The organism is Halobellus sp. EA9 (genome assembly GCF_051195055.1).
GTDB classification, from domain to species: Archaea; Halobacteriota; Halobacteria; order Halobacteriales; family Haloferacaceae; genus Haloquadratum; species Haloquadratum rubicundus.
In genome coordinates, this window is record NZ_JBNTJW010000005.1 from 53722 (window position 1) to 162688 (window position 108967).

Consider the following 108967-nt stretch of genomic DNA (forward strand, 5'->3'; position numbering starts at 1 on the left):
CGGCCCGCAGGTACGCCGAGTCGTACGTCGAGACCGTGATCGCCTCCTGGGTCTGCTCGCCGCCGCCGAACTGCCCCACGGGGACGTCGAACTCGGTCTCCAGTTCGCGCTTCCACTGGTCGAGGAGGTCGATCGTCGGGACGACCACGAGCGTCGGCACCCCGAGTCGGGCGACGACGTCGACCGCGAGGACGGTCTTCCCGGCGCCCGTCGGGAGTTCGACGACGCCGCGGTCGTCGCCGGCGCGCCAGGCGTCGATCGCCTCCTCCTGATACGGGCGGAGGTCGTACGCGTGCGACAGCGAGAGCGACGTCTCCGGGAGCACCCGATCCTCGAATCGGACGTCGGCCTCGCGCAGCGCGCGCCGGAGGTCGGCGTAGCGGTGGGCGGGCGCGCGGGCGACGAGGCCGCGGTCGTCCCAGGCGACGCCCGGGAGCGAGTCGGACCCGACGTCGGACTCGTCGAGGCCGTCGATCCGGATCGTTCCGTCCTCGAACCGCAGCGTGAGCACGGGCGTGAGTCCGTCGCGGTCGTATTTATATGTGGGCCGAGGCCGTCGTCCGCGACGGCGCGCTTTTCACACTCGGGACGAGACGGTCGAGTATGACTGACGACGCTGACGCGGCCGACCCGGAAGCCGAAGCATCGAACGAGAGCCTCGACGACGTCGTGACTGAGTTCCTCCGAGACGTCGACGCGGCACGCGAAGACTACGACCGCGGCTACACCGACGCGGACGCGACGCTGTCGGTCGTGCTGTCGCACGTCGATCGACTGCGGGAGGAACACGCAGCCGGCAGCGAGGACGGCGACGAGTAGCGAGCCGAAACAGAGCTACTCGCCGATCAGGCCGCGGATCCGTTCGACGTGCTCGCCGAACGCCGGGTCGGTGCGCTCGCGCGGGCGGTCGAGGTCGACGGAGACGACCTCCCGGACGCGGCCCGGGTCGGCCGCCATCACGACCACCCGATCGGAGAGCTTCACCGCCTCCTCGACGTCGTGAGTCACGAACAGCACCGTCTTCTCGGTCTCGGACCAGATTCGGAGGAGCTCCCCGTGGAGCATATCCCGGGTCTGTGCGTCGACGCTGCCGAACGGCTCGTCGGCGAGCAGGATCTCCGGGTCGACCGCGAGCGCCCGCGCGATCCCGACGCGCTGTTTCATCCCGCCGGAGAGCTCCTTCGGGTAGGCGTCGGCGAAGTCCGAGAGCCCGACCAGATCGAGCATCTCGTCGATCCGGCGCGTCCGCTCGGCGCCGTCGACGCCCTGCTCTTCGAGGCCGAATGCGACGTTGCCGCGGACGGTCCGCCAGGGGAACAGGCCGTACTCCTGGAAGACCATCCCCCGGTCCGTTCCGGGCCCGGTGACCGGCTCGCCGTCGAGGCGGATCTCGCCGCTCGTCGGCGCCTCCAGGCCCGCGATCGTCCGGAAGAGGGTCGTCTTGCCGCAGCCCGACGGGCCGACGAGACAGACGAACTCCCCGTCAGAGACCGAGAAATGCACGTCCGAGAGGGCCTCGACGCGCTGGCGCTCCGACTCGTAGACCTTGCCCACGCCGTTGACGACGACTTTCAGGCTGGCGTCGGACTCCTCTGAGCCGGCCGCCGCGGCCGCGTCGTCGCTCACTCCCGCCACGCCAGAACCCTCCGTTCGACCCGTCGGAAGAGCCCGTCGCTCACGAGGAAGACGAGGCTGATGACGCCCATATACGCCACGCTCACGTCCGTCGCGAGGTTCTGGGCGGCGTTGATGATCTGGAAGCCGACGCCCGGCGCGCCGAACAGCTCGGCCGCGACGACGATCATCCAGCACTGCCCGATGCTGGTCCGGATCCCCGTCGCGATCGAGGGGGTCGCCGCGGGCAGGACCACCTTCCGGATCATCGTGAGGTCGTCGTCGACGCCGAGGCTCGCCGCGACCTCCTTCAGGTGGGTCGAGACGCCCTCCACGCCCGCGTAGGCGTTGTAGAAGTTGATCCAGAAGGCGCCGATGCCGACGATGAACGCCGCGCCACCGTGGCCGATGCCGATCCAGACGATCGCGAAGACGATCCACGCCAGCGGCGGGATCGGCCGGAGGAACCGAGTGACGGGCGTGAGCGCGTCGTCGAGGCGGGCGCTCCAGCCCATCCCGACGCCCAGCGCGATCCCGAGGACGCTCCCGACGACGAGGCCGGGGACGTAGTGGAGCAGGCTCTGGGCGAGGTTCGCCGTGAGCCGAGTCGCCGGGACGGTGACGCCGACGAACGGGACGGCGAACGTCGTCGGCGCGGTGAGCTCGACGACGAACGCGGTCGCGACCTCGACCGGCGAGGGGAGGAGGTACGTCCGGCCGACCGCCATCGCCGCGGCCTGCCAGACCGCGAGGAAGACAACCGAGCCGACGGCGCCGTACGCCAGACCGACCGCGTCGAGGCCCGAGGCCCCCTCGGTCTCGCCGTCGCCGGACCGCGCCAGTTCGGTCGTACTCGACTCCGACGCCGTCCCGGCCTCGACGCTCATAGCGAGTCGTACACCCCGAAGTCGAACATCGCGTCGTTCGAGAGCGGCTTGCTGATCTTACCGAGACGGGCGGCGTACTCCGAGAAGATCTGCGCGCCGTCGGCGATCTTGTGCGGGTCGGTGATGAAATCGGAGGCTCGCGAGTCCATCGCCTTGCGGGCGATCTCGACGGGGAGCGACGATTCCCCGATGACGGCGCTGGCGTCTTTCGCCGCTTTGTCGGGGTTCTCCTCGGCGAACGTCGTCGCGCGCTGGTGCTGCCCGACGAACGCCCGCGCCTGTTCGGGGTTGTCCTCGCGGAGCCGATCGTGCATCAGCGTCACCGCCGCGGGCTGGCCGGGCATGAAGTCGCCCGCCCAGGCGATCGACTGGTACGGCGCGCCCTTCACCTCGGCGATGGTCGGGACCGGCTCCATGATCGAGGTGCCGTCGATCTCCCCCGCCAGAAGCGCCTGCCGAACGGGGCCGGCGCCGCCGAGCGCCGTGATGTTCACGTCGGTCTCGGGGTCGACGCCGACGATCTCCGCGAGCCAGTAGCGCAGCAGGATATCCGGTACCGAGCCCGGCGGGAAGGTCCCGAACTTGAACTTCCGGCCGCGTTCCTCCTCGAAGCGGGCGAAGGCCTCCGCGCCCGAGGAGGCGTCCTCCCAGATCGCCGCGAAGTCGTCGTGGGCGAGGATCTGCATCGCGTTCTGGATGTTCGCGGCGGTGATCTTCGAGGGGATGCCCTTGTCCATCACGATCATCGCCGGGACGATCCCGAACATCATCACGTCGAAGTCCCCCGTCGCCGACGCCTGCACGATGCTCGGGCCGTCGGAGAACACCTCGCCCTCGACGGTGGCCGACAGCTCGTCGAAGTACCCCTCCTGGTCCATCACGAAGTACTGCATATCGGGGTAGATCGGCATGTACGCGACGCGGATCTCGTCGAGGCCGCCACCCGATCCGCCGCCGCTGCCGCTACCGCTACCGCCGCCGGTGCAGCCGGCGATGCCAGCCAGTCCGGCGGCCGAGACACCGGCCGTCGATTTGAGGAGTCGTCGTCGCGATATCGGAGTCCCGTCGGCCATAGCGTCGTTCGTCATTTTACGACTGTAGGGGTCTCGGCCATATTTAGACCGCGCACGCGGCGAGCATCGCACTGATACTCGACGGGTCGAATTCGGCGTTTCAGCCGGTAGGCGCCCGAACGAGAGCGTATTTCAGGGAGGTGAAGGAACAAATACGTCGTAGATAAAAGAAAATATTGCCCGTACATTTCTGCGGAGCCCCCGACCGCGACCAGCAAGACCTAACTCGGTGGCCTCCCCGGGCGAGGGTATGACGCACTTCTCCGATCGGGTCGAGCAGGTGTCGATCAGCGGCATCCGCGAGGTCTTCGAGGCCGCGGGCGAAGACGCCATCAACCTCGGGCTGGGCCAACCCGACTTCGCGGCGCCGCCCCACGCCCGCGAGGCCGCCGCGGAGGCCATCCGCGAGGGGCTCGCCGACGGCTACACCGAAAACAAGGGCACCCGCTCCCTCCGCGAAGCCATCGCCGATAAACACCTGCGAGACCAGGGGCTCGACGTCGACCCCGACGACGTGATCGCCACCGCGGGCGGCTCCGAGGCGCTGCACGTCGCCCTGGAGGCCCACGTCGACGCCGGCGACGAGGTCATCATCCCGGACCCGGGGTTCGTCTCCTACGACGCCCTCACGCGACTCACCGGCGGGACGCCCGTCCCGGTGCCGCTCCGCGACGATCTCACGATCGACCCCGCGGCGGTCGAAGCAGCGATCACCGACGACACGGCGGCGTTCGTCGTCAACAGCCCCGGCAACCCCACGGGCGCGGTCTCGCCGCCCGAGGACGTCCGGGAGTTCGCCCGGATCGCCGACGAACACGACGTGCTCTGCATCTCGGACGAGGTCTACGAGTACACCGTCTTCGACGGGGAGTTCCGCTCGCCGATGGAGTTCGCCGACTCCGACAACGTTGTCGTCGTCAACTCCGCCTCGAAACTGTACTCGATGACGGGCTGGCGGCTCGGTTGGGTCACGGCCTCCTCGCGCCGGATCGAGCGGATGCTCCGCGTTCACCAGTACGCCCAGGCCTGCGCCGCCGCGCCGTCGCAGTTCGCGGCCGAGGCCGCCCTCACGGGGCCGCAGGATCAGGTCAACGAGATGACCGAATCGTTCCGGGAGCGCCGCGACCTCGTCGTCGAGGGGTTAGAGGAGATCGGCCTCGACGTACCCACCCCGGGCGGCGCGTTCTACGTGATGCCGGAGGTGCCCGAGGGCTTCGTCGACGAGTGTCTGGACCGCGGCGTCGTGGTCGTCCCCGGCGAGGCCTTCGGCGAGCACGGCGACGGCTACGCGCGGCTCTCGTATGCGACCGACGAGGACTCGCTGCGGGAGGCGCTCGACGTTATGAAAGACGCCTACGACGCGGTGGTCTGAGCGCGACCTCGACCCCGCGTAGGGCTGTCAGGTTCGACTGTGAATCCACTCGTACCACTCTCCGAGGTCGACCAGTCGGTCGCTGACTCCGTCGGACCCGTACTGAGTGAACACCTCGTCGACGGCGCGAGCGAGCCCTTCCGGATCGGCGTCGGGGAGACTCTGATCGTAGTAGAGTAAGATCCCCGCGTGATCGATCTCTCCGTGGAGCGCCTCGAAGTCCTTCGCGTTGTTCGTCAGCAGGACGCTGTCGGACTCCCCGCACCACGACAGCAGTTCCGAATCGCTCGTGTGTTCTCCGAAGCGGTCTTTCGCCTGTTCGACCTCGTAGCCGCGTTCCCGGAGCAGTCGCTCGAAGACTCGTCCGACGTGCTCGTCCGGCAGGATCCGAACGCCCGTCACTGCACGGTCTCTTTGGGCTTCAGGGACGACTCGCGAACGCGATCGAACGCCGCTTCGTTCTCCCGTTCGAGTTCGCGCATCTCGTCGATGTGAGCGTAGTAGTACGAGAGAGATTCGTACACGTCGGCGAGGGCGACGTCGAACTGATCCGCGACGTGGGCGGGCGACTGCCCGCCGTCTATCACCCGCGCGGCGACGTGGCGGACGCCGACGCGCGTGCCGGCGATCCGCGGCTCGCCCCCTAGTACGTCATCATTACGGGTGACACTCATATGGCTCACTAAGCACCCTCATCGGTTATATCCTTTCGGCGGTTTCCGCAAAAACCGCAGAAGGTGCCCTCAGTTCGCCGTGCTGACGATCTTGATCACGTCGCCCTCCTCCAACTGATAGTCCTCCGCGATCCGACGCTTCGACCGCGCGTCGACCGCGTGGAGGTAGCCCTCGCCGATGTCGGAGTGGACGGCGTACGCGAGGTCCTTCGGCGTCGACCCGCGCGGCAGGAGGAAGGCGTCGGGGAGCACCTCGCCGGTCCCGTCGGTCCACTTCGACTCGCTCTGGACGGGGTAGACCGTCACCATATCGAGGACGTCGTAGACGGCGGTATTGATCGCCTGCTGGACGCCCGTTCCGCCGTAGGCGTCGAGCACCTGGCGGATGGTGTCGAGGCCCTGGCGCTGGGCGTCGGAGACGTCGCCCGCGATGCGGAAGTCGCCGTCGCCGGGCAGGTATTCGACGACGCCGCCCTCGGCCGCCGTTCGGAGGGCTCGCTCGCCGTCGGCGGTCGCGGGGATCACGGGCTTTTCTGCCTCGCTCAGTCGTTCGAGGTTCTCCGGCGGCGCGGCGTCGGCCTTGTTCGCCACGAGGACGATGGGCTTCGTCCGCTCGCGGATGTCCGTCGCCAGGCGCTCGCGGTCCTCGTCGGTCCACTGCTGGGGATCCTCGGGGTATTCGAGCGCCCGGAGCGAGGCCGCGACGTCGTACTCGGTCGCGCCGAACCCCGTCAGCATCTCGGTCAGCGCCTCGTCGATGTCGAAGTCCGGCGAGCGCGACTTCCGGACCACGCTCTCCCAGTTGCGCTCGATGATCCCCGCGAGCCACTGTTCCAACTCGGCCTCGACGAAGTCGGCCTCCTCGACGGGGTCGTAGGTCCCGACCTCGACCGGCTCGCCCTCGGCGTCGGTGGCGCCGGCGGCGTCGACGACCGCCAGGATGGCGTCGGCGTCGGTGAGCGCGTCGAGGAACTGATTGCCCAGGCCGCGGCCCTCGTGGGCGCCGGGGACCAGGCCCGCGACGTCCAGCAGTTCGACCGGGACGTAGCGGACGCCGTCCTCGCAGTTGCCGCAGCGCTCCTCCCGGTCGAGGCAGGGACAGCGCGTCCGGGCGTGGGTCACGCCGCGGTTGGGATCGATCGTCGTGAAGGGGTAGTTGCCGACGTCGACGTCGGCCATCGTCGCCGCCTTGTAGAAGGTAGACTTGCCCGCGTTGGGCTTGCCGGCGAGCGCGAGCGAGAGCATACCGGACGGACGGCCGTCTGCGGCAAGTAGGTTTCCGTCCGCGGCCGGTCATAATGGCTCCTGTCACTGTTTACCGCGGGTTCGCCACCCCGTTTCGGCGAACCAGCGGTAATGACTGACAGGAGCCATTATCAGTCCGACGCCTCGCGGATCCGCCGCTGTGCGATCTCGTCGATCCGATCGGCGAGCTCCGCGGCGTCGGCGTCGCTGATGTCCGTGTCGGCGGTCGCCTCCTCGACGAGCTCCAGCGTCTCCAGCCTCTCGCGGATCGCCCGCCGCGACACCTCGTCCCACTCGACGTCGCCGTACTGTTCCATCCGCTCCTTGAGGGGTTCGCCCACGTCGACGGTGATCGATGGCACGCGTGCTATATGACACCACAACACACTGTGCTTTTCGGTCGTTTTCACCCGGTGAGGATCGCCCCCGTCAGACGAGCGACTCGTAGACGATGCCCTCTCTGCGCGTGACGATCCGGCGGCCGTCAACGACGATCGGCGTCGCCATCGCGTCGAACGCCCCGTCGAGGTCGGCGAACTCCGGCCAGTCGGTCACGACGAGCGCGGCGTCGGCGTCGTCGAGGGCCGCTTCGGCCGTCTCGGCGTAGTCGATGTCGGGGTAGCGCTCGCGGAAGTTCTCGGTCGCCACGGGATCGTAGCCGACGACGTCGGCGCCGGCGTCGACGAGCGCGTCGACGAGCGGGAGCGCGCGCGAGTTCCGGATGTCGTCGGTGCCGGGCTTGAACGCGAGGCCGAGCACGGCCACTCGCGCGCCGTCGGGGTCGACGTGCCCGCGGAGCAGTTCCAGGAGCCGGACGGGCTGGCGGTCGTTCACTTCCACCGCGGCCTGCAGCATCGCGGGCTCGTAGCCGACGTCGCGGGCCGCGGCGATGATCGCCGCGACGTCCTTCGGGAAGCAGCTACCGCCCCAGCCGACGCCCGCGCCGAGGAACGCCGCGCCGATCCGGTGATCGAGGCCGATCGCCTCCAGCACCTCCTCGGAGTCGATCCCGTACTCCTTACAGATGTTCGCGAGGTCGTTCGCCAGCGAGATCTTCGCGGCCAGGAAGCCGTTGTTGGCGTACTTGATCATCTCCGCTTCGGCGACGCCGGTCTCGACGATCGGCGGATCGCCGGCCCGTTCGGCAAGCGGCTCGAACACCCCGCGGAGCGCCGCTTTGGCGCGGTCGCTCTCCGCGCCGAGGACGATCTTGTCGGGATCGAGGAAGTCCGAGACGGCGCTGCCCTCCCGGAGGAACTCGGGGTTCATCCCGATCCCCAGGTCCTCGCCGAGGGCCTTGCCGGACTCCTCGGCGAGGATCGGCGCGATCACCTCCTCAGTGGTCGTCGGCACGACGGTGCTCTTGGTGACGACGACGTGGTGGTCGTCCTTCTCGGCGAGCGCGGCGCCGAGCGACCGCGCGCCCGCCTCCATAATCGAGAGGTCGATGTGGCCGTCCGCCTCGGAGGGCGTCGGGAGCGCGAGGAAGGTCGCGTCGGTGTCGCGGACGGCGCCGTAGTCGGTCGTCGCCCGGAGCCGATCGCCGGCGTGTTCGGCGACCAGCTCGTCGAGTCCCGGCTCGTGGATCGGCGCCCGCCCGTCGTTGATCGTCTCGACGATCTCCTCGTCGATGTCGACGTTGACGACGTCGTGGCCGACCTCGGCGAAGCAGGCTGCGATGGTCGTGCCGACGTAGCCGCTGCCGACGATGCTGAGCTCCATAGGCGGAGGCACGCCAGCCCCGGGTTTCAATTTTCGCTCTCCGTCCGGCTCCGAAGCGAAAGGTCGGAGTAGGGGGCGCCTCAACGCCACGCTATGTCGAGAGAGCAGGACGGGTCGGCGGGCGTGACGGAGTCGGAGGCCGCTGCCGAAGACGTCGGTACCGAGCTCCTGTCCGACGACTCGTCGTGGCTCGTGATCTTCCTGAAGGGCGTCTGTATGGGGGCCGCGGACGCGGTCCCCGGGGTCTCGGGGGGCACGATCGCGCTCATCACCGGGATCTACGAGCGGCTGATCGGTGCGATCACCGCCGTTTCCATCGCTCGGATCCGCGACGTCCTCCTCGGCGTCTTCCCGGACCGCCGTCGGAGGGCTTACGAGGCCCTTCGCGCCGTCGACACCGTGTTCCTGATCGTGCTGGGCCTGGGCATCGCGTCGGCGATCGTCACCGTCACCCGCGTCGTCCACGCGGGCATCCAGTCGATGCCGGTGCTCACCTTCGGGTTCTTCTTCGGCCTCATCGCCGCCTCGGCGTGGGTCCTCTTCTCGGAGGTCAGCGTCGACACGCCGCCCCGGATGGCCGCCGCCGTCGCCGGCTTCGCCGTCGCGTTCGTCGTCTCCGGCCGCGCGGCCGCGACGCTGGGCCAGAGCCTCCCGGTGACGGTGCTCGCGGGCGCCGTCGCCGTCAGCGCGATGATCCTCCCGGGCATCTCCGGCTCGCTCATCCTCGTGATCCTCGGCCAGTACGAGTACATGACGGGGACGCTGTCGTCGTTCGTCGACGGCCTCCTCGCGCTCGCGACCGGCGGCCCCGTCGATCCCGTCAGGGAACACGGCGTCGTCGTCGTCGCGTTCGTCGGGGGCGCCGTCGTCGGCCTGTTCACTGTCGCCCACGCGGTGCGCTTCGCGCTCGACCGCGCCCGGACCGCGACGCTCGCCTTTCTGGTGGCGCTGATCGTCGGCGCGCTCCGCGCGCCGGTCGTCCGGACCGGCGAGCAACTGGCCGACCTCGGTCGGACGTGGACGCCGACGGCGATCGCGCTCTTCGCGGGCGCCGCGGTCGTCGGGGCGGTGTTCGTACTACTCCTAGAGCGCTACACCGGGATCGCCGAAATGGACGAAGCGGTCTGAACTAAGCGACGAACGGCGCGAGGGCTACGCGGTGGGTCTCGAAGGAGGGTGAGCCGGAACTGACTGACGACGGCAGGACACAGGATCTCCGACCGTCGCGGCGGTCGGCTGGCGCGCCCGAGCGGAGTCCGGCTCGACGGGCGCCCGCGCGGTCGGATTCGAGGTCTTCGGCTGCGCGGCGGGCGGTCGGTCGTCGGCGCGGGGCGACCGTGACCCGAACGCCGACCGACCGCCGTCGCCGCAGTGTGTGTTCCCGTGGCTGGTATCACTCCCGTGGGACGGCGAGGTTCACGAGCGATTCGCTGCCACACATCTCACAGACGCTGCCGCTCTCGATGCGCGCACCGCACTCGCGGCACTCGTAGCGACTCTCGTCGGGATGGTATGGATCGACTGTCCCGTGGTATATCACCATATGTGGTAGCAGTACACACACGGTCATAACTGTTTCCCTGATACGGAAATTATGAGAACGGAACTCCTAAGATAAACTAATATTTTTCTGTTTCGACCACGTTTCAAACGCTATCTGCGAGCTATGTGGAAGAACGTCTCTTTTCGGCTCGTCGCGCCGACGGTTCGGAAGCCGGCGCTTTCGAAGGCCTCGACGGCGTCCGCGAGCGCGAACCGCTCGTCCATCGCTGGGCCGTCGTCGCCGGTGCCGTTCGCCGACCAGTCGAGGGTGACCACGCGGCCGCCGGGCCGGACGACGCGCGCGAGCTCTGCGAGCGCCGCCTCGGTGGCGAACTCGTGGTAGGTCATCGTCGAGAACGCGGCGTCGAGTTCGTCGTCCGCGAGCGGGAGCGACGACGCCTCGGCGGTCACGGTTTCGACGTTCTCCGGGAGCCCCTTCGCCCGATAGCGGTCGTGCATCTCCGCTTGGACGTCGACGGCGTAGACCGTCCCGGCGAACGGGGCCACCTCGTCCGTGTAGAATCCGGTTCCGCTGCCGATGTCGGCGACGACGTCCTCGCCGCCGAGACCGAGCGCGGCGAGCAGTTCCTCGCGGGAGCCGAAGCGGTAGCGGTCCGGCCGTTCGAGCTTGGCCGACTCGTCGGCGTCGAAGGTATGAAATCCCATAACAGAAGCAGGCGCGCGCCGGACCTAAGTGTGTCCGTCCGGGCGGCTCGCCGTGCGGTCGACAGTCACAGTTAACAGGATCGCGCGCCGACGGGTGGGCGATGGCACCGACACTCCGAACCCCGACCGAACGGACCTGCGAGCGGTGCGGTCGCGAGGAAGTCTGGGACGGCGACGCCGGCACCTGGCGGCTGGCCGAGACGGACGGCGAGCGCGCCGTCGGGAGCCCGTACTGCATCCACGAGTGGGACATCAACGGCTCGTTCGTCCCGTTCGAAGACGACCACCCCGCGACGGCTTGATAGTGAGAGTAATCACTACGACTGCTCGTCACTCGGCCCGCGAGCCGAGCTCTTCCAGCACCGAGGCGGTCCCGTCGAAGTACGACTCGTCGAGAACGACGTCGGCGGCCTCGCGCGCGGCCGCGTCGGCGTTCGCGACGGCGTAGGACCAGCCGGCGACGCCGAACGTCGAGACGTCGTTTTCGCTGTCGCCGATCGCGACGAACGAGTCGGGATCGCGGTCGAGCGCCTCGGCCACCGCCTCCAGGCCGTCGCCCTTCTCGACGTCCGGCGTCTTGAGGTGGTACGCATAACCCGTGTCGACGACTTCGAGGTCGAACTTGGCGGCGACCTCGCGGAGGAGTTCCTCGTCGGCGTCGAGGTTCACGGCGATCTCCGTCCGCCGCCACTCGTTGACCGCGTCGAATCCGTCCCAGCCGAGGTCGCCGCCCCGCTCGACGAACGCGTCGGCCGCGGCCTGGGCCCGCTCCCGGTCGCCCTGGTAGGAGACGGCGCCGGCCGCGAGCACGACGCCGCCGTTCTCGGCGATCACGGTCGGCTCGATCCCGAGGTAGTGACAGAGGCTCACCGGGTAGGGGAACGCTTTCCCGGTCGCGAGGACGACCGGCGCGGTCCAGGCCTGGAGGTGGGCGAAGACGCGCGGGTCGAGTCTGCCGGACCCGTCGGTGAGCGTCCCGTCGATGTCGAGGACCAGCGGAGGCTCGGAGGTCATTGACGCTGATAGGCCCGCCCGGGGGAAAGAAGCACCGTTTGGCGGGTCGCGAGAGCTGTCCGTGGGCCGCGACCGCGACTCGCTTACGCGTCGACCGGCTCGACGCCGATCGTGACGGTCACGCCCTCGACGTCCCACTCCTCGACGAGCGCCGCGTCGCCGAGTTCGTCGGCGTCGACGAACGCCCGCGTGCGGGTCTCCTCGGCGACCACGTCGCGGTGGCGGTCGACGAACTCGGCGACCCGATCGTCGGCGACCTCGACGGCCGTCTCGATCTCGGCGTCGACCTCCAGGTCGAGTTGTTTGCGCATCTCCTGGATCCGACGGATCACGTCGCGCGCGTAGCCCTCGGCCTCGATCTCCTCGGTGAGGGAGGTGTCGACGTAGACGGTGCCGCCGTCGAAGTCCGCGCCCGAGACGTGCTCTGGGGGCTCGGCCTCGTAGCTCACCATCTCGTCGGTGAGTTCGTAGGTCTCGCCGTCGACGTCGACGCCGGACTCGACCGCCGCGCGCGTCTCGCCCCGGACGGCCTCCATCACCTTCTGGGCGTCGGCGCCGAACGCGGGGCCGATCACGCCCATCTCGGGGCTGGCGCGCTCGACCAGTTCGTCGAACTCCGCGACGACGTCGATTTCGCGGGCGTTGACCCGCTCGGAGAGGAGGGCCGACAGCGACTCGACCGCGTCGGCGACGCCGTCGTCCTCGGTGGCGACGACGACGCGCTGGACCGGCCACCGGAGCTTCCGGCCGCCCTGCTGGCGCGCGTTCGCCGCGGCCTCCTCGACGTCGCGGAGGACCGCCATCTGCCGCTCCAGTTCCGGATCGCGGCGGTCCGCGTCGGCCTCGGGGTACGACAGCGCGTGGACGCTCGTCGCCGATCCGTCGAGGTGCTGGTACATCCGCTCGGCGAGGTACGGCGTCACCGGAGCCAGGAGGCGGATCGTCTCGTCCATCACCGTCGCGAGCGTGGCGTAGGCGCCGCGCTTCGACGCCGAGTCCTCCTCTTCCCACATCCGCTCGCGGATCGCCTTCACGTAGAAGCGCGAGACGTCCTCGGTGAGGAATTCCAACACCGTGTTGAGCGCGGTGCTCACCTCGTAGTCCTCCCAGGCCTCTCTGGCTTCGGCCTCGACGGACTGGAGCCGCGAGAGGACCCACTCGTCGACGACGGTGAGGTCGCCGTCCGAGAGGTCGGCCTCGGCGGGATCGTAGCCGTCGAGGTCCATATACGGCAGGGGGAAGCGGAAGACGTTCCAGAAGATGTTGAGCGTCGACTGCATTTCGCCCAGGCCGTCCCACTCGAAGGAGAGGTCGACGCCCTGCTGGTCGTGGCTGAGGAGGTACGCCCGCAGCGGGTCGCGGCCGGCGCGCTCGATGGCCTCCTCGGGCGTGACGATGTTCCCGAGCGACTTGGACATCTTTCTTCCGTCCTCGTCGTTGACGAAGCCGTGCATCATCACTTCCTCGTATGGCGCGCGGCCGACGGCCGCAGAGCCCATTCCGAGCTGGGACCAGAACCACCCGCGGGTCTGGTCGTGGGCCTCGACGATCCAGTCGGCGGGCCACAGCTCCTCGTAGGCGTCGGTCTCGCTCGGGTAATCGAGCGTGCCCCACGTCGCGACCGAGGAGTCGATCCAGACGTCGAAGACGTCGGGGACGCGCTCGTAGGTCTTGCCGTCCTCGGTGATCGTCAGCGGATCGACCGAGGGCCGGTGGAGGTCGAGTTCGTCGGGGTCGACGTCCTGGTCCGCGCGCTCGGCGAGCTCCTCGCGCGTGCCGATCACGACCCAGTCGCCGTCGTCGGCCTGCCAGATCGGCAGGGGAATGCCCCAGTAGCGCTGCCGGGAGATGTTCCAGTCGGGCGCGTCCTCGACGAAGTCCCGGAAACGATTGTCGCGGGCCCACTGCGGGTACCACTCGGTCTCCTCGATGTTGTCCAGGAGGTCGTCCTTGATGTCGGTGACCGTGATGAACCACTGGTCGGTCGCGAGGAAGATGATGTCCGTGTCGCACCGCCAGCAGTGACCATACCGGTGCTCGTGGGTGCCCGACGCGAGCAGCGCGCCGTCCTCGTCGAGGTCGTCGATGATCTCCTCGTTGGCGTCGCGGACGAAGGTGCCCGCGTACTCGCCGGCTTGGTCGGTGAACTCCCCGCGGCCGTTCACGGGCACGAAGACGTCGAGATCGAGTTCCTGGCCGCGCGCGAAGTCCTCTTGACCGTGGCCCGGCGCGGAGTGGACCAGGCCGGTGCGGTCGGCCTCGACGTAGTCGGCCGTGTACACTTCCTGGGCGCCCTCGAAGTCGGCGTGCTCGTTCAGGTGCGGTTCGAGGGGGTTGTCGTAGGTCCAGCCCGTCAGCTCCTCGCCCGCGTACTCGTCTACGACCTCGTAGTCCTCGTAGCGACCCTCCTTGAGGACGTCCTCGACGCAGGGCTCGGCGATGTAGAGGACCTCCTCTTCTCGCGGCTGCCCGCCGCTCGAACTGTCCGAGGCGCTCTGCGCCTCGCTGTCGCCGCCCTTCTCGGCGCGGACAGCCTGGTAGGTCATCTCGCCGTCGACCGCGACGAAGGTGTTCGCGGGGATGGTCCACGGCGTCGTCGTCCAGATGACGAGGCTTCCCGCTCTGTCTTCCAGCGGGAACTTCACGTAGATCGACGGCGAGGTGATCTCGTCGTACTCGACCTCGTTTGCGGCGATGGCGGTCTGACAGCGCGGGCAGTAGTTCACCGAGCGCTTGCCCTGCTCGACGAGGCCGCGCTCGTCGACCTGCTGGAACGCCCACCACGCGGCCTCCATGTACTCGGGCGTGATGGTCTCGTAGGGGTTCTCCCAGTCCATCCAGACGCCGATCGACTGGAAGTCCTCGTCCATCGCCTCGCGGTTGCGGACGGCGAACTCCTTACACTCTTGGATGAACTCCTCGATGCCGTACTCTTCGATGTCGCGCTTGGTCTCGAAGCCGAGTTCCTCCTCGACTTTGACCTCGATCGGCAGGCCGTGCATGTCGTAGCCCGGCCGGTCGGTGACGCGGTGGCCGGTCATCCGCTTGTACCGGATGACGGCGTCCTTCAGCGTCTTGTTCCAGGCCGTGCCGAGGTGCATTTGACCTGACGTGTACGGCGGCCCGTCGACGAAGAAGAAGGGCGGGTCGTCGGCGTGGGCCTCCTTCGTCGCCTCGTAAGCGTCGGCGTCGTCCCAGTACTCCTCGACCGCGGACTCGACCGCCGCGGGCGTGTACTGGTCGTCGACTTCGTCCATACAGGTGGAGTGCCAGCGAACGTATATGAAATCCGTGGAACGGCCGCGAACGATCGGTTCTCCGAGCGCGGGGAGGATGTCAAGAACCGAGGCGGACCGTCCGCTCGGCGAGCAACGTCCCCGTTTCTTCGTCGTACACGGGCAGGCGGACCGTTCGGGGGCTCACATCGGCGCTGTACCGGACGAGCGTCGTCGCGATCACCTCCTCGGTGTCCGGCGGCAGATCGAGCTCCGAGGGGTCCCGCGGCGCTCGCGCCATCGGAGCGGTGACGGTCCGCCAGCCGGTCCAGCCGAGGTCGCCGTACAGGATCGTGGGGGCGACCTGGTAGGCGTTCGATCGCGACATCCGGGCCTCGTAGAGCACGAAGAACGTCGAGGAGTCGTCCGCCTCTCCCAACAGGTCGTCGAGGGAGTGCTCGTCCGGTGAGTACCCATCGGTGAAGAGCGCCGACACGTCGGACGGGGCGTCGGCGAACAATTCGGTGTGAGGGCTCGACGAGGACGACGCGGAGAGGCCGTCGACGAACCACGGTTCCGACGCCGGGTGAAAGGCGATGGTCGCGACGTCCATTTCGACGTCACCGCTCAGTTCTCGGCGCACCGTCCCGGTGCAGCCGGCGAGGGCGGTCAGCGACAGGGCGGCGGCCGACGTCGTCGAGAGGAGGGCTCGGCGATTCACGGTCGACTCTCTCGGAGCGACGAAAATATAACCACGGATCCGACCGCGACCGAAGAGGGTCGTGTGCAAATATCCCCTGTGGGCCACCATTCGGTGAGAATACTGGGTGTCCGGTCGTCGTGGTACCAGAACCGGTTCAGTGCGGGGCGGAGCTGTGGCAGCCGCGGAAGCGGAAGGGGCAGAGTGGATAACGTTGCGGTCGCCGCACCGATGCGTACCGCGAGCGAGGCCGGAGGCCGAGCGAGCGGCTCGTTTTTGGTCCAGATTTTTGTAAGGAGTGGTGCGCCGCAGGCGCACCCGACGCAGCAAAAAGGTGGGCTTTAGAAATCGGGGAGGTCCTCGGGCGCCTCGTATTCGGACTCCCAGGTGATGTACTCGTCTTTCAGGACGTCGCAGACGGTCTGTCCCAGTTCGGTCAGCCCGGCGTTGATCGACGAGACCGTCTTCCAGGAGTCGACGTCGGGGTGGATCTCCCGCTCCTTCCAGTCCTCGGGGATGCCGGGCGCGTGATAGCCCACGCGGTCGGCGAAGTCGTCCCAGAAGAAGTCGAAGTGCGAGAGCAGATCCAGATCGAGGACGACCTCCCACTCGGCTTCGGTCACGTCCGTCGATTCGCGCCACTCGACGAAGGCGTCCTCCCAGGCGCCGTCGCGGAGGAGCGCTTCGAGGTCGTCGCGCCGGTAGTCGGCGTCGCCGACGATCTCCGCGTCGTCGTACTCGTTGGGGTCGACGGCGTCTTCGAGCTCCGGTACCGCCGGGGTCTCGACCGAGAGCGTCATAGGGTCCGATTCGAGCGCGACCGGGATATACTGTCGGGAGTCGAGGCGCGCCGCCGACCCGTCACCGGCCGCCGAGCCCGCCGAAGTCGTCGAACTCGTCGAAGTCGTCGCGCTCTCCCGGAGGGTCGCCGGTCCGTTCGTCCGGGCCGCCGGGACCGGAGGATCCCTGTCGACCGTTCTCCGGGTCGTCGAGGTCGAAGCGCTCGGGCGGCTGGCCCGCCTCGTCGAGGACGACGTCGGAGACCTCGATCCGGCAGTCGACGCGGACCGCCAGCGCGATGGCGTCGCTCGGTCGGGCGTCGAAGACGAACTCCCGGGCCTGGCCGCGCTCGTAGCGCTCGGCGTCGACCTTCGCGTAGAAGGTGCCGTCCGCGACGTCGTCGATCCGCACGCGGTCGATCGCGCCGCCGAACTCGGTGAGCATCTCCACGAGGAGGTCGTGGGTCAGCGGCCGCTCGAACGCGTCGCCGGAGAGCGCGAACTGGATCGCCCGGGCCTGGTCGGCCGTGACCACGATCGGGAGGTACTCCTCCCGCGCGGACACGACGACCGCCGGGATGTTATCGCCGTCCGCGTCGACGCCGACGGCGATGCCCTCGACCTCGCCCGGGTGGTTCATACCTCCCCGTAGTGCGTCCTGGTACGAATACTTACGGGAGGCGGGCGGTGCCGCGGCAGTCCGCGGGCACCGATCACCGGCGCTGTCGGACGAACCAGACCGCGAACCACGCCAGCAGGACCGTCACGCCGCCGAGGAAGACGAGCAGGCCCGGCGGGACGCCCGAGGCGGCCGATTCGGCGGCGATGCGCGCGGATTCGGTGGACTGCGCCGAGAAGGTGCCGGCGTCGCCACCGCCGCCGGTCTTCGCGCCGAAGGGCAGTCCTTCGAGCGCGACCTGGGCGACGACGCTCACGAGGCCGACGACCGCGACGCCGCCGATCAGGCTCTTCAGCGCCGACGACAGCCCCGCCTTCTCCTCGTCGTTCGCCGCGACCACCACGAGCGGGCGGTCCGCGGGGCCGTAGACGTTCATCTCGCGGCCCTTCTCGGAGTAGACGGTGTCGACGACCTCGACCGCGCCGGCCGACTCCAGGCGTTCGAGGTGGTACTGGACGTTCTGCAGGGACGTCCCGACCGAATCGGCGAGGGCGGCGGGGTTCGTCGGCTCCTCGTGGAGCGCGGCGAGGATCTTCCGGGCGGTCGCCGAAGAGAGGACCGAGAGCAGTTCGTCGGCGTCGTCGTCGTCGAGTCCGACGACCCGGGGGGAGGCGTCGACCTCGGGCTCGGACTGGGAGGGCAGGAGGCGGGCCATCGCCCGACCGTACGACGGGGTCCGATACAAATCTGTTGTTCTCGCGGGGTCGGTGCGGTCGATCGATCGACCGCTCCGCAATACACTTGCGTGCCGGCGTCGTACTGGTGGCTATGTACGTCCGGGACGCGAAGAACCGCGACGAGGTCTGGTTGCTCGACAGGATCGAGGAGGCCGACATCGACGACCCCGCGTTCCGGTCGCGCGACTACGTCATCGCGCTCGACGAGGAGACGTCGCGGAAGGCGGGCTTCGGGCGCATCCGCGTCCACAAGACCGACGCGGGGAACTTCTGCGAGCTCGCGTTCGTCTACACCCTGCCGCCGTGGCGACAGCAGGGCGTCGCCGCCCACGTCATCGAGCGGCTCGTCGATGAGGCCTCCGACGAGGGCTACGACACGGTCTACACGTTCACGCGCCAGCCCGAGTACTTCACGCCGTTCGGGTTCGAGCCGCGCGAGACGAGCGAACTCCCCGAGCCGGTGGCCGAGCGCCTCCGGCGAGTGCGGAAGGAGCGGGGCGAAGACGTCATCGCGATGGCCGTCGAGCGGGCGGACTTCTCGGTGCCGTCGCGGTTCCGCGAGCGCTTCAAGAACGCCTCGCCCGCGGACGAGCCCGAAGACGGCGAGGTCCCCGTCGAGGAGACCGCCGAGGACTTCGGGATCGACGCCGACGAGGCGACGTACAAGTACGACACCGGGAACTGACGCTCGCGGGCGGCTACTGACTGACAACAGACAGATCAGGTCCGATCGTCGAGGAAGTCGGTGCTGAAGACGATGTACGCGAGCACCGAACAGAAGAGGATCGGGGGGAGGATCGCGAACGCCCACAGCGGCTCGATCCCCCAGCCCAGGAGGAGCACGACGTCCGCGAGCCCGATCGCGAGGAACGGCGCGACCGCGAGCGCGGCGCGTTTGCGATTCTTGCCGTCGTCGCCCTGGAGGGGCGCGTCGGGGTCGAACTCCTCGTCGGGCGCCGCGGCGTCGCCGCGATCGTCGGCCGTCGTGGACGAGGCCATACCCGAAGTCGGCGCCGGAGCGACAAAAGCGCCGCGCTCGCGGCCGCGGGGAGGCCGTCGATGTCGGGCCTATTCCGATTTCAGCACGGACGACAGTAGCCTCTACAAGTCTTCACTCACCTGATCGACGACTGCGTGTTATCGGACGAGCGATCAGTCGCGAACGCTACCCCCTCCGTCGACCCCGGACCGGGAGCCGATCAGACGCCGTCCTCGGCGCGTTCCGCGCGTGAGGCCAGTTCCACGAGGCCGAACAGCAGCCCGAGGAGCGCGCCCGAAATGACGACGCCGTATAGCGCGAAGGCGAGCGGCGTCACCGGCAGGGTCACGCCGGTGCCCAGGACCGGTATCTCCGAGGCGACGGCCGAGCCGTTGCTTCCGACGAGCCATCCGATGCCGGCCGAGATCCCCACGATCGAGGCCCCGACCGCTAGCATAATCCGGCGGCCGAGTCCCTCCCGTCCCGCGGCAGCCTCGGGAGTCGCGTCCGCGTCCGCGTTCGGTTCCGATTGCACACCTCCGCTACGGCGCGCGGGGGCCTTGCCCTTTCGGTCCGGCGTGGTCGGGACCTCCCGAGAGCGGCGGCGATCGGACCCGACGGCAACGTACAAACCCCGACCGCTCGAACGGGGGATCGATGACGGACGAACATAACCTCGTCGGGCGCGCACGCGAGGCGCTCGAAGACGCGCACGTCCCCTACTCCGAGTACCGGGTCGGCGCCGCGCTCGAAACCGCCGACGGCTCGGTCTACGTCGGCTGCAACATCGAGAACGCGAACTACTCCAACAGCCTCCACGCCGAGGAGGTCGCGATCGCCGAGGCGGTAAAGGAGGGCCACCGGGCCTTCGAGCGGGTCGCGGTTTCGTCGGGCGCCCGCGACGGCGTGACGCCCTGCGGGATGTGCCGGCAGACGCTCGCGGAGTTCGCCGACCCAGGGTTAGAAGTGGTCTGCGACGAGGGCGGCAACGAGACCTCGACGTACACGCTCGGCGAACTCCTCCCGAACGCCATCTCCACGGAGACGCTCTCGGACGCCGAAGCGAGGCGGGCCGGCGACCGGGACGGCGACGACGACGCGTAGATCGGACGCGGCCCGCCCGGGCGACAGTATATTTTCCCCGCGGACGGGAGTGCCTGTATGACCGACAGCGAAGACCCGAACGACGAGACCCAGTACCACCTCGCGGTCGGCCCCGACGACGTCGCCGACAGCGTTCTGCTGCCCGGCGATCCCGATCGCGTCGACAAGATCACGGCGCTGTGGGACGACCACGAGGAGCGCGCCGCCCACCGCGAGTACCGCACGGCCACCGGCACCTACGAGGGGACGCCGATCTCCGTCACCTCGACGGGCATCGGCAGCCCCTCCGCGGCCATCGCCGTCGAGGAGCTCGCCCGCGTCGGCGTGGACACCTTCGTCCGCGTCGGGTCCTGCGGCGCGATCCGGCCCGAGATGGACGTCGGCGACCTCGTCATCACCTCGGGCGCGGTCCGCCAGGAGGGCACCTCGAAGGAGTACGTCCGGGAGGACTACCCCGCGGTCGCCGACGGCGAGGTCGTCTCCGCGCTCGTCGCGGCCGCCGAGCGCCTCGGCTACGACTACCACGTGGGGCTGACGATGAGCGCCGACTCCTTCTACGCCGGCCAGGGCCGCGCCGGCTTCGAGGGCTTCACCGCGGCGGGCTCGGAGTCGCTGGTCGAAGAACTCCGGGACGCCAACGTGAAGAACATCGAGATGGAGGCGGCCGCGCTCCTCACGCTCGCGAACGTCTACGGGCTCCGCGCCGGCGCGGTCTGTTCGGTCTACGCCAACCGAGTGACGGGAGAGTTCCGCACCGAGGGCGAGTCGCGCGCGGCAGAGGCCGCAAGCCTGGCGGTCCACCTGCTCGCGAAGATGGAGGCGGTGAAGGAGGAGGCGGGCGCCGACCGCTGGCACGCGGGCCTGTCGATCGAGTGAGCGAGGCGGGAATCGCGGAAACCGCACCACGGCGGATTTCGCCGGCGGCGGCGTTTCGCAGTCCCTTTATTCGATGCCGCCGCAGGGTCGCGTATGAGTACGCAGGTCGTCGTCGTCGGTTCCGGCTACGCGGGCGCCGGCGCCGTCAAACGGCTCGAAGATGAACTCGATTCCGATGCGGAACTCACCTGGATCTCCGAGAACGAGTACCACCTCGTCCTCCACGAGGTCCACCGCTGCATCCGCGACCCGAGCGTCGAATCGAAGATCGCCATCCCGATCGACGAGATCAAATCCGACTCGACGGCGTTCGTCAAGGGCCACGTCACGGACGTCGACGTCGACGAGCGCGTCGTCGAACTCGACGGCGGCGAGGACGTCGACTACGACTACCTCCTCCTGGCCGTCGGGTCGGGCACGGCCTTCTTCGGCATCGACGGGCTCGAAGAACACGCCCACGAACTGAAGGGCCTCGACGACGCCCGCGCGATCCACGCCGACGTGAAGGAGGCCGCAGAGGACGCCTCCCGCGACGACCCCGCACAGGTCATCGTCGGCGGCGCGGGCCTCTCGGGCATCCAGACCGCTGGCGAGATCGCGGAGTACCGCGACGAGCACCGCGCGCCGATCGACGTCACGCTTGTCGAGGGCCTCGACGAGGTCTTCCCCGGCAACGACCCCGAGCTCCAGGGCGCGCTCCGCAAGCGCCTCGAAGACCTCGACGTCGAGATCCTCACCGGCGACTTCATCTCCGAAGTCGACGAGGAGACCGCCTACCTCGGCGGCGGCGAGGACGACCCGGCGCTCGATTACGACGTCCTCATCTGGACCGGCGGGATCACCGGCCACGACGAGGTCCACGGGATGGACCTCGACCAGGACGACCGCTCGCACCGGGTCTTCGCGGACGCGGACTTCCAGACCTCCGACGAGCGCGTCTTCGCGCTCGGCGACACCGCCCTGGTCGAACAGGGTCCCGACGACGTCGCGCCGCCGACCGCCCAGGCCGCCTGGCAGGCCGCCGACGTCGCCGGCGAGAACGTCGCCCGCGCCGTCGCGGGCAAGCCGCTGAAGACCTGGCGGCACGACGACAAGGGAACGGTCGTCTCCGTCGGCGACGACGCCGTCGCCCACGACGTCAAACTGCCGGTGCTGGGTCGCTTCCCGATGAACGTCTTCGGCGGGCCCGCCGCGCGGAACCTCAAGAAGACGATCGCCGCCCGCTGGATCGCCGACGTCGCCTCGCCGCGCCACGCGCTGGACGCGTGGGACAGCCTGTAATCCGGCACCCGTAGCAGCGTCCACTCGTCGGCGGCGCGACGCCCCGACGGAGCAACCCTGCACGCCACGATCGGCGTGCGGAGTAATCACATCAGACGGAAGCGCAGGAGTCGCTTCTGTCCAGGATGCTACGACGCCGGCGGCGTGGCAGAGTCGACAGTCGGACTGCGGCAGAAGCGAGTCGAGAGGCGGAAAGCGCCGAGAGATCAGTGCGAGGCGTCGCTGACGGGCGCGCGCATGTCCTCGATCCGGAGGATCAGGATGTTCCCGGTGTCGTCCTTGCCGTCGACGACGCCCTCGATGACGAGCTTCGAGAGCGGCGTCGGGCCGACGGTGACCTCGTCGCCCTCGTGGAACTCCCGTACCGAGCCCTGGATGTGGATCTCCGCGCGGCAGAGTTCCGGATGGTGAACCGACGAGAGGTCGATCTCGTCGACGTTGGCGTTCTCGACCTCCTCGCCGTCGTGGAAGAGCGGGACGAACGCGGGCTCGTCCATCTGATTGACGTCGAGCGCCTCGTAGGCGTTCGCGGTCGGCTTGTACCCGCCCTTGGGGCCGGGGACGCCCTCGACCAACTGGAGGGCCTTCAGGCTCTGCATCTGGTTCCGGATCGTGCCGGGGTTACGGTCGACCTCGGCGGCGATGTCCTCGCCCTTGACTGCATCTTCGGTCTCGCGATGGAGATTTATCAGCGCCGTCAGAATAGTTTTCTGACTGGACGTCAGTTCGATGGATGACATACCCAATCATTCGCCGTATACGGCCTTAAATCCGGTGGATGGTTTTACCGACTGTCAAACAGTCACCCGATTTTCGACCCGAAACCGTACCGGTATCTCAATATCGGAACATAGCGCTCGGGTCCGCTCCCCTCCTCGCCGGCACCGTCGGCGGAATCACTTTGTGCGTTCTGGCTCGTGAAGGCCTATGGACGGAGCGACGCGAACGGTCCAGATCATCGGTGCGCCGACCGACTACGGCGCCAACCGCCGGGGCGTCGATATGGGGCCCTCGGCGATCCGCTATGCGGGCCTCGCGGACCAGCTGAGACAGATCGGTATCGACGTCGTGGACGGCGGCGACATCCCGGCGCCGCGGGCCGAAGAGCGCGACCCCGAGGCCGAGACGCTCGCGAGCGGCCGGGCGAAGTTCCTCCGGGAGACCCGCCAGGTCGCGACCCGGCTGGCCGACCGCGTCGCCGAGACGCTCGCGGCCGGGGAGACGCCGCTGGTCCTCGGGGGCGATCACTCAGTCGCGATCGGCTCGGTCACGGGATCAGCCCGGGACGCGCGGGTCGGCGCCGTCTGGTTCGACGCCCACGGCGACTTCAACACGCCGGCGACGTCGCCGTCGGGGAACGTCCACGGAATGCCGCTGGCAGCGCTCCTCGGCGTCGGCGAGTTCGACGGCGTCGAGTGGGCGAACGCGGTCGGCCTCGACGCGGAGAACGTCGCGCTCGTCGGCCTCCGCGACGTCGACGCCGACGAGCGGCGGGCCATCCGGGACTCCCCGGTGACGGCGTTCACGATGTCGGACATCGACGAGCGCGGGATCCCGGCGGTCGTCGACGACGCCCTCGACGTCGCGACGGTCGGGACCGACGGCGTCCACGTCAGCCTCGACCTCGACTGGCTCGACCCCCGCGAGGCGCCCGGCGTCGGAACCCCTGTCCGCGGCGGGGTCACGTACCGCGAGGCCCACGCGGCGCTGGAGGCGGTCGCCGAGTGCGACTGCCTGCGCTCGCTGGAGCTCGTCGAGGTGAACCCCATCCTCGACGAGCACAACGAGACCGCGGCGCTGGCGACGGAGCTGGCGGCGAGCGCGCTCGGAAAACAGATCCTGTGACGGGCGTGCGATACGCCCCCACACCGCGTTTCCGGTGAAATCGACCGGTTCGAAGGCGTCAGGTCGCGCGGCGGGCCGGTCGATTTCCCGCCGTCAGTCCCCGCCGTCGGCGGACGCGGGCGCGGAGTCCCCTTCGGATTCGGCGTCCGAGTCGGCGTCGGCCGCGACCTCGTCGGCCGCTGTCTCGCCGGGGTGGACGTCGACGCTGGCGACGGCGTCGCCGGACTCTAAGTCCATCACGATCACGCCCATCGTGTTGCGGCCGACCGTCGAGATGTCCTCGACCGGGGTTCGGAGGATCTGCCCGTCGCCGCTCATCACGAACAGGTGATCGCCGGGGCCGACGGTCTCCAGTTCGCAGACGCGCCCGTTGCGGTCGTTGGTCTTGATGTCGATGAGCCCCTTGCCGTTCCGGGACTGCCGCCGGTACCGGTCGACGTCGGTCCGCTTGCCGTAGCCGTGTTCGGTCACGGTCAGCACCCACTCGTGGCGGTCGGGTTCGACGGCCGCCAGCGCGGCCACCTCGTCGTCGCCTTCGAGGTTGATCCCGCGGACACCGCGCGCCGAGCGGCCCATCGATCGGACGTCGCCCTCCTCGAAGCGGATCGCCATCCCGTCGCGGCTCGCGAGGATCAGGTCCCGACTCCCGTCCGTGACCTCTACGTCCGCCAGCGCGTCGTCCTCGTCGAGCTTCGTCGCGATGATCCCCGTCGAGCGGATGTTCTGGAACTGCTCGACACTCGTCCGCTTCACGTACCCGTTCCGGGTCGCCATCGTGAGGTACTTCTCCTCGTCGGCCTCCATCTCGGCCGTGTTGACGACGGCAGTGATCTCCTCGCCGTCGTCTAGGTCGAGGAGGTTCACCGCCGACTTCCCGCGGGCGGTCCGGGACATCTCCGGCACCTGGTAGGTCTTGAGCTGGTAGACCTGGCCGTGGTTGGTGAAGTACAGGAGGTAGTCGTGCGTGCTCGCGACGTACACCGACGAGACGCGGTCGCCCTCCTTCAGTTCGGTCCCGATGATGCCCTTGCCGCCGCGGTGCTGGGCGCGGAAATTATCGAGGGGCATCCGCTTGATGTAGTCGTCCTCGGTGACGACGACGACGACGTCCTCCTCGGCGATGAGGTCCTCGTGGGTGACCGTCCCGGTGTCCTCGACGATCGAGGTCCGGCGGTCGTCGTCGTACTCGTCTTTGATCTCCTCCAGTTCGGACTCCACCACGGCGTCGAGCTCGTCGGGGTCGTTCAGGATCGTCTCCAATCTCCGGATGCGGGCCTGGACCTCCTCGTACTCGTCTTCGATCTCGCCGGCCTCCATCGCGGTGAGCGAGCCGAGCTGCATCGCGACGATGTGGTCGGCCTGCGCCTCCGAGAAGTCGAAGGTCGGCAGTGCCTCGCCGTCGACCTCGACGACGTGTTCGCCGCGCAGCGCGGCCTTGGCGTCGTCGCGGCTCTCCGAATTGCGGATGACGTCGACCACGTCGTCGACGTTCTCCAGGGCCGTCAGCCGGCCTTCGAGGATGTGCGCGCGGTCCTCCTTCTCTTCGAGTTCGTAGGCCGAGCGGCGGCGGACGACCTCGCGGCGGTGGTCGAGGTACTCCTCCAGGGTCTCTTTGAGGTCGAGGACCTGCGGCTGGCCGTCGACCAGCGCGAGGTTGATGACGCCGAAGGTGGATTCGAGGTGATGTTCGAGCAGTTGGTTCTTGACCACCTCGGCGTTGGCGCCGCGCTTGAGTTCGACGACGACGCGGATGCCGTCGCGGTCGGACTCGTCGCGGAGGTCGCGGATGCCCTCGATCTTCCCCTCGTTGACGTCGTCGGCGATCCGCTCGACGAGGCGCGCCTTGTTCTCCTGGTAGGGGAGTTCGGTGATGACGATTCTGTCCTCTTGGACCTCGAACTCCGCGCGCACGCGGATCCGGCCGCGACCCGTCTTGTACGCCTTGTGGATCGCGTTGCGGCCGACGATGTTCGCGCCGGTCGGGAAGTCCGGTCCCTTGACGTGCTCCATCAGGTCCTCGACGGTGCAGTCGGGGTGCTCGATGAGGTGGGTCGTCGCGTCGATCACTTCACCCAAGTTGTGCGGCGGGATGTTCGTCGACATCCCGACGGCGATGCCCGACGAGCCGTTGACGAGGAGGTTCGGGAACGCAGAGGGGAGGACCTCCGGCTCTTCCAGCCGGTCGTCGTAGTTGGACTGGAAGTCGACGGTGTCCATCTCGATGTCGGCCAATAGCTCCTCTGCGATCGGCGCCATCCGGGCCTCGGTGTAGCGCATCGCGGCCGGCGGGTCGCCGTCGACGGAGCCGAAGTTCCCCTGGCCGTCGACGAGGGGGTACCGCATCGAGAAGTCCTGGGCCATCCGCGCGAGGGTGTCGTAGATGGCGGAGTCGCCGTGCGGGTGGTAGTCACCCATCGTCTCGCCGACGATTGAGGAGGACTTCCGGTGCGAGGAGCGGGCGGTCACGCCCGACTCGTGCATCGCATAGAGGATGCGGCGGTGGACCGGCTTGAGGCCGTCGCGGACGTCGGGCAGCGCCCGGCCCGCGATGACCGACATCGCGTAGTCGATGTAGGACTGTTCCATCTCCTGTTCGATCCGGGCGGTCTCGACCTCGGCGGCGATGCCCGCGCCGGGATCGAACTTCTCGGGGGCGTCCGAACTCATATGTCGACCCACTCCGCTTCGGTGGCTCGCTCCTTGATGAACTGCTTCCGCGGCTCGACGGCGTCACCCATCAGCACAGAGAACATCTTGTCGGCGGTCGCGGCGTCCTCGACGGTGATCTGCTTCAACACCCGGTTCTCGGGGTTCATCGTCGTGTCCCAGAGCTGTTCGGGGTTCATCTCCCCGAGGCCCTTGAACCGCTGGACCTGGGTGGGGTTGCCGTCGCACTTTTCCTCGATGATGCGGTCGCGCTCGGCCTCGGTCATCGCGTCGTAGGTCTCGCCGCGGTACCTGACGCGGTACAGCGGCGGCTTGGCCGCGTAGACGTAGCCGGCCTCGACGAGCGGCCGCATATGGCGGTAAAAGAGCGTGAGAAGGAGCGTGCGGATGTGCGCGCCGTCGACGTCGGCGTCTGTCATCAGGATGATGCGCTCGTAGCGCACGTCGTCGATGTCGAACTCCTCGCCGACGCCCGCGCCGATCGCGGTGATGAGCGCGCGGACCTCGTCGTTCTCCAACACTCTGTCGAGCCGGTGCTTCTCGACGTTCAAGATCTTCCCCTTCAGCGGGAGGATGGCCTGGAACCGCCGGTCGCGGCCCTGCTTCGCCGACCCGCCGGCGGAGTCGCCCTCGACGACGAACAGTTCGGACTCGCCCGGATCGCGGCTCTGACAGTCCGCGAGCTTGCCCGGCAGCGACGTCGACTCCAGGGCGGACTTCCGCCGGGTGAGCTCCTCGGCCTGTTTGGCGGCCTTGCGGGCCTTCGCGGCCTCGACGGCCTTCATCACGATCGCCTGGGCGGTGTCGGGGTGCTCTTCGAGGTAGGTCCCGAGCTTCTCGTGGGTCACCGACTCGACGATGCCCCGGACCTCGCTGTTGCCGAGTTTGGTCTTGGTCTGACCCTCGAACTGCGGGTCGGGGTGCTTGATCGAGATCACGGCGGTGAGGCCCTCGCGGACGTCCTCGCCCTTCAGGGAGTCCAGGTCGTCCAGGAGATTCTGCTCTTTGGCGTAGTCGTTGACGACGCGGGTGAGCGCCGTCTTGAACCCCGTGAGGTGGGTCCCGCCCTCGCGGGTGTTGATGTTGTTCGCGAAGGCGTGGATCGAGCCCTGGAGCTCCTCTGTGGCCTGCATCGCCACCTCGATCTCGACGTCGCTCTCCGAGTCCGAGTAGTAGATGACGTCGTCGTGGAGGACGGTCTTGGTCTCGTCGAGGTAGCGGACGAACTCCCGGATGCCGCCCTCGTAGCGGAACGTCCGCTCGCGGGCGACGTCCTCCGGGGCGTCCTCGTCGGCGCGCTCGCCCTCGGGCGCGTCGTCGCGGCCGGCCTCCTCGACTAGCCGGATCTCGACGCCGGAGTTGAGGAAGGCCAGCTCGCGCAGCCGGCTCTCCAGGGTGGAGAAGTCGAACTCGACGGTCTCGAAGATGTCGCCGTCGGGCCAAAAGCGGACGGTCGTGCCCGTCTCTTCGCCATCTTCGAGGTCGCGGACGCGCTCGAAGGCGCCCTCTTCTGGCTCGCCGTGGTCGAAGCTGTCGCGCCACAGCGCGCCGTCGCGTTTGATCTCGACCGCCAGGCGCTCGGAGAGGGCGTTGACGACGGAGACGCCGACGCCGTGGAGGCCCCCGGAGACCTGGTAGGACTTGTTGTCGAACTTCCCGCCGGCGTGGAGGACCGTCATGATGACCTCGACGGCGGGCCGGTCGTACTGCTCGTGGGTGTCGACCGGGACGCCGCGGCCGTTGTCCGAGACCGACACCGAGCCGTCGTCGTGGAGGGTGACTTCGATGTGGTCACAGTAGCCCGCGAGCGCCTCGTCGATCGCGTTGTCGACGACCTCGTAGACGAGATGATGTAAGCCGCGAGAGTCCGTCGACCCGATGTACATTGCCGGGCGCTTCCGGACGGCTTCGAGGCCCTCCAGAACCTGGATCTGCCCGGCACCGTACTCTGTATCGCGTGACATTGAACGTATCTTCGTTAAGCCACGTTCGTTCTTAAACCCTCGCACGCGCGGGCGCGAGAAGGAAAATACTGAGTCAGTCGAACCGACAGCACAAAGACATCGCCCGCGCTACCGAAACGTATGAGCGACGCCGAACGCGACGCCCCGAAGCCGAGCGAGATCGGCAACGAGACGGACGCGCCGCCGGTCTCGGAGAAGCCGTACAAGATCATCTTCGAGGGGAACAAATGCATCGGCGCGGGCCGCTGTGCCGAGGTCGCCGACAACTGGGAGATGGACATCAAATCCGGACTCGGACGGCCCCAGTCGTACTACATCGGCGAGGACGAACTCGACGAGAACGTCCGGGCCGCGGAGATCTGCCCCGGCAAGAAGGACAAGGGCGTTATCCACGTCGTCGACCGCCGGACCGACGAGGAGATCGCGCCGGACCCGCACGGCGACGGGACGCTCAGCGTCGACTGGTAGCGCGAGCGGTCGGGCGAAACGAAACCACTAACCCGACGTCCCCGGAATCCCCGTGTGCGCGGGGGTGGCTGAGCCAGGCCAAAAGCGGCGGACTTAAGATCCGCTCCCGTAGGGGTCCGCGGGTTCAAATCCCGTCCCCCGCATCCGAATCTGCGAGCGACGCGAGCAGGTCGGTTCTACGGACGGATTTGAATCAGAGAGCGTCGCGAGCGCTGATTCTGCGGAATTCAATACGTAAATCAGAAACCGACTGCGTTGCGACCGCGGATCGGATCCCTCATCCGACGACCTCGGCCCCCGACGGGAGGTACTCCCGCGCGGTCCGCTCGGCCTCCTTTCCCGCCGGCACGAGCGTCGGCTCGGTGATGGGCTCGTCGAACCGGTCCCGGTCGGGCTCGACGGGCGCCAGCATCTCGGTGAACATCGATCCCCGGCGGCCGGCCGCGCCGACGATGCCCCCGTAGACCGGCTCGTCCTCCGGGAGGTCGTCGGGATGCGGGAACTGCTCGCGGTAGGTCCGCGTGGCCCGCCGGAGGTAGTCTGCCGCGCGCTCCTGCTCGTACTGGCTCTCGTCGAAGTACTGCTGGGCGTGCGGGTCGTCGGGGCCGACCTCGCCGTGCTCCGGCGACTCGAAGAGGACCGACTCGGTCGTGGTGTGGACCTGCGGGAAGCGGAGGTTCGCCGTGTAGCTGTCCGGGTATCGGATGATCAGCGGGAAAAACAGCATCCCCTGGACCGTCGAACGCCGCTGGATGCGCCACAGCGCTTCGAGGTAGTAGACGGCGAGCTCGCCGGCCAGATCGTCGCGCTCGCCCATAATGTACGCCCTCGCGACGCCTTCGTAGTCGTCGCCGGCGACCTGGCGCAGCCGGTATTTGCACCGCTCGGCGATGTACTCGAACTCCCGGTCGTAGGCCGTCGCGACCGAAATCGAGGGGTCCGAGAGCATATCGGCCTTCCGGCGGCACCCCTCCGCGAGCTTCATCGCCGTCTTGTGGAGCTGCAGTTCGTCCTCGTAGGTCCGTAGCGGCATCCGGATCGCCCGCCCCTCCAGCACGTCCGCCCGATCGCGCCACCCTCGCTCCCCCGAACTCATCAACCAAACACACGTTCCAGTGAGATAATAACATAAGCGGTCGGGCGGCCGCGCCTGTCGGGCGAATCCGAAAGTCGACGAGAGGGCGATGCGAGGGCGGGCCGATCGCTCCGACAGGGGTAAAAACCACGGCGCGGTAGGAGGACCAATGAGTCAGGAAGCGGCCGAGGAGGGTCGCGTCCGCGTCGTCGGGACCGCCCACGTCTCCGAAGAGAGCGTCCGCGAGGTCGAGGAGACGATCGAGGCCGAGCGCCCCGACGTCGTCGCCGTCGAACTGGACGAGGGCCGGTACCAGCAGCTGAAGGGCGGCGAGCCCGACGACATCGAGCCGAGCGATCTGCTCTCCGGCAACACGGTGTTTCAGTTCATCGCGTACTGGATGCTCTCGTACGTCCAGGCGCGCCTGGGCGAGAAGTTCGACGTGACGCCCGGCGCGGATATGCTTTCGGCAGTTGAGACCGCCGAGGAACTGGGCATCGACGTGGCGCTCGTCGATCGCGACATCAACGAGACGATGCGGCGCTTCTGGTCGCAGATGGGCCTCGTCGAGAAGCTCCGGATGGTCGGCGGCCTCGCGTTCGGCATCGGCGACAGCCGCGGCGTGGGGCTCGCGGGCGGGACGATCCTCGGACTGGTCTTCGGCCCGCTCGTCGCGATCTTCGGCGGCAGCGTCGGCATCGGACTCCCGGTGCTCTCCAGGGTCGCCGGCGGCGCGATCCTGGGCGTCGCGGCCGCGGTCGCCGTCTGGATCGCTTCGGCGTCGATGGCCTCGACCGAAGACCGCCTGCTCGCCGCGCTCGGCATCGGCGTCGCCGCGGGCGGCATCGGCGGCGTCGGGCTCGGGCTCGCCGCGCCCGTCACCGACCTGCTCGGGTCCTTCGTCGTTCGCGTCGTCGGAAGTATGACCCTGGGCGTCTTCGGCGGCCTGCTCGTCGGCGGCGTGCTCGGGCAGTTCGCGGCCTCGTTCGGTTACGGCGACGTCGAGGACGTCGAGGAACTGGATATGTCCGAGATGACCGACACCGACGTCGTGAGCGCGATGATGGAGGAGTTCCGGCAGTTCTCGCCCGGCGGCGCGCAGGCGCTCATCGACGAGCGCGACGCGTTCATCGCGCACAAGCTGATCGCGCTCAGACGGACCGGCGCCGACGTCGTCGCCGTCGTCGGGGCGGGCCACCGCGAGGGGATCGAGCGCTACCTCGACCACCCCGAGGAACTCCCGCCGATGGAGTCGCTCACGGGCACCCAGAGCGGCCGGATCCCGTGGGCGAAGGTCGTCGGCACCGGCATCTCGGTCGTCGTCGTCGGCTTCTTCGTCCTGCTGGCGCTGTCGTCGGCCGGCGACCGCACCCTGCTCCGGCTGTTCGGCGCGTGGTTCCTCGTCAACGGCCTCTTCGCCGCGGGCCTGGCGAAGGCCGCGGGCGCGCGGTGGTCGTCGTCGCTCGTCGGCGGCGCCGTCGCGTGGATGACCTCGATCAACCCCTTCCTCGCGCCCGGGTGGTTCACGGGCTATATGGAACTCCAGCACGACCCCGTGAACATCTCCGACATCGGGACGCTCAACGAACTGCTCGCCGACGAGGAAAAGCCGATCCCCGACCTCTTGGAGGAGATGTTCGCCGTCCCGCTGTTCCGCCTCATCGTCGTCGTGGCGGCGACGAACGTCGGCAGCATCGTCGCCTCCGCGCTGTTCGTCGCGTACCTCCTGCCCCTGTTCGCGCTCGACCTCGGCGGCGCGGCGGGCGTGACTCGGCTCCTCTTCGAGGGCGCGCGGAACGGCTGGGAGATCCTCTGGAGCGTGCTCGGATGAACAGAGCGACCGGCGCTGCCGAAGATCGCGTGCGGTCCGCATCCGCACTCGCGCCCGCGCCCACAAGGACCATCACGCTCTCGCCCCAACCTCGCCCACGATGAGCGCGCCCAGTCCCAGCCTCTCGTTCAGCTCGAAGGAACTCCAGGACCTGGCGCTCGCGTGGATCGCGCTCGGTCTCGCCTTCGCCATCTTCTTCGCAGGCGGCGGCCAGCGCGCCGTGACCGGGATCCTCCGCGGCGGCATCGTCGGCCCGCTCCTGCTCAGCCTGCTCACCGCCGGGATGGGCTTTCTCCTCCACGAGGTCGCCCACAAGGTCGTCGCCGTCCGGTTCGGCCAGGTCGCGGAGTTCCGCGCCGACTACGGGATGCTCTTTCTGGCCGTGGTGAGCGCGCTCGCCGGCTTCATCTTCGCGGCACCGGGCGCGGTCCACCACCGCGGCCGACTCACCAGGCGGGAACACGGGCTGATCGCGCTGGCCGGCCCGGCGACGAACGTCGTCCTCGCGGTCGTGTTCCTCCCGGTGTTCTTCGTCGGCCTGCTGGTGAACTCGGAGTTCGTCGCGCTCGCGGGCTCGCGCGGGCTGACGATCAATCTCTTCCTGGCGACGTTCAATATGCTCCCCTTCGGACCGCTCGACGGCAAGACCGTCTTGGGCTGGAGCAAAACGGCGTTTGCGGCCTTCTTCGTCCCTTCGGTGGTGCTGACGATCGGCGCCTTCGTCGTCGGGTTCGGGTTCTGATCAGTCGCGGCCCGTCGACGGCTGTCGGTGGCCGTGCCCGGCGACGAGGGCGAGCGCGTTCGCCGCGAGCAGGCCGGCGAACAGCGCGCCCTCGCTCCCGGCGAGGCCGCCCGCGAGGAGCGGCGGGTAGGTGACCGGGAGGAAGACGGCGAGCCAGAAGCCGACGGCCGCGACGCCGCGGCGTCCGACGTCGGCCGCGACGGTCGCGAGGTCGATCGGCCGCCTGAGCGCGTCGCGTTCGATGGAGGGGTCGAAAGATTCGGGGACGCTGGACATCTGTTCTCGTCCGTACCAAGGGGCCACACCCCTATATAACGCCGAGAGCGTTCAGTAGCGTTCAGTCGTTTCGCGACCGTTCACCGCGGCGCCCGGGCGGTTTGACGACGTTTTACGAGCGTTTTAGAACGCCGTAGATCGTTCAAAGACCGATCTGAGTCGTCTCCGACGGTTTTGACGAATAGATCCGAACGGGACCTCATACTGTCGGACACAAGTCTGTGAAGAATTTCGCCGCCCGGGGCGGCGAATATCTTGAAACAGTTGTGTCCGACAGTATCAGCGCGCTCGCAGACCGGACGTATTTTGATTCCTCGCCGCGGGTGTCCGCGTATGAGCGACGACGAGGCGGCTCCGGGGGGCTCGGACGCCGACGACGAGGAACTGACCTACGCCGACGCGGGCGTGGACATCGAGGCCAGCGAGGCGGCGACGGCGGCGCTGATCGGCGCCGTCGGCGAGAGCGAGGGCGACTACGCCGGGCTGCTCGACATCGGCGACCGCTACCTCGCGCTGGCGACCGACGGGGTCGGCACGAAGCTCCTCGTCGCCGAGGCGCTGGCAGACTACTCGACGGTCGGCATCGACTGCATCGCAATGAACGCCAACGACCTCGTCGCGGCCGGCGTCCGCCCGGTGGCGTTCGTCGACTACCTCGCGGTGGACGAGCCCGACGAGACGTTCTCCGAGCAGGTGGGCGAGGGGCTCGACGCGGGCGCCGAGGCCGCCGACATCGAACTCGTCGGCGGCGAGACCGCCGTGATGCCCGAGGTCGTCCGCGGCCTCGACCTCGCGGGCACCTGCACCGGCCTCGCGGCAAAGGACGCCGTCTTCCCCGGCGAGGCCGAACCGGGCGACGCGCTCGTCGGCTTTTCGTCCTCGGGCATCCACTCCAACGGCCTGACGCTCGCGCGGACGGCGGTCACCCGCGAGCACGAGTACACCGATCCCTGTCCGTTCGGCGACTACGACACCCTCGGGGAGGCGCTCCTCGAACCGACGCGGATCTACACGCACCTGCTGGATCCGATGCGCGACCACGACGTCCGCGCGGCGGCCCACGTCACCGGCGGCGGGTGGACGAACCTCGAACGGCTGGGCGAGCACCGCTACGTGATCGAGGATCCCTTCGACGCCCAGCCCGTCTTCGAGTTCGTCCAGTCGGCGGGCAACGTCTCCGACGAGGAGATGCACCGGACGTTCAACATGGGGACCGGCTTCGTCTGCGCGCTCGCGCCCGAGGACGCCGAGGCGCTCGCGGGCGACACGGAGGGCCGCGTGATCGGCCGCGTCGAAGAGGGAACGGGCGTTTCGATCCGCGGGCTCGAACTCTGAGGGCAGGACGAAGCGGCCTCGCGACCGGCTTACAGGTGCGCGGCGACGTCGGCCTCGGTGATGATGCCGATGGTGTCTCCGCCCTCGACGACCAGGACCGCGGAGTGGTGATCCAGCGCCGCGTCGATCTCTTCTAACGTCGCCGACCGCTCGACGGTCGTGACCGACTCCCGCATCACGTCCGCGACGGGGAGCGTCCCGACGTCGTCCTGCTCCTGTGCGTGCCGGATGTCGCTGTTGGAGATGATCCCGACGGGGCGGCCGTCGCGGATCACGGGGAGCTGGGAGAAGCCCTCGTCGAGCATCACGTCGCGGGCGAAGCGCACCGAGTCGTCGGGGGCGACGCTCGTGACGTCGTCGTTCATCAGGTCCTCGGCGCGGACGACGCTGCCTTCGGCCTCTTCGAGCGCGTTGACGATCCGGCGGAGCGTCGACAGCCGGGGGTCGACGTCGCCGCCCTCGATCCGGGCGATGAGCGGCTGGGAGACCTCTGCCATCTCGGCGAGCGTGCTCTGCGTCAGGTCGAGTTCGGTGCGACGCTGACGCAGGTCCTCGGGCGTGGGAAGGTCCATACCCCTAATTACCTGAAGTTATACGAAAGCCTTTCGGGGCCGGCCGCTCACTGACTGCGGTCTGTGTCCCGATCGTCCTCGTCGGCCTCGGTCTCGACGACCTCGATGACTTCGAGGGGGACGTCCCGCAGCGCGCCGCCGACCTCGCTCTTGGCGATCCGGGAGGCGTGTTCTTCGCTGTCGGCGTTGAACACGTCGATCTCCAGGAGGAGCCCGACGAGCGCCGTGTTCGCGGCGATGAACGCCGAGTCGAACGGCTCGCCGCAGGCGGGACACGGCGTGGCGCCGACCTCGACCTCGACGTACTCCTTGTCCTTGTCGTTGAGTCGCTTTCCGGCCTCGCTGACGGCGACCCCGATGGCGTCGTCGATGTCCTCGACGTCGCGGACCAGCCACGCGGCCTCCATCGCGACGAGATAATTGCTCATACGAGCAGGTGGTGCCGTGGGGTTTCGTGTCTTGTGGTTCGATCCCGCGGGTGCGACTCCGTGACACTGAGATCGACCATCTCAGGCACCCTACGGTGCGTACGCCACTCCGATACTGCGCATAACTTATGCGAACGAACCGTGCTGTTGAGCCCGTTCGTACGGCTCGCGCTCGGTGAGAATCGGAATCGTCCGGGGATCCGTGACGAACGACGAAATCGCATCACAGCGTCGACCCTTTCCCCAGACTCGACGAGAAAAGCTTATATACACCGGCTGCCGCGGGAACGCCAAGGCGATGATAGAAGACCTGCACCGGGGCGTTGCCCTCGTACTGTATCAGACGACACTGCTGTTGGGCATCCTCGCGATGCCGATCGCGCTCGCCGCGCGGCGTCTGGGACTCACGCTTCCGGTCCGCCCGCTCATCGAATCCGCAGAACGGACCTACGAGCGCGCCGACGGCGGGGCCGAGGGTCGCTAAGGATCGAAACGCTGTTTCTGTGCGGACGTCATCACACCGTCAGCGTCAGCTACGCGGGCGCCTGCGGCGTCGACGCGGCCGGCGGGACGATACGGGCAACAGCGGTGGGAAGGGTGGCATTTATCAGCGGCGGGCGTTAACTGCGAGTAATGCGTACTCCTACGAGCGACGACGTTTCGGGGCGTCTCGATCCGCTGAACGGCGAGCACTCCGGCGTGTTCGCGCCGGAACTCGGCGAGTTCGAGAACGCCGAACAGCGGGCCCAACAGATGGGCGACAAAGAGACCAAGACGGGGACGACCACGGTCGGGCTGAAGACCGAAGACGGCGTCGTGCTCGCGACCGACATGCGCGCGAGCCTCGGCCGGATGGTCTCCTCGAAGAACGTCCAGAAGGTCGAAGAGATCCACCCGACGGGCGCGTTGACCATCGCCGGGTCGGTCTCGGCCGCGCAGTCGCTCATCAGCTCGATCCGCGCCGAGGTCCGGCTCTACGAGGCCCGTCGCGGCGAGGACATGAGTATGCAGGCGCTCTCGACGCTCCTCGGTAACTTCCTCCGCTCGGGCGCGTTCTTCATCGTCCAGCCCATCCTCGGCGGCGTCGACGAGGAGGGGCCCCACATCTACAGCATCGACCCGGCCGGGTCGATCCTCGAAGAGGAGTACACCGTCACGGGCTCGGGCAGCCAGTACGCCCTCGGTGTCCTCGAACAGGAGTACAGCGACGACCTCTCGATCGAGGAGGCAACATCCGTCGCCGCCCGCTCGATCAAGAGCGCCGTCGAGCGCGACCTCGCCTCGGGCAACGGCATCAACGTCTGTGTCGTCACCGAAGAGGGCGTCGACATCACCCAGCACAAGGACTTCGACGACGTCCTGTAGACGGGCGCCCCGCGGTCACGGCTCGACGCTCTCGGATTCGACCGTCGAGTCCCGACTACAGCCAGTCCGCGAACGACCCGTCCAGGAGCGTCTCCCGCTGCTTCCGGATGTAGTCGCGCTGCATCCCGGTGACGGCGTCGGCGAAGGAGTCGCCGTCGGCCAAGTACTCTCTCACCCGCGCGACCTTCCAGTCTGCGGGCGTGGTCCCGTGTTCGACCCGCGCCCGGAGCGGGCTGACGTACTTTTCGGCCTCCTCTTCGGTACAGCCGGCGGCGGTGAGCCCGTCGACCGCGTGGGCGAAGACGTCCTCGTAGATCTCCGCTTTATCCATCGTCTCCGCGCCGTCGTTGCGGATCCACCGCTGGCGGCTGTCGAGCCCGTCGCGCATCGCCGCGTAGAAGTTCTGTCTGGCGGTCGACCACGACTGGTCGGTCGCGGGGTGGCGCCGCCGCGGCAGGCTCTCCATCAGCCCCGCGAACGTCGCCTGGAAGGCGACCGAGTCCCGGACCGTCGGCTGGGCGGCCAGCGGGCGGAACTCGATCCGGGCGTTCGCCGAGGAGCGCGAGGCGCCGTCGAAGACCGGGCGGACCCACCGCCAGTACGTGCCGTGTTTCCGGCGGAGCGTCGCGAACTGGTCGTCGAAGCGGTTGCCCTCCTCGACGGGCATCGGGACCATCGTGTCGTCGGCGGCGACGCGGTCGACCGCCTGTTCGACGGTCTCCAGGTCCTCGGGGAAGCGCACCTTCTTCACGTCGTCGGTGTTGAGGACCGATTCGAAGACGACGATCCGGTTCTCGGCGTACCCCTCCGAGAGGATCTTCTGGGCGCCGACGTCGTCGTAGAGGTCCGGCGGGAAGAACGGGGAGTTGACGCCGAGGGCGAGCAGCGGGCCGGCGATCCGGAGCGCGTACGTGAAGAGCGTCGGGAGGTCGGCGGCGTGAGCGACCTGGAAGTGGGGCTGGATCGAGGTGATGAGCGACTCGGGCATCACCGTGTCGGCCGACAGCGAGACGTTCGGCGCGTCGATCGTCATCTCCTCGGCGGCGTTCGGTCCGTTCGCCATCGTGTGATACCGCACGGCGCCGCTCATATTCGTCGCGATGCGGACGCCCTCGGCCTCGACGCTGCCGGTGAGGTACTCCCGGGCCGTCTCGCCGGCGGGGGGAATCGTCCAGAGACCGTCGCTGACGAGCCGGATCCCCTCGGCGCCCGTGCAGTCCAGGGCCGCGGCCAGTCGGGCACGCACCTCCGACTCCTGGGCGCGGAGTCCGGCGGGGTTCAGGGGCTGGGGGCTGGTCGTCATCTCGGCGTTGTGGAGCCCAAGTTCCTTCTCGAAGCCGATGAGTTCGAGCAGTCGGCGGGGGACGCGCATCAGGCCGTAGGTGTCGGCGTCGTCGTCGGAGGCCGACCAGCGGCCGTCCGCGACGGCGTAGAACTCGTATTCGAGGCCGACGATGGACTGGTGGTTGTCGAAGGTCCCCTCCCGGAGCTCCGACTTCACGACCTCGGCGTCCGTCCGGGCCTGGGCCTCGAACTCCTCGGCGTCGACGGCGAGGGCGTCGCGCACGTCTGCCGCCAGCTCCTCGGTCATAGGACTCCCTGAACGGCCGGAGGGCTTCAATCCCGTGGCTCGGGCCCCGCGGCGACGCTCGCGGTCGCCCGACGCAGTCGGTCCGAGTCGGCGGACTCTTGTCTGCCCGCCGGATAGGAGGAGTCGATGCAGTTCGCAGCGCTGGCAGCGCGCGCCGAGGAACTGGAGGCGGAACCAGGCGACCTGGCGACGATCGGTCTCGCGGCCGATCTCTTCGCGGAAGCCGACGAGGACCTCCCGACCGTCGTGCGGTTCCTCCAGGGGCGCGTCTTCCCCGCGTGGGACTCGACGACGCTCGACGTCGGGCCGGCCCTCCTCCACGAGGCCATCGCGCGCGCCGCGGGACAGAACGTCACGGCCGACGACGTCGAAGCCGACCTCGCGGAGATCGGCGAGATCGGCGCCGTCGCGGCCACCTACGACTTCGGCGGACAGCGCGGCCTGGGCGCCTTCGCCGGCGGCGACGGCGGCGACCTGACCGTCGCCGAGGTGGACGGGACGCTCCGTGAGATCGCGCGGGTCACCGGCGACGGGAGCGAGCGCCGGCGGCTCGACACCCTCTTCGGCCTGTTCAACCGCGCGTCGCCGAGCGAAGCGAAGTTCCTCGCGCGGCTCGTGTTGGGCGAGATGCGGATCGGCGTCGGCGAGGGGACCGTCCGCGACGCGGTCGCGCTCGCGTTCCTCGACGGCGGGACGGGGGCCGAGTCTGAGGCTGGAGAGGCAGAGGCCGATCAAGAGGATGACAAAGATGACGAGGATGACGAAGACGACGAGGATGACGAAGATCCCGACGACGAGCCGGTCTCGCCCGCGGACGACGCCGTCGCGGTCGTCGAGCGCGCCCTGCAGGTCTCGAACGACTACGGGATGGTGGCCGAGGTCGCCCGCGAGGACGGGCGCGCGGGCCTCGACGCCATCGGCCTGGAGGTCGGTCGTCCGGTCCAGGCGATGCTCGCGCAGGCCGGGACCGCGACCGAGGCCGTCGACGACTGGGGCGAGGCCGCCGTCGAGACGAAGTTCGACGGCGCGCGCGTCCAGGTCCACCACGACGCCGAAAGGACGAGGCTGTTCTCGCGGAACATAGACGACGTCACCGACCCGCTGCCGGAGGTCGTGGAGTTCGTCGACCGCGAACTGGACGGACCCGCCGTGCTCGACGGCGAGGTCGTCGCCGTCGCCGACGACGGCTCCCCCCTTCCGTTCCAGGAGGTGCTCCGCCGCTTCCGCCGGAAGTACGACGTCGAGCGGATGCGCGACGAGGTCCGCGTCGAACTCCGCGCCTTCGACTGCCTCCACGCGGACGGCGAGGACCTGCTGGACGCGCCGCTGTCGGAGCGCCACGACCGACTGGAGGAACTGCTCGGTCACACCGACGCCGTCTCGGGCCTCACCGTCACCGACGATCCCGAGGAGATCGCCGAGATAGAGGACGCGGCGCTCTCGGCGGGGCACGAGGGGATCATGCTCAAGGATCCGGCCTCGACCTACGCGCCGGGCAAGCGCGGCCGCAACTGGCTGAAGCGCAAGCCCGACGTGGAGACGCTCGACCTCGTCGTCACCGGCGCCGAGTGGGGCGAGGGTCGGCGCGCGAACCTCCTCGGGACGTTCCTCGTGTCCGCGCGGATCGAGGAAGCCGACCGGGCCGACGCGACCGACGACGCCTACGCCACGCTCGGGAAGGTCGCGACCGGCATCACCGACGAGCGACTCGAATCGCTGACCGAGCGGCTCGAACCGCACGTCGTCCGCGAGGAGGGACAGACGGTCGACATCGAGCCCGCGGTCGTCTTCGAGGTCGGCTACGAGGAGATCCAGCGCTCGCCGACCTACTCCTCGGAGTACGCGCTCCGATTCCCGCGGTTCGTCGACGTTCGCGAGGACAAGTCACCGGGTGAGGCCGACACGCTCGCCCGCGTCGAGCGCCTGGCCGACGGACAGTAGCGGGTCGATTGCTCGGCGGCGGCGGGGTCGACGGCGGTCACTCGACGGCGGTACCCGGCTCGTAGACCTCGATCTCGTCGCTGGTAATCACCACGGGGTGCTCCCAGATCACCGCCGACAGGCGGAGGTCCGCCCGCGCGGAGTCGAGTAGATCGTCGATCGCGTCCGCGTCGACCCACGTGTACAGCGTCTCGGCCTCGGTGGGCACGCCGTCGAGCGGGGGCTCACAGAACGCCGAGACGACCGCGTTCGCCCCGTCCTCGTCGCGGTCGCGGGAGTACCTGACGAGCGGCTCCGGACCCGACAGTTCTGTCGCCCCGATTGGCTCTCCGATGCTGCTCATACACGGCTTTGGGAAACCTAGGACATAAACGCAAGCCTCCGAGTATCGGATTTGATACTCGTAGTGAGGGTGCCTCGCTCGTCGGAGCCTTCCGGAGGCTCAGAGCACGCCCATCGTCGACAGCCGCTCGGGGAGGTACGTGTCGGTGACGAAGTCCAGCCCGCGGGAGGCCAGCGCCTGCTGTTCGGCCTTCTTTTCGATGTCGAGCTGGAGTTCGATCTGCTCGGTCCAGTAGTCGGTCTCGAATCTGGGGTCCTCCAGTTCGGATTCGAGCGCGTTGACGTCCGAGTCCGCCAGCGGGTCGGTGGGGAGGTCGTACTCGACGATGTCCTCCGGCTGGATCCCGACGAAGCGCGCCTCGGGCGTCGCGAGGTACTCCGAGAGGTGCGCGGACTTGATCGAGCCGTAGGCGACAGAGCCGTAGATCCGGTAGGACCACGGGTCGCCGTCTGTGAAGACCACGACCGGGAGGTCGAGTTCGTCGTGGAGGCGCTTCGTGATCCGCCGGGTCGCGCGGGCGGGCTGGCCCTTCAGGTGGACGACGAGGCAGTTGTACTCCTCGTCGAAGCCGTTCTCCACGAGGCGGTCGCGCATCCCGCCGGTCTCGACGCAGAGCACGAAGTCGATGTCGTGATCGAGGAAGTCGATCGTGTCGGGGTTGTTGGGGATCTGGTAGCCCCCCTCGCCGACGTCCTTCTGGCAGTGGATCTCCCGTTCGCCCCGGCGGGTCTGCTCGCGGAGTTCGAGCGGGCCCATCAGGGTCGCGCCCGACTCCTCGGGGCGCATATGGAAGTCCTCGCGGGTGACGCCCGAGACGATCTCTAAGTCCTCGATCAGTTGGTTCGACTCGTCCTGACTCGAGAACTGCGCCTCCTCGTTGTCCCACGACTCCGAGAGGTAGTACAGCTCACGCAGCGTCGACGAGCGGTCGGCCTCCAACTGATTGACGAGGAACTCGATGGCGTAGGCGGCCTTCAGCAATTTCCGCGCGCCGCGGACGCTGTTGGCAGACCGCGTCGACGTGCGGTCGCCGTAGACCCAGACCTTCGACTCCTCGTCGAAGACGATGTTCGACTTGGTCCGCGTGGGGATGTCCATATGCGGCACCTCGCCCGACGCGAACTGGTCGTAGAACTCCGCAGCGAGATCGACGAGCCGTTCCTGTGCGATTTCGTCGTCCTGTTTCGTGCTCATAGTTAGGCGTTGACCGTCAGTTTCTCCGCTTCGATGCCGTCGACGTCGACGTCGAACTCCGCGTCCCCGCTCGCCGTGTAGGTGAGTTCGACCGTCTCACCCGCCGGGACAGTCGGCTCCCACGTGACGAACCACTCGCCGTCGAGGTCGACGACGCTCGCGTCCTCGGGGAGGTCCGCGGGCTCGACCGAGACGATATCCGTGATCTCGGGGGCCTCGTTGCGGTCGGAGTGGTTCTCGACGACGAGAGTGACGCTGTCGCCGTCGATCTCGCGCTCGACGCTGACGTTGTTCATAATCCGGGCCAAGGCGCCGTCGATGTTGGGCCGCGGCCGGCCCGTGACTTCCGAGAGCTTGTCGGCCATCTCCGGGAGGATCTTCCCGAGGACGTCCTGCTTCTTCCGGCGCTTCTGCATCGAGCGCCGCTTGTTGAGGTAGGACTTGAGGTCGCGGGCGGCCTCCCGGATCGCGAGTTCGATCTCGTCTTCGATCGCGGGGATGTTCGCGATGGCGTCCTTGGACTCGCTCGTGAACGGGACGTTCGTGGACGCGACGTGGATCATAATCACCGCGGGGCCGTTCGGCATCCCCGACCCGCCGGGCTGGTCGAGGCCGTAGTTCCGCCAGCCGATCCCCTTCACCACGTCGGTCGTCGCACACGCCCCGCGCTGGTAGACGAGCGGCACGCGGTTGGCAAAGCGGAGGAGGTCGACCGTCCCGTCTTCGAGTTCGCCGCCGTAGGCGATGCCGGCCTCGACGATGAACGGGTCGCCGCCGTGGACCTCCGCGTCGCGCGTCGCCGCGGCGTAGAAGTCGGCGTCGAACTCCTTTCGAAGGCCGGCCTCGACGAGCTCGGCCGTGATCGGCGACAGGCAGTTCGTCGGCGGCGCGAGGATGTCGGTCTCGCGCATCGCCTCCAGGAGCTCGGAGGCGACGTCGCGCTCGCTCGCGACCTCCCGGACCTTCGGGACGTCGTCGGGGACGGTCCGCATCGTCTCCCAGACCGCCTCGACGACGTTTTCCCTGGCGGTCTCACCGAATGAGATCTCCTCCGAAACCAGGAGGTCGGCCGAGCGGTCGACGTAGTCCACGAGGGTCGCTCGCGTGGCGCGGTGCGTCGGATCGCCGTCGCGGAATTTGTCGGCCAGCCGCTCGGCGATGCCGGCGACGGTCGCGTCGTCCTTCCGCGTGCTAGTGGCCTCGTCGACGAGCGCGTAGAGGTCCGAGTCGAGGTCCCCCGTCAGGACAGCCCACGCCGCCTCGACGGCGTTTTCTCTCACGGTGTCGCCGAAGTTCGCGTCGAACTCGTCCTCGACGTCGTCGGCGACGGTGTCGACGATCGCCGCCAGTTCGCTGTGGGCCGTCCGCTCGCGCGACTGGAGGGTGTCAGCGACGCGCTCGGCGAACGTCGCGGTCGCCTCGGCGCCCTTGTTCGCGACGCTGTCTTCGATCGCGGTTTCGAGGTCGGTCTCGGGCTCGCGCGGCGCCGACCAGCCCATCTCGCGGCCGAAGTGCCGGTCCCGGAAGCGGTCGATGACCTTGTCGGCGGTCTTCGACCCGACGCGGGTGAACTCCTCCTGGAGGAAGCCCGACACCGAGTAGGACTCGGTGGCGTTGAGCATCTTGATCAGCGTCCCGAGCTCGACGCCGTGGGGGTGCGGGCGGATCTCCTCCGTTTCGGCGGGCAGGGACGCGCCCTCGACGCGCTCGTACCGCCGCGGCTCGTCGAGGCCGGGCTCGTCGAGCACGAGCCGGGCGTGGGGGTTGACGACCGCGGTGTGCTTGACGTAGTCGTGGAGCTGCTGGCGCGCCCGCATGTTCGCCTCCATCTCCATCTCGATGCGGGTGCCGTGAGTCGGCGAGAGTTCCGACTCGCCCGGCGCGCGCTCCTCTTCGACCTCGATCTCGGGCTCGTTGGTGTCGGTGTCGATGATCAGCTCGAAGTACTGGGCCGTCTCCGAACGCTGAGTTCGAGAGGTGATCTTCGCGGGCTTGCCGGACGTGAGCTGCGAGTAGAGTACAGCCGCCGAGATGCCGATTCCCTGCTGGCCGCGGGACTGCTCACGGGCGTGAAACCGCGAGCCGTACAGCAGTTTCCCGAACACCTTGGGGATCTGTTCGCGGGTGATCCCGGGGCCGTTGTCCTCGACGATCAGGGTGTAGTAGTCGCCCGACTCCCTGATCTCGATGGAGATGTCGGGTTTGATCCCGGCCTCCTCGGTCGCGTCGAGGGCGTTGTCGACGGCCTCCTTGACGGCCGTGACGAGCCCCCGCGCGCCCGAGTCGAAGCCGAGCATGTGCTTGTTCTTCTCGAAGAACTCGGCGATGGAGATGGCGCGCTGGCCCTCGGCCAGCTCCTCGGCGATCCCGCCGCCCTCCTCGCCGAGCGTCGACTGGAAAGACGTCATCTGCGGAGTCCTTCCTCGTGGACGGTTAAGAAGGGTTCGGGAGCGGGGTGAAAGTGAAACGACGGACGGCAGTCAGGTCCGCGGGAGATGCGGCGCTACTGCTCGACGTCGACCGACTCGATCTCGATGTCCTTCACCGGCTTGTCGTCGCTGTCGGTCGGCACGTCGCCGATCTCCTCTACCACGCTCATCCCCTCGACGACTCGCCCGAAGACCGCGTGGCGGCCGTCGAGGTGCGGCTGGGCGTCGAGCGTGATGAAGAACTGCGAGCCGTTGGTGTTCGGGCCGCGGTTGGCCATCGAGAGCGTGCCCGCCTCGTCGTGGTTCAGGTCCTCGTGGAACTCGTCGTCGAAGGTGTAGCCCGGGCCGCCGCGGCCGGTCCCCTCGGGGTCGCCGCCCTGGATCATGAAGCCGTCGATCACGCGGTGGAAGACCGTCCCCTCGTACAGCGAGTCGGTGCGGGTCTCGCCCGTCTCGGGGTCGCTCCACTCCTTGTCGCCCGTCGCGAGGCCGAGGAAGTTCTCGACCGTGCGCGGCGCGCGCTGTTCGAACAGTTCGACGGTGATGTCGCCCTTCGTGGTGGACAGCGTCACGACGGGGTTCTCGGGGTTTTCGAGTTCGGCGTCGTCGACCATAGGGGAGGAAGGAGCGACCGATACAAAACGGTGTCCACTCGGCCTCTCGACGCCCGCGCCGACTCACTCCGCGAGCGGCCCCGGCGGAACGGCGCTCACGTGCATCCCGACGAAGCGCCACGTCGAGTCCGCTTCGTCGCCGTCGTCAGTGCTGCCGCCACCGGCGCTGTCGTCACGGCCGCGCGCCCGTCGCTCCAGTGTCCCGCTCCAGCGACTCTCGAAGTCGTAAGCTCGCCCGGATTCGACGTCTCGCCACGCCATTCGGACCTCGTCGGAGAACCACGCGTGGTCGCCGCGCTCTGTGACCGAGAGCGCGTCGCTCTCGACGACCCAGTCGTCGGTCGTTTCGGTCTGCGCCCGCAGGCCCGCTTCGACCTCGTCGTAGCCGGTCAGCTTCTCCGTGATTCCGTACTTCACGATGTCGTCGTCCCGCGCGAAGAACGGAGACAGCGGCTCGCCACTCCTAAGGGCGTCGTAGTACGCGCGGATCCGGTCCGCGGCCGTCGTCTCGCTGGCCATACTCGACCCACGGCGGCCGCGGGGAAACGAGTGTCGGCGCCGAAAACGGACCGCGGCGAGGAGACGGGATGGGATGGGACGGGTGACGCCCGTATCAGAAGTCGCGCAGGTCTCCGAGGACGGCCGCAGCAGCGCCGGAGTCGATGCTCTCGCGGGCCATCTCCAGGCCTTCGTCGAGGGTCTCGGCGTCCTCGCGGGCGTAGATCCGGAAGGCGGCGTTGAGCGCGACCGCGTCGGCGAAGTGGTCCTCGCGCTCGCCGGCGATGATCTCCGCCGTCAGGTCCGCGGAGTCGCCCGCGACGTCGTCGGGGTCGACTTCGAGGTCCTCGTACTCGAAGTCCATCCCGTACTCGGGCGTCTCGATCTCGTAGTCGCGGAAGTCACCGTCGGTCCACTCGCCGACCTTCGTGTAGCCGGGCCGGATGTCGTCGTAGCCTTCCATCCCCTGGAACATCACGACGCGGTGGGGGCTCTGGGAGTCCATGTTCTCGAAGGTCTCGACGATCTTCTTCGCGAACGCGAGGTGGTAGAAGGAGCCGAGGTGGACGTCGGCCTTCGCGGGGTTGGCGATCGTCTCGACGGTGTTGACGAACGTGCGGACGCCCATCTGGTCGCGGCGGTCCCACAGGGCGTGGACCCGCGGCGCGAACTCGGGCTGGTAGTAGAAGCCGAAGCCCGTCTCGTCGACCATATCGGCGCTCTCGTTCGGGACGAGTTCGGTCCGGATCCCGAGTTCGTCGAGGACGTGCTTGTAGGCGTCCTGTTTCTGGGTCGGGACGCGGTCGCCGGAGTGGACGACGACCGGCGTGCCCGCGCCGGCGGCGACGATGCCCGCCGCGGCGCCCAGGATCGCGGTGTCGCCCTTGCCGTCGTAGTTCGCCCCGCAGTCGACGGGGTCGGCGTCGGGCTCGGCGTAGACGACGTCCTCGGCGATCACGTCGGCGTAGGCCGCGAGCTCCTCGGCGTTGTTGTGCTTCCAGCGGTTCGCGAGCCAGAACGCCCCCAGCGTGGTGGGATCGGGCTCGCCGGCGAGGATCCGCTCCATCGCTTCTGCCGCCTGCTCGCGCGTCATATCCTCGGCGGACTTGACGCCCGTGCCGACGACCTCGGTCATCAGGCGCTTCAGCGGCCACTCCCCGAATTCGGCGGGCTCCGTCGCTTGAGCCATACGAATCGATTCGGGTTTGAGCATAAAAAGTGACCCGTTCGATTCCCACCTGGGAAGAGGGGAGACGGGAGCCGAAATAGGTACGTCCGTTCGGTCCCAGGTGTCGACAATGAGCGCACTGGACGAGGACTGGCGCGCCGACCTCGACGCGGTGGACGCCGCCCTGATCGACGACTACCAGAGCGGCTTTCCCGTCGTCGAGCGCCCGTTCCGCGCCGTCGCCGCGGACCTCGGCATCGACGAGGCGGAGGCCCTGGAACGGGTCCGTCGCCTCCGCGAGCGGGGCATCTTCCGGCGCTTCGGCGCGGTGCTGAATCCGCCGGTGATCGGCAGTTCGACCCTCGCGGCGGTCGCCGCGCCCGCAGAGCGGTTCGACGAGGTCGCCGAGGTGATCAACGGCTACCGCCAGGTGAACCACAACTACCGTCGCGACCACACCTGGAACATGTGGTTCGTCGTCACCGCGGCTTCGAGGCGGAAGCGGGACGCGATCCTCGCGGAGATCGAAGACCGCACGGGCTGTCCGGTGCTGAATCTCCCGATGCTCACGGACTACTACATCGACCTGGAGTTCCCCGTCGTCAACGACGACGCCTTCGCCCGCGAGAGCGTCGCCGCGACCGACGCCTCCGCGACGCGCATCTCCGAGGAGGCCGTCGGCGACCTCACCGAACTGGAGGCGGCCCTCCTGATCGAGATCCAGGACGGCTTCCCGCTGTCGGCGACGCCGTACCGCGACGTCGCCGAGTCGATCGGCGCCGATCCGGGGGACGTCGTCGACGCCGTCGAGCGCCTCCTCGCCGACGGCTGTATCAAGCGCGTGGGCTGCGTGGTGAACCACGTCGTCACGGGCTTCGACGCGAACTGCATGGTCGTCTGGGACGTCCCCGACGACGACCTCGACGCGCGGGGCGAGGCCGTCGGCGAACTGCCGTACGTGACGCTCTGTTACCACCGACCGCGACGCCCCGACCAGGACTGGGAGTACAACCTCTTCACGATGATCCACGGCCGCGAGGCCGACGCCGTCGACGCGAAGATCGACGAGCTCGCGGCGGAGCACCTCCCCTTCGATCACGAGCGGCTCTACTCGACGGCGACGCTGAAGCAGACCGGCGCGCGCTACGACGAACTGGTGAGCGCCGGGAGCGAGCCCGAGTCCTGACCTAATCGAGGATCGCCGACAGCAGCTTGTCCTGTGCGGTCGCGAGGTGCTCGGAGAACGTCGAGGGATCGATGTCCAGTTCCGAGGCCACGTCGCCGGCGTTCGCGCGCTTCGGGTGCTCGAAGTACCCCATCTCGTGGGCCGTTTCGAGCACCTCCCGCTGGCGCGCGGTGAGGGCGCTCCGGTCGACGACGGCCAGATCGGACTCCTCGCGGTCGCCGTCAGAGCGGACGAGCCGGTGGACGGAGACGCCGTCCCAGCCCTCGTCGAGCCGCCTGATCACGTCGCGGAGCGTGTCGACGTCGGGCGCGTGGAAGCTGATCATCAGGGCCCCGTCGCGGGTGTGGACGTCGCGGACGGGGCAGCCGAACGCCTCCACCGACTCGCAGAAGCAGTTCCGGTCGGGCGAGCGGTCGAAGCGGTAGACCTGCTCGGACCCGTACGAGAAGACCTCGGTGAACTCCCGGTCGTCGTCGGGGAGGCCGTCTTCGAGCGGGGCCGCCTCGTCGGTCTCCAGCACGAACTCCTCTGTCATCGGCGCGTCGGGGTCGCTGGGTGCGGACTTCGTCACCGACGTCGCCGGCGCGTCGGCCGCCTCGGACGCCCGAACGGCCGGGCAGTCGGGCGGCGATTCGACGGTCACCTCCGCGCGGATTCCGGTCACGGTCCCGTCCAGGCCGTCCTGCCTGATCAATAATTCGGGATCGCCCCGAATTTACTTATAAATGCCCCCGATACTTGGGGTTTTTCTATAACCATTTTACCGGTGAATCAGCAACCGTCTAGGAGAGTTCACCGCGAGAGCTCACCATCACGAACGCAACCATGAAACGACGACAATCCCCCGTAGCCAAACTCGGACACGTCGCAGCGCACACGCCGGACCTCGACGAATCGCTCTGGTTTTTCGAGGAGGTGATGGGCTTCCAGGTCACAGAGCGCGACGGCGACACCGCCTATCTCCGCGGCATGCGCGACTGGGAGCACCACACGCTCAGCCTGACAGAAAGCGGCCAGACGGGCGTCGACCACTTCGCGTTCCGGACCGAGAGCGAGGAGGCCCTCGACGAGCTCGAACAGCAGCTGAAAGACGAGGGCGAAGAGATCACCCACGTCGAGGCCGGCGAGGAGAACGGCATCGGCGAGGCGATCCGGGTCGACAAGTTCGGCCACAACTACGAGTTCTACTGGGACGTCGAGAAGCCGAAGGCCCCGGAGGCCAAGCGCTCCGGTCTGCTGAACCGGAATTACAGCGAGTCGGTGGGCAACCGGATCGCGCCCCGCCGGATCGACCACGTCCACGTCAACGACCCCGGCGAGAACGCGTTCAAGCACGACGAGTGGCTGCGCGAGGCGATGGACTTCCAGCTGAACGAGCGCTACGAGGACGAGAACGGCGAGTACTGGGGCTGGTGGTACGCCGTCACGCCGCTCCCCCACGACATCGCCATCCACCGCGAGGAGCCGGGCGACCCGACGCAGTTCCACCACGTCGCGTTCCACCTCGACAGCCTCCAGGACCTCTGGACGGCCGCCGACATCTGCAGCGAGCACGGCATCGAGATCAACAACCGGAGCAACGGGCCCGCGATGCACGCGATCACCCGCGCGGACTGTATGTACGTCAAGGACCCCGCGAGCCAGCTCCGCCTCGAACTGTTCGCGGGACCGGGCTACCTGAACTTCGAGCCCGACTGGGAGCCGATCGAGTGGAAGGAAGAGTCGCTCGGCGGCCCGACGAACCACCAGTGGCACGGCGGCGGCCCGACCTGGGACGGCATCGACTACGTCTGAGAACGGCCGCTCTCGATTTTCGCGATGGTATTTTCGCTGCTGTCGTAGCTACCCGGACAGCGGCGAGAGCCGATACAGCATCCGCGCGGCGCCGAGCGCCCCCGTCTTGGCGAGCGCGCCGCCGCGGTAGGCGCCGTACTTCGCGTAGAAGCCGCTCTTTCTGACGCCCGCGCCGGCGTAGTGGCGCGCCGAGGTCGGGATCGGCGTCCGCCGGCCCTCGACCCGCGTGGCCCCGTCGCGGATCGCGTCGAGGACGATCTCGGCGGTGAGGTCCGCGCGCTCGATCCCCTCGATCCCGATCTCGGTGTAGGCGCGGCCGACGTACCCCACCTTGTGGGCGTCGCTCCCCGCGACGCCGGGGTAGCCGCGGGCGTTGGCGTATCGGCGCGCGCGGCGGTTCTTCCAGCCCGTGAACGCCCAGGAGTTGTACACCTCGATCGCGTCGGGGTCGACGTCGCGGAGCCGGCGTTTGCGCACGCCGTGTCGGCTCCGTTGGAAGGGGTGCGGCACGATCGCGACGCCGCCGCGCTCGCGGACCCACGAGGCCGTCTCGGCCATCGGCGCGCGGTGCGGGGGCATCTCCTCGATCCCCAGCGCGAGCAGGTGTCCGTCGGCGGTGGAGACCTCGACCCCTGGGATCCCGACCAGCCCGTACCGGGGCGCCAACTCCGCCGCGCGGACCGACTCGTGGATCACGTCGTGGTCGGTCACGACGACGGCGTCGAGCCCGATCTCGGCGGCCTGTTCGAGGAGGAGCTCGACGGGGTCGGTCCCGTCGTAGGAGGCCTCGGAGTGGACGTGGGGATCGAGTCTGACGGTCAGCGACACGAGTGCGCGTAGGGACCCCTCGCAGTAAAGCCTGTCTGCCCGGCGCTGGCCCCGCGTAGGTCGCGATTTCGGGTGTGAGTTACGCTTATGCCGCCGGCGGGGGATCCACAGCGTATGAACCGCGCGACCCGAGCGGCAGCTTTAGCGCTGTTCGGCGCTCTCGGTGCGGCCGTCGCGTTCGCGATGACGATCTATCCCTTCGACTACGGACTCGCCGAGAGCCTCCTCCTCGCGGGTGCGCTCGTCGCGGTCGCGGCCGTCGAGACGGTGTTGGACGACGCGTCGTTCTGACCGGTCCGGCTCTCGTCACAGTGATACTGTCGGACACACCTGTTTCAAGATATTCGCCGCCCCGGGCGCCGAAATTCTTCACAGACTTGTGTCCGACAGTATGAGTCCTCTCGCTGTCATAATGTCTACTGTCACTGTTTACCGCTGGTTCGCCACCCCGTTTCGGCGAACCAGCGGCAACGACTGACAATAGACATTATCAGTCCAGCGCCGCGCCGATGCGCTCGCCCGTCTCGTGGCCGTTCCAGAGCGCGCTCGGGACTCGGCCCTCGCCGGCGACCCAGTCGCCGGCGAAGTAGAGCCCGGCGTCCTCGGCGGCCCGGATCGCCTCCGCGTCGACCGCCGAATCCGGGAGCGCGTAGCGCCAGCCCTGGTCGTCGGTCCAGTCGGGGTCGCGGTAGCGGTCCTCGCCCAGGAGGTCGGCGACGCGGTCGCAGACCTCGGACTCGATCTCGGCGAGCGCGTCGTCGTACGTCTCAGTTGACCACGCGGGGCTCATCTGGACGACGAGGAGGCTCTCGCCGTCGGGGACGTGCCCCGGCTTGCACTCCTCGCGGGAGAGCCAGCCGATGGCGTGCTCGCGGTCGGGGTTCACGAGCCCGTACCACGGGTAGGACTCGCAGAACGGGTAGTGGAGAACGACCGTTCGGATCGTCCGGTACGGCACCGCGTCGACGGCGTCGACGAGCTCCTCGCGGCGCGCGTCGTCCCAGGCGGTCGCGCGCAGTAGCTCGGCCGTCTGCGGCGCCGGCGGCGTGACGAGCAGCGCGTCGAACGGGCCGTACTCGCTCCCTTCGGTGTCGGTGAGGTTCCATCGGGTCTCGCGGTCTGTCCCCCGAGCCCGGATCTCGTCGATCCGTGTCCGGCGGTGGACCGTCGTGCCCGCGCGGTCGAAGAGCCGCTTTGCGAGCTGGGTGATCCCGTCGGTCCACGTCCGCTTTGTCGACTCGCGGTCGCCCGGTTCGATGGTCCCGTCCCCGTCGAACGTCCAGACCGGCTCGTCGATCTCGACGAAGCCCTCGGTCCCCAGTTCTTCGAGGAGCGCGGCCGTCCGCTCGTCGGCCTCCTTCACGTAGTTGGCGCCGTGGTCGTAGTAACAGTCGTCGCGACGCCGGGTGGCCGCCCGGCCGCAGACGCCGCCGCTCTTCTCGAAGACGGTCACCGCGACGTCGGCGTCGCGGAGGGCGTACGCCGCGGCCGCGCCGGCCGCGCCCGCGCCGACGACACCGAGCCGTGGGGTCGATCCGTCCGCTTGCTCTGCGCTGTCGCTCACAGCGGGTAGAAGGACGGTCCGGGCTTCAGCGTTCGGGCCGGTCGGCCCGGTCGGCCCGGTCGGCGCCGTCCCGCAGGTATTTCACCGGCCACCGCCCAGGACCGCGTATGGAGTACGACGCGGTGGTCTTCGACAACGACGGCGTGCTGGTCGAACGGCCCGGTGTGGAGCTTCTCCGGTCGGCCGCGCGCGAGGCGTTCGCCGCCGTCGGCGTCGAGAACCCGGCCGACGAGGACGTCGAGGCCGTCGCCTACGGCGTCACGCCCGAGACCCTGGAGCGAGTTTGCGGCGCGTACGGCGTCGACGTGGACGACTTCTGGGCGGCCCGCGAGCGGACGGCGAGCGCGGCGCAGATCGGCGCGATGGAGGGCGGCGAGACGGACCGCTACCCCGACATCGACGTGCTCGATGACCTCGCGGTCCCGCTCGGGATCGTCAGCACGAACCAACAGGCGACGATCGACGCGATCCTCCGGCACCACGGACTCGAATCCCTCTTCGGGACCGCCTACGGCAGGGAGCCGACCGTCGAGAGCCTCCGCCGGAAGAAGCCCGCCCCCTACTACTTGGAGCGCGCCCTCGACGACCTCGGCGCCGAGTCGGCGCTGTTCGTCGGCGACAGCGAGACCGACGTGCTGGCCGCACACCGGGCGGGCGTCGACTCCGCGTTCCTCAGACGCCCCCACCGCGCGGACACGACGCTGGACGCGGAGCCGACGTACGAACTCGACTCGCTGCGGTCGCTCCGAGACCTCCCTGGCGTTACGCTGCGTGAAAATTAGCCCCGAACGGTTATGAGGCGGGTCGACGGACCTGCCAGTATGCGGATTCCGAGCGGGGTCAGCGGGTTCGACCACCTGATCCAGGGCGGCTTCCTCCCCGGGCGGCTGTACGTCCTCTCCGGTCCACCCGGCAGCGGGAAGACCACGTTCACGGCCCAGTTCATCGCCGAGGGGCTCCGGAACGGAGAGAACTGCCTGTACATCACGATGCACGAGTCGCGCGACGAGCTCGTCGAGGACATGTCGAACTACGAGTTCGGCTTCGAGACGCTCACGAGCTCCGAGCAGTTCCGCTTTGTCAACCTCGCCGGCCAGCAGGGCACGCGGCTCCTGAATCAGTCCTCGGGGAGCGGCAACCCCTCCAGCGTCCAGGGCCTGACCGACAAGATCGTCGGCTTCGTCAACTCCCGCGACATCGACCGGCTCGTCATCGACTCGACGATGCTCCTGGAGCTCTTCTTCGCCGACGGCGAAGAGGAGATGACGCGGTTCCTCACGGCGCTGAAGACCTGCGACGCGACGACGCTCCTCATCTCGGAGATGACAGACCCGAGCGCCTACGCCGACGAACACTTCCTCGCCCACGGGGTCATCTTCTTCCACAACTACCTGGAGGCGACCGGGATGCGGCGGGGGATCCAGGTCGTGAAGATGCGGGGGACAGACATCGACTCCGACATCCGCTCGCTGTCGTTCACCGACGAGGGGATCGTCGTCGACCCGACCAAACGGGTGGACTTCTAGATGTACGAGCGAGCCTTCGACGTCGGCTGGGAGTCGCTCTCCGCGGAGGAGGCCGTAGAGCGGATGTACGCGCTCGGGATCGCGACCGAACTGGGCCACGAGTTCCCCGAGGAGCGAAAGCGGCTCCGCGGGCTGGCGTCGACGGCCTACGAGCGGAGCGTCCTCGACCTGGCGTTCGAGGAGGGGCGCCGCGAGGTGCGGGACGTCCGCCCGGAACACGAGACCGACGAGGGCGCCTGGGAGGAACTGATCGAGGCCGCCGACTCGCCCGCGCCCGCCCGCGAGTCGCTGTCTGTGGACCCGTCGACGGACGTCCCCGAGGTCGTGGATCGGTCCGGCGCGCTGGACGGCTTCGACATCGACGAACTCGGCCGACTGCGGTTCCCCTCGCTGCTCAAGCGCGACGAGGAGTAGCCACAGCCGGGGCGAGACTCTTTGCGCTCCGGCGCCAACTGCGGGTATGGCCGACGAGACACCCGTCGAGGGCGGACGCGACGACGTCCCGGACTCCGAGGAGGAATGGCGCGAGCGGCTCTCAGAGGAGGAGTACGAGATCCTCCGCGCCCGCGGGACGGAACCGAAGTTCAGCGGCGAGTACCTCGACGAGAAGGACGACGGCAGCTACCGGTGTGCGGGCTGCGGCGCGGTGCTCTTCGACAGCGAGACGAAGTACGACTCCGGCTCCGGCTGGCCGGCGTTCTACGACGCCAACCGGGACGCCATCGAGACGCGGACGGACACGCGCCACGGGATGCGCCGCATCGAGGTTCTGTGTCGGAACTGCGGCGGGCACCTCGGGCACGTCTTCGAGGACGGCCCCGAGCCGACGGGCAAGCGCTACTGCATCAATTCGGTCGCGCTCGACTTCGATCCCGACGCGGAGTGAGGGGACGCGAGGCGGGCGCCGCCGCCGCGTGTCGAGTCACTCCTCGACGGCGAGGTTCGTCGTCAGCACCGGGATGTCGGCGCGGGCGACGACCTTCTGGGAGACGCTGCCCATCAGATTGTTCGTGTAGTCGCCGCGGCGGGTCCCCATCGTGATGAGGTCGACGCTGACCTCGTCGCTGTACCCGAGGATCTGCTCTGCGGGGTCGCCCTCGCGGATCGCGGTCGTGACGTCGATGCCGGCCTCGCGCAGGCGGGTCGCCGCGCGGTCGACGGCGGCCTCGCCCTCGCCCTCCAGTTCGGCGACGACCTCGGTCTTCATCTCGTCTTGCAGCGTGAGGAAGGCGCGGTCGTCGATGACGTAGAGGACGTGTACCTCGGCGTCGCGCTGGACGGCGATGTCGGCGGCGGTCTCGACGACCGCGTCCATCGATTCGGTGCCGTCCGTCGGGAGCAAGATTCGCTCGAACATATGGCTCTGTGGGTGCTTTCGGCTGGGGCATCCTATATCCTCCTTTCTCGTCCTGCCGACTCGGTTCGGCGAGCGAGTCGTTGAAGTCGCTGCCGACCCAGGGTACCGGCGATGGACCTCCGGCTCCCCAGTCGTCGACCCTCCCGGGCCGAGACGGCCGTCTTCGTCTCCGGGGTCACGAGTATGGGCCTCGAAATCCTGGCCGGGCGGATCCTCGCGCCGGCGTTCGGCAACAGCATCTACACCTGGGGCGGCATCATCGGCGTCTTCCTCGCCGCCCTGAGCCTCGGCTACCACCGCGGCGGCCAGCGCGCCGCCCGCAACGCCTCCTACGGCCGGCTCGGCTGGATCTTCCTGGCGACGGCGCTCTACGTCGCGGGCGTGATCCTGGTCGGCGACGCCGCGGTGCAGGCGACGGAGCTGTTCCCGCTCCCGAGCGAGTTCGCGTCGCTGCCGGCGATCACGCTCCTCTTCGGCCCGCCGACGTACCTCCTGGGCTACGTGAGCCCCTACACCGCCGAGCTCGCCGGCGGCGACGTGGGCGCGACCGCGGGCCACGTCTACGCCGTCGGGACCGTCGGCAGCATCGTCGGCGCGTTCGGGACGACCTACCTCCTCGTGCCGACGCTCCCGATCCCGCAGATCGGACTCGTGCTCGGGCTGTCGGCGGTCGCCGCGGCGGCCGTAGTCGCCGCGCCAGACCTCCGCGGGACGGCTGGGCTCCGCGTCGGCGTCGTCGCCCTGGCGCTCGTCGCCGCGACGGCGACGGGCGGCATCGGCCCCGCGGTGGCGGGCGAGACGGTCTACAGGACGCAGACCGCCTACCAGGAGCTCCAGGTCGTCGACCGCGGCGACGTCCGGACGCTGTACCTCGACGGTCAGCGCCACAGCGCGAAGGACCTGAACGATCCCGACCGGCACGTCTTCGAGTACACGCGGTACTTCCACGCGCCGCTCCTCTTCACCGAGGACGCCGACGCGGTCGACCGCGTGCTGTTCGTCGGCGGCGGCGGATTCACCGGCCCGCGGATCTTCCGCGAGACGTATCCGAACGTCACCGTCGACGTCGTCGAACTCGACCCCGCGGTCGTCGCCGCCGCCGACCGCTACTTCGGCATTCCAGACTCCCCGCGGATGAACGTCCACGTCGGCGGCGCCCGGCAGTTCCTCGAATCGACGAACCGCACCTACGACGTGATCGTCCTCGACGCCTACCGGAAGGACTCGGTGCCGTTCCAACTGACGACGGTCGAGTTCATGCGCCTCGCCGCCGACCGGCTGGACGACGGCGGCGTCCTGCTCGCGAACCTCATCGCGGCGCCGACGGGGCCCGCCTCCGACTTCTACCGCGCGGAGTACAAGACGATGGCACAGGTCTTCCCGCGGGTGTACAGCTTCCCGACCGCCGGGGGCCCGGTCGTCCAGAACATCGAGGTGATCGCGACGAAGCAGACGGAGCTGGTGTCCGAATCGGAGCTCCAGGCGCGGAACGACCGCCGCGACATCGGGATCGACCTCGCCGCGGACCTGTCGTCGTACCGACGCGGCGAGCCGACCGACGACGTGCCCGTGCTGACCGACGACCGCGCGCCCGTGGACAGCCTGCTCGACGAGGCCGTCGGCCAGCGGTACGTCCGCGTCCGGACGAACGAGTCGACCAACGGAACGGCGACGGCAGCGGCGGCGGAGTAGGCGCTGGGCCGAACAGCTCGCACCCACCCGGATTCACCGCGAGAAGGAATGAGACGACCGAGAGATGTCGTTCACGCCACGAAGAGCAGCACGTACAGCAGTGTGGCGAACGCCGCTGCGAGCAGCGCGTGACCGATGCCTCCCGCGACCGCACAGACCCCGGCGACGAGGCGTTCGAGCGGCGTGAGTTCGGCGCCGAACGTCTGCCGTTCCAGGTGTTCGATTGCCATTGGAGTCACCTCCTATCTGGAGGGTCGTACGGAGTACAAATACACCTGCCGAGGATTCTTATCGAGTGGGAACCGGAACGTGGCCGAATCGAAACCGCGAACTCAGAAGCCCAGGCTCCCCCAGCGGATGTACACCATCACGGCGACGATGCTGAGTTGCAAGACCCCCTGGAGTCCGCTCAGTTTCGCGTTGCGCATCCCGATCCGGCCGATGAGGTCGGCGTCCGGATCCGGGGAGGTCATCTCCAGATACATCCGCGCTTCGCCGGGCATCAGCACGCCGAAGCCCAGGATCGTGAGCACGCTGACGATGGCGAGCGCGAGGAGGATCGGGAGCCCTGGCATCGCCAGCGCGCCGAGGTTCGCCACCAGCGAGACCGCGCCGCCGCCGACGATGATCGCGAACAGCGCGAGCCAGCGCCAGTCGGTGAAGGCGTCGAACTGGAACGCGACCGCGGCGAGCGCCGGCCCCATCGCCACGACCGAGAACACGCCGCCCCAGGCCGCGAGCCCCGGGAGGTAGCCCATCTCGCTCGCGAGGACCATCCCGCCGATGATCGTCGTGAACGCCAGGGTCGGCATCAGGAACGCCATCTTCGGCGTGAAGCGCTGGAACACCTCGGCGCGCTCGTCGACGTCGAGGCCGCCCAGCACCGGCCCCAGGACCAGCGCCATAAACAGGTCGGTGCCTGTCCAGAGGACGCCGGCCATCACGTGGACGTAGGTCAGTTGCTGTACCGTTCCGAACGCGATCGTCGCGAGCAGGAGTCCGAGCGGGAGGACGACCGCGCCGACCCCGAAGGCGGGGTTCGCGCGGTTCGCCATCCCGCGGATCGTGGCTGTGACAGAGACGCTCACGCACGCTAGTCCGTCCGACGCCCGCATATATTTTATCGAACCTGACACGACGCGCCGCTTCTCGTCCGGTTTCCGCCTCAACCGGGCGTCGTCGGCACGGTGCCGTCGGTCTCGATCTCGAAGCGCGCGCCGCCGTCCCGCCCGCCCGTCACCGTCACCGACCAACCGTGTGCCTCGACGACCTCCTCGACGACAGAGAGCCCCAGCCCGGTCCCGGTCGGGTTGGTCGTGTACCCGAAGTCGAACACGTGCGAGCGCTTCTCCGGTGGGATTCCGGGGCCGTCGTCCTCAACGTAGAACCCAGCCGTCTCCGGTCCGTCCGCCGTGTCCAGGGGACCGATTCGGATCGTGACGCCCGGTTCCGCGTGGTCGACTGCGTTCTGGAAGAGATTCGCGACCACCTCCTCCAGCCGGGACGCGTCCGCGGAGATCTTCGGCAGACCGTCCTCAATCTCGACGGTGGCGTCCCCACGGACCTGTGCCCGCGCGGTCCGTGCCAGCTCCGCGACGTCGACGGGCTCGCGCTCGGCGATCGAGCGTCCCTGCCTCGCGAGCGTCAGGAGGTCGTCGATCATCCGTTCCATCCGTGCGTGGGCGTCGGCGACCCGCCGGAAGTACTCCTCGGCGTCGGTCTCCAGCGCGAGTTCGAAGAACCCCATGGCGGCCGTCAGCGGGCCACGGATGTCGTGGGCGATGACGTGGGCGAACTCCTCGAGCTGTTCGTTCTGCCGCTCGAGTTCCCGCTCGCTCACGCGGAGTTCCGACTCCAGCCGCTGGCGCTCTGTGACGTCAACCGCGACGCCGATGACGCCGTCCACGTCATCGGAGTCGTCGTAGGTGGGTTCGTACCACGCGTCGAAGACGACGTCTTCAACCTCGACTGTCAGCGAGACGGACTGGCCACCCAGCGCTCGACGGCACGCGTCCAGGATACCCTCGTGGTCGGCGTACACTTCCTCGATCGACTTCCCAACCACCTGCCCGGGCTCCCGTCCGATGGCGTCGAGCCCGCTGCCAGTCGACTGCACGAACACGCCGTCCTCGTCGAACTCGAAGAGGATGACCGGCACGTTCTCGGTCAGCGCCGACAGCCGCTCGTTCTGCTCGCGGAGGTCGGAGACGAGCCGCTTGCGGCGGGTGATGTCCCGCGCGAACCCAACGTGTTGGGTCAGCTCACCGTCCTCGTAGATCGGCACGCCCTCGACCGACACCCAGCGCTCGAAGTTCTCCCCCTCGTTGACCCGGTACTCGATTTCGACGCGCGATCCGTTCGCGAGCCGTTCCATCGCCTCCCGAACCGTCTCACGGTCCTCCGGGTGGGTGCCAGCGAGGAAGTCCGCCGGGTCGGCTTCGAGGCCCTCGGTCGGCCGGCCCCAGATCCGCTCGTAGGCGTCGTTGACGAACAGGCACTGCTCCCAGTCTGCCGAGAACATCCAGAACACGTCTGGGCTGTGGCGGGTGAGAAGCGAGAGGCGCTGGCGGCTCTCTTCGAGCGCTACCCGGTCGCGCTCGCGCTCCGTGACGTCGCGGAGGATCGCCAGCACCCTGTCGTCGCCGTCGATCTCCGTCCGGTGTAACGAGACCTCGGCGGTCCTGATCCCGCCGTCGGCGCGCTCGATCGGCCACTCGAACCGCTGGTCGACCTCGGCGGCCATATCCACGAGCTCCGCCGCGGCCCGTTCGACCTCTTCGGGCGGACCGCTGCTGAACTGCACTACTGGCCGGCCGACGAGGGCGTCGATCGAGTAGCCGGTGAGCTCGGCGACCGCGGGGTTGGCGTCGACGACGACAGCCGTCTCCGGATCGTAGACGACGATCCCGTCGGAGACCTCCTCAAAGAGCTGTCGGTGGAAGTCGCCTCCCTCGGCTGACATACCACACTCTTCGGAAGGGGGAGCCTAAATCTCTCCCGGTAAACCCTTGGCGGTGGCTTGCACGACGACCCCCACGGTCGCTCGGAGGCGTGAGGTCGTTGCCGGAGCGCGGACCTGTGATGGCGTCGCGACTATCGGGAGTAACTGTCGGAAAATCGCGGGTCGTCGTCGCCTTCGTATTACGGAGCGGCGACGGGTAGAACCGGATTAGACGCGGACGACGTTCGTCGCGCGGGGGCCCTTGGGGGCCTGTTCGATCTCGAATTCGAGTTCCGTACCCTCAGTGAGATCCTCGCCACCGACGTCTTCCATGTGGAAGAACACGTCCTCGTCAGCGTCCTCTGTCTCGATGAAACCGTAACCGCCCGTGTCGTTGAAGAAGTCAACCGTACCGTTTGCCATTGCAAATAAACGAATGCGAGGTATACGGATAAGGCTTCTGAATCTGTTTTTCAAAATCCCGAATACGATTTACGAACATTCTATTTTCGTCGAATACGCTTTGTCGTCTTTCGTTCGGTCGGTTCCGCGCGGCAGATCCCGTCGGTTCGCCGATTCGCGGGCGCCGATCGACGGAAACGACAGATCTCGTTTCCTCCCCCGAGACGGCGGGACGTGTGCGGGTCGAACGTCACTCTCGACCGGCGTCAGCGACTCTCGCGGGGATCTACGCCTCTCGCGGGAAGCTGTCGATCGTGTCCGCGCGGAAGGCGTCCTCGTCGAACTCGTAGTCCGCATCGAAGAACTCCAGGATCGTCTCGGTGTCGCGCATCGCGTTCTTCAGACTCGTCGAGGCGCCCGGCGAGGGCGTGATGTTGAAGATGATGTCGCCGCCGACGATCTTCGCCTCGCCCATGTCCAGGGACTTCGCGCTCGTGTCGACGATCTGCGGGCGGACGCCGCCGTAGCCGCTCGCGCGGTCGATGTCGTCGAGGCCGACGCTCGGGACGACCTTCTGGACGTGGGGGAGGAACGCCCGGGGGCCGACCTCCGGGAGGTCGTAGAGCAGATTCCGGACGACGAACGGGAGGAGGATCCGGTCGGCGAGGATGTTGGCGTAGCTCAGGAACGACGCGGGATCGAAGCCGAAGACGTCGAGGAAGTCCGGGACCGTCGAGATCCGGCCGCGCTCCAGCGCCGGCACGAGCTTCGCCGTCGGCCCGAAGCGGGTGATGCTCGGGTCGTGGACGTCGGCGTCGCCGTGGACCGCCGCGAAGGGAAGCTTCTTCATCTGGAGGGTGTAGACCTTCCCGTTCAGCAGGTCGTTCGCGAGGAAGAAGCTCCCCGCGACGGGCAGGAGCGCCATATCCCCGCCGTAGCCGAGTTCCTTCGCGATCTGGAGGCTGTGAGAGCCCGCGGCGACGACGGCGACCTCGCAGTCGAAGGGTCCCCGATCGGTCGTGAGCGTGTAGCCCTCGGTGTTGCGGGTGACGTCCGCGACTTTCGTGCCCGTGAAGACGTCGACGGAGGCCTCCTCGCGGGCCTGCTCGACGAAGGACTTCGAGATCGCGCCGTAGTCGACGACGTAGCCGTCGGGCGTCTGGAGCGCGAGCAGGTCGACGTCGGGATCGCGGCCCTCGATGACCTTGGGCTCGATCTCGGCGATCTCCTCGCGCCCGATCGGGCGGAGCTTCGGGAAGAGGTCGCCGAAGCCCTCGTCGTGGTAGCGCGTCTCCAGTTTCTCGACCTCGTCGTCGCCCACGCCGAGCACCATCTTGCTCCGCTTTGCGTGCATCTCCCGGTCCTCGTCGTGGTTCTCCAGGTAGCCCGCCAGCAGCTCGGCGCCGGTCTTGACGCTTTCTGCCTTCTCGTAGGTGTAGTTCGTCTCGATGTCGCCGAAGTGAAGCGTCTGGGAGTTGTTGGTGTGATGAGAGTTGATCGCCGCGATCTCGGGTTCCTTCTCGATCAGCGCGATCGATTCGATGTCGGTGAACTTCGCCGTCGTGTAGAGGAGCGATGCGCCGCTGATGCCGCCGCCGACGATGACTAAGTCATATTTGCCAGACATACTGGTCCCTGTGGGTGTGACTACCTCGGTCACTGCGCTCCAACGGGATAACTCCATATCTTTCGATCGGCGTTTAGACGATCGACGAAGTCGATTTCGACGGTTTCAGGGATCGATGGGGACGCTCCAGCTATGGGAGAGACACCCACTCGGACGCCCGTCGCATCGTGTGGTTCTTCCGTCGGCGTTTGAACGAACGGGTATGGGATTCGGAAGCTACGACGAGTCCGAACAGCAGGACGCGAGCGCGGACCAGGAGACCGACGGCGAGGCCCTCAACGTCCACGAACACGACCACGACGGCGACGTCGCCGTCGAGTCCGACGTCGACACCGACGCGCTCGTCGACCGACTCGGCGAGATGCGCGAGGAGTAGCGGTCAGTCCCCTCCGGGGAACCCCTCGACGATCTCGACTCCGGAGGACGCGCCGATGCGCTCGGCGCCCGCATCGAGCATCGCGTTTGCCTCCTCGTAGGAGCCGACGCCGCCGCTGGCCTTGACCGGGAGGTACTCGGCCATCAGTTCCACGTCCGCGACGGTCGCGCCGCCGTCGGCGAACCCCGTCGACGTCTTGACGAAGTCGGCGCCGGCGTCGACGGCGGCCTCGCAGGCCCGGTGTTTCTCCGCGTCGGTGAGGAGCGCGGTCTCGATGATGACCTTCACCGGGACCGGGACCGCGGCGACGACCTCCGCGATGTCGCTTTCGACGCCCTCGTCGTCGCCGGCCTTCAGCCGCCCGACGTTGATGACCATATCCAGCTCGTCGGCGCCGGTCTGCCAGGCGTCGACCGCCTCGCCGTGCTTGGCCGCCGTCGAGTGCTGGCCGTGCGGGAATCCGATCACGGTCGCGATGGTGACCTCGGGCGCGTACTCGGCCGCCTCGGCGACGTAACACGGCGGGATGCAGGCGTTCATCCCGTACTCGCGGGCCTCGTCGAGGACCCGCTCGACGTCTTCGATCGTCGTCTCCGGGCCCAGCACCGTGTGGTCGATGCGGGCCGCGAACTCGGCGCTGTCCATACCCCGTTCCTCGACGGCCAGCGAAAAAAGCCACCGGGTCGGACGGCCGCGATCCCGCGCCGTGACGCCGGAGCGCTTCGGTACCGTTTTGCCCGCGGGAACGGACGCCGAGATATGGCGATGCTCCCCGAGGGGTTCGCGCTCCCGCCGCCGGCGTATCTCCTCGTCCTGCTCGCGACGGGCGGGATCGTCGGACTGGCCCTGCGCCGCCGTCGCCCGCGAGTCACGTCCGCGCGCGTGCTCGCGCTGGCCCCCTGGATGGTGCTCGGATCGGCCGCCCACGTCCTCTACGTGGTCGACGCCCTCCCCGGCGTGATCCGCCCCCTCGCGGGCACGCCCGCGGTGTACGTCAGCGTCGCGATCGCCGCCGCGACCGCCTGGCTCGCGGTCGACGAACTGCTCGACGGATCCGGAGACGCGCCGACCGTCGCGGGGGCGCTCGCGGGCACGGGCGGCCTGCTCGCGCTCGTCGCCGTCGGCGCAGTCCTCGCCGCGGGCGCCGCGGCCGGGACGCTCTCGCCCGCGCTTCCCGCCGCGGGGGTCGCGGTCGCGCTGGCTCTCTCCGCGGCGGTCTGGGCGCTTCTGACGCGGGCGGTCCCGGACGTGGCGCGGACGGGCGCGCTCGGCGCCTTCGCCGTGTTCGCCCACACGCTCGACGGCGTCTCGACGGCGGTCGGCGTCGACCTGCTGGGCTTCGGCGAGCGGACGCCGCTGTCGCGGATCGTGATCGAGTTCGCCGCCGGGCTCCCGACCGCGGGGACGATCGGCGGGGGCTGGCTGTTCGTCGTCGTGAAGATCGCGGTCGCGACCCTCCTCGTCTGGCTGTTCGCGGACCTGATCGAGGAGGATCCAACGCAGTCACAGCTCCTCCTCGGCTTCGTCGCGGCCGTCGGCCTGGGCCCGGCCGTCCACAACGTCCTGCTGTTTACGATCTCCGCGCCCGGGTGATCCCGGGGCAGGCGAAGCGACAGAGCGCTTTTGTGACGCGGGGGCGTCGTCTCGGGAGATGCCCCGAGTCATCTGCGCCGGACACCTGAACTGGGACGTGACGCTCCGCGTCGACGCGCTGCCGTCGCCCGACGGCGAGGTGACGGTGGACTCGCGCCGGCGCGGCGGGGGCGGGAGCGCGGCCAACGTCGCAAACGGCCTGTCGGACCTGGACGTCGACGCGTTCCTACTCGGGAGCGTCGGCGAGGACGAACACGGGTACGTCGCCCGCGACGAACTGGCCGAAAACGGCGTCGACGTCTCGAACGTCGTCGTGACCGGCGAACTGGAGACCACGACGAAGTACATCGTCGTCGAGCCCTCAGGCGAGGTGATGGTGCTCGGCTGTCCCGGCGCCAACGAGGCGTTCGCCGCGACCGACCTCTCCGACTCGGAGCTGGCGGCCGCCGACCACCTCCACCTGACGAGCCAGGAGCCCGAGACCGCGCGGCGGCTGGCCGAGCGGGCGCGCGAGCTCGACGTCCCGGTCAGTTTCGACCCCGGGCGGCGGATCGACGACCGGGGGTACGGCCCGGCGCTCACGACCGTCGACTACCTCTTCCTCAACGACCGCGAGGCGGCGCTCGCCCTCGACGCGTTCGACCTCGCCGAGCAGACGCTGGTCCTGAAACACGGCCCCGAGGGGGCCGAGATCCGCCGGGGCGACGAGCGCACGGCCCACCCGGGCTATCCGATCGACGCCGTCGACACGACCGGCGCGGGCGACGCCTTCGCCGCGGGCTTCATCGCGGCGCTCGCCGACGGCGGCTCCGACCAGCGGGCGCTCGCGGTGGGCAACGCCTGCGGCGCGCTCGCCTCGAAGGTCCCCGGCGCGCGGACGGCGCTCACCTGGGAGGAGATCCGCGCGTTCATCGGCGAGTGAACGGAACGGCGCCGTTTCAGCGGTCACGGACGTCGATCGACGGCGTCCCGCACGATCAATGGCGTCGCGGGGCGCGAGTCGTCGAAGCGGAGCCCTTTTGCTCGCGGGGCGAGAGGAAATCGACTCGTGACGGTTCCACTGGCCCTCGTCGTCGGCGGCACGCCCGTCGTCCGCTTCGCGCTGCTCGCTGCGGTCTGCGGACTGCTCGGAGCGCTCGTGATGGACGTCCCGATGACGAACCAGGAGCACGGATTCACGCCGGCGTACGTCGCCGCGGGCACGCTCCGCCGGGTCGGCGCCGAGGAGGTGTCGTTCGAGTCCGCGTTCGTCCTCCACCACGTTACGGGAGGCATCGCGGGGCTCCTGTACGCGGCGGCGTACCTGGCGTTCGGGCTCGCGGCGGCGGCCCTCGCCGGCCCGGGGGTCGCCCTCGGCGGCGTCGCCGCCTTCCCGCACGTCCTCGCGACGCTCCTGGTCTCGGGGTTCGTCTACGGCTTCTTCGCCCACCTGGTGCTCCCGCGGGCCGGCCGCCGGATCTACGAGGAGCGCGCGACCGCGGTCCGGGGGCAGTGGCTCCGCTCGACCGTCGTCTTTGGGATCGCCCTCGGCGTGAGCGTGCCCGCGGCGACGACGCTGCTCTGATAGTGATTACTCTCGTCTCTTACCGCCGAGCGCCGTCACCGGGCGTCGCATTCGGCGGTAAACAGTGAGAGTAATCACTATGAGTCCGGGCCGAAATCGGTCGAGTCCCGGCCGCCGCTCGATCGACCGGGTCGTTTTTCACCGTCTCCCGCGAGGTGTCCGTATGGCGAAACAACCCCACCTCCTGGTCGAGTCGGGCGACGTCCACGAGACCGCGCTCATCCCGGGCGATCCCGGCCGGGTCGATCGGATCGCCGACCAGTGCGAGGACGCCGAGACCGTCGCGCAGAACCGCGAGTACAAGGTCGTGAACGCGACCTACGAGGGCGTGCCGCTGACGATCTGCTCGACCGGCATCGGCTGTCCCTCGGCCGCCATCGCCGTCGAGGAGCTCTCGGCGGTCGGCGTCGAGACGCTGATCCGCGTCGGGACGACCGGCGCGCTCCAGCGCGGGATCGAGATCGGCGACATGGTGGTCGCGACCGGCGCCGCGAAGGAGGAGGGGACCTCCAAGCGCTACGAGGACAGCGTGATCCCCGCGGTCCCCGATTACGACGTGCTCTCGGCGCTCGTCGATTCCGCGGAGGCAAACGGCGAGGACGTCCACGTCGGCCCGATCGTCTCCGACGACGCGTTCTACAACGAGAACGACGCCTACGTCGAGGAGTGGGAGGCCGCGAACCTCCTGTGCGTCGAGATGGAGGCCGCCGCGGTCTTCTCGCTCGCCCGCCGGAAGGGCCTGGCCGCTGGCGCGATCTGCACCGTCGACGGCAACCTCGTCGAGGGAACCCAGAAGGGCGCCGACTCCGACTCGGAGCTCCCGGAGAAGGCGAAGAACAACGTCGAGCGCGCGATCTCGCTCACGCTCGACGCGGTCGTCGACCTCGCGTAGGCGATGCTGGGCGAGCGGCTCTTCGACGCGGCGGCAGAGCGCCTCGCCGCGGCGCGGAGTCGCATCCGGCGGATCGAGCGCCGGGAGCTCTCGGAGTTCCGGCGGTGGATCCAGAACACCGACAATCTGCTGCACCTCTCGATCGTCCTCTTCGTCCCCGTGGTGATCGGCGTCGTCACGTACCTCTCGAACCACGTCCAGACGCTGTCGTTCCTGCTCTTTCCGCCGCTGGCGTCTGGGACGTACACGCTGTTTTCCGACCCCGACGGCCGACACGCCGATCCCCTCCGCTTCATCGCGAGCCTGAGCTCGGGCGCGCTCTGCGGGCTGGCGGCCTACTCGACGACGACGTGGCTCTACGGCGACACCGGCGGCGCGTTCGTCCACCCCGAGAGCGCCGCGCTCGCCATCTTCCTCACGGGGCTCGTAACGTGGGCGGGCCACGTCGAGGCGCCCTCGGCCTTCTCGACGGCGCTCTTGGCGCTCGTCACCGGCGACGTCGACCCCGTGACCTACGTCGTCAGCGTCTTCCTCGCGGCGGCGTTCGTCGCGGGCGCGTTCGTGATCTGGCGCGAGAGCTTCTACGAGAAGCGAGCGGAGTACCTCTACGAGACGGTCCACGGCGACGACCACGTGCTCGTTCCGATGCGTGGCGAGACCGCCGAGCGGACCGCGCTGTTCGGCGCTCGCCTCGCGGCCGCCCACGAGGCGGGCAAGGTGGTCTTACTGGAGGTCGTCTCCGAGGAGCGGGCGGACGCGTTCGACCCCGACGATCCCTCGCCGTTCCACGAATCGATCGGCGACTCCGACGGCCCCGACGAGGCGGATCCCACCGAGACGGATTCCGACGCGGCGGCGCCCGACGGAGCGGTCGCCGGCGACGCCGGTCCCGACGCGGGGTCGACCGAATCGGGCCCGATTCCGATGCGCGAGACCGTCCAGCGGCTCGAACGCTGCGCAGCGAGCATCCACACCCGCGTCGGCGTCCCCTGCGAGGTCGTCGTCGTCTCCGGCGATCCGGTCAATGCGACGGTCGAAGCCGCGCGGGACGCCAACTGCGACCTCGTCGTGACGCCCTACGAGGAAGACCGGGGCACGCTGTCGTCGTTCGTCCGGGGCGTCTTCGCGAGCGACCTCGACGCGGTGGCCTTCCGGTCGATGCTCGACCGGCGGCGGTGGACCCGCGTGCTGGTGCTCGTGGCCCGCCCGGGCGACGTCGCCCACGGGATGATCGACTTCGCCACCCGGCTGACCGGCGACCGCGGGACCGTGAGCGTCACGACCTGCATCGGGAGCGAGGTCGAGCGCCGGACCGCCGAGACCCACCTCGATCACCTCGTCGAGACCGTGAGCGGCAACGTCGAGACCCGGGTGGCCCGCTCCGACGTCGACGACTTCATCGCGGCGAACGCCGGCAACTACGACCTGCTCGTCCTGGGATCCAGCGGCGAGCGCTCGCCGGCCTCGCGGTTCGTCTCCCCGCCGACGTTCCAGCGGCTCCAGGAACTGGACTGCGACGTCGCGGTCTTCGATCGGGGACGGCCGTAGGCGGAAAACGGTCGAGATGCCCGAGCGAGCCGCTACTCCCCCTCGTTCTCGTCTCGGCCTTCGGCCGCGTCTCCCGCGTCCGGCCCCGCGTCGGTGTCGGAATCGAAGCTGAAGCCGGTCCCGTCGGCGCCCTCCGACTCGCTCGACGCCGACGTGTCGCTTTCGTGTTTTCCTTCCGAGACCGACGCATCGGCCGCCTCTGATGTTCCGCCGACGGCCGCCGCGGCGCTTTCGAGGTCCTCCTCGCCCGCGCCGAGCAGACGCTCTTCGAGTTCCTCGGCGCCGTGGCCGCCGAGCGCGGACTCCGCGAGGAAGTGCGCGCCGAGGGTCGCCGGGCTGATCACGGTGTCGGCGCCGGCGCGCTTCAGCTTGTTCACGTTCTCCCGCTGGGTCGCGGCGGCGACGATCGTCACCTCGGGGTTGAGCTGCCGCGCGGTCAGGATCGCCAGGGCGTCCTCGGCGTCGTTGTTCGTCGCGGCGACGACCGCCTGTGCGGCCTCGACCTTCCCGCGGTGTTGAGCCTCCTCGTCGCTCGGGTCGTCGGTGAGGACCGTGTAGCCCCGATCGGAGAGGCGCCGCGCGCGCTCCTCGTCGGGGACGACCACGAGGACGTCCGCCTTCGCCGAGAGCTCTTCGAGAATCGGTTCCGTCAGGTCCCCGAAGCCGAGTACGAGGACGTGGTTGTCGAGTACGTCGAGTTGTTCTTCTGTCATACGTCCGAGTGCTTTCGAGAACTGCGCTTCGATCAGCGGCGTGAAGACGACCCCCAGCACCACCGCGAACGACGAGACCGTCACCAGGAGCACCGACAGCGCGAACAGCTTCCCGACCGCGGAGGTCGGGGTGATGTCGCCGTAGCCGACGGTGCTCCCCGTGACGAGCGAGAAGTAGAAGGCGTCCAGCAGGGTGTCGACGCTGTTGAAGTGATCCTGGAGCGCGAAGGCCCCGGCGGTCCCGTAGCCCTGCGCGCCCGCGAGCGCCGCGAGGGACGCGATCTGGGTCGTCGACAGCGAGATCTCCCGGTCGAACGCGCGGAAGTTCAGCCCCACGATGACGAGGGCGAACGCCGAGAGCGCGACGAGCGGGATCGACAGGCGCGAGGACTGGAGGAGCCCCTGCAGCCCGGAGATCGGAAAGAGCAGCAGCGCCGCCCACCACGCGCTCCGGAGCCGCCGGCGGAGGCCGAAGGCACACACGAGCAGGAGGAAGCCGGTCAGCGTGCCCGTGAACGCGGTGATCTGCTTTACGACCCCCGGGACGACGACGCCGAAGAAGAGGAAGTCCGCGGCCCCGCCGACGCCGATGTTGGCGATGCCCGTCACGACCGAGACCACGCCGACGACGAGCGTCAGCACGACGGAGGCGCGCGCGCCGATCCAGTCCCGAGAAATCGCCATACGTTCGGGTCCCGCGCCGCCGCCTTAAGAATCTCGCGCTCGCGCTCGAAAAGCGTAAAGCGCCGGGCCGAGTGAGGCCACCGATGGCTTCGCTCCCGGTCGAAATTCTGTACGGGCTCTATCTGGGGATCCTGACCGGCCTCGTCCCGGCGCTCATCGCGTGGCTGCTCGGATTCGGATTCAAGTACTTCACGGGCATCACCGTCCCCGGGCTGGGGGTCGTCGCCCTCGGGGTCGCGATCGCCGGGCTCAACGGGGGGCTCCTGGCCCTCGCGGACCCGAGCCTCACCGGCTCGACGAATCAGCTCCGACTGACGATCGCGCTCCTGGTCGTCCTGATGGGCACGCTCTACGCGCACGGCCAGGGCGACAAGATGGGCGCGTCGCTGCCGAAGCGCCTCAGCCTGCGCGAACTCACGAAGCGGACGCTCTCGGCCGACGTCGTCGAACTGGTCGGCGGGCGCGGCCAGGTCCGCATCTCCGTCGTCGGCGACGTCGGCGACCTCGAAGGGTATCCGCCGCTCCCGGCCGCGCTCCGGGAGACCATCAGGGAGGAGACCTGGACCTTCCCCGCGGACCTCCCGCTCCCGGAGCTCGAATCACGAGTCGAGGCCGCGCTCCGGACCGACTACGACCTCGTCGAGGTGTCTGTCACCCTCGACGAGCGCGGCCGGGCGTCGGTCGTGGCCGCCCCGCCGTCGAGCGGGCTCTCGAAGCACCTCGACCCCGGCGAGCGCGCCGTCTCCGTCGAGGCCCTCGTGCCGATCGGCGCCGCGCGCGGCGACGAAGTGATCGCCTGGGCCGACGGCGAGCGCTACGAGGCGACCGTCCTCGGCGTCGTCGACGAGGCGGACGCGGCCGAGGCGGAACCGACGCCCGAGCCCGACCTATCGGAGGACAAAGCCCAGCCGGTGGCCGCCGAACTGACGGCCCCGGCGGCGGCCGGCGGCCGCGCCCGACTCACGCTCGCGGCGTCGCGAGCGACCGCGAGGTCGCTGCTCGCGGCCGACGACGTCAGGGTGGCGGTGCGCTCCCGCGGGAGCCGACGCGAGTTCGAGCTCGTCGGGCTCCTCCGACGGACCGGCAAGCGCTTCCGGCGCGTCACCGTCCGCGAGGGGACCGACATCGCCGGGACGACGCTCGGCGAGACGGCGGTCCGGGACGCCTACGGCGTCGCGGTGCTCGCCGTCCGCCACGGCGGCTCGTGGGTGATCGCGCCGCGGGGGTCCCAGGCGGTCGACGCCGGCGACGACCTCCTCGTGGTGGGGAGCAAGAACGACCTGGACGCCTTCGCGGGGGTGGTGGCGTGACCCCGCTCCAGGTCGCCGGCGCGATCCCGGACGATCCGACGCTAGTGAGCGCGGGGATCCAGGTCCTCGGGCTGTCGGCGCTGGCCGCGGGGCTCGCCGCGCTCGCGGCGATCATCTACCGTTGGTACGCGCGCGAGGAGATTCCCGCCTGGCTGGCGACGCTCGTCGGCGCGGCGGGGGTCGCGCTCTACCTCAACGCCATCGGGCTGTTCCAACGGGCGGTCGGGACCGGCGCGACGGAGATCTTCGATCCGACGACCGTGTTCGTCAACGCGGTGACCCTCGGCGCGGCCGTCGTGGTCTCTCCCGCCGGGCGGGCCGTCGGCGACCGACTCACCACGAGCGCGCTCGCGATCGCCGGCTCCCGTCAGCTCGACACCGACGTGAGCCGGATCGTAAGCAGCGTCGGCCGCGTTCGGCCCGTCGAACTCCCCGAAGAGCCGGGCGACATCGACGACATCGAGGGCTACGACCCCGTGCGCCCCGCGACGAAGGAGGAGCTGGCGGGCAAGACGCTCCTCGTCCCGCGGCACCTCCGGGGCGAGGACCTCCGCGAGCGCGTCGTCGCGAGAATCAAGGAGGACTACGCCGTCGGCTACGTCGATCTCGAACTCGACAGCGACGGGGCGGTCACGCGGCTCGGTCTCGGCCGCCGCGTCGCCGGCATCGGCACCACGCTCGCGCCCGGCTTCGCGGCCGTCGCGGTCCAGGCGGACCCCGGTGCCGGCGCGTCCGCCGGCGACGCGGTGCAGTTGTGGCGGCGGGTCGAGCCCGACGAGACGGGCGCGGACGCCGACGCGGAGGCGCCGGGCGTCGGGACCGCAGAGCGCGTCGCGAGCGGCGAACTCCGCGCGGCGGGCGACGACGTCGCCACGGTCATCCTCGACGAGGCCGACGTCGCGGGGCTCGACCCGGAGGCGACCTATCGCCTGCTGACGCTGCCGACCGACCCCGGCGCCGAGCGGGAGTTCACCTCGCTCCTCCGCGCGGCCGACGAGACGATGGACGTCGTGACCGTCCAGGCGGGAAGCGCCCTCGACGGCGCGGTGCTCCGCACGCTCGAAGCGACGGTCGCGGCCGTGCGCTCGTCGGGCGGCGGGATCGAGCCGATCCCCCCGCGGAGCCGCGAACTCGCCGCGGGCGACGATCTCTACTTGGTGGCGCGGCCCGAGCGCCTCCGCGAGATCGCGGGGCTGGCGAGCGCGTCGTCGGGGGACGGCGCCGGGCGGTGACCGGACGCCGGCCGGCCCGTCAGCGCGGCAGATCGTCCGCCGGTCCCACTGCGTAACGCTCAACTCGGCCCGGGCGCGAATGAGGGTATGGACACGGTCAACTGGCGGCTCTTCGCCGACCTCGCCGAGGTCGCCGGCGGGCGGGAACACACGGTCTCGATCGAGGCCGACGCGACGGTCGAAGACGCGCTCGCGGCCCTGCTCGACGGCAGGGACGACCTCCGAGAACGGATCTTCGACGGCGACGAGCTCACAGACGACGTGAATCTGATGCGGAACGGCTCGCCGACCGCCCTCTCGGAGGGCGTCGACGACGGCGACGAACTCGCGATGTTCCCGCCGGTGACGGGCGGGGGCGGAATCGGACGCGGCGACGCCTGAGGCGGCCGCGAGCGGACTACGACAGCCACTCGTCGGGCTTGGTGTCGTAGTCGACGTCGGCGGCCTGGATCCGGCGCTCCAGGTCGGGATCGAGGTCGAACTCCTCGAAGCTCTCGCCGTCGTAACGGATCCGGAGCCCCACCTCGGTCGGCTCCGGGTCGCGGTTCCGGCGGCGCGCGACCTCGACGTCGTGCTCGTCGTACTCCTTCCGGATCGTCATCAGGTGGACCGGCCGGCCCCACAGCTCGTGGACGCGTTCGAGGACGTCCTGGGCCTGGTCGAGGTCGAGCATCACCCCGTTGTAGCGGTGGCCCAAGAGGAGCTCCCCGCGGTTGCCGAAGTTGTCGTCGAAGACCGCGATCGTCGGCTTCCCGAAGTTGGTGAACTGCAGGAGGAGCTTCTTCTTCACGTCGTCGGGGTCGACAGAGGCCACCCGGAAGTCGCCGGTCGAACGGGTGTACTCGTAGGTGAAGTAGTCGTTCGACTCGACGAACTCCGGCGAGAGGAAGGCGTCCACGAACGTCACGTCGTTGTGGCTCTCGCGGACCTCCCGCATCCGGTCCCAGCCGGCCGCCCGGTCGACGTCTGCGATCGCGGCCTCGACGGTGTCGTACTTCGCGTCGTCGAACATATAGCGGGAGAGCTGTTCGAGCTCCTCCCGCCGGATCCGGCGGAGGAATCCGCGGTACTGCGGCTTCACGAGCGAGAAGTGACGCTCCGCGAGCCCCTCGTAGGTGAGCACCTTCCAGGGGTAGCGGTCGACGTCGACCGCCTCGGGGTCCGACAGCGCCCGATCGAGCGTCTCCCAGTCGACGCGGGGGTCGCCCTCGGGGAGCGCCGCGAGGTCAGAGAGCGTCTCAGAGCTGACGCCGTCGATCGCCGGGTGGGGCTCCAGGCGGTCCTGGACCTCCTCGAAGTCGACGACGTCGTGGAAGTTCCGCCAGGTGATCCCCTCGACGCGGAGGAGCTTGTCGGCGACTTCGCGCCTGTTTTCGGCGTTCTCGACGTACTCCCACAGCTCCTTGCCGAGCTTATAGGGGTTCAGCCCCGGTGACCCGAGCACCCTCGATTGGTGGTCCGCGTAGGTGAGGAACTCGTCCGCGCCGGCGAAGCGCTCTTCGCCCATCATCAGCGACTCCCAGTACGAATTGTGGTTGATGAATCCCGCTGCGGCGTACCGGTGTGTCTCCTCGACGGAGATGTCGTAGACGGTCTCACGACCCTCGTCGAGTCCAGTCACTTCGGTCGTCCACTCTTCTGATCGGAACCACGAGTGGTCGTCGACGTACGTCTGTAACTTCTCTGCCTTCTCGGCGTAGCTGAACCCGATCGCCTCTCCGTAGCGTTGTGCCGATTTTCCGGTCACGTGAACGTGAGGACAGCCGTCCCGTTGCCGTCTGCGTCGGCTCAGAATCCCGAAGTTCAACAGGAGTAACTGGACGACCTCGCTCATCCGCTCGCTCTTCGTGCTGAGGATTACGCCCTGCTCACCCGCGTACCCGTCTGCGTCGAAAAGACCCCGAAGGAACTCCGCGACGACCGACTTCGGTGAGCGACGTATCGCGTCCGGAACCGTCTTGGAATCGGCGGCCTTCCCGGTCGGAATACCCAGCCCCTCGTCGAGAAATTCGACGAGGTTCGCGGAGTACACGCAGGTTCGCCATCGCCTTTCCGATTTCTCGACGCTGACGTTTGTGCCGAACAGCTCGTCGACGAGCCCGGCAAACTCCTCAGCCTTCGCTTTCTCACCGCTGGTAAACCCGACCTGGTTCGACGCCGATGATACGTGGCCGTCTCCGATCAGCAACCCGAGGAACCGACCGAACTGCTCATCGATTCGGTCCGGGACCCGAATCGAAGTACGCTGGCTTCGGCCGTGTTCTTGGGGAGCGTATCCCTCCAGAGCGGCCGCGATCTCGTCCGCCCGTTTCGCCCGCCCGAGCCGTCGATAGCGGAGTACTGTCCAGAGTGAGACGTCCGCCTCCTCGGCGACTTCTTCGAGCGTGGTGTATTCGTCGGCGGTCCACTCGATCGTTTGGTAGGTTTCCGGCCAGATGTCGTCGCCGCCGCTGATCTCGATCCGATCGCCGACGGACAGTTCATCGAGACGGATCCACGATCCGTCGGGTCGTCGGATCCGATGGTTGTTCGAGCCGGTGAGCTCGAACCCCCGCCGCGTCTCGACGGTGACTGTCTCGTGTTCCTGGATGACGTTTGCGTCGTACACGTCACGCGCGCTCTCCCCGTCTGAGACCGGACCTCGCTCCTCGACGACCTCGCGCATCGGCGCCAGCCCGTTGGTCGTAAACACGAGCGTATCTGGGGCCACACAGGCCCAGCCCTCGTTCATCGTCTTCGTCATCTTCTGCGGGGCGAAGTAGTACGCCTCGCGGCGGAGCAGGTCCAGGATGTCCTTCTGCCAGGACTCCATCTCGACGGCCTCCTCGTTCTCGGGGTCGTAGACCGTCCCGTGCTCGCGGAGGAACCCGAGGACGTCCGTCCGCGGGTGGTCGAGGTCGGCGGCGGCCGCCTCCGCGGCGGCGAGCTCGTCGAGCCACTCGTCGTCGAAGACCGCGCCCTGGACCGTCTCCGAGAGGTCCATCTCGTCGAGCCGCTCCCGGAGGTCCTCCGGTTCGGTGGGCTCGCCGTCGCGGTCGGCGTCGATCGGGTGGTGCTGGTCGATCGTGTCCTCCAGGCAGGTGACGGCGTCGACGAAGCGCTCGACGGCCTCCTGGTCGACGTCGGGGTCGTCGACGTAGCGCTGGATCGTCTCGGCGTGGCGCTCCAGCATCGCGGCGGCGTCGAGGTCGCCGTCGCCCGAAAAGCGGGAGAACCACTCGTTGTTGCGGAAGAAGTCCGCGTGCGCCTCGACGTGGGTGATGACCGCCTTCTGGTCCGCGAGGGAATTCGACTCCTGGAGGAAGGCGTGGCTCGGGTCGTCGTTGTTGACGATCTCGAAGGCCTTGCCCATCCCGAACTGGTCCTGCTTCCGCTGGCGGTCGTAGGTCATCCCCCAGCGCCAGTGCGGATAGCGGGTCTGGAAGCCGCCGTAGGCGATCAGTTGGTTCATCTCGTCGTGGTCGACGATCCAGTAGTTCACCGGGTAGGGATCGAGTCCGAGTTTGCGCGCGAGGTTCGCGGCCTCCTCGACCGGCTCCTCCAGCCTGTCGGCCTCCTCGCGGGCGACGCGTCTGAATCGGTCTGGTCTGCTCATTTCTTGCCTCCGTCGGATCCGGATTCGGTCGACAGCACCTCGTAGATCGCGTCGGTGACGTCCTCGGCGGCGCCGACGCGCGCGACGACCACGTCGTCACCGTCGCCGAACGCGCTCTCGACCTCCTCTGCGTGGGTCGCGTTGATCGCGGTCCCGCCGGGCTGGGTCTCCACGTAGGCGTGGAGGTTCGCCGGGATGTCCCGCATCAGCGGGATCACCTTCTCGGTCGTGTCGTTCGAGGAGTTCTCGGAGTCGCCGGCGGCGAAGACGTAGCGGTTCCACTCAGCCCAGGGGTACTCCTCCTCTAAGATCTCCTTCGCGAGCTCGTAGGCGCTCGAGATCCGGGTGCCGCCGCCCGAGCGGATGCCGAAGAACTCCTCGCGATCGACCTCCCAGGCGTCGGCGTCGTGGGCGATGTAGACGAACTCCGCGTTGTCGTACTTGCCCTGGAGGTACCAGTCCAGCGGCGTGAACGTCCGCTCGACGAGCTCGCGCTTGGTCTCCCGCATCGATCCCGAGACGTCGCGGATGTTGACGACGACGACGTTCTTCTGCTTCTTCTCCTCGATCTCGGGGTGGCGGTAGCGCTCGTCGTCGCGGCGGAAGGGGACCTCCTTGAGGCCCTTCCGGCGGATGCGCTGGACGGCCGTCGTCCGCTCGACCTCGTCGGCCATCTGCTCGAAGGAGTCCCAGCGGCCCCGTTCCTCGTCGGGGATCACGTCCCACTCGGACTCGATCCATGCCAGCGAGACGAGGATGTTCTCGCCGCGACACCACTCGTAGACGGACTCGGGCGTCGCGCCCGCGACGCGCATCGCCTCGCGGACGAACTCCTCGTCGAAGTCGGTCGCGAGCTTGCGCTTGAGCCCCTGTTTGAACAGGCGCTCGAAGTCGAGGGTGCTGTTCGGCCCGGTGCGCGTGACGTCGGTGAAGTCGCCTTCGACCTCCTCGATCACCTCCTTGCCCTTGGGTTCGAGGTCCAGGCCGAGCTCCTCGTCGAGCTCCTCGGCGAACTCCTCGGGGTCCATCTCGTAGTGGCCGTGCTCGCCGCCCTCCTCGCCCGGCTCGCCGTCTTCGTCCCCGTCTCCGTCGCCGTCGCCGGGCTGGGCCTCCGGCTGGCCCACGGGCTGGCCGACGTCCGGGGTGTCTCCCTGGCCCTGGCCGACGCCGCCCTTGTCGAGGCGGTCGTACTCGAACTCCGGCAGGTCGACGACTTTGATCGGGATCTCGATCGTGTCCGATTCGGACCCGCTGAGGTCGCCGTAGCGGATGAACGACTCCAGGTCCTCGCGGCGCTCCTCGCCGATCTCCTTGAACCGTTCGAGGTCCTCTCTCAGTCCCATCGGTGGCGCACCTCCCGGAGGACCGCCCGGCTCGTCAGCTCGGCCGAGGCCTCGGTGTAGCCCCGGGTCGTCAGCTCCGCGATGGTCTGGTCCTTCAGCCGCTCGGTTTCGGTCCCCTCCGGCGGGTCGTCCCACTGGGCGGGGTCGAAGTCCTCGTAGAGCCGCCTGACGTCGCTCCAGTCGTAGGTGTCGAGCACAGAGCGGATCACCGGGATCTCCGAGAGCTCGACGTCGTCGACGGTGAAGCCCTCGTTGCGGTTCTCCCAGGCGTAGCGGTTCAGGGCGGTGATGATCTTCTCCCTGCGGAACTCCGCCACCGCGTCTGTCGGGCGGTTTCCGAGGTAGTCCTCGTCGGCGAAGCGGCCCAGCTGTTCGATCTCGAAGAGCTTCATCAGGAGCGGGTCGGGGTCGGCGGGGCCGCGTTCGGTCTCGACCTGCTCGTCGCCGGCCCACGCGTAGACGTGTTCGACGTACTCCGCGACCGTCTCGCGGTCGACGGAGCGCTCTGCGAGCAGCGCCGAGAGGACGTCTTCCTCTTGGCGTTCGAGGACGTACTCCTTGGCCTGCGTGACGCGGCCCTCGTACTCGGCGCGCTCCGAGCGGGAGAACACCGGCGCGTCCTGGAGCGCGTCGGCCATCGCGTCCAGGACGTCCTCTGGGAGGAGCACGCGCTCGACGTCGAGGTCGGCGTGCCGCCGTCCGGTGTCCTCGTGGAGCAGGTCGGCGACGACGTCGCGGGTGAACGTGACGGGGATGCCGTGGACGCCGTCGTCGCCGTCGAAGTCGAACTCCTCGACGGAGGTCCGGGTGTCGCCCTCCTGGACGTAGCCGAAGTCGAAGAGCAGCGCCTTGTCGACCAGCTCGTAGCCCGACGGCACGTCGTCGGTGTCGAGCCGCGTGAGGACGCTGTACATCGCCGCGGCCTCGACGGCGTGGGGCGCGAGCTCGCGCTCGTTCACCGATCCGGGGCCGCTCCGCACCTCGACCGAAAGCGGCGCGCGGATCCGCTCGCGGAGTTCGGCCTCGTCGGCGACGGTCCACACCGAGGTCTCGCCTGTGAGTTCGCGGCGGATCAGCTCCGCTTCGAGCGAGACGTTGGTGAGGTACCGGAACTCGTGTTTGTCGAGCCGGCGCTTGAGCGCCTTCAGCGGGTCTCGGCCGTTCCGGTCGGCGTACTTGTCGAGCTCGGCGTCGAGGTCCGGGTTCGAGATGATGAGCAGTTGGGTGTCGACGTCCATCCCGATGCCCTTGTCGAGCTTGACGTGGCCCTCGTCGGGGACGTTGAGGAGCTTCTGGAGCAGGTCCGCGTGCTGGGCGGCGTCCTCGACGATCGTGAGCAGGCCGTTGCCCTGCGAGAGCACGCCGTCGTAGCTGAACGCCTGGGGGTTCTTCCGGCCCCTGGAGTCGAGTTCGCGGAGCATCCCCGGCATCCACGAGCCGACGAGGCGCTCCTTCGGCGTGCCGTCGTCCTCGGAGTGGAGGACGCCGATGCCGCGGCCGACGTCGACGACGTAGTTCTTCACCCGGAGGTGGGTCGGGTCCGTGACCGCCGAGAACAGTTCGCGGGTCCCCTCCCGGCGGTACCGCTCTTCGAGGTGGTCGTAGGCCTCCCGGGAGAAGGGATCGAGGTCGTTCCCGACCGCGATCGGCACGTGGTCGCCGGTCTCGCGGTTCAGCGCCTCCAGCAGATCGGCGCGGACGTCGTCGGGGAACACGGAGAGGGGATGGGCCTGGACGGGGCTCTCGTACCAGTCCTCCTCGCGGTCGGGGTCGGCCTCCCCGCCGTAGGAGAGCCCGCGGGTGTCGCGGCCGGCGGCGATGTTCCACTCGACGGTGTAGCGCCGGCCCGAATCGGTCCGCGAGTACGCGCGCAGGCCGTTGATGAGACAGCGCTTCAGTTCGGACTTCCCCGTGGCCGTCGGCCCGTCGAACCAGAGGATCTTCTCGGATTTGCCCCGCTCGGCGGCGATCGTCCGCAGGTCGTCGACGAAGCGGTTGAGGACCTCGGTGTTGCCCAACACGGCGTGTTCGCCGTCGTTCGCGGGGTCGTCGAAGAAGCGGTAGCGCTCGCGGATCTCGCCCTCTTCGAGCACCTCGCGGGTCCCCATCGACTCGATCGCATCGAGCAGGTACTTCGAGGCGTGGGCGGCGATCGAGGGGCGCTCGAAGGCGGCTTCGACGTACTCTGCGAGGCTCATCGGCTCCTCGTAGGTGCCGCGGAGGTGCTCGTCGGCGCGTTCGACGTAGTCCCGCGCGGCGTTCGTGTGTGCCGTCATCTTAGCCCTCTAGCTCGCTCTTTGCCACCTCCGCGCCGGCGAACTCGAGCACCTCGCGTGCGCCCTCCGAGGAGTACCCCTGCTCGATCAGCGCGTCGATCCACGCGCTCCGCTCGTCGTCGTCGAGCTCGTTGGCGCTGACAAGCGCGGAGAAGTTGATGTTGTGCTTCTTGTCCTCCCAGAGCTTCCGCTCCAGGGCGCGGCGCAGGCGGTCGTTGTCCTGCGGGTCGAAGGAGGTGCCGTCGCGGGCGCGCCGGGAGACCCAGTTCGAGACCTCCTGGCGGAAGTCGTCCTTCCGGTCCTCGGGGATGTCGAGCTTCTCCTCGACGGACCGGAGGAACGTCTCGTCGGGGTCCTGTTCGCGCCCGGTGAGTTCGTCCTCGACGGTGTCGTCGTCGATGTAGGCCATCACGTGGTCCATGTACTTCTCGCCCTGGCGGCGGATCTCGTCGATGTCGTAGGCCAGCGCGTGGCGGACGTCCTCGATGGCGCGCTCTTTGTACTCCTCGCGGACGAGTTCGAGGTAGCGGTAGTACCGATCGAGGTTCTCCTCGGGGATCGAGCCGTGGTTTTCGAGGTTGGCCTCGAAGTGCGAGAAGACGGTGAGCGGCGAGAGGTACGAGCGCCCGCGGTGGGTCGAGTCCATGATCGCCTCGGCGATCTCGTCGCCGATGAAGCGCGCGGAGACGCCGTCCATCCCCTCGGCGATGTCGGCCTTCTCCTCGCCGGCCTCCCGGAGCTTCCGGACGTCGACGTCGTCGCCGTCGTCGATCTCGCCGTTATACGCCTTCGCCTTCTGGACCAGCGAGACGTTCTCGTCGGGCTCTGTGATCCGCGTGAGGACGCCGAACAGCCCCGCCATCTCCAGGGCGTGGGGCTCGATGTGCATATCCGGCACGTCGGCGTTGCGGAGCATCTTCCGGTAGATCTCGGCCTCCTCGTCGTACTCTAACACGTACGGGAAGTCGATGCGCTTCGTCCGGTCGTTGAACGCCTCCATCTTCTCGTCGCCCTTCTTCTCCCTGTACTCGGGCATGTTCGTCCGCCCGACGATCACCTGGTCGATGTCGATCCGGGGGTTGTTCTTCGGTTTGATCGTCTGCTCCTGGGAGGCGTGGAGGAAGTCGTAGAGGAACTCCCGCTGGAGCTTTAAGAGTTCCTCGCCGGAGAACAGGCCGCGGTTCGCGTTGCAGAACGCGCCGGAGTAGTCGAAGGCGCGGGGGTCGGACTCGCCGTAGACCGCGAGCTTCGAGTAGTTGACGTCGCCGGTGAGTTCGGTCTCGTCCTGATTCTTCTTGTCCTTCGGCTCGAAGGTCTCGACGCACTGGCGCTTGTTCTCGCTGGCGAGGAGGCGGACGATCTCGACGTGGTTCTCCAGGACGGTCTGGAGGTCGTCGTCGTAGCGCGCCAGGAGCTTGTCGAGGTAGAACTCGGAGGCGGGATCGAGCGTCTGGTCGTTCCGGATGGTGTAGGGCGCCTCCAGCCGCTCGTTCAGTCGGTCGATCACCTCGTCGCGCTGCTCCTGGGGGAGGAGCACGAGCGGGTCCTGATTCATCGGCGAGGTCACGACGTCGTCCTCGGGGTCCTGATCGCGGATGACCTCGCAGAGGTCGGTCCAGCGGAAGGTGTACATCCGGCCGGCGTCGGTCGTGGTGTAGTCCTCGAAGTAGCGTCGGACCATCCAGTCGAAGTGGGACTTCCCGGAGCCGACCGGGCCCAAGAGGAGCTTGATCCGCTTTTCGGGGCCGAGCCCGCGGGCGCCGGACTTCACCTTGTTCACGAACTCGTGGATCGACTCGTGGACCTCGCGGCCGTAGAAGGTGTTTTCGCCGTCGTGGAGCGGGTCCTCGGCGGCCATTCGGTACTCCACGACGCCGGCGTCCTCGTCGTAGTCGGTGCCGTAGTGGTCGAACATATCCGCCACGCGCTGGTGGGCGTTGCGGGCGATTCGCGGGTCCTTGTACACCGCATCAAGGTACCACTCGAACGACTTCGCTTCGCGGAGGTCCGAGGGAACCGAGTCCTTGTACTGCCGACTGAGTGATTCGAGGGTTTCTCTGTCACCGTTCATTGTTTCTCCGTCTCGGGGAGCGACGTCGGGACCGGTCCTCGGGAGGCCGGCCCCGCGCGAACGATGACGCGTTCGCGGCACCACCGGGACGTACTCCCGTTGGTCACGCGGGCGGCGAGACGGCGCGAGGCGGCGGCGACGAGACGGCGACGGGGCGACAGAACGTCGGTATTCGGCGCGTGATGCGTGTGCGGGCAGTCGCTCGATCCGATCGACCGAGACTGAGAGTTTGTGAGGGATACGCACACATAAGCCTTCCTTCGGTTTCGCGGTTTATGCCCGCGCGGTCACCGAATCAGTCCGAACGCGACGATATTTGTAGGCTCGCACAGAAACGTCCCCGTATGGACGACCCTCCCGAGGAGGCAGGGCCGGAAGGCGATGCCGCGGCCGACGCGGACGCGTCCCCGCCCGCCGAACCGCCCGACGGCTGGACGCTCTGGAACGACGAACCCCGCGGGCGGCGGATCCTCGTGTTCCGCCCCGACGTGTTCAACGAGCGCGAGGGCCTCCCCGCGGCGTGTCTGCCCACCATCCTGATCTCGAACCGCTCGCGCGCCCCGCGTCCGGGCGCCTCGCGGGTCCGGACCGCGACCTGGCACGTCGTGCTCACCCTAGAGCCCGAGGTCGAAGCCGTCGCGGAGTCCTACGACAGCCGGGCGGCGGCCATCGAGGGGGCCCACGACCTCGCGCGCCGCTTCGCCGCGGGCGCGGTCGACTACCGGGAGGCGTACCAGGTCCCGCGGGAGGCGTACTTCGAGCGCCTCGACGCGGTCATCGACGGCGACGGGGACGAGCCGTAACCGCTCCCGTCTCCGTCTACCACTCCGCGAACGGCACGCCGCCGGCCGCGTGATCGACGTAGGCCGACTGCATCACCCTGATCGCCTCCGGGAGGTCGGCCCCGTCGGTCCGAGCCTCCCGGACCCGCGCTCGCTTCCACGCGCTCGGGCTCGTGTAGGTCGCCTCGCGGCGCGCCTCGATCGGCGACAGCGCCCACTCGATCGCCTCGGCGCCGACCCCGAGGTCGTCGAGGCCGCGCCGCGCCAGCGAGAACAGTTCGTCGTAGATCCGCGGCGTCGCCGTCGTCGCCTCGCCGTCGCGGTCCACCCAGCGGAGGTCCGCGTCGGGACCGTCCTCGACGGCCGCGTAGAACGACGCGCGGGCGTCCTCCCACGACAGCGACGCGAGCGGGTGGTCCGTCACGTCGACGCCGCGGAGGACGCCGGCGACGAGCGCCTGGAGCCCGACGGTGTCGCGGAGCGTCGGCTGAGTCGGCAGCGGGCGGTACTCGATCCTGACGGAGGTCCGAGTCCCGTCGGGTTCGACCTCGCCGTCGGGGGCGCGGGGGAGGTCGCCGCCGAAGACCGGGCGGACCCACCGCCAGTACGTGCCGCGCTTGGCGCTGAAGGCGGGGTACGGGTCGGCATCGGCCTCGGCGTCGGCGCCTGCGTCCTCCGCGTCGCCGTCGGTCCCGACCGCCCGCATCGCATCCGGCGCGGCGACGAGCGTCGGGTCCGTCGCGATCCGGTCGATCAGCTCCCCGATCGTCTCGACGTCCCGCGGGACGCGGCACTTTGCGGCGCCGTCGTCGACGGACCGCTCGAAGATCGGGATCCGGAGTTCGTGGGGCGTCCGGTCGACGACGTCGGGGTCGGCGCCGAGGTCGCCCTCGTAGCAGTCCGCCGGCAGGAACGGGGCGTTCGCAGACAGCGAGAGCAGCGGTCCCATCGTCCGCGTGGCGACGTTGAGGTACTCCGGCACGTCGTCGGGATCGGGGATCTGGAGGTGCGGCTGCATCGACGTCGCGAGCGACTCGACGAGCATCGACGTCGCCTCCTCGAGCCCGGGCAGCCCGAGTTCGATCGTCCCGTCGTTGGCCTCGCGGATGGCCTGATCGAGCGCGACGTACCGGGGGACGGGCCGCATGTTCGACGCGCGGAAGACGCCGTCGTCCTCCTCGCCCGCGTCGAGGTACTCGCGCGTGCCGACCGCGGGGCCGACGGTCCACATCGCATCGAGGACGAAGTCGCGGCCGTCGCCTTCGAGCGCCGTCCGCACGTCCCGGAGCGTGGTCCGGAGCTCGTCGAACTGCCGCCGGAAGCCGGCGTCCGAGACGACGTCCGGGGCCGTGTGGAGCTCGGCGTTGTGGAGGCCGAGCTCCCGGCTGCAGCCGTCGATGTCAAAGACGTGCTCGGGCGCCGGCGCCAGCGCGCCGTCGGCGTCGATCACGTACCCTTCGAGTTCGAGCCCGACCGCGAACGTCGCAGTGTCGTAGCTGCCGTCGCGGACGGCCGCCCGGAGCGATTCGGCCTCTGATTCGACCCGTGCTTCGAACGCCTCCCGCGTCTCGGGGTCCAGGGCGTCGCGGACGGCGTCGGTCGTCTCGGTCATCAATCGGGTATCGATACCGACGGATAGTGAGGCTGTCGACTGCGGATCATTCCGCCTCCCGGTCGTCGGCGCCCGCTCTGTCACGCGCGGTCGGGCTCTGTCCGCCCTGGCTCCCGCCCGTCGTCCGGAGGATGAACGGCCCGATCGAGAGGGTCCGCTTGGCGACGGTCCCGATCCGGAGCACGAACGAAAGCAGGACCGCGAAGGGGACGAGCGCGACCCCCGCGGCCGCGGCGACGACCCAGACGAAGTGCGTCACGCCGAGCGTCGAGCCCGCCAGCGAGTCGAGCGACGCGTGAAACAGGAGCATACTCGTGGCGACGACGAGCGCCGGAAGCGCGGTGTAGAGCATCGCCCGCGAGAGGTCGACGAGCTCCCACTGGAAGTACAGCGTCTTGAAGTGCTCGCGCGCGGGGCCGAACAGCGTCAGCACCGACACGAGGTCGTCGAGCGCGTCGCTCGCGGGGCCGTCGTCGCCGACGCGCTCGTCGCGGAGGCGGCGCGCCTCCTGGACCTTCCAGGAGTAATTGAAATCGAGCGCCGACGAGAGCACCGCGAAGGTCCCGAACTGCCGGTTCGAGAGGTCGTCGCCGACGCGCGAGGCGTGCCGGCGGAGGTCCTCGGCGTAGCTTCGGACCGCTTCGGCCGCGTCGTCGTCGAGTGTCGAGTCCGCGGCGGCGTCGCGGAGGCGCTCGGCGCGCGTCTCGACGGCGTCGACCAGCCGGCGGAGGAACGCCGACGGCGTCGCGGGCGCGACGTCGAGGCCCAGTTCGGACTCGACGTCGCGCCGGAACGACATCGCGCCCTCCATTCGGTCCCGCTGGTCGCCGAGCGTTCCGAGCTCCTGCGAGAGGACGAGCGAATTGATGGAGACGACGAGCGTGACGCCGGTGATCGTGGCGGTCACGAAGCCCTGAAACAGCGTCTCGATCGGATCGCCGGCCTCGCCGATCGGGGCCGGAGCGAGCACCGAGGCGACGATCACGCCCGCGAAGAAGACCCCGACGGTGATACCGGCGACGACCCATCGGTTCGCATCGAGCAGGATCCACAGCTTCGTGCGGCTCTCCTCGCCGCGCTGGCGCATCGTGTCGTCCGGTTCGCTCCCCGACCCCGACGAGTCCTCGACCATCGCTGTGGGGTTCGACGAGCGGACACAAAGAAGGCGGGGATGGGCGGTACGCGGCGCGCTCGCCGGCGACGACCTACTGCTCGTCGTCTTTCAGCTCTTCGAGTTCGGCCTCGACCTCGGCGTCGGAGACGTCCACGTCGACGTCGCTCCCGACGTCGTCGAGCTCCGCGTCGGCGTCGGCGTCCGTCCCGTCCCTGTCGCCGCTACCGCCGCTCTGGCTTTGGCCGTCGACTTCGGCCTTCAGCGTTTCGAGCTCGGCGTCGACCTCGGAGGCGGTCCGGCCGCTCTCCAGTTCCCGTTCGATGCTGTCCTTGTCCGAGAGCGCGTCGTCGAAGGCGCCGGTGTCGACGAGCTCGTCCATCGCCTCGGCGCGGGCCTCCATCTCGTCGGTCCGCTCCTCGGCGCGCTCGATGGCGCGGGAGACGTCCTCCATCTCGTCGCCGACGCCCGTCATCGCCTCCGAGACTCGGGAGGAGGCCTCGGCGGCCTCGTAGCGGGCCTTCATCGTCTCCTTCTTCGTGCGGAACTCCTCGATGCGGTTCTGGAGTTCGTTCTTCTTCTCGACGAGGTTGTCCTGGGTGTTCTGGAGGTCCGCGATCTGGGTCTCCAGCTCCTCGATCTGGGACATCTTCGCCTGCTTTTTTTCGAGCGCCTGGCGGGCGAGGTCGTCGCGGTCCTGGCGGACGGCCTCCCGCGCTTGGTCGTTGTGCTTTTCGACGTTCTCTTCGAGCCGCCGCTTCTGGATTTCGAGGCGCTTCTTCTGGGTCGTCAGGTCGGCGATGCCCTGCTTTACGTCCTGCAGTTCGTCGCGCATCTGCTCGTAGGAGTAATCGAGCGTCTCCGAGGGGTCCTCAGCGCGGTTGAGGAGGGCGTTCACTTTCGATCGGACGACGTAGGACGCGCGTGAGAGGATTCCCATATCCCCGCATTGGGCACGCCGGAGTTAAAACCTCACGTGCCGAACGCGCCGGGGATGAGCGAGACGGTCTTCCTCCCGGGCGGCCGCGACGCCCGCGGGACGCTCGACGTCGCGGCCGACGCCGCCCCCGACGCTGCCCAGCCCGCGCGCTGCGTGGTCGCCTGTCCGCCCCACCCGCAGCACGGCGGCACCCGGAGCGACGGGCGACTGACCGCGGTGAGCGACGAACTGAACGGAAGAGACGTCGACTGCCTCCGCTTCGACTACGGCCCCTGGGACGGCGGCCGGGGCGAGCGGACGGACGCGGCGAACGCCGTCGCGTGGGCGCGAGAGCGGTACGACCGGGTCTCCCTCTTCGGATTCAGTTTCGGTGCGGCGGTCGCGCTCTCGGCCGCGGGACGGGGCGACGACGTCGACGCCGTCGCCGCCTTGGCGCCGCCCGCACGACTGGGATCGGCGCGGGCGGACGCCGAAACGGACCCCGGAATCGGCGGCGTCGACGTCGTCGCCGACCTCTCCGAGATCCCGGCGGACGTCCGCGTCGGCGTCTTCTACGGCGCCCTCGACGACGTCGCTGCGGTCGGTCCGGTGGTCGATTTCGCCCGCGAGCGGGGTTTCGACGTCACGGAGTTCGCGGCGGACCACTTCTTCGTCGGCCAGGAGCGAACAGTCGCGCGAGCGATCGCGGCGTTCCTGCTGGAGCGCGACTGAGCGACCTGCCCGCGCGCCGGGTGCGGGTCGTCTCCGCCTACGACGCCGCGCCGTAGCCCGCGGCGAACTGGAGGGCGACGCCTACGAGGGCCGCGACGACGAACGTCCAGAACGCGGCCCAGGCCGCCGCGCCGAGGCTCGTCGTCGCCCCGTAGGTGAGAACGGCCGCGGCCGCCCCGCTGCCGATGGTGGCGAGGAATGGGAGATCGCTCCACTGGCCGCCGGCGTTGGCGTACTCGGCGGCGTAGCCCCAGACGTTCCCGAGCGTGACGCGGAGCACGAACACCGCGAAGAGGCCCGAAACCCCCGAGACGGCGAGCGCGAGCGGGTCGAGCGCGAGCAGATCGGCCGTCGAACGGGTCGAGCGGCGGAGCCAGGTCCCGACCCCGAGGACGAACGCGGCGGCGTCGAGGAGGTACCACGGGCGGAACTCGTCGGGGAGGATTGATCGCGGGGACATACGTCCGCGTTCGGCGCGAGCGTGCAAGAAATCACCGCGGGATCGCCGCCGATCGGACTCCCGACGGGGTCAGTTGTACCCGCGCCAGCGGTGGCCGCACTCGGTACACTTGAAAAAGCGCGTGGGGGGCTCGTCGGCCGAGCCCGTCTGCTTGATCGTGTACCAGGCCTCGCCGTTGCCGCACTCGTCGCAGGTCACGTCGCTGGCGGTCGGCTTGCCCTCGAAGTTCGCGTCCTCGGTGGTCTCGATGACGTCGTCGTCGCTCTGTGCCTCGGTCGAGACGAACTGCTCGGCCAGCTCCGAGTCCTGCTCGGCGCGGGCACCGCAGTCATCGTTCGTGCAAACCATCTCGCCGTCCTCCGAGACCATCATCGTACCGCACTCGTCGCAGAACTGCATTTGTCGGGCGGAGACGCTGCGGACACAAGTGTCTCTCGGGAAGTCGCGGCGGGGACGGAGGCTACTCCGCCGCGATTGCCCCGTGCACGGTCTCGTGGATTCCGATCACGAGGGCCGGAACGACCAGCATAAACAGGTGTTCCTCGATCGGGATGGCGAACAGTTCCACGCCGGTCCGCAGCGGGATGGCGAAGACGCCGACCTCGAGCGTGTACCAGTCCCAGACGTACGCCAGCGGGTAGAGGACCAGCACCGACAGGCCCGCGCGGGCGAGCGCGTCGGCGCGGACGAGCAACGCGAGCGCGAGCGCGCCGAAGACGAGCTCCGTTACGAGGTAGGTGTACGGTCCGAGAACGCCGATATCCGGGAGCGACAGCCCCGCGAGCGGCCGATACCAGACGGCGACGACGAGCAGCGCGAGGAAGACGTAGGTCCCGCGAACGAGGAGCATCGTCGCCACCTCGGCCCCGGCGCGGGTCGAGAGCAGGACGACGACGCCGAAGGCGACGGCTGCCAGCGACGCGGTCGGCGGGAAGATCCCCGAGACGGCGAAGACGACGACGACCGTGCCCGCGGCGTAGACGAGCGCGTACGCCAGCCGCCGGGCGCGGTCACGGCCGAGGACGACGGCGACGGTCCGCTTGCCGATCGAGCGGTCGTAGGCGTAGTCCTTCGAGTCGTCGATGATCTTCACGCCCGCGAGCGTGATCAGAAAGACGGCCGCGAAACCGAGCGGCCGGACGCCCAGCTGCCCGACCTGGACGAAGTGGCCACCGACGATGCACAGCGCGATGCCGAGCGGGTACCCGAGGGTCGTCGTTATGGGGTTGGTGTCGAACTGGGGCGCGTGGAGGAACCCGAGGAACCAGAGCGGGACCGTGACGAGCGCGGCACCGACACCGACGACTGCACCCATAGCGACCGTCGCGGCGGCGAATCCCAGCGTCGCGCCCGCGAGTGCGAGCCGACAGCCGGATCGCGTCATCGGGTGGTCGTCGTCCTCGTCCCTGAGGTAGAAGTCGACGTAGCCGTCCTTCACGTGCGCGGTGTAGACTGCGAAGAAGGCCGCGAGGGCGTGCAGCGCCAGCGGTGCCGGCGCGATCGATCCCGCGAGGATCGAACCGAAGGCGCTGGCGGCTAGCGGCGGCAGCATAAACACGGGGTGGACCTGGGATGCGAGCGCCCCGATATCGTCCCGCACGTCGGTCCCCCGGCGAGAGAACGCCATATGCTATCGAGTGTCTATCGCCGCAAAAAGGGTTCGGCGGCGTATCGGCGGTCGGTCGCGCCTCATACTGACTACTCCCGTCTCGTGCCAGTGATCACCGGTACACAGTGAGAGTATCACTCGTCGACCATCGGGCAGTTTCGGACGCGGAAGTGATCGGCGTCCTCGACGGCGACGATGTCGGTCCCCTCGTGGGTACACGCCAGCTCCGGCGGGTCGTGGAGGTACGGGCACTTCTGGCAGTAGTCCCCCTTCGAGATGACGTGTTCGTTCGGCTCATCGGTCGGCTGTGCCCCCTCCGCGTCTTCGGTGGCGTCACCGGACGTCGGCGAACCGACCGCGACCGACGGCTCCGACGCGTCCTCCAGCGAGGACCACAGCGACTCCTCGTCGATCTCGGCGACGGACATCTTCCGGAACGGCTCGTCCGGGTCGACGTCGGCCTCGGGCTCTACTTCCGATTCCGGATCGGCATCGAGGGACGCCGTCGACGCCACACCGGACTCGCGTTGGCGCCGCCGCTCCGAGACCTGACGGGCGAGGTCCGCGAGCGGTGCGTCGGTTCCGATGTCGGCGTCGGTGCCCGTATCGGCGTCAGTGTCCGCACCAGCACCAGCACCGGAATCCGATCCTTCGCCCGACTTCGAACCCCGGTCTTCCGATTCGATCCCGTCGCCGTCGCCGTCGTCGGGAGTCTCGCTCATCGACCGGCCCCTCCGTCGTGGCCAGTACCCTCCTCGGACCCGACGTCGGAGTCGACGCCGACGCCGGAGTCCGACATCCGCCCGCCGAACTGGAATCCGCCGAGGGAGTCGCCTTCGGCGTCCGCGCCGGCCTCAAGCGCGGGACGCTGGCCGACCGTCAGGCGGTTCGAACCGAAGAAGCCGCGCTTCGGATCGAGCTCCTCGAAGGTCGTCTCGCAGTGCGGGCAGTAGGGGGAATCGAGCAGGCCGAGGTGGACGGCCTCGTCGCAGGCGCCGCACTTGGCCGTGGTGACGCCGTGGCGGTTGGCCTCCCGGCGCAGCGACGCCGCGGCGTCGCGCTCGTTGGCCCGCCGTTCGAGATCGATAACGCGCTCTCGGACGTCGGCGGTCACGGACGCCAGCGTGTCGAGCTTCGCGTCGTGGTCGTCGCTGAGGTCGGTGAGGTACTGCAACACCTCCTCGTAGTTCTCGAAGCCGCCTTCGAGACGGCGCTCCAGGTCGGGGTGGTCGTGGTCCGCGGGCGCCTTCGCGTCGGTCTCTCGCTTCACCTGGATGACCCGCTCGCGGACGTCCGTGATCTTCTCGTCCAGTTCGGCCTCCAGTTCGGCGACTCTCGACACGAGGTCGTCGAGGGCGTCCGCCACCGTGTCGGCGTCCGACTCCGCGAACGCCTCCGCGGCCGCGGTGCCGTCGTTTAGCGCGTCTCTGACAGCCGCTGGATCCGGCGTCGTGCCGTCCGCGAACAGTTCCGGGTGCTCGTCGAGGAGGCGGTGGGCCGCGAGCAGTCGACGGACGATCTCCGGGCGCGACTCGCCCGTGGCGGCCGCTCGATCGGCCACCCACGCGTCGAGGTCCTCGGGCAGTCCGTCGGCCTGCTCGCTCGACATCTATCGGTCGTTGGGACTCGCTGACTTAAGTATGTGCGCCCGATTCGGCCGAGGTCTTATATACGAACACGGGACCACCGCGACCGTGCGCTGACACCCGACCCGCGTCGCGCAGCGGTCGTGCGGCACATCGACGCGGGAACCGAACCGGTGCCGCCTGTCCGCCACTCCCGTACTGGTGCGTCCGACCGGCCGTCCGTCTCCGCCCGCGTCGCCGCTCCGATCGGAACTGCCCCGAGTCGCTACTCCAGGTACTCCTCCTCGCGGTCCGCGTCGTCCGGGCCGCCCTCGTCGGTCCGGCGAGTGACGTCCACCTGGTAGTGCTGGAGGATGTCCCGACCGAGGAGGAGGGGGTAGTCCATGTGCGAGCGGTCCTCGACGCTCGCGGTGACGGTGTGTTGGGTGCCGCCGATCCCGATCACGAGGTCGACCACGGGGCGCGCCTTCCCGGACTTCACCGAGCCGGACTTCACGCGCGTCATACTCTTGATCGGTCCCGCGCCGATCTCGGCCGCCAGCGACGTGTCGATGCTCGTCCGTGTCGCGCCGGTGTCCGACTTCGCGAACGCCTGCGTCGACCCGCTGGTCCCGGAGACGACGACCTCCTCGATGTAGCCGATCGTCGGGCGCTCGCCGGCCGGGCCGGTCTCGACCCGCGGCATCCCGTCGGGCCGCGAGTCGTCGAGCGTCGCCGACAGCTCTTCCACCCGACTGTCGTCGACCTCGCCGCCGACCTGCTCGATGGCGAGCTTGGCGATGTAGGGCGCGGGGCTGCGGCCCGTGGCGCGGTGGAGGCCGCGGAAGCCCGCGGTGGGGTTCATCTCCAGGACGAACCACCCGTCGTCGCCCTCGATGAGGTCGACGCCGACGTAATCCAGGTCCATCACCTCGGCGGCGTACAGCGCCGTCTCGCGCGCCTCCTCGGGCATATCGTCCGTCGCGTCGAGGACCTCGCCGCCGAGCGCGACGTTCGTCCGCCACTCGCCCTCGGGCGCGTAGCGGTACATCGCGCCGATGACCTGGCCGTCGACGACGTACACGCGGAGGTCGCGGTGCTTGGCCTCGTCGCGCTCGATGAGGTCCTGGAGGAACGCCTGCCGGTTCCCGACCTTCGGGTTCACGGGGTCCGTGAGGTCGACTTTCCAGGTCCCGCCGCCGTGGGTCCCGATCGCGGACTTGTAGACGCCGACCTCGCCGAAGCGTTGCCGGCCCTGATTCAGCCGATCGTTCGACAGCGCCAGCAGCGCGTCGGGGACCTTGATGTTCCAGTTCGCCAGCGTCGACGCCGTCGCGAACTTGTGGACCGCGGTGAGGACGGCCGCGGGCTCGTTCAGCATCGGCCGGATCCGCTCGAAGGTGGTCGCGAGCCCCAGCAATTCAGCGGGCTCTTCGGTGTTCGAGAGCAGCAGGCGGTTGGCGACGATGTCGACCTCCGGCTCGATCGCGACGTCGCCGTCCTCGATCGAGACCGCGGTGTTCTCGCGGCGGAGCCAGATGCCCTCGTGGCCGAGGTCGTCGACGGCGTTGAGGATCGCCTTCGTCTCCTTGCTGTTGTGAAGCGAGAGGACGCCAACACGGACCTGCTCGTCGGAGTCGAGTGGATCGGTCATACCTATCGTACTCCTCCGGCGGATGAAATTAATGCCGATCCGGCGGCGCGCGACGCGGCGTTCCGAGGTACGAGCGTTTATCCCGCCGGATGTTCGAGGGCGGGTATGAGCACCGACGGGGCCTTCACCTACAACGGGGGAAAGGTCGAGCCCGGGGAGCGACAGAACCTCCGGTACGGCATCAGCGAGACGTACCTGGGGGATCCGGTCCGAATCCCTGTGACGATCATCAACGGCGAGCGCGACGGACCGATCGCCTTCCTCTCGGCGGCCGCCCACGGCGACGAACTCAACGGCATCGAAGTGGTGCGGGAGGTCGCCCACGAGTGGGACCTCTCGGAGCTCGCGGGAACCCTCGTCTGTCTCCCCGTGCTGAACGTCCCCGGATTCCTGGCACAGCAGCGCTACCTCCCGATCTACGACCGCGACCTGAACCGGTCGTTCCCCGGCGACGAGACCTCGACGAGCGCGAAGCGGATGGCCGCGCGGGTCTTCGCGAACTTCGTGGCGCCCTGCGACTTCGGCCTCGACTTCCACACCTCGACCCGCGGCCGGACGAATATGCTCCACGTCCGCGCGGATATGGCCGACGACGACATCGCCCGCCTCGCGCACGCGTTCGGATCGAACGTCATCATCGACAGCGAGGGGTCGAGCGGGATGCTCCGCACCGAGGCCGCCGAGGTCGGGGTCCCGACGGTGACGATCGAGATGGGCGAGGCCCACCGCTTCCAGCGCGGCCTCATCGACGAGGCGCTCCGCGGCGTCGAGAGCGTCTTCGCCGAGTACGACCTCTGGGACCGCTCGACCGTCCGCTGGCCGGGCTGGCGGACCGTCATCGACGGCGACAACGAGAAGACCTGGATCCGCGCGGACGCCGGCGGAATCGTCGATATGCACTACGAGCGCGGCTCGCTCGTCCACGAGGGCGACCGGATCTGCACGCTCACCGATCCGTTCAAGAGCGACAACATCGCCGTCGAGGCGCCCTTCACGGGGCTCCTCGTCGGCGTGCTCGAAAACCCCGTGGTCTACCCCGGCAATCCCCTGTGTCACCTGGTCGAACTCGAATCCGACGTCCGGCAGGTCGTCGAGCGCGAGCAGTCGCGGCGGGTGCAGCCGAGAGCGGACCGGTAGTCGGGCGTCGATCGAGCATCGACTGGGCAGTTCGCGCAATCGGACGGGAGACGGCGCCCGATCCGCACGACAGCGATGCCGTCGAAATCGCCGCCGTCCGGCGATCGAGCCCGGCTGTGTGCCGGGACGTACACGTAAGTTCTATAGTGGGTCCGGCCTGACCTCAAAGCGAGTATGAGTCAGTCTTACAATCGGGGCCGCATCGAGGACTTCGGCCGCTGGCGGGAGTTCTCGGCAGGAATGTGGGCCTGGGTGTTCCACAAGTTCACGGGCTGGGTGCTCGTGGGCTATCTCTTCACCCACATCGCCGTGTTGTCGACGGCACTGCAGAGCCCGGAGGCGTACACGACGACGATCCAGTCGCTGGAGAGCCTGCTCGTCGTGCGCATCCTGGAGGTCGGGCTGCTCGCGGTCGCCGTCTTCCACATCCTCAACGGGCTCCGACTCCTGTTCGTCGATCTCGGACTCGGACTCGAATCGCAGGACAAGAGCTTCTACGCGTCGCTGCTTCTCACCGGCGCGATCGTCGTCGCGAGCGTGCCGACGTTCCTCGCGGGGGTGTTCGGCTGATGGCCGAGCGCTACTCCTCCTTCGAGCGCGGCGGCCGCCGGTGGCTCTGGCAGCGCATCACCGCCGCGTTCCTGGTGGTCGTCCTCGCGTTCCACTTCTTCCTCCTGCACTTCGTCCACCACGCCGACGAAGTGACCTTCGCGATGTCGCAGGGCCGAATGCAGGAGCTCACCTACTTCTCGCTGATGATCCTCTTTCTGCTGACGGCCACGTTCCACGGCGTCAACGGCGTCTACAACGCCCTCGTCAATCAGGGCATCAGCGGGACCCGCAAGACCGCCGCGAAGCTGGTCCTCGGGCTCGCGAGCGTCGTCGTGATCGTCCAGGGCGTCAGAACCGCACTCGCGTGGGCCGGAGGCGTCCCGATCTAAGACAATGAGCACGCAACTCCCAGAACAGATCGACGACGAATCGTCCGCCGACGAGGTCGAACTGCAGCCGGAGGCCCAGGAGCGCCGTCTCCAGAATAAGCGCGACCGCGCCGCAGAACAGGAGCGCCAGCGGCAGGCCGAGGAGGCCGAGAGGGCGCTCGACGACGAGGACACCTACCACCTGAAGGTGTTCCGCTACGACCCCGAGATCGCGGGGAAGAAAGAGCCGCGCTTCGACGACTTCCACGTCCCCTTCGAGAAGGGGATGACCGTCCTCGACGCGCTGATGTACGCCCGCGACACCTACGATTCGAGCCTCACGTTCCGGCACTCCTGCCGGCAGGCGATCTGCGGCTCGGACGCGATGTTCGTCAACGGCTCCCAGCGCCTCTGCTGTAAGACCCAGCTTTCGGACCTCGAAGAGCCCGTCCGGATCGAGCCGCTCCCCCACGCGGAGGTCGTGAAGGACCTCGTCGTGGACATGGAGCACTTCTACGACCAGATGGAGGCCGTCGAGCCGTACTTCCAGACGAACGACCTCCCCGACGGCGAACTCGAAGAGCAGCGCCAGTCGCGGGAGAACCGCGAGAAGGTGAAGATGTCGACGCGGTGCATCTGGTGCGGGGCGTGTATGTCCTCGTGCAACATCGCAGCGGGCGACAATCAGTACCTCGGCCCGGCCGCGCTCAACAAGGCCTACCGCTTCACGATGGACGAGCGCGAGGGCGAGGAGATGAAGCAGCAACGCCTCGAAATCCTCGAACAGGAACACGGCGTCTGGCGGTGTCAGACCCAGTTCTCCTGTACGGAGGTCTGTCCGAAGGACATCCCGCTGACGGAGCACATCCAGGAGCTCAAGCGCGAGGCGGTCAAGAACAACCTCAAGTTCTGGTAATCAAAGGTACGACTATGCACGAACACGACGTCATCGTGGTGGGCGCCGGGGGCGCGGGGCTCCGGGCAGCCATCGCGGCACAGGAAGAGGGGGCCGACGTGGCCATCGTCTCGAAACTCCACCCGGTCCGGAGCCACACCGGCGCCGCGGAGGGCGGCATCAACGCGGCGCTGCGGGAGGGCGACTCCTGGCAGGACCACGCCTACGACACGATGAAGGGGTCGGACTACCTCGGCGACGCCCCGGCCATCGAGACGCTCGCCCAGGACAGCCCCGAGGAGGTCATCCAGCTCGAACACTGGGGGATGGCCTTCTCGCGCGAGGAGGACGGCCGCGTCAGCCAGCGGCCGTTCGGCGGCCTCTCGTTCCCGCGGACGACCTACGCGGGCGCCGAGACGGGCCACCAGCTGCTGCACACGATGTACGAACAGCTCGTCAAGCGCGGCATCGAGGTCTACGACGAGTGGTACGTCCTCGACCTTGCAGTCTCCGACGAGCCCGAGCCCGAAGACCGGTCGTGCCACGGCGTCGTCGGCTACGACATCCAATCGGGGACGATCGAGGGATTCCGCGCCCGCGACGGCGTCATCCTCGCGACCGGCGGCCTCGGCCAGGTCTACGACCACACGACAAACGCCGTCGCGAACACGGGCGACGGCGTCGCGATGGCCTACCGCGCGGGCGTCCCGATCGAGGACATGGAGTTCATCCAGTTCCACCCGACGACCCTTCCCTCCACGGGGGTCCTGATCACCGAGGGCGTCCGCGGCGAGGGCGGCATCCTCTACAACTCGGAGGGCGAGCGGTTCATGTTCGAGTACGGGTACGCCAACAACGACGGCGAGCTCGCCTCCCGCGACGTGGTCTCCCGTGCCGAACTCACCGAGGTCAACGAAGGACGAGGAATCGAAGACGAGTACGTCCACCTCGACATGCGCCACCTCGGCGAGGAGCGGATCGTCGACCGACTCGAAAACATCATCCACCTCTCGGAGGACTTCGAGGGCGTCGACCCCCTCGAAGAGCCGATGCCCGTAAAGCCCGGCCAGCACTACGCGATGGGCGGCATCGAGACCGACGAGAACGGCGAGACCTGCGTCTCGGGGCTGTACGCCGCCGGCGAGTGCGCCTGCGCGTCCGTACACGGCTCGAACCGCCTCGGCGGCAACGCCCTGCCGGAGCTCATCGTCTTCGGCGCCCGCGCCGGCCACCACGCCGCCGGCCGCGATATGAAGGAAGCGGAGATCCCGACTGGCAAGCGCGGCGACTGGGAGGCCGGCGACGTCGACACGCCCGTCGAGCCGGGCGACGTACCGGGCACCGGCGCCGGCGACGCGGTCGCAGACGGCGGCGCGGCCGCGTCGGACCTCTCGCCGGACGAACTGGTCCAGCGCGCGACCGAGCGGACCCAGGCGCGCATCGAGTCGCTCCTGGACAACGAGGACGGGCGCAACCACGCCGAGATCCGATCGGAGGTCCAAGAATCGATGACCCAGCACGTCAACGTCTTCCGGGAGAAGGAGGGCCTCAAGCAGGCGCTCCGTGACATCCGCGAGGCCCGTGAGACGTACGCCGAGGTCGGCGTCGCCGACCAGTCGCGGACGTTCAACACCGACCTCCTGCACACGATCGAGACGCGGAACATCATCGACCTCGCCGAGGCGATCACCCTCGGCGCGCTCGCCCGCGAGGAGTTCCGCGGCGCCCACTGGCGCAAGGAACACCAGGAACGCGACGACGAGAACTGGCTGAAGCACACGCTGCTGTCGTGGAACGGCGGCTCGCCCGAACTGTGGTTCAAGCCGGTCATCCTCGACGGCGAGGACAAGCGCTACGAGCCGAAGATCCGGAGCTACTGAGCCCCGTCTCGACTCCTCGGTATCGTATCTCCCCTTCCGGCGTCACCCCTATAGGGGTCCGCAGCGTACAGCAGTATGGAAGGGTGGCTCAGTGGTAGAGCAATCCGGCAGCGACCGTCACTCGGTCGCTCCGGCATACGGCTTCGCGTGGTTCGACTCCCGCCCCTTCCACTCCGATTCCGTGTCAACGCCTCTCACTGTCGTCAGGAGTCGAAAGACAGCCCGCCGATTCGGCGCGAAACCGCGATGAAGGATCGTTCGGGATGCTCGAAACGGCCGTTTCAGCCGCTCTGAAACCCCGTCACGAATCCGGGTAGTTCGACGATCGTTGTAGATGGGTTTTATTATCGTCGAACCCAACATTCACATAATAACGATGCAGCGCTCGATGCACTCTCAGCCGACAGCCGGGATCGACGCCCCGTCGATGCCGTCTGAACTCGAATCGCCGCGGGCGAAACTGGTCTATCTGTTCCTCTCGACCCACGGTGAAGCCTCACTCGCCGAACTCGAAGCCAGTCTCGACATGAAGAAGATCTCGCTGTACAGCATCCTCTCGACGCTCCGGGAACGCGAACTGATCGATCAGGACGCCGAGCGGTACCGCCTCAGCTAGGCGCTGTTTCTCGCAGTTCGGGACGCAATCGATGCGGAGCGGAGCGTCCGCGCGCCGAATACAGTCGTTCCGGCTCGGATCTAGACTTCGTCGCCGCTGTGGAAGAGGGTGAGCTCTTCGGCCTCGTAGATGTTGATGAGTTCTGTCACGATCTCGTCGTAGTCTTCGTCCGCCTGCCGGAGGGAGTCGAGTCGGTCGACGGTCTCCTCGTCGAGGTGTACCTGTGGCATACATAGGGCCACGCCGCCGGGCAACTTAAACGCCCGGTCGCGATCCGGACAACGGAGCGAACGGCGGGACGGCACGGGGGCCACGTCGCGGTCGCAGCCCGACCAGCGCGATCGGAGTCGCGATCGCTGTCGTCGGCCGTCCCGCGGAGTTCGGACGGCGCGTTTCGGGGCTGGCTTCCGACGCGGAGGTCGCCGCCGATGGACGAGACGGCGGTCTTCGTCCCCGCGTATACGACCCGACCGCCGGCGCCGACACCCTCGAATCGACTGCGAGACGGGATCGACACGGCTCTTCTGCCGCCGGCTGGACGACGACGCCGTGACGTTCGTCCACGACGACCCCGCGCCGTTCCTGCCCGAGACGCCGTAAGCACAGACGAGATCCGACGCCGGAGTGACGACGAGCGAACAGATCGAATTTCGAAGGACGGTAAATTGAAACCCTTTCGACGGAATACCTCGTGATATGAGACACGTCGACGACTCGCCGATCACGCGGGATGGAAACTCCCTCATTCTCGCCTACGACCACGGGACCGAACACGGGCCCGTCGACTTCGAACCGATGCCGAAGAGCGCCGACCCCTCGCACGTCTTCGAGGTCGGCCGCCACGACGCGGTGACGGCCATCGCCCTACAGAAAGGAAACGCGGAGTACTACCGCGCCTGGGAGCGCGAAAACGACGTCGGCGACGGCGCGCCGCTGCTCGTCAAACTGAACGGCAACTCCAACCTCGCAAAGCGGGACGACTACTACTCCCCCAAGCAGTGCTCGGTGCGGTACGCCGCCGAGGAGCTCGACGCCGACGCGATCGGCTACACGATGTACGCGGGCTCGCTCCGCGAGGACGAGATGTGGAAGGAGTTCCGCGACGTCCAGGAGGCCGCCCGGAAGCACGACCTCCCCGTGGTGATGTGGAGCTACCCGCGCGGCAAGGGGATCCAGGAGAACGACGACTACACGGGCCAGGAGGACCCGGACGTCGTCGCCTACGGCGCCCGCCTCGGCCTCGAACTCGGCGCCGATATGGTCAAGTGCAAGTACCCCGGCACGCAGGCCGGCTGGCAGCAGGTCGAAGACACCGTCAGCGGGCTGAAGACGGTGATGAGCGGCGGGTCGAAGCGGAGCGACGACGCCTTCCTCGAAGACGTCTACTCGACGATCGCGGTCGGCGGCAACGGCCTCGCGGTCGGTCGGAACATCTTCCAGCGCGAGGACCCCGAGGGGCTTCTGGACAGCCTCGAACGCGTCATCTTCGAGGGAACGGACCCCGCGGAACTGTAGGTCGTAGATCGTCGCCGCACCGACCCCGCTACCGGGACGCGTCGAGCATCTCTGTGACTTCCTGCTTCGTCGCGGCCGCGAGCGCCCGCCGGGCCAGTGCCCGCGCGTCCGAGCGCGTCGTCTCCGCCACGGCCCGCTTTATACGCGGGACGGCGGGCGGGCTCACGCTCAGTTCGTCGAAGCCGAGCCCGACGAGCAGCGGCGTCAGGTCGGGATCGCCGGCCATCTCGCCGCAGATCCCGACCCAGGCGTCGGTCCCCGCGGCCGCCGCGACGGTCGCCTCGATCGCGCGGAGCACCGCGGGCTGGCGGTAGTCGCGGAGGCCGGCGACCCGCTCGTCCCCGCGTGCGGCGGCCATCACGTACTGCGCGAGGTCGTTCGTGCCGACGCTGAGGAAGTCGACGCGGTCGAGGAGGTCCTCGGCGATGAACGCCGCGGCCGGCGTCTCGACCATCGCCCCGAACTCCGGTCGCGCGTTCGAGGCGCCGGCCGCGTCGAGGCTGGCCGCGACGGAATCGAGCGTCTCGGCCGCGGCGTCGACCTCCCCGACCGTCGAGACCAGCGGGACCATCACCGACAGGCGCCCCCCGTCGGCGTCGCCCGCGGCGCGCAGCAGCGCGCGGAGCTGCGTCTCGAAGAGGTCCGCATCGGGACCCAGCGAGCGTCGGACGCCGCGTTCTCCGAGGAACGGATTCTCGGACTCGGGGCGGTCGAGGTAGTCGACCGGCTTGTCGCCGCCGACGTCGAGCGTCCTGACGACGACCCGACCGTCCGGGAACGCCGCCAGCGCCTCGCGGTAGACTTCGTACTGCTCGCCTTCGGTGGGAGGCGAAGAGCGGTCGAAGAAGAGGAACTCCGTCCGGAAGAGGCCGATCCCGTCGGCGCCGTGCTCGACCGCGGCCCGGACGTCGGCTTCAGTCCCCGCGTTCGCGGCCACCTCGATCGGCGTGCCGTCGGCGGTCGCGACCGGGTCGCGGCGGATTTCGACGTCGGCGTCGGCGCGCGCGGCTTCCGGCGTCGACTCTGTCGGATCGACGACGACGGTCCCCTCGCTGCCGTCGACGACGACCTCGGCGCCGTCGTCGACCTCCCGCAGCGCCTCGCCGACGCCGACGACCGCCGGGAACCCGAGCGACCGCGCGAAGATCGCCGCGTGGGAGGTCGGTCCCCCGGAGACCGTGGCGAAGCCGGCGATCCGGTCGGGATCGAGCCGGGCGGTGTCGCTCGGCGTCAGCCGCTCCGCGAGGACGACGCTGCCCGGCGGCAGCGCGGCGAGGTCCGTTCGCTCCTTCTCAAGGAGGAGTCGGAGCAGCCGGTCACGCACGTCACGCAGGTCGTCCGCGCGCTCTGCCATCCGGCCGTCCAGGTCGGCGAACTCCTCGATCACCCGGTCGAACGCTCGCCTCACCGCGTGCTCGGCGGGATATCCCGAATCGAGTTCCGCGTCGACGTCTTCGGTGATCTGCGGGTCGTCGAGGAACTGGACGTGGGCGTCGAACACCGCGGCCTCGGACTCGCCGATCCGTTCGGCGGTGCGGTCGCGCGCCCGGCGGAGTTCCTCGCGAGCGACCTCGCGGGCCTCCGCGAACCGATCGCGCTCACGCTCGGCGTCGACAGAGTCGGGGTCGGGCGGGTCGCCAAGCGCGACCGCCGCGTCGGGATCGTACCAGACGCCGGTCCCGGCGCCCGACCGCGGGGCGACGCCGGTCCCCGAGAGCCGTCGTTCGGTCACCGGTTCAGAGTTCGTCTTCCGGGGTGGTCAGGATCCGCTCCAGTTCGTCGAGCGCCGCCTCGGCGCCGTCGCCCTCGGCGATCAGTCGCACCTCCTCGCCGGGTTCGACGTCAAGGCGGGTGACAGAGACCATACTCACGGCGTTCACCTGATCGCCGTCCACCCGACCGACGGTGATCTCGGCGTCGGCCTCGCCGGCGGCCTCGACGAACTTCGAGGCGGGGCGGGCGTGGAGTCCGTCCTCCGGGACGACGGTGACGACGCGTTCTGGCATCAGCGGTTCGCCTCCTCCGGGGTGCGGTCCGGCGTCAGGTCCGGCCGTGCGGCCCCGCTGGTCCTTCGGGACATCGGTGGTCGAACCAGGCACTCTAGATCTGTAAGTGTTCCTCGCCACCGCGGTCGAACCCCGGTCGAGTAAAAGGTCCGCTCGCTCGATCGGCCGGCAGTCGGCCCCGCGAGTGCGTCGCTGCGGCGTCAGTCGAGCCGCTTCAGCACCGCGGTGGTGACGTCTTCGGTCCCGGCGTCGCCGCCGAGGTCGGGCGTCCGCGGTCCCTCCGCCAGTACGGACTCGACGGCCGCACGGACGGCGTCGGCCTCGTCGCCGTAGCCGAGGTGATCCAGGAGCATCGCCGCCGAGAGGATCGCCGCCGAGGGGTTGGCGACGCCCTCGCCCGCGATGTCGGGCGCGGTTCCGTGGACCGGCTCGAACAGGGCGTTGTCCGGGCCGACGTTCGCCGACGGGAGGAGGCCGAGGCCGCCGACGAGGCCGGCCGCGAGGTCCGAGAGGACGTCGCCCGCGAGGTTGGGGCAGACGACGACGTCGAACTGCGTGGGGTCCAGACAGACGCGCGTCGCGAAGGCGTCCATCAGGACCTCCTCGGTCTCGACACCCTCGCGCTCGGCGACGTCGACGACGGCGTCGCGGAAGCGGCCGTCGGTCTCGCGCATCACGTTCGCCTTGTGGGCGACGTGGAAGCCGTCGGCGCCGCGCTCGTCGACGTACTCGCAGGCGAACTCCGCGAGGCGCTCCGAGGCCGAGGTCGTGACGACGCGCGTCAGCGTCGAGAGGTCGTCCGAGAGGCGATCCTCGTGGCCCGAGTAGACGCCCTCGGTGTTCTCCCGGAGGAAGACCAGATCCGTCTCAGGTCGGACGGCGTCGACGCCGGGGTAGGCCCGCGCGGGCCGGACGTTGACGAACGAGCCGACGGCCTCCCGGAGCGGGAGGATCACGTCGGCCGCGGTCTCGCCCGCGGCGCCGAACAGCGTCGCGTCCGCGTCGGCGACGGTGTCGTAGGTCTCCTGGGGGAGCGCCTCGCCGGTCTCGTCCTTCACGGCGTCGCCGGCCTCGGCGCCGACGAACCGGAAGTCGCCGACGGCTTCGAGGACGGAGACGGCCGCGGGGACGACCTCCGTGCCGATGCCGTCGCCCTCGATGACGACGATCTCCTCAGACATCGACGTAGGGAAGTTCGGCGGCTTTCTCGGCGACCGCGTCGGCGTTGGACTTCATCAGCGCCGTCGTGTCCCAGACGCCCTCGGTGAGGGCGCGGCGCTGTGCGTCGTCGACGGTCGCTTCCACGGTTTTGTCGCCGTAGGTGACCGTCTCCGATTCGACGTCGACGTGGATCTCGCCGTCGGGGTTCTCGTCGATCCACGCCTGGAGGTCGACGATCGTCTCGTGGTCGGCGGTCACCGTCGGAATGCCCAGCGCGAGGCAGTTGCCGGCGAAGATCTCGGCGAAGGACTCGCCGACGATCGCGTCGATCCCCCAGCGCATCAGCGCCTGGGGAGCGTGCTCCCGCGAGGAGCCACAGCCGAAGTTGGCGTTGACCGCGAGGACCGAGGCGTCCTGGAACTGCGGTTCGTTGAAGGGGTGGTTCTTGGGGTTGTCGTCGTCGTCGAACCGCTGGTCGAAGAAGGCGAACTCGCCGAGGCCGTCGAAGGTGACGACCTTCATAAAGCGCGCCGGGATGATCTGGTCGGTGTCGATGTCGTTGCCGCGGACGGGGATCCCGGTGCCCGTCACCGAGTCGATCTCGGGGATCTCGTCTGTCATACCGTGGTCACCTCCTGCAGGTCGCGCACGTCAGTCACTTCGCCGTTGATCGCCGCCGCGGCGACCATCCGCGGATTCATCAGGACCGTCCGGCCGTCCTTCGAGCCCTGGCGGCCGATGAAGTTCCGGTTCGATGAGGACGCGCAGGCCTCGTCGCCCTGCAGCTGGTCCTCGTTCATCCCGAGACACATCGAACAGCCTGCGTTGCGCCACTCGAAGCCGGCGGCCTCGAAGACCTCGTCGAGGCCCTCCGCCTCGGCGGCGGCCTTCACGCGCTGGCTTCCGGGGACGACCATCGCGCGGACGTCCTCGTCGACCTGGCGCCCCTCGACGATCTCCGCCGCGCGACGGAGGTCGGGCAGGCGCGCGTTCGTACACGACCCGAGGAAGGCGACGTCGATCTCGTAGCCCTCCATCGTGTCGCCCGGCTCGACGCGCATGTGCTCTTGAGCGCGCCGCGCCGTGTCCTGCTTGTCCTCGGGCAGGGACTCCGGCTCCGGGATCGGCTCGGAGATGCCGATGCCCTGGCCGGGCGTGGTGCCCCAGGTGACGACGGGCTCCAGTTCGGAACCGTCGATGGTGACGACGTCGTCGTACTCGGCGTCGTCGTCCGAGCGGATCGACTCCCAGTAGGGCTTGAGCTCGTCGAACTTCTCGGGGTTCTCCTGGAAGTAGTCGGTCTCTTCGAGCCACTCGTAGGTGGTCTCGTCGGGGTTGACGTAGCCGGCGCGAGCGCCGCCCTCGATGGACATGTTGCAGATGCTCATCCGGCCCTCCATATCGAGGTTCTCGATGGCCTCGCCGGCGTACTCGTAGACGTAGCCGACGCCGCCCTCGGTGCCGAGTCGGCGGATCACTTCGAGGATGACGTCCTTCGCCTCGACGCCGTCGCCGAGCTCGCCAGTGACCTCGATCTTCCGGACTTTCTTCTTCTCCATCGCGACGGTCTGGGTCGCCAGCACGTCGCGGATCTGGCTCGTCCCGATCCCGAACGCCAGCGCGCCGAACGCGCCGTGGGTCGAGGTGTGGGAATCGCCGCAGACGATCGTCTTGCCGGGCTGGGTGAGCCCCTGCTCGGGCCCGATGACGTGGACGATCCCCTGATCGCCGGTGGAGGGGTCGGAGAACTGGATCCCCGACTCGCGGACGTTCTCCTCCAGTTCGGACATCATCTCCTCGGCCGCGTCGTCGCGGTACGGACGCGACTGGTCCGCCGTCGGGACGATGTGATCGACGGTCGCGTGGGTCAGTTCGGGGTAGGCGACCTCCAGGTCGCGCTCCTGCAACATCCCGAACGCCTGGGGGCTCGTCACCTCGTGGATGAGGTGGAGGCCGACGAACAGTTGCGTCTGTCCGGTCGGCAGCTCCGAGACGGTGTGTTCCTCCCAGACCTTGTCGTACAGCGTGCCCTCACTCATCGGCATCACCTTGGACGTCAGTGGATACCCGTGTTTCGGTCATCTTCGGATCAGTCGTCCGCGGCCGCCTCGGCGGCCTCTTCTTCCTCGTCGGCCCACGCGAACAGGTCGCGCAGCGGCTCGCCGACCTCCTCGATGTGGTGAGTCTCTTCGGCGTGCTTCAGCTGCGTGTAGGACGGTCGGCCCGCCTGGTTCTCGTTGATCCACTCGCGAGCGAAGGTGCCGTCCTGGACGTCTTCCAGCATCGCCTCCATGTTCTCCCGGACGTGCTCGTCGATGATGTCGTCGCCGCGGGAGAGCCCGCCGTACTCGGCGGTGTCAGAGACGGAGTCCCACATGTTCGAGAGCCCGCCCTCGTACATCAGATCGACGATGAGCTTCAGTTCGTTCAGGCACTCGAAGTACGCCATCTCCGGGGAGTACCCGGCGTCGACGAGCGTCTCGTAGCCCTCCTTGACGAGCGCGGTCGCCCCGCCGCAGAGCACCGCCTGCTCGCCGAAGAGGTCGGTCTCGGTCTCCTCGCGGAACGTCGTCTCGATGACGCCGGCACGGGTGCAGCCGATCGCCTTCGCGTACGCGAGGCCTTCCTCTTTCGCCTCGCCGGTCACGTCCTGGTAGATCGCCAGCAGACCGGGCGTGCCCTGGTCGTTCTCGTAGTTCCGGCGGACCAGGTGTCCGGGGGACTTCGGCGCGACCATCGTCACGTCGACGTCCTCGGGCGGCTGGATCTGGTTGTAGTGGATGTTGAAGCCGTGGGCGAACTGGAGCGTGTCGCCGGGCTCCAGGCTCTCCTTGATCTCCTCGAAGACCGCCGGCTGTACGGTGTCGGGGACCAGCACGGAGACGATGTCCGCCTCGTCGGCGGCCGTCGCGGGCGTCGCCACGCGGAGGCCGTCGTCCTTCGCGGCCTGCCGCGAGGACGAGCTCTTCCGCAGGCCGACAACCACGTCGACGCCCGATTCGGCGAGGTTCTGCGAGTGGGCGTGTCCCTGGCTGCCGTAGCCGATGACGGCTACTGTCTTGTCGTCGAGATACGAACTGTCCGCGTCGTCGTCGTAGTATACGGTGGTGTCTAGATCTGCGTCTGTCATTATGCGTTGAGTCTCTATTGTGCGTTTGTCGGTCGGGTCGGTTCGTCCGCGGTGCCCGGCTTCTCGCCCGGCACGGTCGCCTGATTGCCGCGCGCGAGCGCCGTGTAGCCCGTGCGGGCGATCTCGATGATGCCGAACTGCCGGAACGCGTCGATCGCGTCGTCGATCTCCTGCTCGTCACCGGTGAGCTGGACCGTGATGGTCTTCGGCCCGGCGTCGAGCGTCTGGCCGTCGTACATCTCGGTGACGGCGTGGACCTTGTCGGGCTCGTCGCCCTCGACCTTCAGGAGGACGAGTTCGGTCCGCACGGCGTCGGCGTCGAGTTCGCCGACGGCGATGACGGGCTTGAGCTTGGCGAGCTGCTTTTCGACCTGGTCGATCCCCGGCTCGGGCTCTTCGACGACCAGGGTGATCCGCGAGTGGTTCTCGACGGTGGTCGGCCCGACGGTGAGGCTCTCGATGTTGAACTGCCGCCGGGAGAACAGCCCCGAGACCCGCGAGAGGACGCCGGGGTCGTCTTCGACGAGCGCCGAGATGACCGCGCGGCGCGGCTCGTGTTCGGCCTCGGCCTCCGGGTCGATGCGGATTCCCTGGGAGTTGCGCCGCCCCTCCGGGTGGGGGCGCTCGTCCGGCGAGGGGCCTTTCAGTCCGTGCTTCGGCAGGTCTTCGTCCGAGTCGTCGGTCGCCTTGAAGTCGTCCGAACTCATAGCTGGTCCTCCGTGAGTGCGAATTTGCCGTTCGCGCCGCCCGAGGGAACCATCGGGTAGACGTTCTCCGCCGGGTCGATGTGGAAGTCGATGACCGAGGGGCCGTCGTACGACAGCGCCTTCTCGACGGTGTCTGCGACCTCGTCGTAGTCGTCGACGCGGAAGCCGCGCGCGCCGAACGCCTCGGCCAGCATATCGAACTCCGGACACCAGTTGTACTCCGCGGCCATCCGGCGGCCCTCGAAGAAGGCGTCCTGCCACTGGCGGACCATCCCGATGTACTCGTTGTTCAGGACCGCGACGGTGATGTCGAGGTCCTCGCGGACGGCGACAGAAAGCGCCTGAATCGTCATCAGGAAGGAGCCGTCGCCGTCGATACACACGACCTGCTGGTCGTCGTCGGCCGCGATGCGCGCGCCGACGGCGGCCGGGAGGCCGTAGCCCATCGTCCCGAGCCCGTGGCTGGAGACCCAGGTGCGCGGCTCGGAGAAGGTCCAGTACTGGGCGGCCCACATCTGGTGCTGGCCGACGCCGGTCGTGACGATGGTGTCGTCGTCGGTCGCCTCGTCGAGCACCTCGACGACGAACTGCGGCTTCAGCGGCTCGTCGTCCGGGGTCGCATAGTCCATCGGGTACTCGTCCTGCCAGGTGAGACACTGCTCGCGCCACGATTCGGCCTCGGGCGCGCGACCGATGGCGTCGTCGAGCTGGTCGAGGACGATCCCCGCGTCGCCGATCAGCGGGTAGTCAGCGTGGACGTTCTTCGAGATCTCGGCGGGATCGATGTCGATGTGGATGACCTCCGCCTCCGGCGCAAAGGTGTCGATGCCGCCGGTGAGGCGGTCGTCGAACCGGGTCCCGACCGCGATCAGCAGATCGGTGTGGGTGATCGCCATATTGGCGTAGCCCGTGCCGTGCATCCCCGCCCACGAGAGACAGAGATCGTCGTCCTCGGGGAACGAGCCGATGCCCGGCATCGTCGTGACCACCGGGATCTCGTACTCGCGCGCGAACGAGCGCGCCTCGTCGGTCGCGTCGGCCTTGATCACGCCGCCGCCGAACAGCAGCAGCGGGCGCTCTGCGGCCTCGATCGCGTCGGCCGCCTCGCGGACGTCGGCCTCGTCGGCGACGTACTGCGGCTGGGTCGTCTCCGGCGGCGTCGCCGGGCCGGGCTCGGCGTCGGTCTCGCCGAGGGTGACGTCCTTCGGGAGGTCGACGAGGGTCGGCCCCGGTCGCCCCTCGTCGGCCAGGGCGATCGCCTCGCCGACGGTGTCGCCGACGGAGTCGGGGTCGTCTGCGAAGTAGTTGTGCTTCGTGATGGGCGCGGTCACGCCGGTGGTGTCTGTCTCCTGGAACGCGTCCGAGCCGACCATGTCCGCCGGGACCTGGCCGGTGAGCGCGACGAGCCCGTCGGAGTCCATGTTCGCGTCGGCGATGCCGGTGACGAGGTTCGTCGCCCCCGGCCCCGACGTCGCGAGGCAGACGCCCGGCTCGTTGCGGACGACGCTGAAGGCGTCGGCCGCGTGGGCGGCGCCCTGCTCGTGGGCCATCGTGACGTGCCGGATGTCGGAGTGATACAGCGCGTCGTAGACGGGCATGATCGCCCCGCCCTGGACGCCGAAGGCGGCCTCGACGCCCGCGTTTTCCAGGGCGCGGATGACCGACTCAGAGCCGGTCGTTACGGGGCCGATGGCCCGTTCCTCGTCGGCCTCCTCTTCGGCCGCCGACGGCGGCTGTTCCTGCTTGCTCATCGGCGAGACCCTCCCGCGGGGGTGGTCTGCTGGCGGTGCGTCGGTCGTGCGTGTGGAGTTCGGGGTCGAGCGTCGTGTGGCATTGGCCTGGTGTTACGGTTGCTGGTCGGTCGAACGGCGGGCGCGAACTGACGAGAATCGAAAACGGGTGTGTGAGGGGCTAGGGGGCCCCTACGATGATCCGCGAGACGACGTCGAGACCGTCCTCGACGCCGGGCGACCGCCGCCCGTCGACGGGAGCCGCCGCTCGGAGAGCGGCGGACGTCGCGGGGGCGTGCGGTCGTCGCATCGTACCCGGTAGATGATTCTGGTCCGTAATTAACGTTTCGCGCTCCGGTTCCCCGACGAGTCGCCCGGCGACGCGCCCGTGGCTCGGGGAAGCGAGCGAACGGGGCGCGCGCCATCAGGCGCGGACCTCCTCCTCGTCCTCGTCGGCGCGGTCGACGCCGACCTCGCGGGCGAAGCGCGTCAACACGTCGACGGTGACGCGCTCCTTCTCCGCGCCGTAGTCCTTCACGCGACGGGTCACGTCGCGCACCTCGGTGTCGGTCGGCGCGAAGCCGGATTCTTCGAGCCGCTTTCGGACCGAGTGGGTCCCGGTGTGCTTGCCGAGGACGAACTCCCGCTGGGCGCCGACCATCTCGGGGGTCATCACACCCGGCTCGAAGGTGTCGGAGTTCTCGATGACGCCCGCGGCGTGGATGCCGCTCTCGTGTGAGAAGGCGTTCCGTCCCACGACCGGCTTGTTCGCCGGAACCGGGATGTCGCTCGCCTCCTCGACCATCCGCGACAGTTCGGTGATTCGGGTGGTGTCGATTCCCGTGTCCACGTTGTACAGCGACTCCGCGGACATCACGACCTCCTCGAACGCGGCGTTGCCGGCGCGCTCGCCGATGCCGTTGACCGACACCTGCGCCTGCGACGCGCCGGCCTCGAAGCCCGCCATCGCGTTGGCGGCCGCCAGCCCGAAGTCGTCGTGGGCGTGGACGTCGATCCGCGCGTCGGTGTGCTTGCGCACCTCGCGGATCAGCCCGGCGAAGCGGGTCGGCGTCGCGACCCCGCAGGTGTCCGGGATGTTGATCCAGTCCACGTCGACCTCGTCGACGGCCGAGATGATCTCGGCCAGGAAGTCGATGTCGGTCCGGGTGGCGTCCATCGGAGAGAACATCACTTCGACGCCCGCGTCCTTCACGCGCTCGACGCTCTCGACCGCCCGCTCGACGGCCTCCTCGCGGGAGGCGTGCATCGAGTCGGCCAGCTGCACGTCGCTCGTGCTGACGAAGACGTGGACCAGTTCCACGCCGGAGTCGAGCGCGGCCTCTACGTCTTTCTCGACGACGCGCGCCAGCCCGCAGACGGTCGTGTCCGTCGCGGCGGCGATGTCGCTCACGGACTCGAACTCGGCGTCCGAGTTGACCGGGAACCCCGCTTCGATGACGTGGGTGCCCATCTCGTCCAGCGTCGCGGCTACGTCCCGCTTTTCGTCGTAGCTGAACGAAGTGCGTGGCGACTGTTCGCCGTCGCGGAGCGTCGTGTCAAAAATCCGTACCTCGTCGATCTCGGATTCAGTTATTTGGGCTAATGTGCCCTGGAAGAACTCGACCAGCCGGGGTGTCCGACTGAGCCTCCATGTCGTCGTGAGACATTGTACTCGATACCTGCCCGGAAAGATATTAAAGGCTTTCGCTGTGGGAACGTGTCACGGAACCCGAAAAAGGCGATTAGCGGCCGTTTCACCCGCTCTCGATGGATCTTGAGGCCGCTTTCCGAGTGATAGCACGAGCCCTCGGGCGTCGACGACGCGAGCCCGCTCCCACCCGATCGCTGTCCGTTCGGCGTAAATTTCGCCTCGTTTTCGGGGTTCGTTCATCCCTCGCAGCTCGCGCGCGGTCGTTACTGGACGAACGACCAGCCCGGGCCCCGCGGTCGCTCGTCGACGACGAGCGCCGGGGGACCGACGGCCGTCAGAATCCTTTTCGTGTCGCTTTCCGTTGAGGCGGGTATGAGCGAGTTCAATCTGAATCTCTCCGCGGCCGAAGAGCACCTCGAAGACGACGTCGAGGGGGAGGTCGTCCTCGGGGTGCTGGACGGAACGACCGCCGACGAGGAGTGGATCGACACCGTCGAGCAGGGCAACGTGTTGGTGCTGGCCGTCGAGGGCGACCTCAACGAGCTCGCGAACGGCTTCGCCCGGCCGGTGAAGGACGTGGGCGGGAACCTGACGCACTTCCGGCGGTTCCTCGTCG

Annotated in this window: 109 protein-coding genes, 2 tRNA genes and 1 pseudogene (2 of these 112 running past the window's edge); 45 read left to right on the forward strand and 67 right to left on the reverse strand. The window is 68.7% G+C overall.

Going from position 1 to position 108967, the window contains the following annotated elements:
- Window positions 1-511, reverse strand: the beginning of a protein-coding gene (locus ACQUQ0_RS07750) for a DEAD/DEAH box helicase (RefSeq protein WP_435184369.1). Its footprint begins 839 nt before the window's first position; 511 of the gene's 1350 nt are visible here — the first part of the coding sequence; it begins with the start codon at window positions 509-511; its stop codon lies off the left edge, out of view.
- Window positions 512-603: 92 nt separating this feature from the next.
- Here ACQUQ0_RS07750 and ACQUQ0_RS07755 point away from each other — a divergent pair, with 92 nt between their 5' ends.
- Window positions 604-819 (forward strand): hypothetical protein, encoded by a 216-nt coding sequence (locus tag ACQUQ0_RS07755; RefSeq protein WP_435184370.1) that lies wholly within the window; start codon window positions 604-606, stop codon window positions 817-819.
- A gap of 15 nt (window positions 820-834) precedes the next feature.
- On the opposite strand, the gene ACQUQ0_RS07760 is transcribed toward ACQUQ0_RS07755, so the two are convergent.
- Genes ACQUQ0_RS07760 through ACQUQ0_RS07770 form a run of 3 tightly spaced genes read right to left on the reverse strand, consistent with a single transcriptional unit; the run spans window position 835 to window position 3589 of the window.
- Window positions 835-1626: an ABC transporter ATP-binding protein gene (locus ACQUQ0_RS07760; protein WP_435184371.1), complete on the reverse strand. Its 792-nt coding sequence runs from the start codon at window positions 1624-1626 to the stop codon at window positions 835-837.
- Entirely contained in the window at window positions 1623-2501 is an 879-nt protein-coding gene (locus tag ACQUQ0_RS07765; protein WP_435184372.1) for an ABC transporter permease, read from the reverse strand. Before ACQUQ0_RS07765 ends, ACQUQ0_RS07760 begins: the two co-directional genes overlap by 4 nt.
- A complete protein-coding gene (locus ACQUQ0_RS07770; protein ID WP_435184373.1) occupies window positions 2498-3589 on the reverse strand; it encodes an ABC transporter substrate-binding protein in 1092 nt (363 codons plus the stop codon). Before ACQUQ0_RS07770 ends, ACQUQ0_RS07765 begins: the two co-directional genes overlap by 4 nt.
- Window positions 3590-3824: 235 nt before the next feature.
- Between ACQUQ0_RS07770 and ACQUQ0_RS07775 the strand changes: the two genes are divergently transcribed.
- Window positions 3825-4946: a pyridoxal phosphate-dependent aminotransferase gene (locus ACQUQ0_RS07775; protein ID WP_435184375.1), complete on the forward strand. Its 1122-nt coding sequence runs from the start codon at window positions 3825-3827 to the stop codon at window positions 4944-4946.
- Window positions 4947-4973: 27 nt separating this feature from the next.
- Here ACQUQ0_RS07775 and ACQUQ0_RS07780 read toward each other — a convergent pair whose 3' ends face one another.
- The 5 genes from ACQUQ0_RS07780 to aglM all read right to left on the reverse strand — a co-directional run bounded on the left by ACQUQ0_RS07780 (window position 4974) and on the right by aglM (window position 8587).
- Window positions 4974-5348: a DUF5615 family PIN-like protein gene (locus ACQUQ0_RS07780; protein WP_435184376.1), complete on the reverse strand. Its 375-nt coding sequence runs from the start codon at window positions 5346-5348 to the stop codon at window positions 4974-4976.
- Window positions 5345-5620, reverse strand: a complete 276-nt coding sequence (locus ACQUQ0_RS07785) for a DUF433 domain-containing protein (RefSeq protein WP_435184378.1) — start codon at window positions 5618-5620, stop codon at window positions 5345-5347. The genes ACQUQ0_RS07780 and ACQUQ0_RS07785 overlap by 4 nt, the downstream gene beginning before the upstream one ends.
- A 69-nt stretch (window positions 5621-5689) precedes the next feature.
- Window positions 5690-6865, reverse strand: a complete 1176-nt coding sequence (locus ACQUQ0_RS07790) for a redox-regulated ATPase YchF (protein WP_435184379.1) — start codon at window positions 6863-6865, stop codon at window positions 5690-5692.
- A 131-nt stretch (window positions 6866-6996) separates the two neighbouring features.
- Window positions 6997-7227 (reverse strand): hypothetical protein, encoded by a 231-nt coding sequence (locus ACQUQ0_RS07795; protein WP_435184381.1) that lies wholly within the window; start codon window positions 7225-7227, stop codon window positions 6997-6999.
- 67 nt (window positions 7228-7294) lie between these two features.
- On the reverse strand, window positions 7295-8587 hold the full coding sequence (gene aglM, locus ACQUQ0_RS07800; protein WP_435184382.1) for a UDP-glucose 6-dehydrogenase AglM: 1293 nt from the start codon (window positions 8585-8587) through the stop codon (window positions 7295-7297).
- A gap of 216 nt (window positions 8588-8803) precedes the next feature.
- Here aglM and ACQUQ0_RS07805 point away from each other — a divergent pair, with 216 nt between their 5' ends.
- Window positions 8804-9715 carry a DUF368 domain-containing protein gene (locus ACQUQ0_RS07805; RefSeq protein ID WP_435184602.1) on the forward strand — a complete coding sequence of 304 codons (912 nt, stop codon included), beginning with the start codon at window positions 8804-8806 and terminating at the stop codon, window positions 9713-9715.
- 265 nt (window positions 9716-9980) lie between these two features.
- On the opposite strand, the gene ACQUQ0_RS07810 is transcribed toward ACQUQ0_RS07805, so the two are convergent.
- Together ACQUQ0_RS07810 and ACQUQ0_RS07815 are read right to left on the reverse strand one after the other, a co-directional pair.
- On the reverse strand, window positions 9981-10130 hold the full coding sequence (locus ACQUQ0_RS07810) for a DUF7129 domain-containing putative zinc-binding protein (protein WP_372389601.1): 150 nt from the start codon (window positions 10128-10130) through the stop codon (window positions 9981-9983).
- 110 nt (window positions 10131-10240) lie between these two features.
- The gene (locus tag ACQUQ0_RS07815; RefSeq protein ID WP_435184383.1) at window positions 10241-10795 is read right to left on the reverse strand and encodes a class I SAM-dependent methyltransferase; all 555 of its coding nucleotides are present in this window, start codon (window positions 10793-10795) and stop codon (window positions 10241-10243) included.
- 101 nt (window positions 10796-10896) lie between these two features.
- On the opposite strand from ACQUQ0_RS07815, the gene ACQUQ0_RS07820 reads away from it, so the two are divergent.
- Complete coding sequence (locus ACQUQ0_RS07820) at window positions 10897-11097, forward strand: HEWD family protein (protein ID WP_372389604.1); 201 nt, start codon at window positions 10897-10899, stop codon at window positions 11095-11097.
- A gap of 28 nt (window positions 11098-11125) precedes the next feature.
- On the opposite strand, the gene ACQUQ0_RS07825 is transcribed toward ACQUQ0_RS07820, so the two are convergent.
- The 6 genes and pseudogenes from ACQUQ0_RS07825 to ACQUQ0_RS07850 all read right to left on the reverse strand — a co-directional run bounded on the left by ACQUQ0_RS07825 (window position 11126) and on the right by ACQUQ0_RS07850 (window position 17837).
- Entirely contained in the window at window positions 11126-11809 is a 684-nt protein-coding gene (locus tag ACQUQ0_RS07825; protein WP_435184386.1) for an HAD-IIB family hydrolase, read from the reverse strand.
- Window positions 11810-11892: 83 nt separating this feature from the next.
- A complete protein-coding gene (ileS, locus tag ACQUQ0_RS07830; RefSeq protein ID WP_435184387.1) occupies window positions 11893-15066 on the reverse strand; it encodes an isoleucine--tRNA ligase in 3174 nt (1057 codons plus the stop codon).
- Between the two features lie 79 nt (window positions 15067-15145).
- Window positions 15146-15745 carry a hypothetical protein gene (locus ACQUQ0_RS07835; protein WP_435184389.1) on the reverse strand — a complete coding sequence of 200 codons (600 nt, stop codon included), beginning with the start codon at window positions 15743-15745 and terminating at the stop codon, window positions 15146-15148.
- Window positions 15746-16065: 320 nt separating this feature from the next.
- Entirely contained in the window at window positions 16066-16524 is a 459-nt protein-coding gene (locus ACQUQ0_RS07840) for a hypothetical protein (RefSeq protein ID WP_435184391.1), read from the reverse strand.
- A 178-nt stretch (window positions 16525-16702) separates the two neighbouring features.
- Window positions 16703-17143 (reverse strand): annotated as a pseudogene (locus ACQUQ0_RS07845) (bifunctional nuclease family protein); the annotation flags it as partial.
- Between the two features lie 73 nt (window positions 17144-17216).
- Window positions 17217-17837, reverse strand: a complete 621-nt coding sequence (locus tag ACQUQ0_RS07850) for an ArsR/SmtB family transcription factor (RefSeq protein ID WP_435184393.1) — start codon at window positions 17835-17837, stop codon at window positions 17217-17219.
- Window positions 17838-17950: 113 nt separating this feature from the next.
- Here ACQUQ0_RS07850 and ACQUQ0_RS07855 point away from each other — a divergent pair, with 113 nt between their 5' ends.
- Window positions 17951-18544, forward strand: a complete 594-nt coding sequence (locus tag ACQUQ0_RS07855) for a GNAT family N-acetyltransferase (RefSeq protein WP_435184394.1) — start codon at window positions 17951-17953, stop codon at window positions 18542-18544.
- A gap of 35 nt (window positions 18545-18579) precedes the next feature.
- On the opposite strand, the gene ACQUQ0_RS07860 is transcribed toward ACQUQ0_RS07855, so the two are convergent.
- Together ACQUQ0_RS07860 and ACQUQ0_RS07865 are read right to left on the reverse strand one after the other, a co-directional pair.
- On the reverse strand, window positions 18580-18858 hold the full coding sequence (locus tag ACQUQ0_RS07860) for a hypothetical protein (protein WP_435184396.1): 279 nt from the start codon (window positions 18856-18858) through the stop codon (window positions 18580-18582).
- Between the two features lie 200 nt (window positions 18859-19058).
- Window positions 19059-19373 carry a DUF7520 family protein gene (locus tag ACQUQ0_RS07865; protein ID WP_435184398.1) on the reverse strand — a complete coding sequence of 105 codons (315 nt, stop codon included), beginning with the start codon at window positions 19371-19373 and terminating at the stop codon, window positions 19059-19061.
- A 122-nt stretch (window positions 19374-19495) separates the two neighbouring features.
- Between ACQUQ0_RS07865 and cdd the strand changes: the two genes are divergently transcribed.
- From cdd to ACQUQ0_RS07880, 3 genes are all read left to right on the forward strand, one after another.
- A complete protein-coding gene (gene cdd, locus ACQUQ0_RS07870; RefSeq protein ID WP_435184400.1) occupies window positions 19496-19942 on the forward strand; it encodes a cytidine deaminase in 447 nt (148 codons plus the stop codon).
- 57 nt (window positions 19943-19999) lie between these two features.
- A complete protein-coding gene (locus tag ACQUQ0_RS07875) occupies window positions 20000-20818 on the forward strand; it encodes a nucleoside phosphorylase (RefSeq protein WP_435184402.1) in 819 nt (272 codons plus the stop codon).
- A gap of 93 nt (window positions 20819-20911) precedes the next feature.
- Window positions 20912-22099 carry an NAD(P)/FAD-dependent oxidoreductase gene (locus tag ACQUQ0_RS07880; protein ID WP_435184404.1) on the forward strand — a complete coding sequence of 396 codons (1188 nt, stop codon included), beginning with the start codon at window positions 20912-20914 and terminating at the stop codon, window positions 22097-22099.
- A 206-nt stretch (window positions 22100-22305) separates the two neighbouring features.
- Here ACQUQ0_RS07880 and ACQUQ0_RS07885 read toward each other — a convergent pair whose 3' ends face one another.
- Window positions 22306-22839 (reverse strand): Rrf2 family transcriptional regulator, encoded by a 534-nt coding sequence (locus ACQUQ0_RS07885; protein WP_435184406.1) that lies wholly within the window; start codon window positions 22837-22839, stop codon window positions 22306-22308.
- Between the two features lie 187 nt (window positions 22840-23026).
- Between ACQUQ0_RS07885 and rocF the strand changes: the two genes are divergently transcribed.
- The gene (gene rocF / locus ACQUQ0_RS07890) at window positions 23027-23944 is read left to right on the forward strand and encodes an arginase (protein WP_435184408.1); all 918 of its coding nucleotides are present in this window, start codon (window positions 23027-23029) and stop codon (window positions 23942-23944) included.
- A 93-nt stretch (window positions 23945-24037) separates the two neighbouring features.
- Here rocF and gyrA read toward each other — a convergent pair whose 3' ends face one another.
- Together gyrA and gyrB are read right to left on the reverse strand one after the other, a co-directional pair.
- Window positions 24038-26611 (reverse strand): DNA gyrase subunit A, encoded by a 2574-nt coding sequence (gene gyrA / locus ACQUQ0_RS07895; RefSeq protein WP_435184410.1) that lies wholly within the window; start codon window positions 26609-26611, stop codon window positions 24038-24040.
- Window positions 26608-28575, reverse strand: a complete 1968-nt coding sequence (gene gyrB, locus ACQUQ0_RS07900) for a DNA topoisomerase (ATP-hydrolyzing) subunit B (RefSeq protein ID WP_435184411.1) — start codon at window positions 28573-28575, stop codon at window positions 26608-26610. Before gyrB ends, gyrA begins: the two co-directional genes overlap by 4 nt.
- 120 nt (window positions 28576-28695) lie before the next feature.
- On the opposite strand from gyrB, the gene ACQUQ0_RS07905 reads away from it, so the two are divergent.
- Together ACQUQ0_RS07905 and ACQUQ0_RS07910 are read left to right on the forward strand one after the other, a co-directional pair.
- Window positions 28696-29043: a ferredoxin gene (locus ACQUQ0_RS07905; protein ID WP_372389626.1), complete on the forward strand. Its 348-nt coding sequence runs from the start codon at window positions 28696-28698 to the stop codon at window positions 29041-29043.
- A gap of 58 nt (window positions 29044-29101) precedes the next feature.
- Window positions 29102-29186, forward strand: a tRNA-Leu gene (locus tag ACQUQ0_RS07910).
- Window positions 29187-29320: 134 nt separating this feature from the next.
- On the opposite strand, the gene ACQUQ0_RS07915 is transcribed toward ACQUQ0_RS07910, so the two are convergent.
- Window positions 29321-30139, reverse strand: a complete 819-nt coding sequence (locus tag ACQUQ0_RS07915) for a hypothetical protein (RefSeq protein WP_435184412.1) — start codon at window positions 30137-30139, stop codon at window positions 29321-29323.
- Window positions 30140-30287: 148 nt separating this feature from the next.
- Between ACQUQ0_RS07915 and ACQUQ0_RS07920 the strand changes: the two genes are divergently transcribed.
- Entirely contained in the window at window positions 30288-31949 is a 1662-nt protein-coding gene (locus ACQUQ0_RS07920) for a TraB/GumN family protein (protein WP_435184413.1), read from the forward strand.
- A 100-nt stretch (window positions 31950-32049) separates the two neighbouring features.
- A complete protein-coding gene (locus tag ACQUQ0_RS07925; protein ID WP_435184414.1) occupies window positions 32050-32691 on the forward strand; it encodes a metalloprotease in 642 nt (213 codons plus the stop codon).
- Here the strand turns inward: ACQUQ0_RS07925 and ACQUQ0_RS07930 are convergent, their stop codons facing one another.
- The gene (locus ACQUQ0_RS07930) at window positions 32692-32967 is read right to left on the reverse strand and encodes a hypothetical protein (protein WP_435184415.1); all 276 of its coding nucleotides are present in this window, start codon (window positions 32965-32967) and stop codon (window positions 32692-32694) included. It lies immediately after the preceding gene.
- Window positions 32968-33300: 333 nt separating this feature from the next.
- Between ACQUQ0_RS07930 and purM the strand changes: the two genes are divergently transcribed.
- Entirely contained in the window at window positions 33301-34302 is a 1002-nt protein-coding gene (purM, locus tag ACQUQ0_RS07935; RefSeq protein WP_435184416.1) for a phosphoribosylformylglycinamidine cyclo-ligase, read from the forward strand.
- 29 nt (window positions 34303-34331) lie between these two features.
- Here purM and ACQUQ0_RS07940 read toward each other — a convergent pair whose 3' ends face one another.
- Together ACQUQ0_RS07940 and ACQUQ0_RS07945 are read right to left on the reverse strand one after the other, a co-directional pair.
- A complete protein-coding gene (locus tag ACQUQ0_RS07940) occupies window positions 34332-34874 on the reverse strand; it encodes a CBS domain-containing protein (protein WP_372389634.1) in 543 nt (180 codons plus the stop codon).
- A gap of 47 nt (window positions 34875-34921) precedes the next feature.
- Window positions 34922-35302 carry a DUF555 domain-containing protein gene (locus ACQUQ0_RS07945; RefSeq protein ID WP_435184418.1) on the reverse strand — a complete coding sequence of 127 codons (381 nt, stop codon included), beginning with the start codon at window positions 35300-35302 and terminating at the stop codon, window positions 34922-34924.
- Window positions 35303-35600: 298 nt separating this feature from the next.
- Here ACQUQ0_RS07945 and ACQUQ0_RS07950 point away from each other — a divergent pair, with 298 nt between their 5' ends.
- On the forward strand, window positions 35601-35786 hold the full coding sequence (locus tag ACQUQ0_RS07950) for a hypothetical protein (protein WP_435184419.1): 186 nt from the start codon (window positions 35601-35603) through the stop codon (window positions 35784-35786).
- 149 nt (window positions 35787-35935) lie between these two features.
- The gene (gene psmB / locus ACQUQ0_RS07955; protein WP_435184420.1) at window positions 35936-36667 is read left to right on the forward strand and encodes an archaeal proteasome endopeptidase complex subunit beta; all 732 of its coding nucleotides are present in this window, start codon (window positions 35936-35938) and stop codon (window positions 36665-36667) included.
- Between the two features lie 55 nt (window positions 36668-36722).
- On the opposite strand, the gene ACQUQ0_RS07960 is transcribed toward psmB, so the two are convergent.
- The gene (locus tag ACQUQ0_RS07960) at window positions 36723-38258 is read right to left on the reverse strand and encodes a hypothetical protein (RefSeq protein ID WP_435184421.1); all 1536 of its coding nucleotides are present in this window, start codon (window positions 38256-38258) and stop codon (window positions 36723-36725) included.
- A 126-nt stretch (window positions 38259-38384) separates the two neighbouring features.
- On the opposite strand from ACQUQ0_RS07960, the gene ligA reads away from it, so the two are divergent.
- Window positions 38385-40199, forward strand: coding sequence for an ATP-dependent DNA ligase LigA (ligA, locus tag ACQUQ0_RS07965; RefSeq protein WP_435184422.1), 1815 nt, complete (start codon window positions 38385-38387; stop codon window positions 40197-40199).
- A gap of 37 nt (window positions 40200-40236) precedes the next feature.
- On the opposite strand, the gene ACQUQ0_RS07970 is transcribed toward ligA, so the two are convergent.
- The 6 genes from ACQUQ0_RS07970 to ACQUQ0_RS07995 all read right to left on the reverse strand — a co-directional run bounded on the left by ACQUQ0_RS07970 (window position 40237) and on the right by ACQUQ0_RS07995 (window position 46466).
- Window positions 40237-40542, reverse strand: coding sequence for a HalOD1 output domain-containing protein (locus tag ACQUQ0_RS07970; protein WP_435184423.1), 306 nt, complete (start codon window positions 40540-40542; stop codon window positions 40237-40239).
- 99 nt (window positions 40543-40641) lie between these two features.
- Window positions 40642-41736 carry a DNA topoisomerase IV subunit A gene (locus tag ACQUQ0_RS07975; RefSeq protein ID WP_435184424.1) on the reverse strand — a complete coding sequence of 365 codons (1095 nt, stop codon included), beginning with the start codon at window positions 41734-41736 and terminating at the stop codon, window positions 40642-40644.
- Window positions 41737-41738: 2 nt separating this feature from the next.
- Window positions 41739-44144, reverse strand: coding sequence for a DNA topoisomerase VI subunit B (locus ACQUQ0_RS07980; protein WP_435184425.1), 2406 nt, complete (start codon window positions 44142-44144; stop codon window positions 41739-41741).
- A 95-nt stretch (window positions 44145-44239) separates the two neighbouring features.
- The gene (locus ACQUQ0_RS07985; protein WP_435184426.1) at window positions 44240-44779 is read right to left on the reverse strand and encodes a peptidylprolyl isomerase; all 540 of its coding nucleotides are present in this window, start codon (window positions 44777-44779) and stop codon (window positions 44240-44242) included.
- A 63-nt stretch (window positions 44780-44842) separates the two neighbouring features.
- Complete coding sequence (locus ACQUQ0_RS07990; protein ID WP_435184427.1) at window positions 44843-45298, reverse strand: nuclear transport factor 2 family protein; 456 nt, start codon at window positions 45296-45298, stop codon at window positions 44843-44845.
- A gap of 94 nt (window positions 45299-45392) precedes the next feature.
- Window positions 45393-46466: an anthranilate phosphoribosyltransferase gene (locus ACQUQ0_RS07995; RefSeq protein ID WP_435184428.1), complete on the reverse strand. Its 1074-nt coding sequence runs from the start codon at window positions 46464-46466 to the stop codon at window positions 45393-45395.
- Window positions 46467-46575: 109 nt separating this feature from the next.
- Between ACQUQ0_RS07995 and ahbB the strand changes: the two genes are divergently transcribed.
- On the forward strand, window positions 46576-47631 hold the full coding sequence (gene ahbB, locus ACQUQ0_RS08000) for a siroheme decarboxylase subunit beta (RefSeq protein ID WP_435184430.1): 1056 nt from the start codon (window positions 46576-46578) through the stop codon (window positions 47629-47631).
- A 1-nt stretch (window position 47632) separates the two neighbouring features.
- Here the strand turns inward: ahbB and ACQUQ0_RS08005 are convergent, their stop codons facing one another.
- A complete protein-coding gene (locus ACQUQ0_RS08005; RefSeq protein ID WP_435184432.1) occupies window positions 47633-48325 on the reverse strand; it encodes a helix-turn-helix domain-containing protein in 693 nt (230 codons plus the stop codon).
- Window positions 48326-48456: 131 nt separating this feature from the next.
- Here ACQUQ0_RS08005 and ACQUQ0_RS08010 point away from each other — a divergent pair, with 131 nt between their 5' ends.
- Window positions 48457-49425, forward strand: coding sequence for a VOC family protein (locus tag ACQUQ0_RS08010; protein ID WP_435184434.1), 969 nt, complete (start codon window positions 48457-48459; stop codon window positions 49423-49425).
- 48 nt (window positions 49426-49473) lie between these two features.
- On the opposite strand, the gene ACQUQ0_RS08015 is transcribed toward ACQUQ0_RS08010, so the two are convergent.
- Window positions 49474-50253, reverse strand: a complete 780-nt coding sequence (locus ACQUQ0_RS08015) for a CehA/McbA family metallohydrolase (protein WP_435184435.1) — start codon at window positions 50251-50253, stop codon at window positions 49474-49476.
- A gap of 114 nt (window positions 50254-50367) precedes the next feature.
- On the opposite strand from ACQUQ0_RS08015, the gene ACQUQ0_RS08020 reads away from it, so the two are divergent.
- The gene (locus ACQUQ0_RS08020; protein ID WP_435184436.1) at window positions 50368-50544 is read left to right on the forward strand and encodes a hypothetical protein; all 177 of its coding nucleotides are present in this window, start codon (window positions 50368-50370) and stop codon (window positions 50542-50544) included.
- 199 nt (window positions 50545-50743) lie between these two features.
- Here the strand turns inward: ACQUQ0_RS08020 and ACQUQ0_RS08025 are convergent, their stop codons facing one another.
- Window positions 50744-51817 (reverse strand): NAD(P)/FAD-dependent oxidoreductase, encoded by a 1074-nt coding sequence (locus tag ACQUQ0_RS08025; RefSeq protein ID WP_435184437.1) that lies wholly within the window; start codon window positions 51815-51817, stop codon window positions 50744-50746.
- A 107-nt stretch (window positions 51818-51924) separates the two neighbouring features.
- Here ACQUQ0_RS08025 and ACQUQ0_RS08030 point away from each other — a divergent pair, with 107 nt between their 5' ends.
- Genes ACQUQ0_RS08030 through msrB form a run of 4 tightly spaced genes read left to right on the forward strand, consistent with a single transcriptional unit; the run spans window position 51925 to window position 54229 of the window.
- A complete protein-coding gene (locus ACQUQ0_RS08030; protein WP_435184438.1) occupies window positions 51925-52599 on the forward strand; it encodes an HAD family hydrolase in 675 nt (224 codons plus the stop codon).
- A gap of 39 nt (window positions 52600-52638) precedes the next feature.
- Window positions 52639-53343: an RAD55 family ATPase gene (locus ACQUQ0_RS08035; protein ID WP_372389658.1), complete on the forward strand. Its 705-nt coding sequence runs from the start codon at window positions 52639-52641 to the stop codon at window positions 53341-53343.
- Complete coding sequence (locus ACQUQ0_RS08040) at window positions 53344-53757, forward strand: hypothetical protein (RefSeq protein ID WP_435184439.1); 414 nt, start codon at window positions 53344-53346, stop codon at window positions 53755-53757.
- Window positions 53758-53803: 46 nt separating this feature from the next.
- On the forward strand, window positions 53804-54229 hold the full coding sequence (gene msrB / locus ACQUQ0_RS08045) for a peptide-methionine (R)-S-oxide reductase MsrB (RefSeq protein ID WP_435184440.1): 426 nt from the start codon (window positions 53804-53806) through the stop codon (window positions 54227-54229).
- A 36-nt stretch (window positions 54230-54265) separates the two neighbouring features.
- On the opposite strand, the gene ACQUQ0_RS08050 is transcribed toward msrB, so the two are convergent.
- Window positions 54266-54700: a universal stress protein gene (locus tag ACQUQ0_RS08050; protein ID WP_435184441.1), complete on the reverse strand. Its 435-nt coding sequence runs from the start codon at window positions 54698-54700 to the stop codon at window positions 54266-54268.
- Window positions 54701-54811: 111 nt separating this feature from the next.
- Here ACQUQ0_RS08050 and ACQUQ0_RS08055 point away from each other — a divergent pair, with 111 nt between their 5' ends.
- Complete coding sequence (locus ACQUQ0_RS08055) at window positions 54812-56392, forward strand: spermidine synthase (RefSeq protein WP_435184442.1); 1581 nt, start codon at window positions 54812-54814, stop codon at window positions 56390-56392.
- Between the two features lie 71 nt (window positions 56393-56463).
- Here ACQUQ0_RS08055 and ACQUQ0_RS08060 read toward each other — a convergent pair whose 3' ends face one another.
- The 5 genes from ACQUQ0_RS08060 to ACQUQ0_RS08080 all read right to left on the reverse strand — a co-directional run bounded on the left by ACQUQ0_RS08060 (window position 56464) and on the right by ACQUQ0_RS08080 (window position 61362).
- Window positions 56464-56622, reverse strand: coding sequence for a hypothetical protein (locus tag ACQUQ0_RS08060; RefSeq protein WP_372389670.1), 159 nt, complete (start codon window positions 56620-56622; stop codon window positions 56464-56466).
- 102 nt (window positions 56623-56724) lie between these two features.
- Complete coding sequence (locus tag ACQUQ0_RS08065) at window positions 56725-57480, reverse strand: hypothetical protein (protein ID WP_435184443.1); 756 nt, start codon at window positions 57478-57480, stop codon at window positions 56725-56727.
- A 77-nt stretch (window positions 57481-57557) separates the two neighbouring features.
- Window positions 57558-59354, reverse strand: a complete 1797-nt coding sequence (locus ACQUQ0_RS08070) for a PAS domain S-box protein (protein ID WP_435184444.1) — start codon at window positions 59352-59354, stop codon at window positions 57558-57560.
- A 207-nt stretch (window positions 59355-59561) separates the two neighbouring features.
- The gene (locus tag ACQUQ0_RS08075; protein WP_089766429.1) at window positions 59562-59756 is read right to left on the reverse strand and encodes a cold-shock protein; all 195 of its coding nucleotides are present in this window, start codon (window positions 59754-59756) and stop codon (window positions 59562-59564) included.
- A 265-nt stretch (window positions 59757-60021) separates the two neighbouring features.
- On the reverse strand, window positions 60022-61362 hold the full coding sequence (locus tag ACQUQ0_RS08080; protein ID WP_435184447.1) for an FAD-dependent oxidoreductase: 1341 nt from the start codon (window positions 61360-61362) through the stop codon (window positions 60022-60024).
- A 202-nt stretch (window positions 61363-61564) separates the two neighbouring features.
- Here ACQUQ0_RS08080 and ACQUQ0_RS08085 point away from each other — a divergent pair, with 202 nt between their 5' ends.
- Window positions 61565-61738, forward strand: coding sequence for a DUF5786 family protein (locus ACQUQ0_RS08085; RefSeq protein WP_372389680.1), 174 nt, complete (start codon window positions 61565-61567; stop codon window positions 61736-61738).
- Window positions 61739-61741: 3 nt separating this feature from the next.
- Here ACQUQ0_RS08085 and deoC read toward each other — a convergent pair whose 3' ends face one another.
- Window positions 61742-62383 (reverse strand): deoxyribose-phosphate aldolase, encoded by a 642-nt coding sequence (gene deoC / locus ACQUQ0_RS08090; protein WP_435184449.1) that lies wholly within the window; start codon window positions 62381-62383, stop codon window positions 61742-61744.
- Between the two features lie 114 nt (window positions 62384-62497).
- On the opposite strand from deoC, the gene ACQUQ0_RS08095 reads away from it, so the two are divergent.
- The 5 genes from ACQUQ0_RS08095 to ACQUQ0_RS08115 all read left to right on the forward strand — a co-directional run bounded on the left by ACQUQ0_RS08095 (window position 62498) and on the right by ACQUQ0_RS08115 (window position 67335).
- Entirely contained in the window at window positions 62498-63331 is an 834-nt protein-coding gene (locus tag ACQUQ0_RS08095) for a DUF63 family protein (RefSeq protein WP_435184450.1), read from the forward strand.
- A 58-nt stretch (window positions 63332-63389) separates the two neighbouring features.
- Complete coding sequence (locus ACQUQ0_RS08100; RefSeq protein ID WP_435184452.1) at window positions 63390-64253, forward strand: carbohydrate kinase family protein; 864 nt, start codon at window positions 63390-63392, stop codon at window positions 64251-64253.
- A 126-nt stretch (window positions 64254-64379) separates the two neighbouring features.
- Complete coding sequence (locus tag ACQUQ0_RS08105) at window positions 64380-64895, forward strand: hypothetical protein (RefSeq protein WP_435184453.1); 516 nt, start codon at window positions 64380-64382, stop codon at window positions 64893-64895.
- Between the two features lie 163 nt (window positions 64896-65058).
- Window positions 65059-65787, forward strand: coding sequence for a nucleoside phosphorylase (locus ACQUQ0_RS08110; RefSeq protein WP_372389692.1), 729 nt, complete (start codon window positions 65059-65061; stop codon window positions 65785-65787).
- A 3-nt stretch (window positions 65788-65790) separates the two neighbouring features.
- Window positions 65791-67335 (forward strand): universal stress protein, encoded by a 1545-nt coding sequence (locus tag ACQUQ0_RS08115; protein ID WP_435184454.1) that lies wholly within the window; start codon window positions 65791-65793, stop codon window positions 67333-67335.
- A 32-nt stretch (window positions 67336-67367) separates the two neighbouring features.
- Here ACQUQ0_RS08115 and ACQUQ0_RS08120 read toward each other — a convergent pair whose 3' ends face one another.
- Entirely contained in the window at window positions 67368-68732 is a 1365-nt protein-coding gene (locus ACQUQ0_RS08120) for an NAD-binding protein (RefSeq protein ID WP_435184455.1), read from the reverse strand.
- A gap of 83 nt (window positions 68733-68815) precedes the next feature.
- Between ACQUQ0_RS08120 and ACQUQ0_RS08125 the strand changes: the two genes are divergently transcribed.
- The 3 genes from ACQUQ0_RS08125 to ACQUQ0_RS08135 all read left to right on the forward strand — a co-directional run bounded on the left by ACQUQ0_RS08125 (window position 68816) and on the right by ACQUQ0_RS08135 (window position 71655).
- Window positions 68816-70042 (forward strand): potassium channel family protein, encoded by a 1227-nt coding sequence (locus ACQUQ0_RS08125; RefSeq protein WP_435184456.1) that lies wholly within the window; start codon window positions 68816-68818, stop codon window positions 70040-70042.
- Window positions 70039-71274, forward strand: a complete 1236-nt coding sequence (locus ACQUQ0_RS08130; RefSeq protein WP_435184457.1) for a potassium transporter TrkA — start codon at window positions 70039-70041, stop codon at window positions 71272-71274. Before ACQUQ0_RS08125 ends, ACQUQ0_RS08130 begins: the two co-directional genes overlap by 4 nt.
- A gap of 87 nt (window positions 71275-71361) precedes the next feature.
- Entirely contained in the window at window positions 71362-71655 is a 294-nt protein-coding gene (locus ACQUQ0_RS08135; RefSeq protein ID WP_435184459.1) for a ubiquitin-like small modifier protein 1, read from the forward strand.
- A gap of 16 nt (window positions 71656-71671) precedes the next feature.
- Here ACQUQ0_RS08135 and ACQUQ0_RS08140 read toward each other — a convergent pair whose 3' ends face one another.
- Genes ACQUQ0_RS08140 through ACQUQ0_RS08155 form a run of 4 tightly spaced genes read right to left on the reverse strand, consistent with a single transcriptional unit; the run spans window position 71672 to window position 80559 of the window.
- On the reverse strand, window positions 71672-74869 hold the full coding sequence (locus ACQUQ0_RS08140) for a SpoVR family protein (protein ID WP_435184461.1): 3198 nt from the start codon (window positions 74867-74869) through the stop codon (window positions 71672-71674).
- On the reverse strand, window positions 74866-76212 hold the full coding sequence (locus ACQUQ0_RS08145; protein WP_435184462.1) for a YeaH/YhbH family protein: 1347 nt from the start codon (window positions 76210-76212) through the stop codon (window positions 74866-74868). The genes ACQUQ0_RS08140 and ACQUQ0_RS08145 overlap by 4 nt, the downstream gene beginning before the upstream one ends.
- Window positions 76203-78488, reverse strand: coding sequence for a PrkA family serine protein kinase (locus ACQUQ0_RS08150; RefSeq protein ID WP_435184463.1), 2286 nt, complete (start codon window positions 78486-78488; stop codon window positions 76203-76205). Before ACQUQ0_RS08150 ends, ACQUQ0_RS08145 begins: the two co-directional genes overlap by 10 nt.
- 1 nt (window position 78489) lies before the next feature.
- Window positions 78490-80559: a PrkA family serine protein kinase gene (locus ACQUQ0_RS08155; protein ID WP_435184464.1), complete on the reverse strand. Its 2070-nt coding sequence runs from the start codon at window positions 80557-80559 to the stop codon at window positions 78490-78492.
- Window positions 80560-80903: 344 nt separating this feature from the next.
- On the opposite strand from ACQUQ0_RS08155, the gene ACQUQ0_RS08160 reads away from it, so the two are divergent.
- Entirely contained in the window at window positions 80904-81362 is a 459-nt protein-coding gene (locus ACQUQ0_RS08160; RefSeq protein WP_435184465.1) for a DUF5820 family protein, read from the forward strand.
- 16 nt (window positions 81363-81378) lie between these two features.
- Here the strand turns inward: ACQUQ0_RS08160 and ACQUQ0_RS08165 are convergent, their stop codons facing one another.
- From ACQUQ0_RS08165 to ACQUQ0_RS08175, 3 genes are all read right to left on the reverse strand, one after another.
- The gene (locus tag ACQUQ0_RS08165) at window positions 81379-82953 is read right to left on the reverse strand and encodes a hypothetical protein (RefSeq protein ID WP_435184466.1); all 1575 of its coding nucleotides are present in this window, start codon (window positions 82951-82953) and stop codon (window positions 81379-81381) included.
- 46 nt (window positions 82954-82999) lie between these two features.
- Window positions 83000-84085, reverse strand: a complete 1086-nt coding sequence (locus ACQUQ0_RS08170; protein ID WP_435184467.1) for a hypothetical protein — start codon at window positions 84083-84085, stop codon at window positions 83000-83002.
- A gap of 73 nt (window positions 84086-84158) precedes the next feature.
- Entirely contained in the window at window positions 84159-85004 is an 846-nt protein-coding gene (locus tag ACQUQ0_RS08175; RefSeq protein ID WP_435184468.1) for a PspA/IM30 family protein, read from the reverse strand.
- Between the two features lie 54 nt (window positions 85005-85058).
- Between ACQUQ0_RS08175 and ACQUQ0_RS08180 the strand changes: the two genes are divergently transcribed.
- Window positions 85059-85715 carry an alpha/beta hydrolase gene (locus ACQUQ0_RS08180; RefSeq protein WP_435184469.1) on the forward strand — a complete coding sequence of 219 codons (657 nt, stop codon included), beginning with the start codon at window positions 85059-85061 and terminating at the stop codon, window positions 85713-85715.
- Between the two features lie 37 nt (window positions 85716-85752).
- Here the strand turns inward: ACQUQ0_RS08180 and ACQUQ0_RS08185 are convergent, their stop codons facing one another.
- From ACQUQ0_RS08185 to ACQUQ0_RS08210, 6 genes are all read right to left on the reverse strand, one after another.
- Window positions 85753-86175: a hypothetical protein gene (locus ACQUQ0_RS08185; RefSeq protein ID WP_435184470.1), complete on the reverse strand. Its 423-nt coding sequence runs from the start codon at window positions 86173-86175 to the stop codon at window positions 85753-85755.
- Window positions 86176-86244: 69 nt separating this feature from the next.
- Complete coding sequence (locus tag ACQUQ0_RS08190) at window positions 86245-86574, reverse strand: transcription factor S (protein ID WP_435184471.1); 330 nt, start codon at window positions 86572-86574, stop codon at window positions 86245-86247.
- A gap of 61 nt (window positions 86575-86635) precedes the next feature.
- Window positions 86636-87802, reverse strand: a complete 1167-nt coding sequence (locus ACQUQ0_RS08195) for a lycopene cyclase domain-containing protein (RefSeq protein ID WP_435184472.1) — start codon at window positions 87800-87802, stop codon at window positions 86636-86638.
- Window positions 87803-87918: 116 nt separating this feature from the next.
- Window positions 87919-88506, reverse strand: coding sequence for a hypothetical protein (locus ACQUQ0_RS08200; protein ID WP_435184473.1), 588 nt, complete (start codon window positions 88504-88506; stop codon window positions 87919-87921).
- Window positions 88503-89393: a CopG family transcriptional regulator gene (locus ACQUQ0_RS08205; RefSeq protein WP_435184474.1), complete on the reverse strand. Its 891-nt coding sequence runs from the start codon at window positions 89391-89393 to the stop codon at window positions 88503-88505. Before ACQUQ0_RS08205 ends, ACQUQ0_RS08200 begins: the two co-directional genes overlap by 4 nt.
- A 242-nt stretch (window positions 89394-89635) precedes the next feature.
- Entirely contained in the window at window positions 89636-91003 is a 1368-nt protein-coding gene (locus ACQUQ0_RS08210) for a RimK/LysX family protein (RefSeq protein ID WP_435184475.1), read from the reverse strand.
- Window positions 91004-91108: 105 nt separating this feature from the next.
- Here ACQUQ0_RS08210 and ACQUQ0_RS08215 point away from each other — a divergent pair, with 105 nt between their 5' ends.
- The 7 genes from ACQUQ0_RS08215 to ACQUQ0_RS08245 all read left to right on the forward strand — a co-directional run bounded on the left by ACQUQ0_RS08215 (window position 91109) and on the right by ACQUQ0_RS08245 (window position 96451).
- Entirely contained in the window at window positions 91109-92140 is a 1032-nt protein-coding gene (locus ACQUQ0_RS08215; protein ID WP_435184477.1) for a succinylglutamate desuccinylase/aspartoacylase family protein, read from the forward strand.
- 174 nt (window positions 92141-92314) lie between these two features.
- On the forward strand, window positions 92315-92710 hold the full coding sequence (gene sdhC, locus ACQUQ0_RS08220; protein WP_372389732.1) for a succinate dehydrogenase, cytochrome b556 subunit: 396 nt from the start codon (window positions 92315-92317) through the stop codon (window positions 92708-92710).
- Entirely contained in the window at window positions 92710-93081 is a 372-nt protein-coding gene (locus tag ACQUQ0_RS08225) for a succinate dehydrogenase hydrophobic membrane anchor subunit (RefSeq protein WP_372389733.1), read from the forward strand. Before sdhC ends, ACQUQ0_RS08225 begins: the two co-directional genes overlap by 1 nt.
- Before the next feature lie 4 nt (window positions 93082-93085).
- Window positions 93086-93976 carry a succinate dehydrogenase/fumarate reductase iron-sulfur subunit gene (locus ACQUQ0_RS08230; RefSeq protein WP_435184478.1) on the forward strand — a complete coding sequence of 297 codons (891 nt, stop codon included), beginning with the start codon at window positions 93086-93088 and terminating at the stop codon, window positions 93974-93976.
- Between the two features lie 14 nt (window positions 93977-93990).
- Window positions 93991-95835 carry an FAD-binding protein gene (locus tag ACQUQ0_RS08235; protein ID WP_435184479.1) on the forward strand — a complete coding sequence of 615 codons (1845 nt, stop codon included), beginning with the start codon at window positions 93991-93993 and terminating at the stop codon, window positions 95833-95835.
- A 77-nt stretch (window positions 95836-95912) separates the two neighbouring features.
- Window positions 95913-96006 (forward strand) — tRNA-Arg (locus ACQUQ0_RS08240).
- Window positions 96007-96211: 205 nt separating this feature from the next.
- Window positions 96212-96451 carry a TrmB family transcriptional regulator gene (locus ACQUQ0_RS08245; RefSeq protein WP_372391601.1) on the forward strand — a complete coding sequence of 80 codons (240 nt, stop codon included), beginning with the start codon at window positions 96212-96214 and terminating at the stop codon, window positions 96449-96451.
- An 80-nt stretch (window positions 96452-96531) separates the two neighbouring features.
- Here ACQUQ0_RS08245 and ACQUQ0_RS08250 read toward each other — a convergent pair whose 3' ends face one another.
- A complete protein-coding gene (locus ACQUQ0_RS08250; protein WP_435184480.1) occupies window positions 96532-96681 on the reverse strand; it encodes a DUF7557 family protein in 150 nt (49 codons plus the stop codon).
- A 466-nt stretch (window positions 96682-97147) separates the two neighbouring features.
- On the opposite strand from ACQUQ0_RS08250, the gene ACQUQ0_RS08255 reads away from it, so the two are divergent.
- Window positions 97148-97966, forward strand: a complete 819-nt coding sequence (locus ACQUQ0_RS08255; RefSeq protein WP_435184481.1) for a class I fructose-bisphosphate aldolase — start codon at window positions 97148-97150, stop codon at window positions 97964-97966.
- 28 nt (window positions 97967-97994) lie between these two features.
- Here the strand turns inward: ACQUQ0_RS08255 and ptsP are convergent, their stop codons facing one another.
- The 9 genes from ptsP to ACQUQ0_RS08300 form a co-directional block, all read right to left on the reverse strand.
- On the reverse strand, window positions 97995-99698 hold the full coding sequence (gene ptsP / locus ACQUQ0_RS08260) for a phosphoenolpyruvate--protein phosphotransferase (RefSeq protein ID WP_435184483.1): 1704 nt from the start codon (window positions 99696-99698) through the stop codon (window positions 97995-97997).
- Window positions 99699-99702: 4 nt separating this feature from the next.
- Window positions 99703-99972, reverse strand: a complete 270-nt coding sequence (locus tag ACQUQ0_RS08265; protein ID WP_435184484.1) for an HPr family phosphocarrier protein — start codon at window positions 99970-99972, stop codon at window positions 99703-99705.
- A 200-nt stretch (window positions 99973-100172) separates the two neighbouring features.
- A complete protein-coding gene (gene leuB / locus ACQUQ0_RS08270; RefSeq protein ID WP_435184486.1) occupies window positions 100173-101153 on the reverse strand; it encodes a 3-isopropylmalate dehydrogenase in 981 nt (326 codons plus the stop codon).
- Window positions 101146-101754, reverse strand: coding sequence for a 3-isopropylmalate dehydratase small subunit (leuD, locus tag ACQUQ0_RS08275; protein WP_435184487.1), 609 nt, complete (start codon window positions 101752-101754; stop codon window positions 101146-101148). The genes leuB and leuD overlap by 8 nt, the downstream gene beginning before the upstream one ends.
- Entirely contained in the window at window positions 101751-103172 is a 1422-nt protein-coding gene (gene leuC, locus ACQUQ0_RS08280; RefSeq protein ID WP_435184488.1) for a 3-isopropylmalate dehydratase large subunit, read from the reverse strand. Before leuC ends, leuD begins: the two co-directional genes overlap by 4 nt.
- A gap of 50 nt (window positions 103173-103222) precedes the next feature.
- A complete protein-coding gene (ilvC, locus tag ACQUQ0_RS08285; protein WP_435184489.1) occupies window positions 103223-104263 on the reverse strand; it encodes a ketol-acid reductoisomerase in 1041 nt (346 codons plus the stop codon).
- A 14-nt stretch (window positions 104264-104277) separates the two neighbouring features.
- Complete coding sequence (ilvN, locus tag ACQUQ0_RS08290) at window positions 104278-104970, reverse strand: acetolactate synthase small subunit (RefSeq protein WP_435184490.1); 693 nt, start codon at window positions 104968-104970, stop codon at window positions 104278-104280.
- Entirely contained in the window at window positions 104967-106721 is a 1755-nt protein-coding gene (gene ilvB, locus ACQUQ0_RS08295; RefSeq protein WP_435184491.1) for a biosynthetic-type acetolactate synthase large subunit, read from the reverse strand. Before ilvB ends, ilvN begins: the two co-directional genes overlap by 4 nt.
- A gap of 403 nt (window positions 106722-107124) precedes the next feature.
- On the reverse strand, window positions 107125-108393 hold the full coding sequence (locus ACQUQ0_RS08300) for a LeuA family protein (RefSeq protein ID WP_435184603.1): 1269 nt from the start codon (window positions 108391-108393) through the stop codon (window positions 107125-107127).
- Window positions 108394-108723: 330 nt separating this feature from the next.
- Here ACQUQ0_RS08300 and ACQUQ0_RS08305 point away from each other — a divergent pair, with 330 nt between their 5' ends.
- A protein-coding gene (locus ACQUQ0_RS08305) for a DUF5779 family protein (protein ID WP_435184492.1) crosses the window boundary here: on the forward strand, window positions 108724-108967 show its 5' portion. It continues 41 nt past the right edge of the window; only the first 244 of its 285 coding nucleotides appear in the window; the start codon lies at window positions 108724-108726; its stop codon lies off the right edge, out of view.

Excerpts from the sequence above, each read along its gene's own strand:
- ACQUQ0_RS07755 (WP_435184370.1), top strand. The coding sequence starts at position 604 with ATGACTGACGACGCTGACGCGGCCGACCCGGAAGCCGAAGCATCGAAC.
- ACQUQ0_RS07765 (WP_435184372.1), bottom strand. The coding sequence starts at position 2,501 with ATGAGCGTCGAGGCCGGGACGGCGTCGGAGTCGAGTACGACCGAACTG.
- ACQUQ0_RS07770 (WP_435184373.1), bottom strand. The coding sequence starts at position 3,589 with ATGACGAACGACGCTATGGCCGACGGGACTCCGATATCGCGACGACGA.
- ACQUQ0_RS07775 (WP_435184375.1), top strand. The coding sequence starts at position 3,825 with ATGACGCACTTCTCCGATCGGGTCGAGCAGGTGTCGATCAGCGGCATC.
- ACQUQ0_RS07785 (WP_435184378.1), bottom strand. The coding sequence starts at position 5,620 with ATGAGTGTCACCCGTAATGATGACGTACTAGGGGGCGAGCCGCGGATC.
- ACQUQ0_RS07790 (WP_435184379.1), bottom strand. The coding sequence starts at position 6,865 with ATGCTCTCGCTCGCGCTCGCCGGCAAGCCCAACGCGGGCAAGTCTACC.
- aglM (WP_435184382.1), bottom strand. The coding sequence starts at position 8,587 with ATGGAGCTCAGCATCGTCGGCAGCGGCTACGTCGGCACGACCATCGCA.
- ACQUQ0_RS07805 (WP_435184602.1), top strand. The coding sequence starts at position 8,804 with ATGGGGGCCGCGGACGCGGTCCCCGGGGTCTCGGGGGGCACGATCGCG.
- ACQUQ0_RS07810 (WP_372389601.1), bottom strand. The coding sequence starts at position 10,130 with ATGGTGATATACCACGGGACAGTCGATCCATACCATCCCGACGAGAGT.
- ACQUQ0_RS07815 (WP_435184383.1), bottom strand. The coding sequence starts at position 10,795 with ATGGGATTTCATACCTTCGACGCCGACGAGTCGGCCAAGCTCGAACGG.
- ACQUQ0_RS07820 (WP_372389604.1), top strand. The coding sequence starts at position 10,897 with ATGGCACCGACACTCCGAACCCCGACCGAACGGACCTGCGAGCGGTGC.
- ACQUQ0_RS07825 (WP_435184386.1), bottom strand. The coding sequence starts at position 11,809 with ATGACCTCCGAGCCTCCGCTGGTCCTCGACATCGACGGGACGCTCACC.
- ileS (WP_435184387.1), bottom strand. The coding sequence starts at position 15,066 with ATGGACGAAGTCGACGACCAGTACACGCCCGCGGCGGTCGAGTCCGCG.
- ACQUQ0_RS07840 (WP_435184391.1), bottom strand. The coding sequence starts at position 16,524 with ATGACGCTCTCGGTCGAGACCCCGGCGGTACCGGAGCTCGAAGACGCC.
- ACQUQ0_RS07850 (WP_435184393.1), bottom strand. The coding sequence starts at position 17,837 with ATGGCCCGCCTCCTGCCCTCCCAGTCCGAGCCCGAGGTCGACGCCTCC.
- ACQUQ0_RS07855 (WP_435184394.1), top strand. The coding sequence starts at position 17,951 with ATGTACGTCCGGGACGCGAAGAACCGCGACGAGGTCTGGTTGCTCGAC.
- ACQUQ0_RS07860 (WP_435184396.1), bottom strand. The coding sequence starts at position 18,858 with ATGGCCTCGTCCACGACGGCCGACGATCGCGGCGACGCCGCGGCGCCC.
- cdd (WP_435184400.1), top strand. The coding sequence starts at position 19,496 with ATGACGGACGAACATAACCTCGTCGGGCGCGCACGCGAGGCGCTCGAA.
- ACQUQ0_RS07875 (WP_435184402.1), top strand. The coding sequence starts at position 20,000 with ATGACCGACAGCGAAGACCCGAACGACGAGACCCAGTACCACCTCGCG.
- ACQUQ0_RS07880 (WP_435184404.1), top strand. The coding sequence starts at position 20,912 with ATGAGTACGCAGGTCGTCGTCGTCGGTTCCGGCTACGCGGGCGCCGGC.
- ACQUQ0_RS07885 (WP_435184406.1), bottom strand. The coding sequence starts at position 22,839 with ATGTCATCCATCGAACTGACGTCCAGTCAGAAAACTATTCTGACGGCG.
- rocF (WP_435184408.1), top strand. The coding sequence starts at position 23,027 with ATGGACGGAGCGACGCGAACGGTCCAGATCATCGGTGCGCCGACCGAC.
- gyrA (WP_435184410.1), bottom strand. The coding sequence starts at position 26,611 with ATGAGTTCGGACGCCCCCGAGAAGTTCGATCCCGGCGCGGGCATCGCC.
- gyrB (WP_435184411.1), bottom strand. The coding sequence starts at position 28,575 with ATGTCACGCGATACAGAGTACGGTGCCGGGCAGATCCAGGTTCTGGAG.
- ACQUQ0_RS07905 (WP_372389626.1), top strand. The coding sequence starts at position 28,696 with ATGAGCGACGCCGAACGCGACGCCCCGAAGCCGAGCGAGATCGGCAAC.
- ACQUQ0_RS07915 (WP_435184412.1), bottom strand. The coding sequence starts at position 30,139 with ATGAGTTCGGGGGAGCGAGGGTGGCGCGATCGGGCGGACGTGCTGGAG.
- ACQUQ0_RS07920 (WP_435184413.1), top strand. The coding sequence starts at position 30,288 with ATGAGTCAGGAAGCGGCCGAGGAGGGTCGCGTCCGCGTCGTCGGGACC.
- ACQUQ0_RS07925 (WP_435184414.1), top strand. The coding sequence starts at position 32,050 with ATGAGCGCGCCCAGTCCCAGCCTCTCGTTCAGCTCGAAGGAACTCCAG.
- ACQUQ0_RS07930 (WP_435184415.1), bottom strand. The coding sequence starts at position 32,967 with ATGTCCAGCGTCCCCGAATCTTTCGACCCCTCCATCGAACGCGACGCG.
- purM (WP_435184416.1), top strand. The coding sequence starts at position 33,301 with ATGAGCGACGACGAGGCGGCTCCGGGGGGCTCGGACGCCGACGACGAG.
- ACQUQ0_RS07940 (WP_372389634.1), bottom strand. The coding sequence starts at position 34,874 with ATGGACCTTCCCACGCCCGAGGACCTGCGTCAGCGTCGCACCGAACTC.
- ACQUQ0_RS07945 (WP_435184418.1), bottom strand. The coding sequence starts at position 35,302 with ATGAGCAATTATCTCGTCGCGATGGAGGCCGCGTGGCTGGTCCGCGAC.
- ACQUQ0_RS07950 (WP_435184419.1), top strand. The coding sequence starts at position 35,601 with ATGATAGAAGACCTGCACCGGGGCGTTGCCCTCGTACTGTATCAGACG.
- psmB (WP_435184420.1), top strand. The coding sequence starts at position 35,936 with ATGCGTACTCCTACGAGCGACGACGTTTCGGGGCGTCTCGATCCGCTG.
- ACQUQ0_RS07960 (WP_435184421.1), bottom strand. The coding sequence starts at position 38,258 with ATGACCGAGGAGCTGGCGGCAGACGTGCGCGACGCCCTCGCCGTCGAC.
- ligA (WP_435184422.1), top strand. The coding sequence starts at position 38,385 with ATGCAGTTCGCAGCGCTGGCAGCGCGCGCCGAGGAACTGGAGGCGGAA.
- ACQUQ0_RS07970 (WP_435184423.1), bottom strand. The coding sequence starts at position 40,542 with ATGAGCAGCATCGGAGAGCCAATCGGGGCGACAGAACTGTCGGGTCCG.
- ACQUQ0_RS07975 (WP_435184424.1), bottom strand. The coding sequence starts at position 41,736 with ATGAGCACGAAACAGGACGACGAAATCGCACAGGAACGGCTCGTCGAT.
- ACQUQ0_RS07980 (WP_435184425.1), bottom strand. The coding sequence starts at position 44,144 with ATGACGTCTTTCCAGTCGACGCTCGGCGAGGAGGGCGGCGGGATCGCC.
- ACQUQ0_RS07985 (WP_435184426.1), bottom strand. The coding sequence starts at position 44,779 with ATGGTCGACGACGCCGAACTCGAAAACCCCGAGAACCCCGTCGTGACG.
- ACQUQ0_RS07990 (WP_435184427.1), bottom strand. The coding sequence starts at position 45,298 with ATGGCCAGCGAGACGACGGCCGCGGACCGGATCCGCGCGTACTACGAC.
- ACQUQ0_RS07995 (WP_435184428.1), bottom strand. The coding sequence starts at position 46,466 with ATGGCTCAAGCGACGGAGCCCGCCGAATTCGGGGAGTGGCCGCTGAAG.
- ahbB (WP_435184430.1), top strand. The coding sequence starts at position 46,576 with ATGAGCGCACTGGACGAGGACTGGCGCGCCGACCTCGACGCGGTGGAC.
- ACQUQ0_RS08010 (WP_435184434.1), top strand. The coding sequence starts at position 48,457 with ATGAAACGACGACAATCCCCCGTAGCCAAACTCGGACACGTCGCAGCG.
- ACQUQ0_RS08020 (WP_435184436.1), top strand. The coding sequence starts at position 50,368 with ATGAACCGCGCGACCCGAGCGGCAGCTTTAGCGCTGTTCGGCGCTCTC.
- ACQUQ0_RS08030 (WP_435184438.1), top strand. The coding sequence starts at position 51,925 with ATGGAGTACGACGCGGTGGTCTTCGACAACGACGGCGTGCTGGTCGAA.
- ACQUQ0_RS08035 (WP_372389658.1), top strand. The coding sequence starts at position 52,639 with ATGCGGATTCCGAGCGGGGTCAGCGGGTTCGACCACCTGATCCAGGGC.
- ACQUQ0_RS08040 (WP_435184439.1), top strand. The coding sequence starts at position 53,344 with ATGTACGAGCGAGCCTTCGACGTCGGCTGGGAGTCGCTCTCCGCGGAG.
- msrB (WP_435184440.1), top strand. The coding sequence starts at position 53,804 with ATGGCCGACGAGACACCCGTCGAGGGCGGACGCGACGACGTCCCGGAC.
- ACQUQ0_RS08050 (WP_435184441.1), bottom strand. The coding sequence starts at position 54,700 with ATGTTCGAGCGAATCTTGCTCCCGACGGACGGCACCGAATCGATGGAC.
- ACQUQ0_RS08055 (WP_435184442.1), top strand. The coding sequence starts at position 54,812 with ATGGACCTCCGGCTCCCCAGTCGTCGACCCTCCCGGGCCGAGACGGCC.
- ACQUQ0_RS08060 (WP_372389670.1), bottom strand. The coding sequence starts at position 56,622 with ATGGCAATCGAACACCTGGAACGGCAGACGTTCGGCGCCGAACTCACG.
- ACQUQ0_RS08070 (WP_435184444.1), bottom strand. The coding sequence starts at position 59,354 with ATGTCAGCCGAGGGAGGCGACTTCCACCGACAGCTCTTTGAGGAGGTC.
- ACQUQ0_RS08075 (WP_089766429.1), bottom strand. The coding sequence starts at position 59,756 with ATGGCAAACGGTACGGTTGACTTCTTCAACGACACGGGCGGTTACGGT.
- ACQUQ0_RS08080 (WP_435184447.1), bottom strand. The coding sequence starts at position 61,362 with ATGTCTGGCAAATATGACTTAGTCATCGTCGGCGGCGGCATCAGCGGC.
- ACQUQ0_RS08085 (WP_372389680.1), top strand. The coding sequence starts at position 61,565 with ATGGGATTCGGAAGCTACGACGAGTCCGAACAGCAGGACGCGAGCGCG.
- deoC (WP_435184449.1), bottom strand. The coding sequence starts at position 62,383 with ATGGACAGCGCCGAGTTCGCGGCCCGCATCGACCACACGGTGCTGGGC.
- ACQUQ0_RS08095 (WP_435184450.1), top strand. The coding sequence starts at position 62,498 with ATGGCGATGCTCCCCGAGGGGTTCGCGCTCCCGCCGCCGGCGTATCTC.
- ACQUQ0_RS08100 (WP_435184452.1), top strand. The coding sequence starts at position 63,390 with ATGCCCCGAGTCATCTGCGCCGGACACCTGAACTGGGACGTGACGCTC.
- ACQUQ0_RS08110 (WP_372389692.1), top strand. The coding sequence starts at position 65,059 with ATGGCGAAACAACCCCACCTCCTGGTCGAGTCGGGCGACGTCCACGAG.
- ACQUQ0_RS08115 (WP_435184454.1), top strand. The coding sequence starts at position 65,791 with ATGCTGGGCGAGCGGCTCTTCGACGCGGCGGCAGAGCGCCTCGCCGCG.
- ACQUQ0_RS08120 (WP_435184455.1), bottom strand. The coding sequence starts at position 68,732 with ATGGCGATTTCTCGGGACTGGATCGGCGCGCGCGCCTCCGTCGTGCTG.
- ACQUQ0_RS08125 (WP_435184456.1), top strand. The coding sequence starts at position 68,816 with ATGGCTTCGCTCCCGGTCGAAATTCTGTACGGGCTCTATCTGGGGATC.
- ACQUQ0_RS08135 (WP_435184459.1), top strand. The coding sequence starts at position 71,362 with ATGGACACGGTCAACTGGCGGCTCTTCGCCGACCTCGCCGAGGTCGCC.
- ACQUQ0_RS08140 (WP_435184461.1), bottom strand. The coding sequence starts at position 74,869 with ATGAGCAGACCAGACCGATTCAGACGCGTCGCCCGCGAGGAGGCCGAC.
- ACQUQ0_RS08145 (WP_435184462.1), bottom strand. The coding sequence starts at position 76,212 with ATGGGACTGAGAGAGGACCTCGAACGGTTCAAGGAGATCGGCGAGGAG.
- ACQUQ0_RS08150 (WP_435184463.1), bottom strand. The coding sequence starts at position 78,488 with ATGACGGCACACACGAACGCCGCGCGGGACTACGTCGAACGCGCCGAC.
- ACQUQ0_RS08155 (WP_435184464.1), bottom strand. The coding sequence starts at position 80,559 with ATGAACGGTGACAGAGAAACCCTCGAATCACTCAGTCGGCAGTACAAG.
- ACQUQ0_RS08160 (WP_435184465.1), top strand. The coding sequence starts at position 80,904 with ATGGACGACCCTCCCGAGGAGGCAGGGCCGGAAGGCGATGCCGCGGCC.
- ACQUQ0_RS08165 (WP_435184466.1), bottom strand. The coding sequence starts at position 82,953 with ATGACCGAGACGACCGACGCCGTCCGCGACGCCCTGGACCCCGAGACG.
- ACQUQ0_RS08170 (WP_435184467.1), bottom strand. The coding sequence starts at position 84,085 with ATGGTCGAGGACTCGTCGGGGTCGGGGAGCGAACCGGACGACACGATG.
- ACQUQ0_RS08175 (WP_435184468.1), bottom strand. The coding sequence starts at position 85,004 with ATGGGAATCCTCTCACGCGCGTCCTACGTCGTCCGATCGAAAGTGAAC.
- ACQUQ0_RS08180 (WP_435184469.1), top strand. The coding sequence starts at position 85,059 with ATGAGCGAGACGGTCTTCCTCCCGGGCGGCCGCGACGCCCGCGGGACG.
- ACQUQ0_RS08185 (WP_435184470.1), bottom strand. The coding sequence starts at position 86,175 with ATGTCCCCGCGATCAATCCTCCCCGACGAGTTCCGCCCGTGGTACCTC.
- ACQUQ0_RS08190 (WP_435184471.1), bottom strand. The coding sequence starts at position 86,574 with ATGCAGTTCTGCGACGAGTGCGGTACGATGATGGTCTCGGAGGACGGC.
- ACQUQ0_RS08195 (WP_435184472.1), bottom strand. The coding sequence starts at position 87,802 with ATGGCGTTCTCTCGCCGGGGGACCGACGTGCGGGACGATATCGGGGCG.
- ACQUQ0_RS08200 (WP_435184473.1), bottom strand. The coding sequence starts at position 88,506 with ATGAGCGAGACTCCCGACGACGGCGACGGCGACGGGATCGAATCGGAA.
- ACQUQ0_RS08205 (WP_435184474.1), bottom strand. The coding sequence starts at position 89,393 with ATGTCGAGCGAGCAGGCCGACGGACTGCCCGAGGACCTCGACGCGTGG.
- ACQUQ0_RS08210 (WP_435184475.1), bottom strand. The coding sequence starts at position 91,003 with ATGACCGATCCACTCGACTCCGACGAGCAGGTCCGTGTTGGCGTCCTC.
- ACQUQ0_RS08215 (WP_435184477.1), top strand. The coding sequence starts at position 91,109 with ATGAGCACCGACGGGGCCTTCACCTACAACGGGGGAAAGGTCGAGCCC.
- sdhC (WP_372389732.1), top strand. The coding sequence starts at position 92,315 with ATGAGTCAGTCTTACAATCGGGGCCGCATCGAGGACTTCGGCCGCTGG.
- ACQUQ0_RS08225 (WP_372389733.1), top strand. The coding sequence starts at position 92,710 with ATGGCCGAGCGCTACTCCTCCTTCGAGCGCGGCGGCCGCCGGTGGCTC.
- ACQUQ0_RS08230 (WP_435184478.1), top strand. The coding sequence starts at position 93,086 with ATGAGCACGCAACTCCCAGAACAGATCGACGACGAATCGTCCGCCGAC.
- ACQUQ0_RS08235 (WP_435184479.1), top strand. The coding sequence starts at position 93,991 with ATGCACGAACACGACGTCATCGTGGTGGGCGCCGGGGGCGCGGGGCTC.
- ACQUQ0_RS08245 (WP_372391601.1), top strand. The coding sequence starts at position 96,212 with ATGCAGCGCTCGATGCACTCTCAGCCGACAGCCGGGATCGACGCCCCG.
- ACQUQ0_RS08250 (WP_435184480.1), bottom strand. The coding sequence starts at position 96,681 with ATGCCACAGGTACACCTCGACGAGGAGACCGTCGACCGACTCGACTCC.
- ACQUQ0_RS08255 (WP_435184481.1), top strand. The coding sequence starts at position 97,148 with ATGAGACACGTCGACGACTCGCCGATCACGCGGGATGGAAACTCCCTC.
- ACQUQ0_RS08265 (WP_435184484.1), bottom strand. The coding sequence starts at position 99,972 with ATGCCAGAACGCGTCGTCACCGTCGTCCCGGAGGACGGACTCCACGCC.
- leuB (WP_435184486.1), bottom strand. The coding sequence starts at position 101,153 with ATGTCTGAGGAGATCGTCGTCATCGAGGGCGACGGCATCGGCACGGAG.
- leuD (WP_435184487.1), bottom strand. The coding sequence starts at position 101,754 with ATGACAGACGAGATCCCCGAGATCGACTCGGTGACGGGCACCGGGATC.
- leuC (WP_435184488.1), bottom strand. The coding sequence starts at position 103,172 with ATGAGTGAGGGCACGCTGTACGACAAGGTCTGGGAGGAACACACCGTC.
- ilvC (WP_435184489.1), bottom strand. The coding sequence starts at position 104,263 with ATGACAGACGCAGATCTAGACACCACCGTATACTACGACGACGACGCG.
- ilvN (WP_435184490.1), bottom strand. The coding sequence starts at position 104,970 with ATGAGTTCGGACGACTTCAAGGCGACCGACGACTCGGACGAAGACCTG.
- ilvB (WP_435184491.1), bottom strand. The coding sequence starts at position 106,721 with ATGAGCAAGCAGGAACAGCCGCCGTCGGCGGCCGAAGAGGAGGCCGAC.